At 71.8% G+C, this 110,616-nt stretch carries 110 protein-coding genes and 1 pseudogene (1 of these 111 cut by a window edge); 62 read left to right on the top strand and 49 right to left on the bottom strand.

The window, feature by feature from the left end:
- Positions 1 to 174 precede the first annotated feature (174 nt).
- The 5 genes from ACFY30_RS02650 to ACFY30_RS02630 all read left to right on the top strand — a co-directional run bounded on the left by ACFY30_RS02650 (position 175) and on the right by ACFY30_RS02630 (position 3,789).
- Positions 175 to 651, top strand: coding sequence for a TM2 domain-containing protein (locus ACFY30_RS02650; RefSeq protein WP_390843355.1), 477 nt, complete (start codon positions 175 to 177; stop codon positions 649 to 651).
- Positions 623 to 1,045 carry a DUF2752 domain-containing protein gene (locus tag ACFY30_RS02645; RefSeq protein WP_390843354.1) on the top strand — a complete coding sequence of 141 codons (423 nt, stop codon included), beginning with the start codon at positions 623 to 625 and terminating at the stop codon, positions 1,043 to 1,045. The genes ACFY30_RS02650 and ACFY30_RS02645 overlap by 29 nt, the downstream gene beginning before the upstream one ends.
- Before the next feature lie 283 nt (positions 1,046 to 1,328).
- Positions 1,329 to 1,592, top strand: coding sequence for a TM2 domain-containing protein (locus ACFY30_RS02640; protein ID WP_390843353.1), 264 nt, complete (start codon positions 1,329 to 1,331; stop codon positions 1,590 to 1,592).
- Positions 1,593 to 1,754: 162 nt separating this feature from the next.
- The gene (locus tag ACFY30_RS02635; protein ID WP_390843352.1) at positions 1,755 to 3,239 is read left to right on the top strand and encodes an FAD-binding protein; all 1,485 of its coding nucleotides are present in this window, start codon (positions 1,755 to 1,757) and stop codon (positions 3,237 to 3,239) included.
- A 106-nt stretch (positions 3,240 to 3,345) separates the two neighbouring features.
- Entirely contained in the window at positions 3,346 to 3,789 is a 444-nt protein-coding gene (locus tag ACFY30_RS02630; RefSeq protein ID WP_390843351.1) for an SMI1/KNR4 family protein, read from the top strand.
- A 155-nt stretch (positions 3,790 to 3,944) separates the two neighbouring features.
- Here ACFY30_RS02630 and ACFY30_RS02625 read toward each other — a convergent pair whose 3' ends face one another.
- The 5 genes from ACFY30_RS02625 to ACFY30_RS02605 form a co-directional block, all read right to left on the bottom strand.
- Entirely contained in the window at positions 3,945 to 4,724 is a 780-nt protein-coding gene (locus ACFY30_RS02625) for a succinate dehydrogenase iron-sulfur subunit (protein ID WP_390658290.1), read from the bottom strand.
- A complete protein-coding gene (gene sdhA, locus ACFY30_RS02620) occupies positions 4,724 to 6,478 on the bottom strand; it encodes a succinate dehydrogenase flavoprotein subunit (protein ID WP_390843350.1) in 1,755 nt (584 codons plus the stop codon). The genes ACFY30_RS02625 and sdhA overlap by 1 nt, the downstream gene beginning before the upstream one ends.
- A 19-nt stretch (positions 6,479 to 6,497) precedes the next feature.
- Positions 6,498 to 6,980: a succinate dehydrogenase hydrophobic membrane anchor subunit gene (locus ACFY30_RS02615; protein ID WP_390658292.1), complete on the bottom strand. Its 483-nt coding sequence runs from the start codon at positions 6,978 to 6,980 to the stop codon at positions 6,498 to 6,500.
- 5 nt (positions 6,981 to 6,985) lie between these two features.
- Positions 6,986 to 7,366: a succinate dehydrogenase, cytochrome b556 subunit gene (gene sdhC / locus ACFY30_RS02610; RefSeq protein WP_310765524.1), complete on the bottom strand. Its 381-nt coding sequence runs from the start codon at positions 7,364 to 7,366 to the stop codon at positions 6,986 to 6,988.
- Between the two features lie 248 nt (positions 7,367 to 7,614).
- A complete protein-coding gene (locus ACFY30_RS02605; RefSeq protein WP_390843349.1) occupies positions 7,615 to 8,181 on the bottom strand; it encodes a 2-oxo-4-hydroxy-4-carboxy-5-ureidoimidazoline decarboxylase in 567 nt (188 codons plus the stop codon).
- Positions 8,182 to 8,431: 250 nt separating this feature from the next.
- Between ACFY30_RS02605 and ACFY30_RS02600 the strand changes: the two genes are divergently transcribed.
- From ACFY30_RS02600 to ACFY30_RS02590, 3 genes are all read left to right on the top strand, one after another.
- Entirely contained in the window at positions 8,432 to 10,036 is a 1,605-nt protein-coding gene (locus ACFY30_RS02600; RefSeq protein WP_390843681.1) for a glycoside hydrolase family 20 protein, read from the top strand.
- Between the two features lie 89 nt (positions 10,037 to 10,125).
- Complete coding sequence (locus ACFY30_RS02595; RefSeq protein WP_390843348.1) at positions 10,126 to 10,860, top strand: DUF4328 domain-containing protein; 735 nt, start codon at positions 10,126 to 10,128, stop codon at positions 10,858 to 10,860.
- 186 nt (positions 10,861 to 11,046) lie between these two features.
- A complete protein-coding gene (locus ACFY30_RS02590; RefSeq protein ID WP_390843347.1) occupies positions 11,047 to 11,589 on the top strand; it encodes a hypothetical protein in 543 nt (180 codons plus the stop codon).
- A gap of 24 nt (positions 11,590 to 11,613) precedes the next feature.
- Here the strand turns inward: ACFY30_RS02590 and ACFY30_RS02585 are convergent, their stop codons facing one another.
- Entirely contained in the window at positions 11,614 to 12,084 is a 471-nt protein-coding gene (locus tag ACFY30_RS02585; RefSeq protein ID WP_390843346.1) for a DUF1877 family protein, read from the bottom strand.
- A gap of 116 nt (positions 12,085 to 12,200) precedes the next feature.
- Here ACFY30_RS02585 and ACFY30_RS02580 point away from each other — a divergent pair, with 116 nt between their 5' ends.
- The 6 genes from ACFY30_RS02580 to ACFY30_RS02555 all read left to right on the top strand — a co-directional run bounded on the left by ACFY30_RS02580 (position 12,201) and on the right by ACFY30_RS02555 (position 17,099).
- Entirely contained in the window at positions 12,201 to 12,602 is a 402-nt protein-coding gene (locus ACFY30_RS02580) for a hypothetical protein (RefSeq protein WP_390843345.1), read from the top strand.
- 242 nt (positions 12,603 to 12,844) lie between these two features.
- On the top strand, positions 12,845 to 13,294 hold the full coding sequence (locus tag ACFY30_RS02575; RefSeq protein WP_390843344.1) for a hypothetical protein: 450 nt from the start codon (positions 12,845 to 12,847) through the stop codon (positions 13,292 to 13,294).
- A 173-nt stretch (positions 13,295 to 13,467) separates the two neighbouring features.
- Positions 13,468 to 14,103: an RNA polymerase sigma factor gene (locus ACFY30_RS02570; RefSeq protein ID WP_390843343.1), complete on the top strand. Its 636-nt coding sequence runs from the start codon at positions 13,468 to 13,470 to the stop codon at positions 14,101 to 14,103.
- A 67-nt stretch (positions 14,104 to 14,170) separates the two neighbouring features.
- On the top strand, positions 14,171 to 14,977 hold the full coding sequence (locus ACFY30_RS02565; RefSeq protein ID WP_390843342.1) for a hypothetical protein: 807 nt from the start codon (positions 14,171 to 14,173) through the stop codon (positions 14,975 to 14,977).
- A gap of 431 nt (positions 14,978 to 15,408) precedes the next feature.
- Positions 15,409 to 16,068 (top strand): RNA polymerase sigma factor, encoded by a 660-nt coding sequence (locus ACFY30_RS02560; protein WP_390843341.1) that lies wholly within the window; start codon positions 15,409 to 15,411, stop codon positions 16,066 to 16,068.
- A complete protein-coding gene (locus ACFY30_RS02555) occupies positions 16,068 to 17,099 on the top strand; it encodes a hypothetical protein (protein ID WP_390843340.1) in 1,032 nt (343 codons plus the stop codon). The genes ACFY30_RS02560 and ACFY30_RS02555 overlap by 1 nt, the downstream gene beginning before the upstream one ends.
- A gap of 233 nt (positions 17,100 to 17,332) precedes the next feature.
- Here ACFY30_RS02555 and ACFY30_RS02550 read toward each other — a convergent pair whose 3' ends face one another.
- Positions 17,333 to 18,193 carry a L,D-transpeptidase family protein gene (locus ACFY30_RS02550; protein ID WP_390843339.1) on the bottom strand — a complete coding sequence of 287 codons (861 nt, stop codon included), beginning with the start codon at positions 18,191 to 18,193 and terminating at the stop codon, positions 17,333 to 17,335.
- A gap of 119 nt (positions 18,194 to 18,312) precedes the next feature.
- Here ACFY30_RS02550 and ACFY30_RS02545 point away from each other — a divergent pair, with 119 nt between their 5' ends.
- Positions 18,313 to 19,893, top strand: coding sequence for a methylmalonyl-CoA mutase (locus ACFY30_RS02545; protein WP_390843338.1), 1,581 nt, complete (start codon positions 18,313 to 18,315; stop codon positions 19,891 to 19,893).
- Positions 19,894 to 20,045: 152 nt separating this feature from the next.
- Here the strand turns inward: ACFY30_RS02545 and ACFY30_RS02540 are convergent, their stop codons facing one another.
- Positions 20,046 to 21,170, bottom strand: coding sequence for an acyltransferase family protein (locus ACFY30_RS02540; protein ID WP_390843337.1), 1,125 nt, complete (start codon positions 21,168 to 21,170; stop codon positions 20,046 to 20,048).
- Between the two features lie 270 nt (positions 21,171 to 21,440).
- On the opposite strand from ACFY30_RS02540, the gene ACFY30_RS02535 reads away from it, so the two are divergent.
- Genes ACFY30_RS02535 through ACFY30_RS02525 form a run of 3 tightly spaced genes read left to right on the top strand, consistent with a single transcriptional unit; the run spans position 21,441 to position 26,867 of the window.
- On the top strand, positions 21,441 to 22,850 hold the full coding sequence (locus ACFY30_RS02535) for a glycosyltransferase family 29 protein (RefSeq protein ID WP_390843336.1): 1,410 nt from the start codon (positions 21,441 to 21,443) through the stop codon (positions 22,848 to 22,850).
- Positions 22,847 to 25,186, top strand: coding sequence for a glycosyltransferase (locus ACFY30_RS02530; RefSeq protein ID WP_390843335.1), 2,340 nt, complete (start codon positions 22,847 to 22,849; stop codon positions 25,184 to 25,186). The genes ACFY30_RS02535 and ACFY30_RS02530 overlap by 4 nt, the downstream gene beginning before the upstream one ends.
- A 4-nt stretch (positions 25,187 to 25,190) precedes the next feature.
- Positions 25,191 to 26,867: a hypothetical protein gene (locus ACFY30_RS02525; RefSeq protein ID WP_390843334.1), complete on the top strand. Its 1,677-nt coding sequence runs from the start codon at positions 25,191 to 25,193 to the stop codon at positions 26,865 to 26,867.
- A 55-nt stretch (positions 26,868 to 26,922) separates the two neighbouring features.
- Here ACFY30_RS02525 and ACFY30_RS02520 read toward each other — a convergent pair whose 3' ends face one another.
- The 5 genes from ACFY30_RS02520 to ACFY30_RS02500 form a co-directional block, all read right to left on the bottom strand.
- Positions 26,923 to 28,185, bottom strand: a complete 1,263-nt coding sequence (locus ACFY30_RS02520; RefSeq protein ID WP_390843333.1) for an NAD(P)/FAD-dependent oxidoreductase — start codon at positions 28,183 to 28,185, stop codon at positions 26,923 to 26,925.
- Complete coding sequence (locus ACFY30_RS02515) at positions 28,182 to 28,598, bottom strand: GtrA family protein (RefSeq protein ID WP_390843332.1); 417 nt, start codon at positions 28,596 to 28,598, stop codon at positions 28,182 to 28,184. Before ACFY30_RS02515 ends, ACFY30_RS02520 begins: the two co-directional genes overlap by 4 nt.
- A complete protein-coding gene (locus tag ACFY30_RS02510; protein WP_390843331.1) occupies positions 28,591 to 29,622 on the bottom strand; it encodes a glycosyltransferase family 2 protein in 1,032 nt (343 codons plus the stop codon). Before ACFY30_RS02510 ends, ACFY30_RS02515 begins: the two co-directional genes overlap by 8 nt.
- 164 nt (positions 29,623 to 29,786) lie before the next feature.
- Positions 29,787 to 31,115: a polysialyltransferase family glycosyltransferase gene (locus ACFY30_RS02505; RefSeq protein ID WP_390843330.1), complete on the bottom strand. Its 1,329-nt coding sequence runs from the start codon at positions 31,113 to 31,115 to the stop codon at positions 29,787 to 29,789.
- Complete coding sequence (locus tag ACFY30_RS02500; protein WP_390843329.1) at positions 31,115 to 32,101, bottom strand: glycosyltransferase family 2 protein; 987 nt, start codon at positions 32,099 to 32,101, stop codon at positions 31,115 to 31,117. Before ACFY30_RS02500 ends, ACFY30_RS02505 begins: the two co-directional genes overlap by 1 nt.
- Before the next feature lie 197 nt (positions 32,102 to 32,298).
- Here ACFY30_RS02500 and ACFY30_RS02495 point away from each other — a divergent pair, with 197 nt between their 5' ends.
- Genes ACFY30_RS02495 through ACFY30_RS02480 form a run of 4 tightly spaced genes read left to right on the top strand, consistent with a single transcriptional unit; the run spans position 32,299 to position 36,989 of the window.
- Positions 32,299 to 33,660 carry a DUF6716 putative glycosyltransferase gene (locus ACFY30_RS02495; RefSeq protein WP_390843328.1) on the top strand — a complete coding sequence of 454 codons (1,362 nt, stop codon included), beginning with the start codon at positions 32,299 to 32,301 and terminating at the stop codon, positions 33,658 to 33,660.
- 32 nt (positions 33,661 to 33,692) lie between these two features.
- Positions 33,693 to 34,910, top strand: a complete 1,218-nt coding sequence (locus tag ACFY30_RS02490) for a cytidylyltransferase domain-containing protein (RefSeq protein ID WP_390843327.1) — start codon at positions 33,693 to 33,695, stop codon at positions 34,908 to 34,910.
- A 13-nt stretch (positions 34,911 to 34,923) separates the two neighbouring features.
- Positions 34,924 to 35,862: an N-acetylneuraminate synthase family protein gene (locus tag ACFY30_RS02485; protein ID WP_390658315.1), complete on the top strand. Its 939-nt coding sequence runs from the start codon at positions 34,924 to 34,926 to the stop codon at positions 35,860 to 35,862.
- A gap of 32 nt (positions 35,863 to 35,894) precedes the next feature.
- The gene (locus ACFY30_RS02480) at positions 35,895 to 36,989 is read left to right on the top strand and encodes a hypothetical protein (protein WP_390843326.1); all 1,095 of its coding nucleotides are present in this window, start codon (positions 35,895 to 35,897) and stop codon (positions 36,987 to 36,989) included.
- Between the two features lie 391 nt (positions 36,990 to 37,380).
- Here the strand turns inward: ACFY30_RS02480 and ACFY30_RS02475 are convergent, their stop codons facing one another.
- On the bottom strand, positions 37,381 to 37,554 hold the full coding sequence (locus ACFY30_RS02475) for a hypothetical protein (RefSeq protein WP_390843325.1): 174 nt from the start codon (positions 37,552 to 37,554) through the stop codon (positions 37,381 to 37,383).
- A gap of 167 nt (positions 37,555 to 37,721) precedes the next feature.
- Complete coding sequence (locus ACFY30_RS02470; RefSeq protein ID WP_390843324.1) at positions 37,722 to 38,438, bottom strand: class I SAM-dependent DNA methyltransferase; 717 nt, start codon at positions 38,436 to 38,438, stop codon at positions 37,722 to 37,724.
- Positions 38,439 to 38,794: 356 nt separating this feature from the next.
- Here ACFY30_RS02470 and ACFY30_RS02465 point away from each other — a divergent pair, with 356 nt between their 5' ends.
- The 10 genes from ACFY30_RS02465 (at position 38,795) to ACFY30_RS02420 (ending at position 50,005) form a co-directional block, all read left to right on the top strand.
- A complete protein-coding gene (locus ACFY30_RS02465) occupies positions 38,795 to 40,033 on the top strand; it encodes an amidohydrolase (RefSeq protein ID WP_390843323.1) in 1,239 nt (412 codons plus the stop codon).
- Positions 40,034 to 40,352: 319 nt separating this feature from the next.
- A complete protein-coding gene (locus ACFY30_RS02460) occupies positions 40,353 to 41,384 on the top strand; it encodes a BMP family protein (RefSeq protein ID WP_390843322.1) in 1,032 nt (343 codons plus the stop codon).
- Between the two features lie 243 nt (positions 41,385 to 41,627).
- Entirely contained in the window at positions 41,628 to 42,680 is a 1,053-nt protein-coding gene (locus ACFY30_RS02455) for a BMP family protein (RefSeq protein WP_390843321.1), read from the top strand.
- A gap of 419 nt (positions 42,681 to 43,099) precedes the next feature.
- On the top strand, positions 43,100 to 44,770 hold the full coding sequence (locus tag ACFY30_RS02450) for an ABC transporter ATP-binding protein (protein WP_390843680.1): 1,671 nt from the start codon (positions 43,100 to 43,102) through the stop codon (positions 44,768 to 44,770).
- Entirely contained in the window at positions 44,767 to 45,882 is a 1,116-nt protein-coding gene (locus ACFY30_RS02445; protein WP_390843320.1) for an ABC transporter permease, read from the top strand. The genes ACFY30_RS02450 and ACFY30_RS02445 overlap by 4 nt, the downstream gene beginning before the upstream one ends.
- Entirely contained in the window at positions 45,882 to 47,144 is a 1,263-nt protein-coding gene (locus ACFY30_RS02440) for an ABC transporter permease (RefSeq protein ID WP_390843319.1), read from the top strand. The genes ACFY30_RS02445 and ACFY30_RS02440 overlap by 1 nt, the downstream gene beginning before the upstream one ends.
- Positions 47,141 to 47,554, top strand: coding sequence for a cytidine deaminase (locus ACFY30_RS02435; protein ID WP_390843318.1), 414 nt, complete (start codon positions 47,141 to 47,143; stop codon positions 47,552 to 47,554). The genes ACFY30_RS02440 and ACFY30_RS02435 overlap by 4 nt, the downstream gene beginning before the upstream one ends.
- An 89-nt stretch (positions 47,555 to 47,643) precedes the next feature.
- A complete protein-coding gene (locus ACFY30_RS02430; RefSeq protein ID WP_390843317.1) occupies positions 47,644 to 48,927 on the top strand; it encodes a thymidine phosphorylase in 1,284 nt (427 codons plus the stop codon).
- Between the two features lie 95 nt (positions 48,928 to 49,022).
- Positions 49,023 to 49,607 carry a Uma2 family endonuclease gene (locus tag ACFY30_RS02425; protein WP_390843315.1) on the top strand — a complete coding sequence of 195 codons (585 nt, stop codon included), beginning with the start codon at positions 49,023 to 49,025 and terminating at the stop codon, positions 49,605 to 49,607.
- Positions 49,608 to 49,651: 44 nt separating this feature from the next.
- Entirely contained in the window at positions 49,652 to 50,005 is a 354-nt protein-coding gene (locus tag ACFY30_RS02420) for an STAS domain-containing protein (protein ID WP_390843314.1), read from the top strand.
- Here the strand turns inward: ACFY30_RS02420 and ACFY30_RS02415 are convergent.
- Together ACFY30_RS02415 and ACFY30_RS02410 are read right to left on the bottom strand one after the other, a co-directional pair.
- Positions 49,889 to 50,914: a sigma-70 family RNA polymerase sigma factor gene (locus ACFY30_RS02415; protein ID WP_390843313.1), complete on the bottom strand. Its 1,026-nt coding sequence runs from the start codon at positions 50,912 to 50,914 to the stop codon at positions 49,889 to 49,891. The genes ACFY30_RS02420 and ACFY30_RS02415 overlap by 117 nt on opposite strands.
- A 125-nt stretch (positions 50,915 to 51,039) precedes the next feature.
- Positions 51,040 to 52,308 carry an MFS transporter gene (locus tag ACFY30_RS02410; RefSeq protein WP_390843312.1) on the bottom strand — a complete coding sequence of 423 codons (1,269 nt, stop codon included), beginning with the start codon at positions 52,306 to 52,308 and terminating at the stop codon, positions 51,040 to 51,042.
- Positions 52,309 to 52,371: 63 nt separating this feature from the next.
- Here ACFY30_RS02410 and ACFY30_RS02405 point away from each other — a divergent pair, with 63 nt between their 5' ends.
- Complete coding sequence (locus ACFY30_RS02405; protein WP_390843311.1) at positions 52,372 to 53,334, top strand: LysR substrate-binding domain-containing protein; 963 nt, start codon at positions 52,372 to 52,374, stop codon at positions 53,332 to 53,334.
- Between the two features lie 18 nt (positions 53,335 to 53,352).
- Here the strand turns inward: ACFY30_RS02405 and ACFY30_RS02400 are convergent, their stop codons facing one another.
- On the bottom strand, positions 53,353 to 54,114 hold the full coding sequence (locus tag ACFY30_RS02400) for an alpha/beta hydrolase (RefSeq protein WP_390843310.1): 762 nt from the start codon (positions 54,112 to 54,114) through the stop codon (positions 53,353 to 53,355).
- 113 nt (positions 54,115 to 54,227) lie between these two features.
- Here ACFY30_RS02400 and ACFY30_RS02395 point away from each other — a divergent pair, with 113 nt between their 5' ends.
- Entirely contained in the window at positions 54,228 to 55,352 is a 1,125-nt protein-coding gene (locus tag ACFY30_RS02395; protein ID WP_390843309.1) for an adenosine deaminase, read from the top strand.
- 178 nt (positions 55,353 to 55,530) lie between these two features.
- Positions 55,531 to 55,902 (top strand): ATP-binding protein, encoded by a 372-nt coding sequence (locus ACFY30_RS02390; protein ID WP_390658332.1) that lies wholly within the window; start codon positions 55,531 to 55,533, stop codon positions 55,900 to 55,902.
- A 72-nt stretch (positions 55,903 to 55,974) separates the two neighbouring features.
- On the opposite strand, the gene ACFY30_RS02385 is transcribed toward ACFY30_RS02390, so the two are convergent.
- The 5 genes from ACFY30_RS02385 to afsQ1 form a co-directional block, all read right to left on the bottom strand.
- Positions 55,975 to 56,175, bottom strand: coding sequence for a PspC domain-containing protein (locus ACFY30_RS02385; protein WP_390658333.1), 201 nt, complete (start codon positions 56,173 to 56,175; stop codon positions 55,975 to 55,977).
- Between the two features lie 127 nt (positions 56,176 to 56,302).
- Complete coding sequence (locus tag ACFY30_RS02380) at positions 56,303 to 56,854, bottom strand: VanZ family protein (RefSeq protein ID WP_390658334.1); 552 nt, start codon at positions 56,852 to 56,854, stop codon at positions 56,303 to 56,305.
- A gap of 164 nt (positions 56,855 to 57,018) precedes the next feature.
- A complete protein-coding gene (locus ACFY30_RS02375; protein ID WP_390843308.1) occupies positions 57,019 to 57,624 on the bottom strand; it encodes a hypothetical protein in 606 nt (201 codons plus the stop codon).
- Complete coding sequence (locus ACFY30_RS02370; protein WP_390843307.1) at positions 57,624 to 59,195, bottom strand: ATP-binding protein; 1,572 nt, start codon at positions 59,193 to 59,195, stop codon at positions 57,624 to 57,626. The genes ACFY30_RS02375 and ACFY30_RS02370 overlap by 1 nt, the downstream gene beginning before the upstream one ends.
- Positions 59,192 to 59,869 carry a two-component system response regulator AfsQ1 gene (gene afsQ1, locus ACFY30_RS02365; RefSeq protein ID WP_390658337.1) on the bottom strand — a complete coding sequence of 226 codons (678 nt, stop codon included), beginning with the start codon at positions 59,867 to 59,869 and terminating at the stop codon, positions 59,192 to 59,194. Before afsQ1 ends, ACFY30_RS02370 begins: the two co-directional genes overlap by 4 nt.
- A 431-nt stretch (positions 59,870 to 60,300) precedes the next feature.
- On the opposite strand from afsQ1, the gene ACFY30_RS02360 reads away from it, so the two are divergent.
- Positions 60,301 to 61,047: a SigE family RNA polymerase sigma factor gene (locus tag ACFY30_RS02360; protein WP_390843306.1), complete on the top strand. Its 747-nt coding sequence runs from the start codon at positions 60,301 to 60,303 to the stop codon at positions 61,045 to 61,047.
- Positions 61,048 to 61,291: 244 nt separating this feature from the next.
- On the opposite strand, the gene ACFY30_RS02355 is transcribed toward ACFY30_RS02360, so the two are convergent.
- Positions 61,292 to 61,999 (bottom strand): uridine kinase, encoded by a 708-nt coding sequence (locus tag ACFY30_RS02355; protein ID WP_390843305.1) that lies wholly within the window; start codon positions 61,997 to 61,999, stop codon positions 61,292 to 61,294.
- A gap of 59 nt (positions 62,000 to 62,058) precedes the next feature.
- On the opposite strand from ACFY30_RS02355, the gene ACFY30_RS02350 reads away from it, so the two are divergent.
- Positions 62,059 to 62,466 carry a hypothetical protein gene (locus ACFY30_RS02350; protein ID WP_390843304.1) on the top strand — a complete coding sequence of 136 codons (408 nt, stop codon included), beginning with the start codon at positions 62,059 to 62,061 and terminating at the stop codon, positions 62,464 to 62,466.
- A 121-nt stretch (positions 62,467 to 62,587) separates the two neighbouring features.
- Here ACFY30_RS02350 and ACFY30_RS02345 read toward each other — a convergent pair whose 3' ends face one another.
- Genes ACFY30_RS02345 through deoC form a run of 3 tightly spaced genes read right to left on the bottom strand, consistent with a single transcriptional unit; the run spans position 62,588 to position 65,890 of the window.
- Positions 62,588 to 63,496 (bottom strand): aldehyde dehydrogenase family protein, encoded by a 909-nt coding sequence (locus ACFY30_RS02345; RefSeq protein ID WP_390843303.1) that lies wholly within the window; start codon positions 63,494 to 63,496, stop codon positions 62,588 to 62,590.
- Complete coding sequence (locus tag ACFY30_RS02340; protein ID WP_390843302.1) at positions 63,489 to 64,925, bottom strand: aldehyde dehydrogenase family protein; 1,437 nt, start codon at positions 64,923 to 64,925, stop codon at positions 63,489 to 63,491. Before ACFY30_RS02340 ends, ACFY30_RS02345 begins: the two co-directional genes overlap by 8 nt.
- A gap of 5 nt (positions 64,926 to 64,930) precedes the next feature.
- Positions 64,931 to 65,890, bottom strand: a complete 960-nt coding sequence (gene deoC / locus ACFY30_RS02335) for a deoxyribose-phosphate aldolase (RefSeq protein WP_390843679.1) — start codon at positions 65,888 to 65,890, stop codon at positions 64,931 to 64,933.
- Between the two features lie 134 nt (positions 65,891 to 66,024).
- Between deoC and ACFY30_RS02330 the strand changes: the two genes are divergently transcribed.
- Positions 66,025 to 66,738, top strand: a complete 714-nt coding sequence (locus ACFY30_RS02330; RefSeq protein ID WP_390843301.1) for a PH domain-containing protein — start codon at positions 66,025 to 66,027, stop codon at positions 66,736 to 66,738.
- 139 nt (positions 66,739 to 66,877) lie between these two features.
- Here the strand turns inward: ACFY30_RS02330 and ACFY30_RS02325 are convergent, their stop codons facing one another.
- The 4 genes from ACFY30_RS02325 to ACFY30_RS02310 all read right to left on the bottom strand — a co-directional run bounded on the left by ACFY30_RS02325 (position 66,878) and on the right by ACFY30_RS02310 (position 70,419).
- A complete protein-coding gene (locus ACFY30_RS02325; protein ID WP_390843300.1) occupies positions 66,878 to 68,509 on the bottom strand; it encodes a phospho-sugar mutase in 1,632 nt (543 codons plus the stop codon).
- Between the two features lie 137 nt (positions 68,510 to 68,646).
- Positions 68,647 to 69,471, bottom strand: coding sequence for a purine-nucleoside phosphorylase (locus tag ACFY30_RS02320; RefSeq protein ID WP_390658348.1), 825 nt, complete (start codon positions 69,469 to 69,471; stop codon positions 68,647 to 68,649).
- Positions 69,472 to 69,660: 189 nt separating this feature from the next.
- Positions 69,661 to 69,957 (bottom strand): type II toxin-antitoxin system RelE/ParE family toxin, encoded by a 297-nt coding sequence (locus ACFY30_RS02315; protein WP_390843299.1) that lies wholly within the window; start codon positions 69,955 to 69,957, stop codon positions 69,661 to 69,663.
- A 15-nt stretch (positions 69,958 to 69,972) separates the two neighbouring features.
- Complete coding sequence (locus ACFY30_RS02310) at positions 69,973 to 70,419, bottom strand: gamma-glutamylcyclotransferase (RefSeq protein WP_390658350.1); 447 nt, start codon at positions 70,417 to 70,419, stop codon at positions 69,973 to 69,975.
- Positions 70,420 to 70,514: 95 nt separating this feature from the next.
- On the opposite strand from ACFY30_RS02310, the gene ACFY30_RS02305 reads away from it, so the two are divergent.
- Both ACFY30_RS02305 and ACFY30_RS02300 read left to right on the top strand, forming a co-directional pair.
- Positions 70,515 to 71,963, top strand: a complete 1,449-nt coding sequence (locus ACFY30_RS02305) for an NAD(P)H-quinone dehydrogenase (protein ID WP_390843298.1) — start codon at positions 70,515 to 70,517, stop codon at positions 71,961 to 71,963.
- Between the two features lie 178 nt (positions 71,964 to 72,141).
- On the top strand, positions 72,142 to 73,107 hold the full coding sequence (locus ACFY30_RS02300) for a DeoR/GlpR family DNA-binding transcription regulator (RefSeq protein ID WP_390843297.1): 966 nt from the start codon (positions 72,142 to 72,144) through the stop codon (positions 73,105 to 73,107).
- Between the two features lie 696 nt (positions 73,108 to 73,803).
- On the opposite strand, the gene ACFY30_RS02295 is transcribed toward ACFY30_RS02300, so the two are convergent.
- Entirely contained in the window at positions 73,804 to 75,576 is a 1,773-nt protein-coding gene (locus tag ACFY30_RS02295) for an acetyl/propionyl/methylcrotonyl-CoA carboxylase subunit alpha (RefSeq protein ID WP_390843296.1), read from the bottom strand.
- Between the two features lie 384 nt (positions 75,577 to 75,960).
- On the opposite strand from ACFY30_RS02295, the gene ACFY30_RS02290 reads away from it, so the two are divergent.
- Positions 75,961 to 76,506 (top strand): hypothetical protein, encoded by a 546-nt coding sequence (locus ACFY30_RS02290; protein ID WP_390843295.1) that lies wholly within the window; start codon positions 75,961 to 75,963, stop codon positions 76,504 to 76,506.
- Here the strand turns inward: ACFY30_RS02290 and ACFY30_RS02285 are convergent.
- The 4 genes from ACFY30_RS02285 to ACFY30_RS02270 form a co-directional block, all read right to left on the bottom strand.
- Positions 76,475 to 77,092: a Maf family protein gene (locus ACFY30_RS02285; RefSeq protein WP_390843294.1), complete on the bottom strand. Its 618-nt coding sequence runs from the start codon at positions 77,090 to 77,092 to the stop codon at positions 76,475 to 76,477. The genes ACFY30_RS02290 and ACFY30_RS02285 overlap by 32 nt on opposite strands.
- Positions 77,093 to 77,096: 4 nt before the next feature.
- Positions 77,097 to 77,240, bottom strand: coding sequence for a morphogenic membrane protein MmpB (gene mmpB / locus ACFY30_RS02280; RefSeq protein WP_390843293.1), 144 nt, complete (start codon positions 77,238 to 77,240; stop codon positions 77,097 to 77,099).
- A gap of 217 nt (positions 77,241 to 77,457) precedes the next feature.
- On the bottom strand, positions 77,458 to 77,667 hold the full coding sequence (locus tag ACFY30_RS02275; protein ID WP_390843292.1) for an acyl-CoA carboxylase epsilon subunit: 210 nt from the start codon (positions 77,665 to 77,667) through the stop codon (positions 77,458 to 77,460).
- A 17-nt stretch (positions 77,668 to 77,684) separates the two neighbouring features.
- Complete coding sequence (locus ACFY30_RS02270; protein ID WP_390843291.1) at positions 77,685 to 79,289, bottom strand: acyl-CoA carboxylase subunit beta; 1,605 nt, start codon at positions 79,287 to 79,289, stop codon at positions 77,685 to 77,687.
- A gap of 110 nt (positions 79,290 to 79,399) precedes the next feature.
- On the opposite strand from ACFY30_RS02270, the gene ACFY30_RS02265 reads away from it, so the two are divergent.
- Together ACFY30_RS02265 and ACFY30_RS02260 are read left to right on the top strand one after the other, a co-directional pair.
- Complete coding sequence (locus ACFY30_RS02265; protein ID WP_390843290.1) at positions 79,400 to 80,266, top strand: biotin--[acetyl-CoA-carboxylase] ligase; 867 nt, start codon at positions 79,400 to 79,402, stop codon at positions 80,264 to 80,266.
- 167 nt (positions 80,267 to 80,433) lie between these two features.
- A complete protein-coding gene (locus tag ACFY30_RS02260; RefSeq protein WP_390843289.1) occupies positions 80,434 to 81,564 on the top strand; it encodes an adenylate/guanylate cyclase domain-containing protein in 1,131 nt (376 codons plus the stop codon).
- Positions 81,565 to 82,108: 544 nt separating this feature from the next.
- On the opposite strand, the gene ACFY30_RS02255 is transcribed toward ACFY30_RS02260, so the two are convergent.
- Positions 82,109 to 82,675, bottom strand: a complete 567-nt coding sequence (locus tag ACFY30_RS02255) for a hypothetical protein (RefSeq protein WP_390843288.1) — start codon at positions 82,673 to 82,675, stop codon at positions 82,109 to 82,111.
- A gap of 240 nt (positions 82,676 to 82,915) precedes the next feature.
- On the opposite strand from ACFY30_RS02255, the gene ACFY30_RS02250 reads away from it, so the two are divergent.
- The 3 genes from ACFY30_RS02250 to hutH all read left to right on the top strand — a co-directional run bounded on the left by ACFY30_RS02250 (position 82,916) and on the right by hutH (position 86,601).
- Positions 82,916 to 83,719, top strand: coding sequence for an enoyl-CoA hydratase/isomerase family protein (locus ACFY30_RS02250; protein ID WP_390843678.1), 804 nt, complete (start codon positions 82,916 to 82,918; stop codon positions 83,717 to 83,719).
- Between the two features lie 98 nt (positions 83,720 to 83,817).
- Positions 83,818 to 84,960 carry a diguanylate cyclase domain-containing protein gene (locus tag ACFY30_RS02245; RefSeq protein ID WP_390843287.1) on the top strand — a complete coding sequence of 381 codons (1,143 nt, stop codon included), beginning with the start codon at positions 83,818 to 83,820 and terminating at the stop codon, positions 84,958 to 84,960.
- A 102-nt stretch (positions 84,961 to 85,062) separates the two neighbouring features.
- Positions 85,063 to 86,601, top strand: coding sequence for a histidine ammonia-lyase (gene hutH, locus ACFY30_RS02240; RefSeq protein WP_390843677.1), 1,539 nt, complete (start codon positions 85,063 to 85,065; stop codon positions 86,599 to 86,601).
- 71 nt (positions 86,602 to 86,672) lie between these two features.
- On the opposite strand, the gene ACFY30_RS02235 is transcribed toward hutH, so the two are convergent.
- Together ACFY30_RS02235 and ACFY30_RS02230 are read right to left on the bottom strand one after the other, a co-directional pair.
- On the bottom strand, positions 86,673 to 87,461 hold the full coding sequence (locus ACFY30_RS02235) for a hypothetical protein (protein ID WP_390843286.1): 789 nt from the start codon (positions 87,459 to 87,461) through the stop codon (positions 86,673 to 86,675).
- 42 nt (positions 87,462 to 87,503) lie between these two features.
- Positions 87,504 to 87,830, bottom strand: coding sequence for an LPXTG cell wall anchor domain-containing protein (locus tag ACFY30_RS02230; protein ID WP_390843285.1), 327 nt, complete (start codon positions 87,828 to 87,830; stop codon positions 87,504 to 87,506).
- Between the two features lie 109 nt (positions 87,831 to 87,939).
- Between ACFY30_RS02230 and ACFY30_RS02225 the strand changes: the two genes are divergently transcribed.
- From ACFY30_RS02225 to ACFY30_RS02205, 5 genes and pseudogenes are all read left to right on the top strand, one after another.
- Positions 87,940 to 88,284 (top strand): hypothetical protein, encoded by a 345-nt coding sequence (locus ACFY30_RS02225; RefSeq protein WP_390843284.1) that lies wholly within the window; start codon positions 87,940 to 87,942, stop codon positions 88,282 to 88,284.
- 234 nt (positions 88,285 to 88,518) lie between these two features.
- Entirely contained in the window at positions 88,519 to 89,769 is a 1,251-nt protein-coding gene (locus ACFY30_RS02220; RefSeq protein WP_390843283.1) for an Ig-like domain-containing protein, read from the top strand.
- 136 nt (positions 89,770 to 89,905) lie between these two features.
- Positions 89,906 to 91,372 (top strand): ABC transporter permease, encoded by a 1,467-nt coding sequence (locus ACFY30_RS02215; RefSeq protein ID WP_390843282.1) that lies wholly within the window; start codon positions 89,906 to 89,908, stop codon positions 91,370 to 91,372.
- A 38-nt stretch (positions 91,373 to 91,410) separates the two neighbouring features.
- Positions 91,411 to 92,097 (top strand): ABC transporter ATP-binding protein, encoded by a 687-nt coding sequence (locus ACFY30_RS02210; protein WP_390843281.1) that lies wholly within the window; start codon positions 91,411 to 91,413, stop codon positions 92,095 to 92,097.
- 185 nt (positions 92,098 to 92,282) lie between these two features.
- Positions 92,283 to 92,630 (top strand): annotated as a pseudogene (locus tag ACFY30_RS02205) (putative quinol monooxygenase); the annotation flags it as partial.
- Positions 92,631 to 92,655: 25 nt separating this feature from the next.
- Here ACFY30_RS02205 and ACFY30_RS02200 read toward each other — a convergent pair.
- Positions 92,656 to 93,573, bottom strand: coding sequence for a helix-turn-helix domain-containing protein (locus ACFY30_RS02200; RefSeq protein WP_390843280.1), 918 nt, complete (start codon positions 93,571 to 93,573; stop codon positions 92,656 to 92,658).
- Positions 93,574 to 93,744: 171 nt separating this feature from the next.
- Between ACFY30_RS02200 and ACFY30_RS02195 the strand changes: the two genes are divergently transcribed.
- The 3 genes from ACFY30_RS02195 to ACFY30_RS02185 all read left to right on the top strand — a co-directional run bounded on the left by ACFY30_RS02195 (position 93,745) and on the right by ACFY30_RS02185 (position 96,178).
- On the top strand, positions 93,745 to 94,785 hold the full coding sequence (locus tag ACFY30_RS02195) for an NAD(P)-dependent alcohol dehydrogenase (protein WP_390843279.1): 1,041 nt from the start codon (positions 93,745 to 93,747) through the stop codon (positions 94,783 to 94,785).
- 155 nt (positions 94,786 to 94,940) lie between these two features.
- Entirely contained in the window at positions 94,941 to 95,327 is a 387-nt protein-coding gene (locus ACFY30_RS02190) for a VOC family protein (protein ID WP_390843278.1), read from the top strand.
- A 2-nt stretch (positions 95,328 to 95,329) separates the two neighbouring features.
- A complete protein-coding gene (locus ACFY30_RS02185; RefSeq protein WP_390843277.1) occupies positions 95,330 to 96,178 on the top strand; it encodes an MBL fold metallo-hydrolase in 849 nt (282 codons plus the stop codon).
- Positions 96,179 to 96,246: 68 nt separating this feature from the next.
- On the opposite strand, the gene ACFY30_RS02180 is transcribed toward ACFY30_RS02185, so the two are convergent.
- The gene (locus tag ACFY30_RS02180) at positions 96,247 to 97,359 is read right to left on the bottom strand and encodes a serine hydrolase domain-containing protein (RefSeq protein WP_390843276.1); all 1,113 of its coding nucleotides are present in this window, start codon (positions 97,357 to 97,359) and stop codon (positions 96,247 to 96,249) included.
- A 186-nt stretch (positions 97,360 to 97,545) separates the two neighbouring features.
- Between ACFY30_RS02180 and ACFY30_RS02175 the strand changes: the two genes are divergently transcribed.
- On the top strand, positions 97,546 to 98,322 hold the full coding sequence (locus tag ACFY30_RS02175; protein WP_390843275.1) for a hypothetical protein: 777 nt from the start codon (positions 97,546 to 97,548) through the stop codon (positions 98,320 to 98,322).
- An 84-nt stretch (positions 98,323 to 98,406) separates the two neighbouring features.
- Here ACFY30_RS02175 and ACFY30_RS02170 read toward each other — a convergent pair whose 3' ends face one another.
- Positions 98,407 to 98,529, bottom strand: coding sequence for a hypothetical protein (locus ACFY30_RS02170; RefSeq protein WP_390843274.1), 123 nt, complete (start codon positions 98,527 to 98,529; stop codon positions 98,407 to 98,409).
- 225 nt (positions 98,530 to 98,754) lie between these two features.
- On the opposite strand from ACFY30_RS02170, the gene ACFY30_RS02165 reads away from it, so the two are divergent.
- Positions 98,755 to 100,371 (top strand): phospholipase D family protein, encoded by a 1,617-nt coding sequence (locus tag ACFY30_RS02165; protein ID WP_390843273.1) that lies wholly within the window; start codon positions 98,755 to 98,757, stop codon positions 100,369 to 100,371.
- A gap of 33 nt (positions 100,372 to 100,404) precedes the next feature.
- Here the strand turns inward: ACFY30_RS02165 and ACFY30_RS02160 are convergent, their stop codons facing one another.
- Entirely contained in the window at positions 100,405 to 101,013 is a 609-nt protein-coding gene (locus tag ACFY30_RS02160; protein WP_390843272.1) for a DUF4291 domain-containing protein, read from the bottom strand.
- 207 nt (positions 101,014 to 101,220) lie between these two features.
- Between ACFY30_RS02160 and msrA the strand changes: the two genes are divergently transcribed.
- A complete protein-coding gene (gene msrA / locus ACFY30_RS02155; RefSeq protein WP_390843271.1) occupies positions 101,221 to 101,733 on the top strand; it encodes a peptide-methionine (S)-S-oxide reductase MsrA in 513 nt (170 codons plus the stop codon).
- 224 nt (positions 101,734 to 101,957) lie between these two features.
- Here msrA and ACFY30_RS02150 read toward each other — a convergent pair whose 3' ends face one another.
- Positions 101,958 to 103,076, bottom strand: a complete 1,119-nt coding sequence (locus tag ACFY30_RS02150; RefSeq protein WP_390843270.1) for a hypothetical protein — start codon at positions 103,074 to 103,076, stop codon at positions 101,958 to 101,960.
- Between the two features lie 178 nt (positions 103,077 to 103,254).
- Here ACFY30_RS02150 and ACFY30_RS02145 point away from each other — a divergent pair, with 178 nt between their 5' ends.
- Positions 103,255 to 104,409, top strand: coding sequence for a cystathionine gamma-synthase (locus ACFY30_RS02145; protein WP_390843269.1), 1,155 nt, complete (start codon positions 103,255 to 103,257; stop codon positions 104,407 to 104,409).
- A gap of 37 nt (positions 104,410 to 104,446) precedes the next feature.
- Here ACFY30_RS02145 and ACFY30_RS02140 read toward each other — a convergent pair whose 3' ends face one another.
- The 3 genes from ACFY30_RS02140 to ACFY30_RS02130 all read right to left on the bottom strand — a co-directional run bounded on the left by ACFY30_RS02140 (position 104,447) and on the right by ACFY30_RS02130 (position 105,854).
- Positions 104,447 to 104,695: a hypothetical protein gene (locus ACFY30_RS02140; protein ID WP_390843268.1), complete on the bottom strand. Its 249-nt coding sequence runs from the start codon at positions 104,693 to 104,695 to the stop codon at positions 104,447 to 104,449.
- The gene (locus ACFY30_RS02135; protein ID WP_390843267.1) at positions 104,692 to 105,195 is read right to left on the bottom strand and encodes a sigma factor-like helix-turn-helix DNA-binding protein; all 504 of its coding nucleotides are present in this window, start codon (positions 105,193 to 105,195) and stop codon (positions 104,692 to 104,694) included. Before ACFY30_RS02135 ends, ACFY30_RS02140 begins: the two co-directional genes overlap by 4 nt.
- Before the next feature lie 149 nt (positions 105,196 to 105,344).
- Entirely contained in the window at positions 105,345 to 105,854 is a 510-nt protein-coding gene (locus tag ACFY30_RS02130) for a MarR family winged helix-turn-helix transcriptional regulator (RefSeq protein WP_390658383.1), read from the bottom strand.
- 166 nt (positions 105,855 to 106,020) lie between these two features.
- Here ACFY30_RS02130 and ilvA point away from each other — a divergent pair, with 166 nt between their 5' ends.
- The 4 genes from ilvA to ACFY30_RS02110 all read left to right on the top strand — a co-directional run bounded on the left by ilvA (position 106,021) and on the right by ACFY30_RS02110 (position 109,409).
- The gene (gene ilvA / locus ACFY30_RS02125; RefSeq protein WP_390843266.1) at positions 106,021 to 107,250 is read left to right on the top strand and encodes a threonine ammonia-lyase; all 1,230 of its coding nucleotides are present in this window, start codon (positions 106,021 to 106,023) and stop codon (positions 107,248 to 107,250) included.
- A 184-nt stretch (positions 107,251 to 107,434) separates the two neighbouring features.
- On the top strand, positions 107,435 to 108,436 hold the full coding sequence (locus ACFY30_RS02120) for an ATP-binding cassette domain-containing protein (RefSeq protein WP_390843265.1): 1,002 nt from the start codon (positions 107,435 to 107,437) through the stop codon (positions 108,434 to 108,436).
- On the top strand, positions 108,433 to 108,606 hold the full coding sequence (locus ACFY30_RS02115) for an integral membrane transport protein (protein WP_390843264.1): 174 nt from the start codon (positions 108,433 to 108,435) through the stop codon (positions 108,604 to 108,606). The genes ACFY30_RS02120 and ACFY30_RS02115 overlap by 4 nt, the downstream gene beginning before the upstream one ends.
- A 5-nt stretch (positions 108,607 to 108,611) precedes the next feature.
- Positions 108,612 to 109,409, top strand: coding sequence for an ABC transporter permease (locus ACFY30_RS02110; protein WP_390843676.1), 798 nt, complete (start codon positions 108,612 to 108,614; stop codon positions 109,407 to 109,409).
- 106 nt (positions 109,410 to 109,515) lie between these two features.
- On the opposite strand, the gene greA is transcribed toward ACFY30_RS02110, so the two are convergent.
- Positions 109,516 to 110,016, bottom strand: a complete 501-nt coding sequence (greA, locus tag ACFY30_RS02105) for a transcription elongation factor GreA (protein ID WP_390658386.1) — start codon at positions 110,014 to 110,016, stop codon at positions 109,516 to 109,518.
- Positions 110,017 to 110,228: 212 nt separating this feature from the next.
- Positions 110,229 to 110,616, bottom strand: the 3' portion of a protein-coding gene (locus ACFY30_RS02100; protein ID WP_390843263.1) for a DUF4307 domain-containing protein. The gene runs 14 nt beyond the window's last position; the window shows 388 of its 402 coding nt (coding positions 15–402); its start codon lies off the right edge, out of view; its stop codon occupies positions 110,229 to 110,231.

Genomic DNA, 110,616 nt, shown 5'->3' with positions numbered 1-110,616 from the left:
GTCAGAATAGGCGGCGGTCCCGCGTGAACCGGTGATTGCCGGTGGAGGAAGGCGCGCCGGACGAGCGGGCCGAGCCCACCCCGGCTTCTCCGGGGCCGGTTTTCTGCTGCAAGATGACGTGCACCCACTTTGCATGCAGATCATCCGCTCATACGACTACGGGGAGAACTCGCCTTGTCCGAACAGCCGCAGCACCCGCAGCAGCCCCAGCAGCCGCCCCAGCCCGGGTACGGCTACCCCGGCGCCGGCGGCCCCGGCCCGTACGCCGGTCAGCCCGGCGGCCAGGCCGGCCCCTACGGATACCCGCAGCAGGGCCAGCCCCAGCCGGGCTACCAGCAGGGCTACCCGCAGGGTGGTTACGCCGCCCCCGGTTACGTGCCGCCGGGCACCTTCACCGGCGACCCCCACGCGCCCTACGGCTACGACCCCTACGGGCGTCCCTACTCCGACAAGTCGAAGATCGTCGCGGGTGTCCTCCAGCTCGCCCTGGGCAGCCTCGGCGTCGGCCGGTTCTACATGGGCCACGTCGGCATCGGCCTCGCCCAGCTCTTCACCTGCGGCGGCCTCGGCATCTGGGCCCTGGTCGACGGGATCATGATCCTGACGAGCAACGACAAGACCGATGCCGACGGGCGGGTCCTGCGTGGCTGAAGCGGAGCGCCCGTCCGCGCTGCGACACCCGGCTGCGGCACCCCTCGCGGTGCTCGCCGCCGGCGCGGCGGGCTCCGCCTATCTCTACGGCACCAACCCCCACCAGCCCGGCCATGTGCTCCCGCAGTGCCCGTTCCGCCTCGTCACCGGTCTGCTCTGCCCCGCCTGCGGCGGCACGCGCATGGCCTACGACCTGATGCACGGTCACTTCGCCCAGGCCTGGCTGGACAACCGCGTCCTGCTGCTCGCCTCCCCCTTCGCCCTCGCACTCCTGGCCCGCTGGATCCGGGAGGGCCTGCACGGCCGCAGCTGGCACCCGCGCCTCGGCGGCCGGGGAGTGGCCGTCGTCCTCGGTGTCGCCGTGGCCTGGACGGTGGTCCGCAACGCCTTCTAGGCGGCAGGTCACACTTCGCCTCTCCGGCGTCGTGAGCGATCGCGAAGTTGGCGGATTTTGATCACGGAACAGGAACGATCGGTCACAGCTACTCCCTTTTGCGCCATCGATCTCTCTAGGCTCACGTGACACAGGGGGGACGTCCGCGCGTGGTCAGCACCAGGCACGGGCGTGGTCGTCGACGACGGTCGGCGTAGGTGAACATCTCGTCGTATCCCTCCTGGACTCCCCGTCCGGAGCAAGCCGGCTCCGGTCATTCGTAGTCATCCCAGGAGCAGTTCTCATGACCGTCCCCACCCCCGAGGCCCCCTACGGCGTCGACCCGCTGGGTCGCCCGTACTCCGACAAGTCCAAGATCGTCGCCGGTATCCTCCAGCTGTTCCTGGGCACCCTCGGCATCGGACGCTTCTACGTCGGCTCCGTCGGCGTGGGCATCGCCCAGCTGCTCACCTGCGGCGGCCTCGGCTTCTGGGCCCTGATCGACGGCATCCTGTTCCTCACGAGCAACGACCGCACCGACAGCCAGGGCCGCATCCTGCGCGGCTGAGCCCGGAGCACCGCCAACGGCGAGGGCCCCCTCCTCTCGAGGAGCGGGGCCCTCGCCGTACTCATGCGTAACTTCACCCGGGAAACGCGGTACCCGAGATCGAACTGCCCTAGGCTGACGAGGATTTGAAGATTTCGTGCAGCTTGAGAGGTGGAAGTGCGCATGTCCCGCACACCGTCAAGACGTACCGTTCTCCGCGGGCTCACGGTCACCGGCGCCGCGGTCACCGGCTTCGACCCGGCCGCCCGGAGCTGGGCCGCGACCACGCCGGAGTCCGGCACGGAGACGGCGGCACTCACCAGGATCCCCCGCCTGGACGGAACGCTCGTCACGGACGAGTCCTCACTCACCGCCGCGGCCGAGGACTACGGGCACATCGTGCACCGCCGCCCCTCGGCCGTCCTGCGCCCCGGCTCGGTCCGTGACGTCGTCACCATGGTCCGGTTCTGCAACGACCACTGCCTGCCGGTCGCACCGCGCGGCCAGGGACACGCGCCGTACGGTCAGGCGCAGGTGGAGGGCGGTCTGGTCATCGAGACCGCGACCCTCGCGGACATCGGCCCCGTGGACCCGGACAGCACCACCGTCACCGTCGGCGCCGGCGCCCGCTGGAGCGAGGTGGCCAAGGCGACGCTCGCCCACGGCCTCACCCCGCCGGTCTTCACCGACTACCTCGAACTCTCCGTCGGCGGCACCCTGTCCGTGGGCGGCCTGGGCGGCCAGGCCCAGCGGCACGGCGCCCAGGTCGACAACGTCACCGAGCTGCGGGTCGTCACCGGAGCGGGCGAACCGGTCCGCTGCTCCCCGTCCCGCCGACCCGACCTCTTCCACGCCGTCCTGGCGGGCCTCGGCCAGTGCGCCGTCATCGTCGAGGCCACCCTGCGCCTGGTGCCGGCCCCCGAGACCGTACGCCACTACCAGCTGACCTACGGCGACCTCGCCACCTTCCTCGACGACCAGCGCACCCTCGTCCTGGAGGGCCGCTTCGACTACGTGGAGGGCCAGGTCCACACGGACGCCGCGGGAGCCTTCCGCGTCTACAGCCTGGAGGCCGTCGCCTACGGCCCGCCGGCCGGCCCCGCCCCGGACGACACCGCGCTCCTGCGCGGCCTGCGCCACGACCCGTCGACGGTCCAGTACACCGACCTGCCGTACTTCGACTTCCTCGACCGGCTGGCCCCCGTCATCGCGGCCATGAAGGACGCGGGCATCTGGACGTACGCCCACCCCTGGCTCAACCTCATGCTCCCCGGCCCCTCCGCCGCGTCCCTCGCGGCCCCCCTCCTGGACGCCCTCACCCCCGCCGACCTGGGCGCCGGAGGCGTGATCCTCTTCTATCCCCTCCTCCGCGAACACCTCACCACGCCCCTGCTGCGCACCTCCGACGAGGACGTCTCCTACCTCTTCGACATCCTCAGCGCGGCCGCACCGGGCGACACCGCGGGCATCGACCGCATCCTGTCGGCCAACCGCGCCGCCTACGACACCGTCGCCGCGGCCGGCGGCACCCACTACCCCGTCGGCAGCATCCCCTTCACCCCCGACGACTGGCACACCCACTTCGGCCCCGCCTGGCCGGCCTTCGCAGCGGCCAAACGCACCTACGACCCGGCCGGCATCCTGGTCCCCGGCCAGGGCATCTTCTGACGCCGCCGCCCCGGAGCCGGATCCCCTCTCCGGCTCCGCACCCGTCGCCGGCCACCGGAGGCGGCGGGAGGGTTGTGCATCGGGCGGATCCATGAAGGATGACCGTATGTGGATCGAGCTCATCTCCTCGCTGTCGGCCGACGTGGAACTCGCGGGCGGACCGGGCTGCGAGGAGGAAATGCGGGTGGCGGAAGTGGTGTTGGGGCATCCTCTGCCCGCCGTGCTCAAGGACTTCTGGCGGGCGGCGGACGGCGCCCGGGACAAGCACGGGGCCGGGGTCGTGTGCTCGGTCGGTGAAGTCGTCGACCGGAATCTGGAGTTCAGGAGTTCGGCCGGCTTCCGGGGGCGCTACATGCCGTTCGACCCGCTGCTGCTCTTCGGGGAGAGCGGGGGCGGCGACCTGTTCGCCTTCGTCGTCAGGCCCGAGCGGCCCGACGTCTTCGTCTGGGAGCACGAGAGCGACAGCCGCCGCCGGGTGGCGAACGGACTGGAGGACTACCTCCGCCGCCGCCTCGCCGGCGGAGACCCGCAGTGGTACGCCTCCTGGTGAGAGCGGCTCAGTCGCACGTCTTCCGCCGGCCCGCCGCGATGATCTCGGACGCGCCGGCTCACGTTCACCCGATCGTGGCGTGACGCCCGAGGGCCCCGCCCCCGGTGGCGAAACCGGGAGACGGGGCCCTCGTGGACGTACCGCGGAAGGCAGGGTCAGAAGCGGCGGGTGATCAGGGCCTTCTTGACCTCGGCGATCGCCTTCGTGACCTCGATGCCGCGCGGGCAGGCGTCGGTGCAGTTGAACGTGGTGCGGCAGCGCCAGACGCCGTCGCGGTCGTTCAGGATCTCCAGGCGCTGCTCGCCCGCCTCGTCACGGCTGTCGAAGATGAAGCGGTGGGCGTTCACGATCGCGGCCGGGCCGAAGTACTGGCCGTCGTTCCAGAACACCGGGCAGGAGGAGGTGCAGGCCGCGCAGAGGATGCACTTCGTCGTGTCGTCGAAGCGCTCGCGGTCCTCGGAGGACTGCAGACGCTCGCGCGTGGGCTCGTTCGTGTCCTTCGTGATCAGGAAGGGCATCACGTCCCGGTACGCCTGGAAGAACGGCTCCATGTCGACGACCAGGTCCTTCAGGACCGTCAGGCCCTTGATGGGCTCGACCGTGATCGGCTTCTCGGGGTTGATGTCCTTGATCAGCGTCTTGCACGCGAGGCGGTTCTTGCCGTTGATCCGCATCGCGTCGGAGCCGCAGATGCCGTGGGCACAGGAGCGGCGGAAGGTCAGGGTGCCGTCGAGGTCCCACTTGATCTTGTGGAGGCCGTCGAGGACGCGCTCCTTCGGGTCGATCTCCAGCTGGAAGTCTTCCCAGGTCGCCTCCGCCGAGACCTCGGAGTTGAAGCGGCGGATGCGGAAGGTGACCGTGATGTACGGGGAGTCGGCGAAGCCGGGCTCGGGGGCGCCGGCCGCGTCCGCCTTGTCGAGGGTCGGGGTTGCCATCAGTACTTACGCTCCATCGGCTGGTAGCGGGTCTGGACGACCGGCTTGTAGTCGAGACGGACGGTCTCGGTGCCGTCGTCGCCCACCTCGCGGTACGCCATGGTGTGGCGCATGAAGTTGACGTCGTCGCGGTTGGGGTAGTCCTCGCGGTAGTGACCGCCGCGGGACTCCTTGCGGGCGAGCGCGGAGACCGCCATGACCTCGGCCAGGTCGAGCAGGTTGCCCAGCTCGATCGCCTCGAGGAGGTCCGTGTTGAACCGCTTGCCCTTGTCCTGGATCGAGACGTTCCGGTAGCGCTCGCGCAGCTCCGCGATCTTCTCGACCGCCGTCTTGATCGTCTGCTCGGTGCGGAACACCATGACGTTCGCGTCCATGGTCTCCTGCAGCTCGCGGCGGAGCACCGACACCCGCTCCGTGCCCGTCGACGTGCGGAGCTTCTCCACCTGGTCGATCACGAACTGCGCCGGGTTCTCCGGGAGTTCGACGAAGGCCGCCTTCTGGGAGTACTCGGCGGCGGCGATGCCCGCACGGCGGCCGAACACGTTGATGTCCAGGAGGCTGTTGGTGCCCAGACGGTTCGCGCCGTGCACCGACACGCACGCGACCTCGCCGGCCGCGTACAGGCCCGGGACGACGGTGGTGTTGTCCGCCAGGACCTCACCCTCGACGTTCGTCGGGATGCCGCCCATGGCGTAGTGCGCGGTGGGCTGGATCGGGATCGGGTCCGTGTACGGCTCGATGCCCAGGTAGGTGCGCGCGAACTCGGTGATGTCCGGGAGCTTGGCGTCCAGCTGCTCCGGCGGGAGGTGGGTGAGGTCGAGGTAGACGTGGTCGCCCTCGGGACCGCAGCCGCGGCCCTCACGGATCTCCGTGTAGATGGAGCGGGACACGACGTCACGCGACGCCAGGTCCTTCATCACCGGCGCGTACTTCTCCATGAAGCGCTCGCCGTCCTTGTTGCGCAGGATGCCGCCCTCACCGCGGGCGCCCTCCGTCAGCAGGATGCCCATGCGCCAGATGCCGGTCGGGTGGAACTGGAAGAACTCCATGTCCTCCAGCGGCAGACCCCGGCGGTAGACCGCCGCCTGGCCGTCACCGGTCAGCGTGTGCGCGTTCGACGTCACCTTGAAGAACTTGCCGCAGCCGCCGGACGCGTAGATCACGGCCTTCGCCTGGAAGACGTGGATCTCACCGGTCGCCAGTTCGTAGGCGACGACGCCGGCCGACTTGCGGACGCCGTCCTCCTCGGTGATCAGCTGGTCGAGGACGTAGAACTCGTTGAAGAACTCCACGCCCTCCTTCACGCAGTTCTGGTACAGCGTCTGGAGGATCATGTGGCCCGTGCGGTCCGCGGCGTAGCAGGACCGGCGGACGGGAGCCTCGCCGTGGTTGCGGCTGTGACCGCCGAAGCGGCGCTGGTCGATCGTGCCGTCCGGGGTGCGGTTGAACGGCAGGCCCATCTTCTCCAGGTCGAGGACGGAGTCGATGGCCTCCTTCGCCAGGATCTCGGCGGCGTCCTGGTCGACCAGGTAGTCACCGCCCTTGACCGTGTCGAAGGTGTGCCACTCCCAGTTGTCCTCCTCCACGTTGGCCAGCGCGGCGGCCATGCCGCCCTGCGCGGCGCCCGTGTGGGAGCGGGTGGGGTAGAGCTTGGTCAGGACCGCGGTGCGGCTGCGCTTCGTCGACTCGATGGCCGCGCGCATGCCCGCGCCACCGGCGCCGACGATGACGGTGTCGTACTTGTGGATCTTCATGATTCTCGCAGCCCCGTGCCTAGCGGATGTTCGGGTCGAAGGTGAAGATCACCAGCGTGCCCAGCAGGATGGTGAACACCGTGGCGGTGTAGAGCAGGCCCTTGAGCCACAGCCGGGTGTTCGCGCGCTCCGCGTAGTCGTTGATGACCGTGCGCAGGCCGTTGGCTCCGTGCAGCATCGCGAGCCAGAGCATCAGGAGGTCCCAGACCTGCCAGAAGGGGGAGGCCCAGCGGCCGGCCACGAACGCGAAGCCGATCTTCGACACGCCGCCGTCCAGCACCAGCTGGATCAGCAGGTGGCCGATGACGAGGACGACCAGCACGACGCCGGACAGGCGCATGAAGAGCCACGCGGCCATCTCGAAGTTGCCCCGGGTGGACTTCGGGGACTTCTTGGTGCGCTTGCGCGGGGCCTCGATCAGGGGCGCCGGGTTGTCGACGTTGTACACCGGGCCGCCCTCGACGGGGCCGATCCCGGACGCGGTGGTTTCAGTGGTGGCCATCGGTGTCAGCTCCCGAACAGTTCACGAGCGGCGTGGCCGAGGACGGGGTAGATCGCCCCGAGCATCAGCACGACCCAGACGCCTACGACGGTCCACAGCATCTGCTTCTGGTAGCGCGGACCCTTCGACCAGAAGTCGACGGCGATGACGCGCAGGCCGTTGAGCGCGTGGAAGAGGATGGCGGCGACGAGGCCGTACTCCAGCACGGCGACGATCGGGGTCTTGTACGTGGCTACGACCTTGTCGTAGTCCTCGGGGGAGACACGCACGAGAGCGGTGTCCAGGACATGGACGAACAGGAAGAAGAAGATGAGGACGCCGGTGACTCGGTGAGCCACCCAGGACCACATTCCTTCCCGGCCGCGGTACAGCGTTCCAGCCGGCACGGAAGAACCCTCCGGGAGCGGGGATTGGGGCCTGCCGGCTTCGGTGTCGGACGGGCCCGGCCGGGTACGGTCCACCGGCCCCCAGCATCGTAGCGACGCGCTGGCGCTGGGCTTACGCCGGGCCTACCGGTGTGATCAAACTGGCACGCGTATGGGTGAGCCGCGCGGCATCTGGGGCGGTTGGTGCCGTTATGCGCCCCGTGCGGCGTCGGGGCTGGTCAGGCCCACGCGGCGGAGTCGCGCCACGACTACGGAGCCGTGCCCCTGAGGAAACCGGCCAGCCGCTGCCTCGCGAGGCGACGGAGTTCTTCCGCCGCCACCACCCGTTCGTCCTCCGGATCGTTTGTCAATCGTGACCGGATTCCTTCGAGCACGTGGTCCAGGGTCTCGGCCGGGGGGACGCCGTCCAGGCAGATGACGAACGTGTATCCGAAGCGGGCCGTGTAGGCCGCGTGAGCCGCCCCCAGGGCCATGTGCGCCGCTTCGTACGCGTCCTTCGGCAGGGCGGGGAGGGGCTCGCCGGCCAGGGCCTCCGTCAGATCCTCCGGCATCAGGTCGTACGCCGCCTCGTCCGACGCCGCCAGCAGGGCGTCCAGGGTGGGGTACGGGCGGTGGTCCGCGACCCTGCGGGCCCAGCAGAGGCTGTGGAGGCAGCCGAGGAGGGCGCTGAGGGTCTCCTCGGCGCCGGCGGTGTTGAAGGCCTCCAGGGACGGGCTCGGCAGAGGTGCCTGGGAGGTCCGGGCCTGCGCCGGTATGGGAAGGCGGCCGGTGAGGTGGGGAAGACGGTGCGCAGGCAGCGTGGATCCTCGCGTCACGAGTGGTGTGGCAGGGGATGTGGTGAAAGGTGTGGCGCAACGTTATCGGGAGTGGTCATCACGTGTCCGACGGTTGCCCGAATTTCACTCGAACGGGAGAGTTTCGGAACGGGTGGTGGACTCCTTCGGCGCGCTTCGGTCACCCGGGCGTCGTACGGTTGGCGGGGTGAGCAGGCACAGGCATCGGCGCCCGGCGCCACGGAGGAAGCAGGAGCGGAGCCCGCGGCAGCGGGTCGTGCCGCGGGCCCTGATGGCAGGCGGGCTGGTGGCCGCCCTCGGGATAGGCATGGGGCTGTGGGCCTCCGACGGCGACGACAGCGCTCCCACCGGATCCGCGTCGGGCCGGCAGACCGCCCGGGGCGCCTCCGCGGGCGAGCCGGGGATCGCCGCCGCCACGCCGTCCGCCAGCCCCAGCCCCACCCGCAGCTACCCCCTGTCCACCACCCCGCGCACCATCCCCGCCGTGCGCACCCACGCCCCGGCCCGCGGCCCCGGCTGGCGGCCCGCCGCCGCGCACCGGGTGGTCGTGAGCGACCCGCGCCTCGCCGACGAGGGGCGGCTGATCGCCGGTGAGCTGGGGATGACGTACGCGGGGGAGAAGGGCGACTCCCGGGCCGGGGACCTGCGGCTCGCGCTCAACACCGACGGGGGCGGCGATCCGGAGTCGTACACCCTGACCGTGCGGCAGGGGAAGGTCACCGTCAGCGGGCCCTCCGACGCCGGCGTCTTCTACGGCACCCGCACCCTCAAGCAGGAGGTGGCCAAGGGGACCACGGCACCGGAAGGCGTCGTACGGGACGCGCCCGCCAAGCCGCAGCGGGCCTTCTCGCTCGACATCGCCCGCAAGTACTTCTCGCCGGGCTGGATCGAGGACCGGATCCGTGAGCTGGGGGACCTGAAGTTCAACCAGCTCGGGCTGCACTTCTCCGACGACCAGGCGTTCCGGATCGAGTCCGACACCCATCCCGAGATCGTCGCCGGGCAGCACCTCACCAAGGCGCAGGTGAAGGAGATCGTCGATCTCGCGGCCGAGCGCCACATCACCGTCGTACCCGAGATCGACTCGCCCGGCCATCTGGGTGCCGTCCTCGCCGCCCACCCCGAGCTGCAGCTGCGCAACGTCAACGGGGTCGCCACCCGCGGCGCGATCGACATCTCCAAGGACGCCTCCGGGAAGCTGCTCGACGACCTGCTGGGCGAGTACGCGGGCCTCTTCCCCGGCGCTCAGTGGCACCTCGGCGGCGACGAGTACCAGGCACTGACCGTGTCCAGCCCGGCCGCCTCCTACCCGCAGCTCGCCACCGCCGCCCGGCAGCGCTACGGCTCCGGCGCGGGCGTCGCCGACCTCGCGACCGGCTGGCTCAACGACCGCGCCGACACCGTCCGCGCCCACGACCGGACCATGCGGGTGTGGAACGACGGCTTCTTCCGCGGTACGACCGTGAAGCCCGCCTCCGACCTGGTGGTCGCGTACTGGACCGGCAAGGAGATCGGGGCGCGGGTGCCGACGGAGTACCTGGACGCCGGGCGGAAGGTGCTCAACTACAACGACGAGTACCTCTACTACGTCCTCGGCGAGCCGCAGACCTTCGTGTACCCGACCGGTCAGCGGATCTACGAGCAGTGGACCCCGCGCGTGCTGCGCGGCACGACCGCCGTCCCCGCGAAGTACGACGCCCAGATCCTCGGCGGATCCTTCTCCGTCTGGTGCGACCTCGCGAACTCCCAGACCCAGGACCAGGTCGCCGCCGGGATCCGGATGCCGTTGCGGGCCACGGCACAGAAACTGTGGGACGCGCGGACCCCGTCGCTGTCGTGGGCGCGGTTCACCTCGCTCGCGGGGCGTCTGGGCTGAGCCCGCGCCGAATGAGGTGGACGCACCGGGCCGGTGAACCGTATGGTCCGCAGGCCGCGCGTCGCTGCTGATCATTCCGGGGGACCCTCATGCTGCGCTCACCTGTCCTGCTCGGGCGGGCCACCGCCGTTCTGCTCGGGCTGGTCGCCGCCACCGACCTGTTCGCCCTCTGGGCGGGCTCCTTCCTGCTCGACGCCAACGACGCGGTCTCCTTCGGGAACGGGGCGGACCGGTTCCACACCGCGGACCGTGTGTACCGCGCGGCCGGCCTCGCCCAGACCGTGGCCCTGCTCGCCACCGTCGTGGTGTACCTGTGCTGGTTCCACCGGGTGCGGGTCAACGCCGAGTGGTTCCGGCCCGACGGGCACCGCATGTCGCGTGGCTGGGCGATCGGCGGCTGGTTCACCCCGATCGTGAACCTCTGGTACCCGCGCCGGATCACCGTGGACATCTGGGACGCCAGCAGCCCCGGCGCCCCCTGGGAGCGGCCGCGCTCGCACGCGCTGGTCAACGCCTGGTGGACGCTCTGGGTGCTGTCGCTGCTCGCCGACCGGGCCGGGTCCCGGATGTACGCCCGGGCGGAGACGCCCTCGGAGCTGCACGACGCGCTGTTCCAGGTGATGTGCGCCGACGGGCTGGACCTCGCGGCCGCCGTGCTCGCGATCCTCGTCGTGCTGCGGCTGACGGCGATGCAGAACACGAAGGCCCTCCAGGGCCCGCCCGGCGACCCCGCCTTCCCCGCCGCCCTCACCGGTCCCGCGGGCCCTGCGGGTGCCGCACCCGCGGGTCCCGCCGGCCCCATCGACCCGGTGGGCACTCACTGATTCCACAGCCCCACCGGAACCAGTAGCCCCGTCGGCCCCAACCGGTTCCCACTCGCCCCGTCGGCCCCACCGGACGCGTCCGTCCCGTTGGCTGAAAACCTCTCCCTGTGACACTCCTGGCCCGTTGCACGCAGTAAGGGAAAGTGTGGGCTCCGTAAGGTAGGCGCCCTGGCGAGGGAGGCGTGGATGAGCCTGGTGGAACTGATCGCTCAGGCCGACGAACGCGGACTGGCCGCCAGTGGGCTGGCTTGTTTGGATCGGTGTGTGCCCCTGCTCGGCGGTGACGACGACATCCTGCGGCCGCTGTGGGCCGGCCTCGCGGGCACGGCCGACTGGGGCGAGGGACTGGAACTGGCCCGCGCCAAGCTGGCTTCGGGCGAGGACGGCGGCGAGGCCGCGCTGCTCGCCCGCCGGATGCTCGACGCGGCCCCGGCCGACCGGTCCGCCGCCGAGGTGCGGGTGTGGGCCGACGCCTGCTCCGTCGCCTCGCTCCAGATCCACCGGCTGCTCGACCCGGCCGAGGACGCCGACTCGGTCGACTCCCGCCGCGAGGGCCGTACGGAGGGCATGCCGCCGCTCGTCGCCGCCGAGCTGCGCCGTCAGATCAGCGTCCTGGAACTCCTCGCGAGCCACGGCGTGGCCGGACTGCGGCCCGCGCTGGACGTGTCCACGGAGGGGCGGCGGGTGCTGCGGGCCGTGGTGTCGCGCCGGGCCCGCGGACGCTCCTGAGACCCGGTGCCCCGAGCCGCCGGCTCAGGGCGCGAGCCACTTCACCACCGCGTCCTGGTGGAGAGCGGTCGCGGTGTAGAACGCCGTCAGCTCGCGGTGCGCCGCGGCGAAGGCGGCCCTGGTGCGGGGCTCCTCGGCGGGTCCGCCGTGGCGGGACAGCAGCTCCGACCGGGCCGGACGCCACAGCTGGTCGAAGTCGGCGGCCTCCAGGAAGGCCGCGACCCGCGCCGTCTGGGCCGCGGTGAGCAGCAGGAACGGCGGTTCCTGCGCGTCGGCCGTGTACACCCGTCCGCCGCCGAGGACCGCGTAGGCCCCGGGGCCGGCGTCCGCGTGCTCCGGTGGGGTGTCGCTGTAGAGGAACTGCTGGTCGCGGTCCACCCGGTTCCCGCCGTCGCGGGCGGTGTCGCGGTGGTCGTCGAACAGCCTTCGCAGCCAGACGGCGCTGTTGCGCAGCGCCGAGGGGCGTACGGCACGGAGGTCGAGGTACGCGCTCATCACTCAAGGAGCGCAGCAGGGCGCGGAACCATCACTCCTGTGGCGGTTCGGCGCCGGTTCCGGGAAGGGCCCCGGATCCGCGTGACGGATCATGGTCGCCCCACGCTCTCCCTTGTATGACCAGTACGTCTCGCCAGACTTCCGCCCGGCCCCAGGCCGCCCTGAAGCCCGCGCGCTGGGCGGCGGACGCGGTGTCCGCCCTGCGTGAGGGCGCCCGGCTGTATCTCGACCACTCGGCACAGAGCCTGTGGCGCGTCGACCGGCTGATCGAGGACCTGCGCGGAGAGGACACCCCGTATCCGGCCGTGGAGAGCGTGCTGCGCGGGCTCGGGGCGTACGCCGGTGAGGTGATCGTCCGCCAGACCGGCGCCGAGTGGTGGGCCACCGGCGGCGACCACTGGGTCCGCACCCCCGACGGCCGCCTCTGGGACCCCCTCGACGAGGCCCGCCGCTGCTTCGGCGGGCACGGGTCGCTGCGGTTGCTGTGCCGGGACGCGATGCGGGGCGGACGGGGGTGAGCGGGCCGTCCGCGGTGTCCCCGCCGGCGACGGCGGTGTCGTCTCGGGGCCGCGGCGCCCGCGACGCCGCGAACGGGCCTTCGCGGCCGTGGCCGGGGGAATCCGTCCGGGACGCGCGGGTGCTTCTGTGACGGACGACACGTTTGTGGCCTGTGATGTTCGGGCGTCGCCGTCCGCTGGGACAGCGGGGAGCCAATGGGGTTCCCCCGGATCCAGCGGGTCGAGCGAAGGGGTGGGGACCCATGAGCACCAGGGCGGACGAGCACACGCCGGACGCGGGGGCGATACGCGCGGCGGGGATGCGGGCGTGCGCCACGGCGTTCGTCACCCGCGTCACCGCCCGCCACCGCCTGCCCCTCGACTACTCGGTGGCCAGCCTGCGCGTCGTCGACTTCCTGGTCGACGGGCTGCGCAAGGGCGGCGCCGACCGGGAGGGCGCCCACGACACCCTGGTGGACCTCGGCGCGTACGTCGGTGAGGTGCTGGTCCGCCGCGCGGGCGCGGTCTGGGTGGACCTCGACGAGCGGCAGCGCGGCTGGTTCGGCCAGCCGGTCGGGGTGCGGATGCCGGACGGCCGGGTCTGGAACCCCCTCGGCAAGGTCGTCAACCGCTTCGGGACGGGCGGCCCCGAGGAGTCCCTGCAGACCTTCTACCTCACCCTGCACGGCCGCACCCGCCGGGCGGCGGCGTGAGCGCCCCCGTGACCGCCGGTCCGCGCGCCGGCCCGGGCCTGGTGGCGGGCCCGCGCTGTGACACTTCTGTGCGGCCCGGCGCTGATGACCGTGGGGGCGTGGTCCCGCCCGGACCCGGTGTCCGGGCGGACAGCGACCCGCCCGCAAGGAACTCCGTACGAACGAGGACAGTCTTGGGCCAGGGAGGGGAACCCCGGCGCGCACAGGCGTACGACGGGGAACTGGGCGCGGCCGTGGCACGGGCCCAGGGCGGTGACGAGACCGCGTTCGCCGTCGCGTACCGGATCGTGCAGCCGGGGCTGCTCGGCTACCTGCGCGGGATCGTCGGCGACGACGCCGAGGACGTGGCCTCCGACGCCTGGCTGGAGATCGCCCGGGACCTGGGGCGGTTCAAGGGCGACGGTGCCGGCTTCCGCGGCTGGACCGCGACCATCGCCCGGCACCGCGCCCTGGACCATCTGCGCAGGCTGCGGGTACGGCCCCGCTCGGCGGTGCTGGAGCAGGACGTCGTCATGGACCTGCCCGGCCCGCACACCACGCACGACCAGGCGCTGGAGTCCCTCTCCACCGAGCGGGCCCTGGAACTGGTCCGGGGCCTGCCGCAGGACCAGGCGGAGGCCGTGCTGCTGCGGGTCGTCGTGGGGCTGGACGGCCCCTCCGCGGCCCGCGTGCTCGGCAAGCGCCCCGGGGCGGTCCGCACGGCCGCGCACCGCGGCCTGAAACGGCTGGCCCGCCAGCTCGGCGTCGCGGACGGGAACGACGCAGGTGTGACGGATGGCGGACCACGCACGCTGGGGGAGTCGACATGAACGGCGACGGCCGCGGACCGTATGGATCAGCGACGGCCGAACGGACGGGACAGAGGCGGATACGGACATGGGTGAACGGCTGAACGACGGCGGAGAGCCGGTCCGTCGGCGTGCGCACCCTGCCGAGACGACCCCGGCGGCGGACGCGATCGACGTGGAGCTGGAGGCGCTGCTCGCCGAGGCCCTGCGCTCGGCCGGCGGCCCCGGCGCGGCGGCCGCGGGCAGCGAGGGCGAGCTCCGGGCCCTGGCCGCCTTCCGGGCCGCCCGCGACGCGGGTGAGCACCGGGCCGCCCGTACCCGGCGCCGCGACGACTGGCGGCACCGGACGCGCCGCCGGACGTCGCGCTCGCTGAAGGCCACGCTCTCCGTCGCGGTCGCGAGCCTCGCGCTGGGCGGGGTCGCGTTCGCCGCGATCGGGTCCGCCACGCGCGACGCCGACGGGGCCCGGCCCCCGAAGCAGTCGGCGAGCGCGTCCGAGGGCCGCTCCGCCGCACCCTCGCTCACCCCGTCCCCGAGCGCCTCGGCGGACCGGGACCGCCCGGTGAACGCCCAGGACACCGAGGCCCAGTGCCGTGCCTACGACCAGGTGAGCGGCCGGGGCAAGGCGCTGGACTCCACGGCCTGGCAGCGGCTGGTGACGGCGGCGGGCGGCGAGGAGCAGGTCGAGGCGTACTGCGCGGCGCAGACGGCGTCGGCGTCCGCCGCGGGCAGCGGCAAGGGCGACGCGAACAGCGGCGGCCGCAGCGGGGGCACCGGCGCCACGGAGAACGCCGGGAGCGCGGGGGCCGCCGGGAGCACCGGTGGTGGTCAGGAGAAGGCCGGGAAGACCGCGACGCCCGAGAACTCCGCCAAGGACAACGCGAAGAACCCGTAAGCCTGTTCCAGCCGGAGAACCCGTAAGCCCGTTCTGGTCGAGAACCCGGAAGCCTGGTCCGGTTCGGCGCGCGGGGCCGCGCGTTCCGCTGCGCGAGGACCGCGTCGTGGGGTGCGGGGCCCGATGCCGGCCACCGAGGCAACGGCCGGGGCCGCCACCCCCCACAGGAGAGGCCCCGGCCGTCGCGCGGCACGGACCGCGCGGCGGCCCGTACTTCCTACAGCGCCCTGAGTGCGTTTTCTGTCACACCCCGAGGCGCGTCCGGGGGCGTCCCGAGCGGCATCACGAGTTAGTTGCATGTTGTACGGACATGGACGGGCGACGCTTTCAGGTCGTAACGTGCCTTTCGCGCCGGACGGCCAAGCGGCAGACCACCGCAACGACCTGCGGTCTCGAAACCGCGACCATCGACCGACCGAGGAAACCACGACGTGGGGGACGACGCGGAGCTGACAGCCGCGGTGCTTGCGGCACAGAACGGGGACGAGACCGCTTTCCGGGCTGTGTACCGCACGGTGCACCCGCGGCTCCTCGGGTACGTGCGCACGCTCGTCGGCGATCTCGACGCCGAGGACGTGGCCTCCGAGGCCTGGCTGCAGATCGCCCGGGACCTGGAGCGGTTCAGCGGCGACGCGGACCGTTTCCGCGGCTGGGCCGCCCGGATCGCCCGCAACCGCGCGCTCGACCACATACGGATGCGCGGACGCCGCCCCGCGATCGGCGGGGACGAGACGGAGCTGACCGGCCGGCCCGCCGAGTCCGACACCGCGGGCGAGGCCATCGAGGCGCTGGCCACCGGCCGTGCCCTCGACCTCATCGCCCGGCTGCCGCAGGACCAGGCGGAGGCCGTCGTGCTGCGGGTCGTGATGGGCCTGGACGCCAAGACCGCCGCCGACACCCTCGGCAAACGGCCCGGTGCCGTCCGCACGGCCGCGCACCGGGGCCTGAAGAAGCTCGCCGAACTGCTCGGCGGGGACCCGGAGACGGCCGGTGTCCTCGACGCCCTGCCTCCCCAGCGAGGGCCGCGCTCGCGCGCGGTGACGTCCGTGAGTGTGACGCCGGCGAGCGCGCGGACGCAGAAGGACATGTGATGGCCGACAAGCAGGACAGGTGGCTCGACCGCGAGACGGCGGAGCGTCTGCTGCGCGGTGAGTCACCCGACGACGCTGTCGCCCCCGAGGCCCGTGACCAGGCCGAACTCCTCGCCAGAACGCTCTCTGCGCTCTCCGCGACGGTCGCCGGACCGCTTGCGGCGGAGGAGCTCCCCGGCGAGGCCGCGGCCCTGAAGGCCTTCGGCGAGGCCCGCGCGGCGCGGGAGGCACGGGAGGCCGGGGGCGCCCTCGCCCGTGCCGGGATGACCGCCGACGCCGGACTGGTCCGCATCGGAGGCCGCACCCGGGAACACCCCTCCGGCCGCTGGAGCCGGCCCCTCCGGTTCGGACTGGCCGCCGCGCTCGCCGCCGGCATGGTCGGCGGGGTCGCGATGGCGGCCGGCACCGGAGTGCTCCCGAGCCCGTTCGACGGGGCCGAACCGGCGCCCGGGGCCTCCGTCTCGGCCGCCGCCAGCCCCGACCGCCTGCCGCCCCCGCCCTCGCCGGGCGTCTCCGGCGGTACGGACGCGGCGACGCCCGACGGCGGCAGCAGTGCCACCGGCCGTGACAGCGGCGGGGACCCGAAGGGCGGCGACGGCTCCACCGCCGCGCCGGATGCCACCGGCACCTGGCCGAAGGGCGTGACCTCGTCCTGCCGTGACGTCCGGGACGGCAGGACGCTGGACGCCCGCCGGCGTCAGACCCTGGAAGGCCTCGCCGGCGGCTCGTCGCGCGTGTGGCGGTACTGCGCGGGCGTCCTCGACGGCACCTCCCGCACGGGCGAGGGGGACGACGACCGGGACTCCTGGTACGACGCCGGCGGCCCCGCCCACGAGGACGGTCACGGCAGCGGCGCGTCCGGCCGCAACGGCGGCTCGGCCGGCACCGGCCACCAAGCCGCGTCCGGCGGCACCGGCTCGGACGACGACACCCGGTCCGGCGGCAGGTCCCACACCGGCGGCACCAGGGGCAACAGCGACGACGACCGGAACAACGGCAACTCCGCCACCGGCAAGAACCACCACCACTAGCCGCTGCCCCCGTTCCCTTGTGCGCCGCGCGCGGGCGACGCTCTGACCTGCGGGTTCATGATTCGGGGAAATTTTTTCGCGTGGGGTGTGACGTTTTCCGGGGGCGCGGCGCAGTAAGTAGTGAGCCGACTGGTCATCGGCCCTCGCACTGAGCCGGGGTTCCCCCCGTACCTACGGCTCGTGCACCTGGCGCGGGCGGGACACGTTCCCCCGGTCCCGCCCGCGCCCCAAACTCACCAGGACACCACCACCTTGTCGCCGTTGCGCACCTGCGCGAAGAGCGCCGCGACCGCCCTCTCGTCCCGGACGTTCACACAGCCGTGCGAGGCACCGGCGTACCCGCGGGCCGCGAAGTCCGCCGAGAAGTGCACGGCCTGGCCGCCGCTGAAGAACATCGCGTACGGCATCGGCGTGTGGTAGAGCGTGGACACATGGTTGCGGGACTTCCAGTAGACGCGGAAGACACCCTCCCGGGTGGGCGTGTACTGCGAGCCGAACCGTACGGACATCGTCGACACGGTCCGCCCGTCGATCATCCAGCGCAGGGTGCGGCTCGTCTTGTCGATGCACAGCACCCGCCCGGTCAGACACCGTGAGTCGGGTGCGGCGGCCGGCTGACCGCCCATCGGATACAGCTCCCACTGACCCGGTTCGTGCGTCATCCGCACCAGCCGCTGCCAGGTGACCGTGTCCGTCTTCCCGGTCTGCGGCAGTCCGCGCTTGCCCTGGAACCCCCGCACGGCCTTCTCGGTGGCCGGCCCATAGGTCCCGGTGGGCCCCTCGAAGAGCCAGGCGAGCTGCCGCAGCCGGGCCTGCAGCTCGCGTACGTCCCGACCGGTGTGGCCGCGCTGCCACAGGACGGCCGGGGCGGGGGAGGGCGGGGCCGGTGTGGGGGCCACGCCCGGCTTGTCGTCGCGGGTGGTGCCGCGGGTGGTGCCGCTCGGGGACGGCGCCGGTGCCGTACCGGTGCCGTCGGCGTGGAACGGCGGGCGCGCCCTGCCGTCCTGCGCGTCCGGGGACTGCACGGTACAGCCGCACAGCGTCGCCAGTGCCGCCGTGCCGGCCAGGGCGATGATCGATCTTCGCATCCGCATGCCTGAGATGTTCCCCCGCGACGACCGAGCGCGAACGGCCCGGCGAGTGGCCCGACCGGTGAGTGACCGGTGACACTCGGAGCCAAGGCGGCGACTGCTCGGCGGGAGGCATCACACCCATGACGCGTCACTCGGAGTCCGGACTGCCCATCGAGCCGGTGTACGGGCCCCAGGCCCTGGAGGGCTGGGACGCGGCGGAGAAGCTGGGCGAGCCGGGATCGTATCCCTTCACCCGGGGCGTGTATCCGTCGATGTACACGGGCCGTCCGTGGACCATGCGCCAGTACGCGGGCTTCGGTACGGCGACGGAGTCCAACGCGCGCTACAAGCAGCTGATCGCCCATGGCACGACGGGCCTGTCGGTGGCCTTCGACCTGCCCACCCAGATGGGCCACGACTCCGACGCCCCGATCGCGCACGGCGAGGTCGGCAAGGTGGGCGTGGCCGTCGACTCGGTCGAGGACATGCGGGTGCTGTTCGACGGGATCCCGCTGGACCGGGTGTCCACGTCGATGACGATCAACGCCCCGGCGGCCCTTCTGCTGCTCATGTACCAGCTGGTGGCGGAGGAGCAGGGCGTCGGCGCCGACCGGCTCACGGGCACGATCCAGAACGACGTGCTGAAGGAGTACATCGCGCGCGGGACGTACATCTTCCCGCCCAAGCCCTCGCTGCGGCTGGTCGCGGACACCTTCCGGTACTGCCGGGCCGAGATCCCGAAGTGGAACACGATCTCGATCTCGGGCTACCACATGGCGGAGGCGGGCGCGTCTCCCGCGCAGGAGATCGCGTTCACCCTGGCGGACGGTGTCGAGTACGTCCGAACGGCGGTGGCGGCGGGCATGGACGTGGACGACTTCGCCCCGCGGCTGTCGTTCTTCTTCGTCGCCCGTACGACGGTCCTGGAGGAGGTCGCGAAGTTCCGTGCCGCCCGCCGGATCTGGGCGCGGGTGATGAGGGAGGAGTTCGGGGCGCGGAACCCCAGGTCGCTGATGCTCCGCTTCCACACGCAGACGGCCGGGGTGCAGCTGACGGCCCAGCAGCCGGAGGTCAATCTGGTGCGGGTGGCGGTGCAGAGCCTCGCCGCGGTGCTGGGCGGCACGCAGTCGCTGCACACCAACGCCTTCGACGAGGCGATCGCGCTGCCGACGGAGCGCAGCGCGCGGCTGGCGCTGCGGACGCAGCAGGTGCTGGCGTACGAGACGGACGTGACCGCGACGGTGGATCCCTTCGCCGGCTCGTACGTCGTCGAGAGCATGACCGACGACGTCGAGGCGGCCGCGGTCGAGCTGATGCGGAAGGTCGAGGACCTCGGCGGCGCGGTGGCCGCGATCGAGCACGGCTTCCAGAAGGACGAGATCGAGCGCAACGCCTACCGGATCGCGCAGGAGACGGACTCCGGCGAGCGGGTGGTGGTCGGCGTCAACCGCTTCCGGCTCGACGAGGAGGAGCCCTACGAGCCGCTGCGCGTCGACCCGGCCATCGAGGCCCGGCAGGCGGAGCGGCTCGCGCGACTGCGGGCCGAGCGGGACCGTCCGGCGGTCCGGACCGCCCTGGCCGACCTGATGAGGGCGGCGGAGGGCGAGGACAACGTCCTGTACCCGATGCGGGAGGCCCTGCGGGCCCGGGCTTCGGTGGGGGAGGTCTGCGACGCGCTGCGGGGGGTGTGGGGGACGTATGCGCCGACCGACGCGTTCTGAGCAGGGTCATTCCCCCGAATGAGTGATCAAGGCCGGAACCGGTCTCTCCCCGGTTACGGCAGACATTTCGGCGAGGGCCTGGAGATCGTCATCGCGGGAATCGGGGCGCGCCGCGGAGTTTCCTGAAAAGGGCTTCGTCATTCACCCGGAATTCACCGACGCGGCGCCGCCAGCGCCTTCCGCAGTCCCGGTGTCAGCCGCTCCTCCACCAGCTTGTTCATCGCGTAGGCCAGCAGCAGCATCGACGCGATCGTGAGCGGGACCGTCCCGTACGACGGCACTCCCAGCCGCCGGTGCAGGGTCTCCACCACGACCCAGCCCAGGTGCTCGTGCACCAGGTAGAAGGGGTAGGTGAGCGCCCCGGCCACCGTCAGCCAGCGCCAGTTCAGCCGCTCCAGCCGGCCCAGGGCGATCGCCCCCACCGCCACGAAGCCGAAGGCCACGACCGCGATGATGCCGAAGGACGTGCGGTGGGCGAAGGCGTTCGGGTCGGCGGCGTTCCACAGGGAACGGACCGCGTAGTGCTGGCCGATCAGGAAGCTCACTCCGGTGATCCCCCAGGCGTACGGGTCCCGGCGGTCGCGGTGGACCAGGTACAGGCCGACCCCGCCGACGAAGAACGGCGCGTACTGCGACATCAGCACGAGGTCGAGCAGCGGCTGGTGCGCGCCCTGCGCGATCGCCGCCGCCAGGATCCAGCCCGCGCAGAACAGGATCACCCGGCGCCGGTTCGCGCCCGGCAGGACGACGCACAGCGCGAACAGGGCGTAGAAGCGGACCTCCGCCCACAGCGTCCAGTCCACCCCCAGCACCCGGTCCACGCCCAGCGGCTGCTGAAGCAGGGTCAGGTTCACCAGGACGTCGCTGGGTGAGACCGCCTCGTACACGACCACCGGCAGGGCGAAGACCGCCGTCACCAGCACGACCGCCACCCAGTACGCGGGCAGCAGCCGGGCCGCGCGGGAGGCGAAGAACGAGCGCGGCGAGCGGCCCCAGCCGCTCATGCAGATGACGAAACCGCTGATCACGAAGAAGATCTGGACGCCGAGACAGCCGTAGGCGAACGGCGTGTGCAGGGTCGGGAAGACCCTCGCCGCCGAGGTGCCCCAGGCGTGGGTGATCTCGCCGCCCCGGCCGCCGTAGTGGTAGCAGGCCACCATCAGGGCCGCGAGCAGACGGAGGCCGTCCAGGGCGCGCAGCCGGCCGCCCGGGGGTGCCGCCTTCGGGGCGTCGACGATGAGGCCGCCCTGTGCCGTCTTCACGACCGTCTGTGTCACGCGGGTGTCCCTCGGAATGCGAATGAGTGCCGTCCATGTGGACCCTATGGCGTCACCCGAGAAACTTCTGTTCGACAGCCTCAGCATTCGCTCCTCTGTTCCGAGGGGTTCACCTGGGCGTCGTTTTCCTTTCTTACGTTCTCCCAACCTCCCCAGGTTTCGATACGTCAATACGCTTTTCATACGCCCAGGAGAACCATGACGAGGGTCCGCAGCAGAGGGTCAGACACCAGGCCGCAAAGGCCCTCGTCAGCGCCATCCCCGGTCACAGTGGACGAGTGCCTGCGCGCCTGCTCCGTGCACAGCGGCAAGCTCGTCGGCAGCCTCGACCCCCGCCGCCTCGCGCTCGCCGAGGCACTGCGTCAACTCCTCGCCCTGTGGGCGACCCAGGAGACGGCCGCGCCCGCGCCCACCGCGGCCGGACTCCTCCGGCGCACCAGGGCGGCCGCCACCGGCAGCGGCGGCACCCTCGGCAACGATGTGCTGGACGCGCTGCTCAACGTGGGCAACAAGGCCGTCGTCTGCGCCTACGACGACGAACTGCACCTGACCCTGCTGATCACCGACACCATCCTCCACCAGCGCCGCAACTCCCGCGCCGGCTGGCGGCTGCGCGGCCGGATCCTGGAGGCCCTGGGCCGGCCGGAGGCCGCCGCCGAGGCCTACGAGCGCTACCTCGACCTCACCAAGGAGGACGGCTTCGGCGTCCGCGCCCGCGTCGACGGCATCCACGCCGCCACCCGGGCCCGCACCGAGCTGCTCGCCCTTCTCGGCCGCACGGTCCCCGAGTCCGCCCGCTTCAGCGACCGCCCCGCCACCGACGTGTGGGCCGAGGGCCTCGCCGCGCACGCCGTCGGCGACCAGAGCGGCGCCGAGGCCCGCCTCGTCGGCGCCCTGCTCGCGATGGACCGTCAGGGCACGCCCGAACAGGAGGTCCAGGAGGCGCTCGCGCACTACCTCGACCTGGCCACCTCCCGGCAGGCCCGGCCCACCGCCGAACTCACCCGGGCCCTCGCCCTGTACGCCGACTCCCGCCGCAACCGCATGCGCGGCCCGGTCCCGGACCCGCTCTTCGGCGGCGTGCAGTGGCTCAGCCTCGGCGAGTTCCGCAACCGGATCGCCGGCAAGTCGATCTGTCTCATCGCCAACTCCGGCACGGTCGCCGAGAGTTCGCTCGGCTCCGAGATCGACGGCTACGACCTCGTCGTGCGCTTCAACTCGTACCGCATCGACCCCGCGCACACGGGCCGCAAGACCGACATCCACGTCACCATCCACAAGCACAACTACAACTGGGACCAGCGGGTCGACACCCGGCTCGTCTTCAGCGGCAGCTCGCCCGACTGGAAGTACTCGGTGCGCAACAAGCTCGTCCCGGGCGCGCAGACCTGCGTCAACGACGAGTCGCTGCGCTGGCCGGTACGGAACATCGGCGGCTGGACCACCGAGCAGTTCGAGGCCATCCCCACCTCCGGCTTCAACATGCTCTGGCTGCTGGACTTCCTCGACGTCAGCCCCACCCTCGACCTGATCGGCTTCGACTTCTACGAGAGCGGCGCCTACCGCCTCCCGGAGGCGATGAAGCTGGCCATCACCAACGTGCACGCATACGGCAGCGAGAAGGCGTGGGTCATGGAACGGGCCCAGAGCGTCTCCGGCATGAGGATTTCCCTGCGATGACGACCACCACCCCCGCGCCCACCACCCCCGCGCCCGCCCCCGCCGCCGACGCGAGCGCCCTGACCGGCAAGCGCCGCATCGCCTTCGCGAGCTTCGTCGACGAGAACTACCTCCCCGGCTTCCTCGTCCTGCTGCGCTCCCTCGCCCTGTCCAACCCGGACGTCTGCGAGGACTTCCTCGTCCTCCACGACGATCTGCGCCCCGCCTCCGTCGCCGCGATCCGCGCCCTGCACCCGCGCGTGCGGTTCCGCCGCGTGGACGCCGACCACTACGACTCCTACGTCAAGGGCGACCAGGACAACTACCTGGTCCGCAAGGCGTACTTCATCCTCGACGTCTTCCGGATCCGCGACTACGACACCGTGATCACCCTGGACACCGACATGGTGGTCCTCGGGCCGATCACCGAACTCCTCGCCCTGCGCCACGGCCTCGCCGCCGTCCCGCAGTTCTTCTACGGCGACAAGACCCGCATGCTCAACAGCGGTCTCCTCGTCATCCAGAAGGAGTACCTGACCGACGAGTTCTGCGCGAAGATCGACGCGATCGGCCGCAGCGGGCGGTACGAGCTCGACAAGCACGACCAGGGCATCCTCAACGCTCTCCTGGACGGCGACTTCGTCGACCTCGACCCCCGGTACAACTACGTCAAGCGCCGTCTCTCCGGCGACCTCCCGGTCCCGGACGACACCGCCGTCCTGCACTTCACCGGCCGCCACAAGCCCTGGCAGGGCGGCGAGGCCGGCTACACACAGGCGCAGGAGCGCTGGGCCGAGTTCGAGCTGACCGACGCCGAACTCCACGCCGCCTACCTGGAGGCCGGCGACACCCTCCACCACGACCTGCTCATCCACTACGGCACCCCGCACGTCGAGCGCACCGGCGACGTCGACACCGCCCGCAAGGTCGCCCTCGCCCACATAGGCGCCGGCGACTACCAGGCCGCCGTCGACATCCTGGAGCGCGTTCACCTGCCGGTGGACGAGGCCTGGCCGCACGAGGTGTACGGCAACGCCCTGATGAGCGTCTCCCGCTACGAGGAGGCCAGGGCGCAGCTCCACCTCGCCACCGCCGCCCCCAACCGGGCCGCCACCGCCTTCTCCCGGCTCGCCCAGATCGCCTGGGTCCACGGCGACGACACCCGGGCCCGCGAGTACGCCACCGCCGGCCTCACCGTCGACCCCACCCACCGCGCCGGCCGCATCTGGCACCAGCGCACCCTCGGCGTCCCCGCCCAGCAGCAGGGCAGCCCCGAGGACCAGCTCGCCCACGTCGCCTTCTACATGGACCGCCAGGGCAACGCCGGCGACAAACTGCTCCCCGAGAGCGTCCGGCTCGCCTTCGGCCCCGACACCACCGCCCGCCGCTGGCACTCCGTGCACGCCCACCGCCTCTTCGACGAGGCCGCCCTGGAGCGGGTCAACGCCCGCCGGGGCCTGGTCATCGGCGGCGGTGGACTGTTCATCCCGGACACCATGCCCAACGGCAACAGCGCCTGGCAGTGGAACGTCCCGGACGAGCTGCTGAGCCGGGTCGACGTACCGATCGCGGTCTACGCCGTCGGCTTCAACGCCTTCGACGGCCAGTCCTACCGGGCCAACCGGTTCCGGGAGTCGCTGCGGCTGCTCGTCGAGCGCTCCTCCTTCTTCGGCCTGCGCAACCACGGGTCCATCGAGAAGGTCCGGGCGATGCTCCCCGCCCACCTTCACGACAAGGTCCGCTTCCAGCCCTGCCCGACCACGGTCACCCGCCAGCTGGTCGACGGCTGGCAGGACCCGGCGACCCGCGACGACACGATCCTGATCAACGCCGCCTACGACCGCGCGGGCCTGCGCTTCGGCCACGACTACGGCTACTTCCTCGCCCAGATGGCCAAGGCCGTCAAGGACCTGGGAGAGCTGGCCGAGGTGCGGTGCGTGGCGCACTCCCTCGACGACGAGAAGCTCGCCTTCGACCTGCGCCGCGAACACGGCGTCTCGCTGCCCGTCATCCCGATGTACGACTTCGAGAACGACGAGATCCGCGACCTGTACGCCCGCACCAAGCTGGTCATCGGCATGCGCGGCCACGCCGGCATGATCCCGTTCGGCTGCGGCACCCCGATCATCAGCCTCATCTCGCACCCCAAGATGGCGTACTTCCTGCGCGACATCGACCGCCCCGAGTGGGGTGTCTCGGTGCACGACCGCAACCTCGCCGCCCTCCTCGTGGAACGCTCCCGCGACCTGCTCGCCGACCACGACCGCACCGTCGCCGACGTCCACGGCCGCCAGCAGGAACTGTGGAAGGTCACCGAGGCGAACGCGGCCGACCTGCGCACCGTCCTGGGCGGCTGACCCCATGGCGACGACGACCGCGCAGGTCGGCGCGCCCCCCGCCGCACGCGTCCGCCGGTCACCCCTGTGGTGGCCGGCGGTCGCCGTGCCGGCCGCGGCGGCCGTCGTGTACACCGTGCTGACCCGCCGGCTGACCGGTGACCTCCAGTACGTGCTGGGCGCCCTGCGGCTGGGCGGCGAGGCCGGCTACTCCCCGTCCGAGGTCTTCACCCACCGCCCTTTCTTCTACCGGTGGTTCATCGCGCTGCTGGACATGCCGACGGCCGGCGGTGTCGTCGTACGGGAGACGGTCATCGAGGCGGAGGGCGCGGTCGTCGTGGCCGCGGCGGCCCTCGCCCTGCACACGGCGCTCCTGCGCCGGGTCACCGCCCGGGAGGCGGCCCTCACCGCCGGCGCCACCGGACTCGTCCTCGTCCTCGCCCCACGTACCGACTTCCTCCAGCCGGAGTGGACGGCGGTGGTGCTGACCGTGTTCGGCGTCGCCGCCGCCCTCGGCATCCGCCGCCCCTGGCCGGCCGCCCTGGTCGCCGCGCTCCCGCTGGGCCTCGCGGTCATGATGAAGTACTCCACCGCCTCCACGGCCGCCTTCGGCGTCCTGATCCTGTGGGCCGTCGACCGGGGCCGCGCGACCCGCGTCGCCCTGGCCGCCGTACCCGGCGCGCTCGCGCTCTTCGGTCTCAGCGTCCTCGCCGGCTCCCACGAGCTGCAGTGGACCGAGGACATGCCGCAGATCAACCAGTCGGCCCTCAGCCGCACCGGCATCCGCCCCGGCCTCATCCTCCACCGCTCCTTCGAGTTCCTCGGCGACCGGGCCGTCCTCACCCCGGTGCTGCTGCTCCTGCCCGGTGCGCTGCTGCTGCTCCTCACCCGGGTGCGGGGCCGCGCCCGTCGCCTGGAGCTGCTGACGATCGCCGTGCTCATCGGCTCGGGCTCGCTGGCCGTGGTGATCGTCCAGGGCAACTGGTTCCCGTACCACGCCGTCCAGCTGACCGTCCTGGCCGCCGCCGTGTGGGGCCTCGCGGTGGGCGGTTCGCGCACCCCGCCGTGGTGCTTCGGCACCGTGTCCCTGCTGTACGGCGCGCTGCCCGCGCTCTACACCCGGCTGCCGGAGGGGGTACAGCGCCCGGCGACCCTGTGGGTGCTCGGCCTCGTCGCCCTGCTCGCCGCGGTGGCCGACACCCGGCTGAAGGGCGTGCCCGGAGGGTCGGCGGCCCCGGTCGCGCTCGCCGGTGTCGTCCTGCTCGCCGGACCGGTCTGGCCGAGCTCCCCGCACCTGGCCCAGTACGGCAAGGTGTCGTCGACCAACGCCACGTTCCACCGGAGCGCCGAGATCAAGCAGAGGGACGCCGACCGGCTCCGCGCGCAGATCCCGGCCGGGGCGAGGGTGCTGTACCTGGCCTTCGGCGACACGGTCTACCACCTCGGCCACCCGGCCCAGTGCCGCTACCCGATCGCCACCTTCCTCCAGCGCACCCGCTTCGTCCCGGACGTGGCCGGCCTGAAGTCGTTCAAGGAGAACGCGGACTGCGTCGACCACGACCCGGCGCCCTACGCGATTCTCGACCGGGCCTGGTTCCGGCTCGCGTACGTCGACGCGGGGCTGCGGCGCCGCGTCCAGGCGACGTACGACTGCCCGCCGCCGGATCCGCAGACACCGTTGGTGGTGTGCACGCGGAAGTGACCACGACGAGGGGGCCCCGGTCGACCGGCCGGGGCCCTTCGCCGTGCGGTGGGCGTCAGCGCAGGCCGAGGGAGGCGGTCACCTTCCGCGCCATCTCCACCGAGTAGCTCTGCCCCCGGTCCTGCGGGTAGATCTGGGCCATCGTCGCCAGCGTGACCCGGCTCATCGGGGTCTCGTGGCCGGGGATCAGCGCCCGGTACCGCGGCGTCACGACGGGCTGGGCGAAGCCGGCCTTCGAGAAGTGCCAGTCCTTGATCCAGGAGGCGTCGAAGGCGGGGTTGATCCGCTTCAGGTACGGCACGAACGCGTTCAGCAGCTCACCGGGGTCGGTGGTGAACCGCCAGTCCTCACGCTCGACGTAGTTGCCGACGTAGAGGACGTGCCGGCCGCCGTACACCGCGGGGTCGATCATCTGGGTGTGCTCGACCACCGCGAGGAAGGGGAAGTCCGGCTCGTTGATGTTGAGCCAGTAGTAGGGGATCACGCTGCGGTCCATCTCCAGGACGAAGCAGGTGGCGCCCAGGTACTGGTTCTGCCACACCGTGTCCTCGGCGGGCAGCCCGGCCGCCTTGGCGAAGGCGGGCTGCGGGGTGGTGACGATCAGCCGGCCGAAGCGGTACGTCGACCCGTCCGCGCAGGTCACGACCGGCGTGTCGCCCTCCTGCCGGATCGTCTCGACGGCCTTGCCGAACTCGACCTTCCCGCCGCGCTCCTCGATCCCGTCCCGCAGCGCCGCGTAGACCCGCTCGAAACCGCCGTCCACATAACCGAGTTCGAAGGTCCGGCAGTGGATACGGGCCCACAGCCACGCCATCGACACCTGCTCGGCGCGGTCGCCGAACTTGCCCTTCAGCAGCGGCTCCCAGATGGCCGCCGTGGCCTTCCTCCCGGCCCGCCTGCGCAGCCAGGCCAGGGCGGTGAGGTCGTTGTAGCGCTCGCCGTTGCGGACGGCCTTCAGCACGGCCGACGAGCCCGCGAAACGCACCGCGTCCAGCGGCGAGAACCCTGGGAAGCGGAGCATGTCGAACGGGGTGGTGAAGTCGATCAGCTTCCCGCCCCGGTAGATACCGGTCGTCGGCTTGTGGAAGCGCAGCGCGTCACCCAGCCCCAGCTCCTCGATGAGCGCGATCATCGCCTTGTCGCTGCGGAAGATGTGGTGGTAGTAGCGCTCCAGCGGAACCCCGCCCACCTCCAACGAGGCCGCGAGCCCGCCGAGTTCGCCGGCCGCCTCCAGGATGGTCACCTGGTGGCCGGCCCGTACGGCGTCCCAGGCGGCGGTCAGCCCGGTGGCACCGGCCCCGATGATGCCGAGGTTCATCCGAAACTCCACTTTCTGTTGAGCACGAACTGGAGCGCCAGAACCAGCGGCAGGGAACCCGCCTTGACGAGGTTGGCGTCGACCCCGAGTCCGTCGGTGAGGGCGAGGAAAAGCAGGTTCGTCAGGACGACGCCGGTCAGGCCGACGGCGTAGAAGCGCAGGAAGCGGACGACGATCCGGTCGCGGCGCTCGAAGGTGAACCGTGCGTTCAGCACGAAGTTGTTGGTGATGGCGAGCGTGGTGCTGAGCGCGTTCGCGAACTGCTCGTCCATGCCCGCCGTGTTGTGCAGCAGCAGGAAGACGACGAGGTCGAGGGTGACCCCGCTGCCGCCGATCAGGGTGTAGCGGACGAGCTGGCGCACGGTGCGGGACCGGTCGCCGGCGACCGCCACCGGGGCCGTGGTCTCAGTCATGGGCCTCGGGCCCGCCGATCACCTCGCGCACCAGATACAGCGGCCGCCCCTGGGCCTCGCTGTAGATGCGTCCGACGTAGGTGCCGATCACGCCCAGCGACAGCATCTGGACGCCGCCCAGGAACAGCACGACGACCATCAGCATCGTCCAGCCGGAGACGGTGAGGTCGGGCCGGAGGAACTTCATCGCGAGGGCGTAGAGGATGCCGGTCATCGACAGGGCCAGGACGACGAAACCCAGCCGCGTGATCATCTTCAGCGGCACGGTGGAGAAGCTGGTCACGCCGTCGACGGCGAGCTTGGCCATCTTGCGCAGCGGGTACTTGGTCTCGCCGGCGAAGCGCTCGTCGCGGTCGAAGGCCACCTCCGTCTGCCGGTACCCCATCGAGGCGACGATGCCGCGCACGAACCGGCTCTTCTCGCGGTACTTGCGCAGTTCGTCGGCGACGCGCCGGTCCAGGAGACGGAAGTCGCCGGTGTCCAGCGGGATGTCGACCTCGGTGGAGGAGCGCAGGACGCGGTAGTAGAGGTGCGCGGTGGTCCGCTTGAACACGGTGTCCTGGCGGCTGCGCCGCCGCGCGTGCACGATCTCGGCGCCCTCGCGCCAGGCGTCCACCAGCTCCAGGCTGACCCGGGGCGGGTCCTGGAGATCGGTGTCCATGACGATCACCGCGTCGCCCCGCGCGACGTCCAGACCGGCGGTGATGGCGATCTGGTGGCCGAAGTTGCGGGCGAAGTCGACGATCCGGACCCGGTCGTCCTGCTCCGCCAGACCTCTGAGGACCGCGAGCGAGCCGTCGGCGGAGCCGTCGTTGACGTACACCAGCTCGAAGTCGAGTTCCGGCCGGCCGGCGAGGGCGGCGGTCAGCTCGGCGTGGAAGGCGGCGATGCCGTCCCGCTCGTTGTAGACCGGCAGGACGTAGGAGATCAGGGGCCGCCGCCGCGGGGCCTTCGGGGCCGGCGGGAGAGACGCGGGAGCGGGAACCGGGGCGGTTGCGGGCGGGCGTATGTCCTGCTGGGTCATGCCGGCCCGCCCGCATTCCTGAACGGGGCTTGGGGGAACGCTGTTTGCAGCATTCGGGGAAGCTATGGAGCGCGGGTTAACCCCGGCCCAACTCCTCACGTCCGGAAGCAGACGTCCCCATTGCTCTTCGTCTTTTCGGATTTATTCGCGCATTCGGTGACGGATCATCGCCCGATCGACTTCCGCAACGCCTTCGCCCGCCGTACGACCCGGCGCGCCGTGGAGTTGTGCGGAAGGAACGAAAGCCGTTCCGGGATACCACCGGGAAGCCCCAGCGAGGTCAGCCGCTTGCGCCGGAAGTAACGCCGGGTGCGCGGATCCAGACGGGTGCGCAGGTAATCCTCGGCCGCCGGACGGAGACCGGAAAGGATCTGCGGCTGCATGACGAATCCGACGGCGGACAGCAGACCGGCCAGGGTGTCGGCCGGAATGGTCTCGTCCTTCTCCTCCAGGTCCGGCAGCAGCGCGTCCGCCAGCACCACCGGCACCCGGTTGCTGTTCTGGAACGGCGTCAGCCGCTCCAGCAGCGCCTCCGTGCCGATCCGGGCGACCGGCAGCTCGTAGAACGCCGCCGCGGTGAACAGCGCGGTGGAGAAACAGCCCACGACCAGCGCGGGCCGCGCCTTCTGGAACAGCACCTCGGCCAGCACCGGTGTGTCCAGGACGGTGAGTTCGACACCCAGTTTCTCCGCCTCCGCCTCCAGCAGACGGCTGTAGCGGGCCGGCGCGGTCGGATGCGGCTTGAAGACGACCGAGCGGTGACCCCGCGCCACCGCACCCCGCATCATCCGCACATGCAGGTCCTCCTCCTCCCGCACGGAGAGGATGTCCAGCGCGGACAGGTACTGGCCGAGCAGCAGCGCGAAGCCGTCGGGCAGCGGGGGCAGCCGGGGCACGGCGTCGGCGACCTGCCCGAGCACCTTCAGGAACGCGCCCGCCGGGACCGTCCGCGCCGGCACCTCGAACTCGCTGAGCAGCAGCGGTACGAGACCGGGCACCAGGTCCGGATGGAGCAGCCTCCGCACCCGCGTACCGATCAGCGGGTCGAGCTTGTTGCGGGTGGGGCCGTAGCTCATCAGGCCGTCGGCGTAGACCTCGACCGGCGCGCCCGGGAACACCTGGGCGACGGCCTGGGCGGGGTTGACCTGGATGGACTCCAGGACGATCTCCACCCGGTCCTCGCCCAGCCCCCACAGCAGCCGCAGATACCGCTCCAGGAGCGGGACGTCGTCGGGGCGCGGCGACCAGGCGCCGGGGTGGAAGGGGCTGATCGCGTCGTTCCAGGACAGCACCGCGTCGAAGCGGTCGCGCAGCGGCTCGAAGCCCGGCATCTCGTCGAGCGCCGGGGTGGTCTCCGGGGTCGTCGCGTTGTTGCACACCAGCAACAGCCGCCGGTCCGCCGCCGGGAAGCAGCCGGCGTCGAGGGCGGCGGCGAGCGTGGCCGCGCCGTACAGCGTGGAGGCGCAGAAGATCTGTGTCGTCGTGGGTGCCATCAGGCGGCCGCCTTCGCGCTGGTGATCTGCCGCCGCAGCCGCCGCAGCCGGGCGGAGCGGCGCAGGTCCATGGTGTCGAGAACGTCGGTGAGCAGCTCCTGCGGCATCCGCTTTATGGCCGCCGAGCTCATCGTGCGCAGCTGCCTGGCCACGGCCGGCTCGAACTTGTCGGTCTCCGCGAGGTGATGGGCGATGATCGCGCAGTACGTGCGCACCGCCTTCGGCAGCAGCCGTTCCGCCTCCCGGTCCCGGGCGGTCTCCTCGACGACCTGGTCGAAGGCGCGGATGAAGTCCAGCTGGCGGGCGTCGCCGATCTGGGTGAGGGAGGAGGCGACCCCCCGGCGGTAGAAGACGCCGTGCAGGTTCAGCACCGCGAACGACTCCGCCTCCCGGTGCAGCTTCCAGATCCAGGGCCGGTCCTCGGCGGTGCGCAGCCCGTCCGTGAAGTGCAGCAGACCGCGGTCGAGGAGGCGGCGGTGGTAGGCGCCGGCCCAGGCGTAGGCGTAGTCCACGGACGTGGAGCGGTCGGCCGGCAGGATCGCCTCGCGGGGGCTGAGCACCTCGTCACGCCGCCCGAGCGGATGCCGCACGATCGTGCGGACGCGCCCGGTGGCCTGCACATGGTCCGTCCGCACGAAGTCGCAGCCCAGCGTCTCGATCGCGGTGACCAGTTCGGCCAGATGGCCGCGCGCGAGCCAGTCGTCTCCGTCCAGGAACGTCAGATACTCGCCCCGCGCCGCGTCGAGTCCGGTGTTGCGCGCGGTGGCGAGGCCCCCGTTCTCCTCATGGCGGACATGACGCACCTGGGCGACCTCCGAAAGCTCCTCGACCGCCCGTTCGAGAATGGCCGGAGTTTCGTCCTTCGATTTGTCGTCCACCAGCACGAACTCGAAGTCCGGCCGGGCGTTCAGACGAAGGCTTCTGAGGGTGTCCGGTGCGTATTGCTGGACGTTGTAGAACGGCACGATCACGGAAAGCTTTGGCACACCGAAATCCTAGGAGGGGCCCCGGCAGCGGAACTTTCCGTTGAGGAGACAGGGGGTGAACTCGATGTGTCGGAATGGTGCACCGCGTGTGCGTGACAGCCGTTCGCGGGCCAGTTCGGTGTCCGGTGGGCTGCTGTTAACTTTTCGTTGAGTCGCGGTTGGGCCAACCCTGGGTTTTGCTTTCTAGCGTCTTCGGCGTGCCAGCAAGTACTGCGAACCCCCCGCGGATTGCCGTCCTCGCGGACTCGGACACCCGGTGGAAATGGGGTGCGCTGACCGCCTCCAGGATCGTGCCCGGACCGGCGAGCGGGGTGCAAGCCGACCCAGTCCTCCCCGTCCTCGACGGATTCCTCCTGCGCGGCCGGGCCACCCCCACCCCGCGTCAGCTCGCCGAAGTGGGCGTGCGCGCCGACTCCCTGCGCGAGGTCACGGCCGTCGAGTTCCTGCGCGCCATGACGCGGACCTCGTACGACGTCGTCGTCCTCGCGCTGGTCGGCGGCGGCGTCCAGGCGGTCCTGCACGGCCTCAAGCGCGTCTGGGAGGGCACCGCCGCGCGGCCCGTGGTCGTCACCGGTTACGTGGGCGTCGTCTACGAGAAGCTCGCCGACGGTCTGCTGCTGCGGCACGGCGCCGACCTCGTCCTCGCCAACTCCCGCCAGGACGCGGAGCGGTTCCGCGCGGTGTACGACGGGGTGGGCGCCGACTCCGCCTCGGTGACCGAGGTCGCCCTGCCGTTCCTCGGCGGCGCCCCCTACGCCGGCGAGCACGACCCGTCTGCGGAGCAGGGGCGCAGGCCCTACACGGTCGTCTTCGCCGCCCAGCCCTCCGTACCGGAGAGCCGCAAGGACCGTACGTACCTGCTCGACCGGCTGGTCCGGCACGCACGGCTGCACCCCGAGCGCGAGGTGCTGCTGAAGCTGCGCTCCAGGCCCGGCGAACACACCACGCACATCGAGGAGCTGCCCTACCAGAAGCTGGCGCAGCGGCTCGACCTGCCGCCCAACTTCCGCCTGGTGTACGGCAACATGGGCGAGGTCCTGGACCGCACCGACCTCCTGGTGACGATCAGTTCCACGGCGGCCCTGGAGTCGCTCCACCGCCGTGTCCCGACCGTCGTCCTCAGCGACCTCGGGGTGCGCGAGGCCCTCGGCAACCACCACTTCGTCGGCTCCGGCTGCCTCGCCTCCTGGGACCAGCTCGACGCCGGCCACCGGCCCGCACCCGACGAGGAATGGGTGTCGCGGCAGGGCGTCGCCGCCGACGGTTCCTACGGCAGAGCCTTCGACGCGGCCCGCGAACGCATCGCGAAGCTGCTCGACCGGCCCGGCGGACTGCCGCCCCTCACGCCCTACTACACGCCCGCCACCGCCCCCGGCTATCTGCCCGGGATCCTCGCCCGCCACCACCTCGGCCCCGACGGCAGCCCGCTGCCCGGCGCGCCCGCCGCCGACCGGGAACCCGGCCCGGTCCGGCAGATCGTGCGCCGGGCGGCGCGCGGCGCCTACCGGCACGGGGTCCAGCGGGTGGCGCCGGTCATCCGGCGGATGGGGGAGCTGTGAGCGTCCTTTCCGAGCCCCGAGGAGAAGAGCCCATGTCCGACTCACCCGCGGGGGTGCGCCGCGTGCTCGCCGTGATCCCCGCGCGCGGCGGCTCCAAGGGAGTGCCCGCGAAGAACCTGGCCCCGGTGGGCGGTGTCCCGCTGGTGGCGCGCGCGGTCCGCGAGTGCCGCGCCGGCCGGCTGGTCACCGACGTGGTCGTCTCCACCGACGACCAGGCCATCGCGGCCGCCGCGCGCGAGGCGGGCGCCGAGGTCGTGCTGCGTCCGGCGGCCATCGCCGGCGACACCGCCACCTCCGAGGCGGCCGTCCTGCACGCCATGGACGCCCACGAGGCCCTGCACGGCTCCCCGGTCGACGTCGTCCTGCTCGTGCAGTGCACCAGCCCCTTCCTCGTCCGCGAGGACGTCGACGGGGTCGCCGCGGCGGTCGCCGAGCAGGGCGCGGACACCGCGGTGACCGTCGCGCCCTTCCACGGCTTCGTCTGGCGGCACGCCGACGGCGCGGACGAGGGCGGCCTCGGCGTCAACCACGACAAGTCCTACCGCCCGCGCCGCCAGGACCGCCCCCAGGACTTCCTGGAGACCGGCGCCGCCTACGCGATGGACGCCCGTGGCTTCCGCGAGCACGGGCACCGCTTCTTCGGCCGTACGGAACTCGTCCGCACCGACCCCGCACGGGTCCTGGAGATCGACGACCCGCACGACCTCGCGCGGGCCCGCGCCCTGGCCCCGCTCTTCGACGCGGACCTCCCGGACGCCCTGCCGGCCTTCGACGACATCGACGCGGTCGTCCTCGACTTCGACGGCACCCAGACCGACGACCGGGTGCTGATCGACTCCGACGGACGGGAGTTCGTCTCCGTCCACCGCGGGGACGGGCTCGGCATCGCCGCCCTGCGCAGGAGCGGCCTGAAGCTGCTCATCCTCTCGACCGAACAGAACCCGGTGGTCGCCGCCCGCGCCCGGAAGCTGAGGCTCCCGGTCCTGCACGGCATCGACCGCAAGGACCTCGCACTCAAGCAGTGGTGCGAGGAACAGGGCATCGCGCCGGAGCGCGTGCTCTACGTCGGCAACGACGTCAACGACCTGCCCTGCTTCGCCCTCGTGGGCTGGCCGGTGGCGGTCGCGAGCGCCCACGACGTCGTACGCGGCGCCGCACGCGCGGTCACCTCCCTCCCCGGAGGCGACGGCGCGATCCGGGAGATCGCCGGCTGGATCCTCGGACCTTCTCTCGACCCCCTCACCACGTAAGGACATCTCCGCCATGAGCACCAACTCCCGTCTGCGCACGTTCGGTTCCCGCGAGGTCGGCCCCGGCCGCCCGGTCTACATCTGCGGCGAGATCGGCATCAACCACAACGGCGAGCTCGAGAACGCCTTCAAACTGATCGACGTGGCCGCCGAGGCGGGCTGCGACGCCGTGAAGTTCCAGAAGCGCACCCCCGAGATCTGCACCCCGCGCGACCAGTGGGACATCGAGCGCGACACGCCCTGGGGCCGGATGACCTACATCGACTACCGCCACCGCGTGGAGTTCGGCGAGGACGAGTACCGCCAGATCGACGAGTACTGCAAGGAGAAGGGCATCGACTGGTTCGCGTCCCCGTGGGACACCGAGGCGGTCGCCTTCCTGGAGAAGTTCGACGTCCCGGCCCACAAGGTCGCCTCGGCCTCCCTCACGGACGACGAGCTGCTGCGCGCCCTGCGCTCCACGAACCGCGCGGTCATCCTCTCCACCGGCATGTCGACGCCCAGGCAGATCCGCCACGCGGTCGAGGTCCTCGGCTCCGACAACATCCTCATGTGCCACGCCACGTCGACGTACCCGGCGAAGGCCGAGGAGCTCAACCTCCGTGTGATCAACACGCTGGAGAAGGAGTACCCGAACGTCCCGATCGGCTACTCCGGCCACGAGACCGGCCTGCAGACCACCCTCGCCGCCGTCGCCCTCGGCGCCGTCTTCGTCGAGCGCCACATCACCCTCGACCGCGCGATGTGGGGCTCCGACCAGGCCGCCTCCGTCGAGCCGCAGGGCCTCACGCGCCTCGTCCGTGACATCCGCACCATCGAGGCCTCCCTCGGCGACGGCGTCAAGAAGGTCTACGACTCCGAGCTCGGCCCCATGAAGAAGCTGCGCCGGGTCTCCGGCGTCGTCGCGGAGGCGGAGATCGCCGCGGCGGCGGGCGAGCCGGTCACGGTCTGAGACACCCACCACTACGGGACGGTCGTACGAGGATGAGCCCCCGCGCCGGCACGCGCACCGGCACCACCCCCCACACCCTCGCGTTCGTCGAGAGCCCGGTGCAGCTCCTGAACGTGCTCGAGTGGGCGCACGCGCGGCACGCGCCGCCCGCCCGGGAGGAGCCCGGCGCGCAGCTCACCCTCGTCGTCCTGTCCCCGAACGACCCCATGACGCGCGGCCAGCTGCGGCGCATGGCGGAACTGGCCCGCGACGAGGGCCACACGGTCCGCTGGGAGGAGGCACGGGGCGGTACCGCGGCCCCGTTCCGCACGATCGGCGGCCTGGCGCCGATGCTGCGGCGGGCGAGGCGGGTGGTGATGGGGGACCCCTTCTCGCGCTACGTCCAGCTGCTGCTCACCATCACCAGGGCCGCCGACCTGGTCGTGGTCGACGACGGCACGGCCACCATGGAGTTCGTGGGCCAGCTGGCCCGGGGCGAGCGGCTGGTCCGCTGGCACCGCAAGGGCGGCCGCCCCGGCCCCCGCGACGTCCTCTTCGCGCCGGTGTCGTCCTCGGCCAGGCGCCGGCTGACGCCGGCCCGGGGACGCCGGGTGGAGGTCTTCTCCTCGATGCCGATACAGGACAGCCCCGAGGGAGTCACCGTCACGGCCCACACCTTCGCCTGGACCCGGGCACGTTTCGGTCCGCCGCGCGTGACGAAGGGCGCGGACATGGTCGGTACGTCGCTGGTGGAGACGGGGGTGGTGGACGCCGACCGCTATCTGGAGGCGGTACGCGCGCTGGCGCGGGCCCATGGCGCGGCCCGCTACTTCGCCCACCGCCGCGAGAGCGCGGACAAACTCCACCGGCTGGCCGTGGAGACGGGCCTGGAGGTGGTCCGCCCCGACCTCCCCCTCGAAGTGATCGCCCGGCGGGGCCCGATCGGCCGGACGGTGCTCAGCTTCCCGTCGACGGTGGTCCACACCCTGCCGCTGGCGCTGTCGGGCACGGACGTCCGCGTGGCCGTCTGCGACATCGACCCCGCCTGGCTGACCGACCACGCCTCGCCGAGGGCCCAGGGCTTCCTCTCCGGCGTGACAGGCACAGCCCGCGACGTCCACCGCCTGGCAGCGGTCACCCCGGCCTGACCCGCCCCCCGGTTGCGGACCGCCCCCGTGCCCACGGAGGCCGACCGCGCAGTTCCCCGCGCCCCTTGGGGGGTTGCGGTCACGCTGCTCGACGGCTCCGGTGGCTGCGGCCGGTGTGGCCGGTTGTGGGCCTGTCGCGGGCCCGGGGTGGCTGGTCGCGCAGTTCCCCGCGCCCCTGGGGGTGGTCACGCTGCTCGATGGCTGGGCCCCGTAGCTGCGGGCAGTCGTGCCGCTGGGGCGGCACGGGTGGGCGCAGCGGCACCCTGCGCGCGCGGGCAAGCGCACCCACCCACCCCGAAACGCGATGCATCGCATGGGCGGAAGCAGCGTTCGACGACGCGTGCGGCGCCGCTTGGTGCGGTTCGGCGCCCAGCGGGCCGGCCGGTCCCGGTCAGGCCGCCGGGGCGGTCAGGACGGCCTTGGCCGCCAGCCGGAGATTCCCGATCAGCGGATTCGGGTCGCCCTTGCGACTGACCAGGACGACCTGGCTGGGGGGAGCGCCCTCGACCGGGACGGCGACGAGGCCGGGACGCAGTGAGCTACGCCGATCGCCGACCGGCAGCACAGATCGGGCGCCTGTTCGACGAGGGCAAGCTCCAGGTCGGGTGGACAGCACCTGCCCGCTGGCCGAGGCGGCCGGCGCGCACACGCGAGCCGCCCGGGGCCACATCCAAGGCAAGATCGTGCTGACGGTGGTCTCGTGACCGCCGGACTCCAGCAGGCGGTGGCGGACTACGCCCACGCGTCCGTGGTGGCGAGAGCCGTACGCTCTGTCACCGCCGACGTGACCGGGCCGGGTGCGCGCGCCAGGAGGAAGGCGCGGGGGCGTCGCGCCCCCTCGTCCGGCGCCAGGACGACCCGCGCCCGCACCTCCAGCCCCGCGTCACCGAGCAGCGCGGCCACCAGCTCCGGATCCCGGAAGCGGTAGCGCAGCGAGACCTCGTGCCCGAACCGCTCCGTGACGTGCAGCTCCTCCCCCCGCCCGGTCTGGAAGGCGAGCAGCAGCCACCCCCCGGGCACCAGGACCCGCCGGAACTCCCGGACCACCCCGGGCAGTTCCGCGTCGGGCACATGGATGACGGAGTACAGCGCGAGCAGTCCGCCCAGAGAGCGGTCCGGCAGGTCGAGCCCGGTCATCGACCCGACATGGAACCGCAGATGCGGATGCGCCCGCGAGGCCAGCGCGACCATGCGCGGCGAGACGTCCACCCCGAACACCGGCAGCCCGAGGGCGTCGAGCCGCCGCGTCACGAACCCGGGCCCGCATCCGACGTCGGCGACCGGCTCCCCGCCCCCGCGCTCCTTGACCAGGTCGGCGAACCAGGAGACCAGCGCTCTGTCCAGAACCCGGTGCCCCAGCCCGTCGGGAAACTCCTCGGCGTAGGCCTCGGCTATCGCGTCGTACGAGGTGCGGGTGGCGTGCAGGAAGTCGACGTCCAGGTCGGTCATGGGGGCGCACACTACCGGCGCGCGGGGCGGGTCGGCGGGTGCTCCTCCCGATGGCCCAAGCCCGGAGAGCGGATTTTCCCCCCGGTCTCGCGCAGCGTGAAGGGGCCGTCGCCCTGCGCCGGGGGATCCGTGGCCGATCCCGGAACGTGGACAGACGGGGCGTACCCCCCGCTGGTCGTGGTATGCGTGAGGGAAGGAAGAGGGACGGCGCCAAGGAAAAATTCGGCGAGTTTACCCACCCTCTGCAGCAGCCATGCGTCGCGCGGCCAACTTTTCTTCCTCCAACGGGTTGAAATTTTGTTGATCGGGTCAGTTGACCGCTTCGGCGTCCTACCCTTCAGAGGGTGAAGCAACTGATGTCCCGAGAGTCCGAGGCCGATCCTTCAGAGCGCGCCCTGCCCGGCACGCTGCCGGAAGCCCTGCGTGCGGAGCTCGTCGCCTTCCGGCGCGACATGCACATGCACCCCGAGCTCGGCAACCAGGAGTTCCGTACGACCGCCGCGATCAAGGCCCGCCTGGAGAAGGCAGGCCTCACGCCGCGCGTCCTCACCGTAGGAACGGGCCTCATCTGCGACATCGGGATCGAGGAGGGCGAGCCGGTCTCCGGCGTGCCCATCCTCGCCATGCGCGCCGACATCGACGCCCTGCCCATCCCGGACACCAAGACCGAGTGCGCGTACCGCTCGACCGTCCCGGACCGCGCCCACGCCTGCGGTCACGACGTGCACACCACCGTCGTCCTCGGCGCCGGCCTCGTCCTGGCCGAGCTGCACCGGCAGGGGCGCCTCCCGCGTCCCGTGCGGCTGATCTTCCAGCCCGCCGAGGAGGTGCTGCCCGGGGGCGCCGCCGACGCCATCGCGTGCGGCGCCCTGGACGGGGTCGGGCGGATCATCGCGGTGCACTGCGACCCGCGCGTCGACGCCGGGTTCATCGGGCTGCGCGAGGGTGCCATCACCTCGGCCTGCGACCGGCTGGAGATCACCCTGGACGGTCCCGGCGGCCACACCGCCCGCCCCCACCTCACCACCGACCTCGTCACCGCGGCGGCCCGCGTGGTCACCGACGTGCCCGCGCTCGTCGGCCGGCGGGTCGACACCCGGGCCGGGCTGGCGGTCACCTGGGGACGCATCGAGAGCGGGCACGCCCCGAACGTGATCCCGCAGCACGCCGAGCTGTCCGGCACCGTGCGCTGCCTGGACATCGAGGCGTGGCGCCAGGCCCCGGACATCGTCGTGGCGGCGATCGACGAGGTCGCCAACCTGCACCGCGCCAAGTCCGAGATCAACTACGTGCGGGGCGTTCCGCCCGTCGTCAACGACGGCGAGGTGACCGGGTTGCTGCGCGAGGCGATGTACGCCCGGCGCGGCGAGGGCTCGGTGGAGAACACCGAGCAGAGCCTCGGCGGGGAGGACTTCTCCTGGTACCTGGAGCGCGTGCCGGGGGCCATGGCCCGGCTCGGCGTCCGGCCGCCGGGTGAGCGCACGGTCCGTGATCTGCACCAGGGCGACTTCGACGCGGACGAGTCCGCGATCACCGTGGGCGTCGAGCTGTTCACGGCCGCGGCCCTGCTGGACGCGGCCACCCGCGACGTATGACACGGCGGTGACCGCCAGGGGGGCGCAGGGGATGACCGAAAGGCACCCCTTGGTCCCCCTGTGTCACCCACCCGTAACCCCCAGGACGCGCTTGTAACCCAAGGTCGGCACGAATCGATAACGGGACCGGGAAACCCCGTTCCCCTCCCCTTCTACGCGCGTTACTGTCGCCGAAATCGCCAGCCGGTACGGCTTGTTGGGGGAGCCCCCCGGACGGCGCCACCAAGGGGAAAGCGGGCCGGTCACGGCGCCGTGGGGATGCGAAGGGGTGCTTGCTGTGCGTCTGATATCTCGGAGGAGCAGATTCTCCCGGGCTGCGGTGACCGTCGCGGTCGTCGCTCTGGCGGCCGCCGGCTGCGGCGAGTCCAGCACCGGTTCCAAGACGAGCGACTCGGAATCGTCCGGAAAGTACTCGGGCAAGGGCATCGGCCTGGCGTACGACATCGGCGGCAAGGGCGACCAGTCCTTCAACGACGCCGCCTACGCCGGCCTGCAGAAGGCCGAGAAGGAGTTCGGCATCAGCGGCCGGGACGTCGAGCCGCAGGACAACGAGACCGACGCGGACAAGATCCAGCGCCTGACCCAGCTCGCCCAGGCCGGCTACAACCCGGTGATCGGCGTCGGCTTCGTCTACGGGCCGGCCGTCAAGGAGGTCGCCGCCAAGTTCCCGAACACCACCTTCGGGATCATCGACGACGAGACCGTCCAGGCGAAGAACGTCGCCGACATGGTCTTCCACGAGGAGCAGGCCTCCTACCTGGCCGGCGTCGCCGCCGCCAAGGCGTCCAAGAAGGCGCACATCGGCTTCATCGGCGGCGTGGACATCCCGCTGATCCACAAGTTCGAGGCCGGTTACGTCCAGGGCGCCAAGTCGGTCAACCCGAACATCAAGATCGAGTCGCAGTACCTCACCGAGACGGCCCAGGAGGGCGGCTTCTCCAGCCCCGACAAGGGCAAGGACGCCGCCGGCGGCCAGATCGAGGCCGGCGCCGACGTCCTCTACCACGCGGCCGGCCTCTCCGGTCAGGGCGTGATCACCGAGGCCGCCGCCAAGAAGGTGTGGGCCATCGGTGTCGACTCCGACCAGTACAGCCAGAGCGCTCTCGCGGCGTACAAGGACTACATCCTCGGCTCGGCGCTGAAGAACGTCGGCGGCGCGGTCTACGACCTCGTGAAGTCCGTCTACGAGGGCAAGCCCCTGTCCGGCGTGGTCCGCGGCAGCCTCTCCAACGAGGGTGTCGGCTTCGCCGACTCCAACCCGAAGTACAAGGCCATGACGGACGTCGTGGACGCCGTCGACAAGGCCAAGCAGGACATCATCGACGGCAAGGTCACGGTCAACACCAAGTAACGCCGCGGCGGGGCCTTCGTAACGCCGGTTCCGTCCCCTTGCTACGCCCTTACGGGCGTCCTTGCAGCCCATAGGCCCCTTGCCTCCCGCGAGGGGCCTTCTGCTGTCCGTAACCTGGGCTACAACTGCGGCCACAGCTCGATAACGGAGCGGACAGAAGGGTTTTTCCTGCCGGTCTACGCGCGTTACGCTGCGGCGGAACCAGCGCCTGGTTTGGGCGCTTGCACAAAGGAGTCTCGTTCCATGCGCCGGGTGTCCCGAATCGCAGCTGCGGGTGTTGTCACCGCAGCTCTCGCAGTGACCGTTTCCGCCTGTGGAAGCTCGTCCACCTCGTCCTCCTCGTCCGAGAGCAGCAGCAAGAACCTGGGCCTCGCTCTCGCGTACGACGTCGGCGGCAAGGGCGACCAGTCCTTCAACGATGCCGCCACCGCCGGCCTGGAGCAGGCCGACAAGGAGTTCGGCTACAAGTCCACCGCGGTCGAGCCGCAGGACGGCGAGTCCGACGCGGACAAGGTCCAGCGCCTGGAGAGCCTTGCCAAGCAGGGTTACAACCCGGTGATCGGCGTCGGCTTCGCCTACGCTCCGGCCGTCAAGGAGGCCGCGGCCAAGTACCCGAAGACGACCTTCGGCATCGTCGACGACGAGCAGATCAAGGCCGACAACGTCGCCGACCTCGTCTTCCACGAGGAGCAGGCCTCCTACCTCGCCGGTGTCGCGGCCGCCAAGGCCACCAAGTCCGACGTCGTGGGCTTCATCGGCGGTGTGGACGTGCCGCTGATCCACAAGTTCGAGGCCGGCTTCAAGCAGGGCGTCGAGGACACCAAGAAGGGCGTCACGGTCAAGTCGCAGTACCTGACCGAGACCGCCGCCGAGGGTGGCTTCTCCAGCCCCGACAAGGGTGAGAGCGCCGCCGAGGGCCAGATCGACGCGGGCGCGGACGTCATCTACGCCGCCGCCGGCCTGTCCGGCCAGGGCGTCATCAAGGCCGCCAACGCCAACAAGATCTGGGCGATCGGCGTCGACTCCGACCAGTACAAGCAGGACGCGCTCAAGGCGTACAAGGCCTCGATCCTGACCTCCGCCATGAAGAACGTCCAGGGCGCGGTCTACAACCTGGCCAAGTCGGTCGAGGACGGCAAGCCGGCGACGGGCGTCGTCCGCGGCAGCCTGGAGAACGGCGGCGTGAGCGTGTCGAACTCCAACCCGACCTTCGCCGGCAACGCCGACATCCAGGCCGCGATCAAGAAGGCCGAAGAGGGCATCAAGGACGGCAGCATCACCGTCAAGACCTCCTGACCCCGAAGAACCGAACCGGTCAGAGGCATTGGCCGACAGGACGCTGTGATGACAGCGTTACGGCCACGGAACGGGGCGCGGGAAGGATCGGCCCCGGCGCCGGTCTCGCGCCCGCCGGGCGACGCCTGGCACACCCGCTCGCGGCGGTGCCGGAAGGCCCCCGTAGCCACGGCTACGAGGTCCTTCCGGCACCGTGCGGGCGCACGCACCAGACGCCGCCCGGCCCGTCCTGACGGACGGACCACGCGAGATCGGCTCCAGGGCCGCTCGTGCCCCGTTCGCGCGGCAGAATGCTCGGAACGGATCCGGACCTGATCGAGATCGCTATCAAGATCATTCAAGGTCGATTCGATCCGGGCACTATTTAAAGCAGGGGCGCTACGCGCGTAGAGCGGCCCCTTTTTCAAGGAGAGTGCGCCATCGACGCGTCCAGCAGCCCTCCGCTCACCGCACAGTCGACGATCGCGGTAGAGCTGGCGGGGATCACCAAGCGCTTCCCCGGTGTCGTCGCCAACCACGACATCCACCTGACCGTCCGCAAGGGCACCGTGCACGCCCTCGTCGGCGAGAACGGCGCCGGCAAGTCGACCCTGATGAAGATCCTCTACGGCATGCAGAAGCCGGACGAGGGCACCATCGCCGTCGACGGCGACCAGGTCACCTTCTCCAGCCCCGCCGACGCCATCGCCCGCGGCATCGGCATGGTCCATCAGCACTTCATGCTGGCCGACAACCTCACCGTCCTGGAGAACGTGGTGCTGGGCAGCGAGAAGCTGCACGGCATCGGCGGCGCCGCCCGAAGGAAGATCAAGGAGATCTCCGACCGCTACGGCCTCGGCGTCCGCCCCGACGCCCTGGTCGAGGACCTCGGCGTCGCCGACCGCCAGCGCGTGGAGATCCTCAAGGTCCTCTTCCGAGGCGCCCGCACCCTCATCCTCGACGAGCCGACCGCCGTGCTCGTCCCGCAGGAGGTCGACGCGCTCTTCGCCAACCTGCGCGAGCTGAAGGCCGAGGGCCTCTCGGTCATCTTCATCTCCCACAAGCTGGGCGAGGTCCTCTCCGTCGCCGACGACATCACCGTCATCCGGCGCGGCACCACCGTCGGCACCGCGGTCCCCGCCGAGACCACCCCGCGCCAGCTCGCCGAGATGATGGTCGGCAGCGAGCTGCCCACCCCGGAGACCGCCGAGTCCACCGTCACCGACCAGCCCGTCCTCCAGGTCGCGAACCTCACCGTCTTCGCGAGCGGCGGCGCCTCCCTCGGCGTCGAGTCCGAGCCCGTGGGCCCCGGCTCCCTCGTCGAGGCCGGCGGCGAGGTCAAGCGCGTCCTGGACGACGTCAGCTTCACCATCCACGCCGGTGAGGTCATGGGCATCGCCGGTGTCGAGGGCAACGGCCAGACCGAGCTGATCGACGCGCTCATCGGCACCAAGAACGCCGACTCCGGCACCATCGCCTTCCTCGGCGAGGACATCACCCCCTGGCCCACCCGCAAGCGCCGCGAGTCCGGTGTCGGCTACATCCCCGAGGACCGCCACCGCCAGGGCCTGCTCCTGGAGGCCCCCCTCTGGGAGAACCGCATCCTCGGCCACGTCACCGAGACCCCCAACGCCAAGGGCTTCTGGCTGAACCCCAAGGGCGCCCAGGCCGACACCCGCCGGATCGTCGAGGAGTTCGACGTCCGCACCCCCGGCATCGACGTCACCGCCGCCTCCCTCTCCGGCGGCAACCAGCAGAAGCTGATCGTCGGCCGCGAGATGAGCCACAACCCGAAGTTCCTGATCGCCGCCCACCCCACCCGCGGTGTGGACGTCGGAGCGCAGGCCCAGATCTGGGACCGCATCCGCGAGGCCCGCCGCGAGGGCCTGGCCGTGCTGCTCATCTCCGCCGACCTCGACGAGCTCATCGGCCTGTCGGACACCCTGCGGGTGATCTACAACGGCAGGCTGGTCGCCGACGCCGACCCCGCCACCATCACCCCGGAGGAGCTCGGCTCCGCCATGACCGGCGCCGCGACCGGTCACCTGGAACACGTAGAGACGCCTGCGGAAGACGACGCAGCCGCCGGTCCGGAGGACGAGGCCCGATGAAGAAGTTCGACAAGGAGCGCGTGCTCCTCGCCGTGGCCGGCCCGGTCATGGCGCTCGTCGCGGCGATCCTGCTGACCTCGGTCGTGCTGATCGCCTCGGGCAAGAGCCCGATCGAGCCGTACACGCTCATGCTGGAGCAGATCGGCTACTCCGACGTCCAGGTGCTGATCATCAACCAGGCGTCGCTGTACTACATCGCCGCCCTGGCCGTCGCCCTCGGCTTCCGCATGAACCTCTTCAACATCGGCGTCGACGGCCAGTACCGCCTGGCCGCGATGATGACCGCGGTGGTCGGCGCGCACGTGGACCTGCCGGCCTTCCTGCAGGTCCCGTTGCTGCTGCTGGTCGCCGCCCTCACCGGTGGACTCTGGGCCGGCGTCGCGGGCGTCCTGAAGGTCACCCGCGGCGTCAGCGAGGTCGTCGCGACGATCATGCTCAACGCGATCGCCACCAGCCTCATCGCCTACCTCACCCTGCCCGAGGTGTTCGGCGAGCTGGTCGGCGACAACAAGACGACCGGCATCATGAAGGAGTCCGGCTGGGTCCCCGGCATCGACCTCGGCCCGGACGTCGGCGAGATCTACGGCCTGGTCTTCCTCGCCGTCGCCCTCGGCGTCGTGTACTGGCTCGTCCTCAACCGCACCCGCTTCGGCTTCGACCTGCGCGCCACCGGTGAGTCCGAGTCGGCCGCCGCCGCCTCCGGCGTCGACGCCAAGCGCATGATCCTCACCGTGATGATCGTCTCCGGTGCCGTCTCCGGCCTCGCCGGCCTGCCGCTGCTGCTCGGCAGCGCCCACACCTACAGCCTGAGCTTCCCGACGGGCGTCGGCTTCCTCGCCATCGGCATCGCCCTGCTCGGCCGCAACAACCCGGTCGGCATCGCGTTCGCCGCCCTCCTGTGGGCCTTCCTCGACAAGGCGTCTCCCGCCCTCGACTACGCGACTCCCGAGCCGTACGAGAAGGAGATCGCGATGATCATGCAGGGCCTGATCGTCTTCGCGGTCGTCATCTCCTACGAGGTCGTCCGCACCTGGGGTCTGCGCCGCCAGCAGAAGCGTGTCGGTGAGGAGCTCGCCGCCGCCGCGAACACCAAGAAGGAGGTGGCGGTCTGATGAGCACCGCGACCATCGCGAAGCCGAAGGCCCATCAGCCCCGCAAGGGCGGCCGCCGGATGTCGCTGCCCGTACTCCTGCTGGTCATCGCGGGCGTGCTGATCCTCACGTCGGTCGTCCGGCTGATCACCGGCGCGGACGGCATCACGTCCACCGGCCAGATGTCCACCGCGCTGCGCGCCGCCGTACCGATCGGCCTCGCCGGCCTCGGCGGTCTGTGGGCCGAGCGGGCGGGCGTCGTCAACATCGGCCTCGAGGGCATGATGATCCTCGGCACCTGGTTCGGCGCCTGGGCCGGCTACCAGTGGGGCCCGTGGACCGGTGTCGTCTTCGGCATCATCGGCGGCGCGCTCGGCGCCGTCCTGCACGCCATCGCCACCGTGACCTTCAACGTCAACCACATCGTCTCCGGTGTGGCCCTGAACATCCTGGCCCTGGGCACCACCCGCTACCTGTCGAAGTTCACCTTCGAGAACGCCCCGCAGGGCTCCTCCAAGCAGTCCCCGCCGATCGACTCGCTGGGCACCTTCGACATCCCCGGCCTGTCCAGCTGGCTGGAGACCCTCAACGACAAGCACTGGTTCCTGGTCTCCGACCTCGCCGGCCTGGTCGGCGGTCTGATCACCAACCTGTCGCCGCTCACCGTCGTCGCCGTCGCCCTCGTGCCCGCCACCTGGTACGTGCTGTGGCGCACGTCCTTCGGCCTGCGGCTGCGCTCCTGCGGTGAGAACCCGGTGGCGGCCGAGTCCCTCGGCGTCAACGTCTACAAGTACAAGTACATCGCCGTGATCATCTCCGGCGGCTTCGCCGGTCTCGGCGGTGCCTTCCTGTCCATCGTGGCGTCCAACGTCTACCTCGACGGCCAGACCGCCGGCCGCGGTTACATCGGTCTCGCCGCGATGATCTTCGGCAACTGGATGCCGGGCGGACTGGCCCTGGGCGCCGGCCTGTTCGGCTACACCGACAGCCTCAACCTGCGCGGCGGCACCACCAACGTGCACGCGCTGATCCTGCTGCTCGCGATCCTGCTGGTCGCCGGTGTGGCCTACCTGGTGTGGAAGAAGAAGTACGTCCCGGCCGCGATCACCGCCGCGGTCTCGGCCCTGATGTTCGTCTGGTACGTCAGCACGGACGACGTCCCGAACCAGGTCGTCACGGCCACCCCGTACGTCGTCACCCTGCTGGTCCTCTCCCTGTCCGCCCAGCGCCTGCGCATGCCGAAGGCGGACGGCCTGCCGTACCGGAAGGGACAGGGCAAGTGACGCCCGCCGCCACGCCGGCCGGCCCGGTCGACTGGGAGAAGCTGCGGACGGTGGCCCGGGACGCCATGTCCCGGGCGTACGCCCCGTACTCCGGCTACCCCGTCGGTGTGGCGGCCCTCGTCGACGACGGCCGGATCGTGTCCGGCTGCAACGTCGAGAACGCCTCCTACGGGCTCGGCCTGTGCGCCGAGTGCGGGCTGGTCTCCGAGCTGCAGAACACCGGCGGCGGCCGGCTCACGCACTTCACCTGCGTGGACGGCAGGGGCGAGATCCTCGTCCCGTGCGGCCGCTGCCGCCAGCTGCTGTACGAGTTCGGCGGCGACGGCCTCCTGCTGGAGACGCCCGCGGGGATCGTGCCCCTCTCCGAGATGCTCCCGCAGGCCTTCGGGCCGGACCACCTCTCCCCGTGACTCCCGCCCGGCCCCTCTGACTGGCGCAGAGGGGCCGCGCACTTTCCGCAACGACTTTCTGCACCACCCGCACCACCGGAAGGAAAGCCATGGCCATGGACGCCATCTCCGTCATCCGCACCAAGCGGGACCGCGGTGAGCTCAGCGACGAGCAGATCGACTGGGTCATCGACGCGTACACCCGTGGCGAGGTCGCCGACGAGCAGATGTCGTCGCTCGCGATGGCCATCCTGCTCAACGGCATGAACCGGCGTGAGATCGCCCGCTGGACGGCGGCGATGATCGCCTCGGGCGAGCGCATGGACTTCTCGTCCCTGTCCCGTCCCACCGCCGACAAGCACTCCACCGGCGGTGTCGGCGACAAGATCACGCTTCCCCTGGCCCCCCTGGTGGCGGCCTGCGGCGCCGCGGTCCCGCAGCTCTCCGGCCGCGGCCTCGGCCACACCGGCGGCACCCTGGACAAGCTGGAGTCCATCCCCGGCTGGCGCGCGCTGCTGTCGAACGAGGAGATGCTCTCCGTCCTCGACGGCACCGGCGCCGTGATCTGCGCGGCCGGCGACGGCCTCGCCCCCGCCGACAAGAAGCTGTACGCCCTGCGCGACGTGACCGGCACGGTCGAGGCGATCCCGCTCATCGCCTCCTCGATCATGTCGAAGAAGATCGCCGAGGGCACCGGATCCCTGGTCCTGGACGTGAAGGTCGGCACCGGCGCCTTCATGAAGACCATAGAGGACGCGCGCGAACTGGCGTCCACGATGGTGGGCCTCGGCACGGACCACGGCGTGAAGACGGTCGCCCTGCTGACGGACATGTCCACCCCGCTCGGCCTCACCGCCGGCAACGCCCTGGAGGTCCGCGAGTCGGTCGAGGTCCTGGCCGGCGGCGGCCCCGCCGACGTCGTCGAACTGACCCTCGCCCTGGCCCGGGAGATGCTCGACGCGGCCGGCGTGAAGGACGCGGACCCGGCGAAGGCGCTCGCCGACGGCTCGGCGATGGACGTCTGGCGCCGCATGATCGCGGCCCAGGGCGGCGACCCGGACGCCGCGCTGCCGGTGGCCCGCGAACAGCACGTCGTCACGGCCCCCTCCTCCGGTGTCCTCACCCGCCTCGACGCCTACGACATCGGCATCGCCGCCTGGCGCCTCGGCGCGGGCCGCGCCCGCAAGGAGGACCCGGTCCAGGCGGGCGCCGGCGTGGAGCTGCACGCCCGACCCGGCGACACGGTCACGGCGGGCCAGCCCCTGCTGACCCTGCACACCGACACCCCCGAACGCTTCGACTACGCCCTCCAGGCGGTGACCGGCTCCTACGACGTCGCCGCCCCCGGCACGCCGTTCACGGCGTCGCCGGTGGTGCTGGAACGAATCGCCTGACCTGCGATTTCGCCATTCGGGTGAACGGGATCGGTGGACCTGAACCGATCCCGTTCGGCATGCTGTGATCGGTGACGCACCGATGGGAGACCGCCATGAGCGCACTCACCGTGGGCCACGACCCCGAGCAGAGCTGGGACGACCTCGTCCGGTTCTGGGAGGAGATGGAATGGCCCGAGGGCAGCAAGGTGGAGATCATCGAGGGGATCATCACCGTGTCACCTGCTCCCGCGTCCCGCCACAACGTGATCGCGTCCCGCATTCAGCGACGCCTGTACTCAGTGATCCCTGAGGATGGGGAGATCTTCCAGACGCAGGCCATCGCCGTTCCGTCCCGGCTGGGCATGTTCATCCCGGACCTGCTCGTCGCGCCGGTTCAGGAATGTGCCGAGTCGGAGACGTATCTTCCAGCTGCCCTGGCCGAACTGGTGGTCGAGGTCACTTCCAGGAAGAACGCCCGCCACGACCGCGTCAGCAAGCCGGCGGCCTACGCCTCGGCGGGCATCCCGTTCTATCTCCTCGTCGACCGCTGGGCGCCCGACGGCCCCACCTCGACCCTCCACGGCGAGCCGCACGGCGCTGTCCACCGCCCGCTGGCCGTCGCCAAGTTCGGCGAGCCCCTGGTGCTTCCCGCCCCCTTCGGCGTCACCATCGACACCAGCGAGTTTCCCACCGAGTAGGGCCAGGCCCGATGAGTTGACCCCCGCCCCGGGGTCTACCGCACGTGGACTCCAAGACACCGCCCGTGCTCGCCCTGACCGGCCCTGTCACTCCCGAGCGGGTGGCAGGGCTCGCCGACGCCGTAAGGGCCCTGCTGGCGGCCGGCGGTGGCGGGGTCGTCGTCTGTGAGGTGAGCGCCCTCGGGCCGCCCGGGCTCGCCGCCGTGGACCTGCTGGCCCGGCTCCAGCTCGCCGCCCGCCGGGCCGGGGGCCGGATACGCCTGCGCGCCCCCGGCCCCGCCCTACGCGCCCTGCTCGACCTCGTCGGACTCCCCGTCGAGGTGGAGGGGGAGACCGAAGAGCGGGAACCAGCGGCGGGTGTCGAGATAGAAGTGGAACCCGGTGAGGCGGCCGTCTGAGATCTCGAGGATCTGGATCGCCCAGGGAGCGAAACCGCCCGCCTCCGGGTCCGGCTTGTACTGGGCGAAGCCCGGCAGGCCGTTCACCCGCACCGGCAGCAGACGCGAGCCCTCGCACGCCGAGCCGAGTGTCGTCATGAAGCCCGTGATGTCGTCGTGGCCCGTCAGCCACAGGTCGAACGGCGGCATCGTCATGACGGCGTCCTCGTGCAGCAGGGCCGTCAGCGCCTTCATGTCGTAGCCCTCGAAGGCCGCGACATAGCGCTCCAGCAGCTTCTGCTGCTCCTCGTCCAGCGGGTCGGACACGGCGGCGTCCGCCCCCGCGTCGGCCCGCTCGGCCAGGGTGGCCCGCGCCCGCTGCAGCGCGCTGTTGACCGAGGCGACCGAGGTGTCCAGCAGTTCGGCGACCTCACTCGCCCGCCACGCCAGCACCTCGCGCAGGATCAGCACCGCCCGCTGCTTCGGCGGCAGCTGCTGCAGCGCGGCCATGAAGGCCAGCCGCACCGACTCCTTGGCGACCGCCGCCTCCGCCGGGTCCTCCACCGCCGGCAGGACCCGCGCGTCGGGCATCGGCTCCAGCCAGGTGTGGTCGGGGCGGGGGGAGAGGGCCGCCCGGGCGAGGGGCGTCGCCTCGGTGAGGTCCATCGGGCGCGCCCGCTTGTTTCCCGCCGTCAGCATGTCCAGACAGACGTTCGTCGCGATCCGGTACAGCCACGAGCGCAGACTGGAACGGCCCTCGAACTTGTCGTAGCTGCGCCAGGCGCGTACCAGCGTGTCCTGCACCGCGTCCTCGGCCTCGAAGGAGGAGCCGAGCATCCGGTAGCAGTAGCCGGTCAGCTCGACCCGGTGCCGCTCCAGCCTGGCGTCGAGGTCCTCGACCGTCACCGTGCCCGCCGTACCGTCGTTCATCGTCGTCCACCCGCCCCTGTGGCCGTCCTGTCACGCGCCTTCGCGTCCAGCACTTCGGAAGCTACCGCAGGCCACTGACAACGGCCTGCCGAGCCGGCAGAACACCAGGTCCCGGGCGGGAAAGGTCAGTGCGCGGCGGCGAAGGTCCGCCGGCGAGCCGCCCGCGTCCCGAACACGGTGATCGTGACGACCCCGAGCACCGCCAGGACGCCCACGCCGACCGTGCCGGCCCAGCCACCGGAGTGGAAGGCCGTCGCGCCGACCGTCGAGCCGGTGCTGGAACCGATGTAGTAGGCCGACTGGTAGAGGGCGGAGGCCTGCGCGCGGCCGGTGGTCGCCGTCTTGCCGACCGCCGAGGACGCCACCGCGTGCCCCGCGAAGAAACCCGCCGTGATCAGCACCAGGCCGAGCAGGACCGGCCCCAGCGAGTCCGCCAGGGACAGCAGCAGGCCCGCCGCCGTCGTACCGCCCGCCAGGTACAGGGCCCCGCGCCGCCCGAGCCGGCCCACCAGCCGGCCGGCCGTCGACGCCGACACCGTACCGACCAGGTACACCAGGAAGATCGAGCCGACGATGCCCTGCGGGAGCGAGAACGGCGCTTCGGTCAGCCGGTAGCCGATGACCGTGTACACCCCGCCGAAGACGGTCATGAACAGCGCGCCGATCGCGTACAGCCGGCGCAGCAGCGGGTCGGACAGGTGATCGCGGACCGTACGGGCCAGGACGCGGGGCCGCAGCGACCCCGCCGTGAAGTGCCGGGGCGCCGGCAGCAGCAGCCGGAACGCGACGGCGCAGCCCACCGCGAGCGCGCCGATCACCCCCAGCGCGACCCGCCAGCCCCACTCCTGCGCGACCCAGCCGGTGATGACCCGGCCGCTCATCCCGCCGACACTGTTGCCCGCGACGAACAGCCCGATCGCCGTCACCAGCGCCTTGGGCCGGACCTCCTCCGCCAGATAGGCGGTCGCCGAGGCCGGCAGCCCGGCCAGGGCGGCGCCCTGCACCGCCCGCAGCACCACCAGCGCGCCCAGCGACGGCGCGAAGGGGACCAGCAGCCCGACGGTCACCGCGACGGCGAGCGAGGCGGTCATCACCGTACGGCGCCCGTAGCGCTCCGACAGGGCGCTCATCGGCAGCACGAACAGCGCCAGCCCACCGGTCGCCGCCGCCACCGTCCAGCTCGCCTCGCTCGCCGCCACCCCGAAGTCACCGGAGATCAGCGGCAGCAGTGCCTGAGTGGAGTACAGGAGGGCGAAGGTCGCCACACCGGCGAGGAAGAGCGCGAAGCTCATCCGGCGGTAGCCGGGACCACCGGGGGTCATGCGGGAGTCGGCAGCGGGGACGAAGGACGCGGCGCCCACGATCGTGGACGCCCCGGTACTGGCGGGAGACATGCTTCGACCGTAGGGACACGCCCCTTCATCCGTCCAATGCACGGACTCGGCATAATCGTTCCCATGGTGCATCAGCAGAGGTCACAGCTTCACCTGTCACCGTCCAGTGACACAGAAGACATGACGGTCATGTCGCGGTCGCTGGCCCCGAGGCTCGCGTACTTCGCGGGCGTCGCCCGGACCGAGCACGTCACCCGCGCCGCGCAGGAAATGCAGGTACCCCAGTCGACCCTCTCCCGGGCGATGGTCCGCCTCGAACAGGACCTGGGCGTCGACCTGTTCGCCCGCAGAGGCCGCACGGTCTCCCTCACCCCCGCCGGCCGCACCTTCCTCACCTCCGTCGAACGCGCCCTGGCGGAGATCGAGCGCGCCGTCGACGAGGTCCGCGCCGACGCCGACGCGGCCACCGGCAAGGTCGCCTTCGGCTTTCTGCACACCATGGGGGCCGAGACCGTCCCGGGCCTGATCCACGCCTTCCGCGCCGACCACCCCCGCGTCCGCTTCAGCCTCGTCCAGACCTACGGCGAGGCGATGATCGAACGGCTGCGGGCGGGGGAACTCGACCTGTGCCTGACCTCGCCGGTCCCGGACGCCCCGGACCTGGTCGCCCGCCGGCTGGACGAGCAGAAGCTGCGCCTGGTCGTCCCGGCCGACCACCGACTGGCAGGACGCAAGCGCGTCCGGCTGGCCGAGGCCGCCGACGAGACCTTCGTGACCCTCGAACCCGCCTACGGCATGCGCCGCATCACCGACGACCTGTGCAAGGAGGCCGGTTTCAAGCCCCGGATCGCCTTCGAGGGGGAGGAGGCGGAGACGCTGAGGGGCCTGGTGGCGGCAGGGCTGGGGGTGGCCCTGCTGCCGCCTCCCGCCGTGGCCCGCCCGGGGGTGGTGGAACTGACGGTCACGGCCCCGCGCGCGGTGCGGGAGATCGGCGTGGCCTGGCTGGACGGCCACCCGGACACACCCCCGGTGGCGGCCTTCAAGAAGTTCCTGCTGTCGAAGAGGGGGAACCTGCTGCCGACCTGAGGGCAGCGCCCCCTCACCTCACCGGCGCCACGAAGAACCGAACCCCGCGGCGAGCGGCATCCGCAACCCCAGAGGGGGCGGAGCCGCCAGCGCGTCCTCGACCGGCCGCGAGAACCGCCTCCCGAACAGCACCCCCATGACGAAGTCCTCGGCCAGCGCCAGCACCTCGTCCCGGTACTGGTGCAGAGCGTGGCCGTCGGCGTGCACCTCGAACCGGCACACCTCCCGGTTCGCCTTCTTGGCCCGCGCCGCGAGCCGGAACGACAACTCCGGATCGCTGCGGTCGTCGTGGGTGCCGTGCACCACCATCACCCGCCGGCCCACCAACTGCTTCACCGGTTCGGGTGGCGCGGCCACGTCCTCCTGGGGCAGCCAAGGGGCGAGCGCGAGCACCGAGTTGACGGCCTCGTGGCCTCCCGCCCGCAGCGCCGCCCGTGCGCCCATGCCGACACCGGCGAGGCACACGGGAACGTCTCCGTACCGGCGTACGACCTCGTCGGCGGCCCAGGTCGCGTCCGCGGCGAGGTGCGCCTCGCCGCCGTTCCAGCCGCGGTAGCGGTAGTGCACGACATGCGTGGCCAGCCCCTCCTCCCGGCCCGCGCGCGCGAGTCTTCGCCCGAGGCCGCGCACGGAGGCGGCCGCCCACATCGGGGACGGTCTGCGCTCGGAGACCTCCTCGCCTCCGGGGAGCAGCAGCACCACCCCGCTCACCGTCGTCGGCTCCACGCCGAACGCCCTCCCCAGCCGGGCCGTTCTGACCGGCGTCGTTTGGTGTGCCATGACAGAACAGTGTCAGAAGCGGCGGTGTACTCCACCCGTCCGTGCGGTCACCGTTGCGTATCGACGGACGTGCGCAACGCGCGTTCTACGCGCGTAGGAGTTAGAGTGCGGAAATGACGAGCCAGAGCATCCAAGCGGGCATCACCCCGAGCTCGGACCAGATCCGGCGGGCGCCCAAGGTTCTGCTGCACGACCATCTCGACGGCGGGCTGCGCCCCGGCACGATCGTCGACCTCGCCCGGGAGACCGGGTATCCCCACCTCCCGGAGAACGACCCCGACAAGCTCGGTGTCTGGTTCCGGGAGGCCGCCGACTCCGGTTCCCTGGAACGGTACTTGGAGACCTTCTCGCACACCGTCGGGGTGATGCAGACCCGGGACGCGCTCGTGCGGGTCGCCCGCGAGTGCGCCGAGGACCTCGCCGAGGACGGCGTCGTCTACGCCGAGGTGCGCTACGCCCCCGAGCAGCATCTCGAAGGCGGGCTGACCCTGGAGGAGGTCGTCGAGGCCGTCAACGAGGGCTTCCGGCAGGGAGAGCGGACGGCCCGTCAGAACGGGCACCGGATCCGCGTCGGCGCCCTGCTCACCGCGATGCGGCACGCCGCCCGCGCCCTGGAGATCGCCGAACTCGCCAACCGCTACCGCGATCTCGGCGTCGTCGGCTTCGACATCGCGGGCGCGGAGGCCGGCTACCCGCCCACCCGGCACCTCGACGCCTTCGAGTACCTGAAGCGGGAGAACAACCACTTCACCATCCACGCCGGTGAGGCCTTCGGACTGCCCTCCATCTGGCAGGCCCTGCAGTGGTGCGGCGCCGACCGCCTCGGGCACGGTGTGCGCATCATCGACGACATCGAGGTCGGCGAGGACGGCGGCGTGAAGCTCGGCCGGCTGGCCTCCTACGTCCGCGACAAGCGCATCCCGCTGGAGATGTGTCCCAGCTCGAACCTCCAGACCGGCGCGGCCGCCTCCTACGCGGAGCACCCCATCGGGCTGCTGCGGCGGCTGCACTTCCGCACCACGGTCAACACCGACAACCGGCTGATGTCCGGCACCAGCATGAGCCGGGAATTCGAGCACCTTGTCGACGCATTCGGTTACACGCTCGACGATCTGCAATGGTTCTCGGTCAATGCTATGAAGTCAGCATTCATTCCTTTCGATGAACGACTGGCCATGATCAATGACGTGATCAAGCCCGGATATGCCGAGCTGAAGTCCGAATGGCTGTTCCAGTAGACGGCCTCCACCAGCGGTTCCACGGCCACGGAGGGCTGAACGCGCGGTTGCGCGGGGCACGGAATGCGGGCGGGTGTTCACAATCCGTCCGCATTTCGATGTTTGCGGCGTCCCCCGTTCCGTGTTTACGGTCGTGGACCGATCGGTTCCCCGTATCCCATTCGAGGACGCATTCATCATGAAGCAGTCTGCTGCCAAGACCCTCGGCGTCGCCGCCCTCGGCGCCGCCATCGCCGCCGTCGGTGCCGGCTCCGCCACCGCCGCCCCGGCCGTCCCGGACGCCACGCAGGCCCTGGACGGGGTCACCAAGACGCTGCCGCTGGAGAACGTCACCAAGATGCTGCCGGGAGCCTCCGAGGCGCTGGGCCGGGCCCAGCTGTCGCAGGCCCAGCCGGCCCTCGCCACGAGCCTGGCCGCCGCCCAGCCGGCCGCGGAGCAGGCGCTCGCCCACGGGCCGACCAAGCCGGTCGCCGGACTGCTCGGCGGGCTTCCGGTCGGCCAGGGTCTGCCCACGCACGGCCTGCCGGTGAACGGGCTGCCGATCGGCTGAACCCCCGCAGCCACGCCGTCGGGGCGCACCCGGAGTCCCGGGCGCGCCCCGACGGCGTGTGCACGGGCCGGGTCACCAGGCCGCGCGTGCCTTGTCCTCCGAGGGCAACAGGATCCACAGCGCTATGTAGAGCAGGAACTGCGGGCCGGGCAGCAGACAGGAGACCAGGAAGATCACGCGCATCGTCGTCGCGGAGGTGCCGAAGCGGCGGGCCAGCGCGGCGCACACTCCGCCGATCATGCGGCCGTTGGTGGGGCGGGCGAGGCTGGACATCGCGGCTCCTTCGTGAGCGTCGGAGAGAGGCGGCCCCTGCGGCTGCCCCGTCTGTCTTCCACGCTACGGAGACGAAGGGGACGAAGCATCACTCCCCGGGGCGATCCCGACCCCGAGAAGCCTCGGCTTACGGGGCGACCCCCACCCTGGGAATCCTCGGGGTACGACCCTGAGCCGCTTCCTCCTGCGGCACGGCCGCCCGCACCCGGCGCTCGCCCCTGCGCCGCAGCCACACCCGGGCCGCCGGCACCACCGTGGCGTGCGCGAGGGCCACGCCTGCGGTGTTCAGCAGCAGCGAGTCGACGTCCGCGACCTGACCGGGCACCCCGGTCTGCAGCAGCTCGATCGCCAGCGACAGCAGGGCACCCGCCGTGACCGTACGGATCAGGGAGGCCAGCGGCGAGACCCGGAGCCGGCCGTGCACCAGCGGCAGCAGGACGCCCAGCGGGGCGAGCAGCGCCAGCCCCTCGCCGATCCGCCGGGCCGCCTCCTGCGGGCCCAGCCTCAGGTCGGCGCGGATCCCGTCGAAGGGATGCAGATTCGTGGGCATCACCCAGGGGACGTCCCGGGGGCGCAGCGTGACCCAGGCCACGAACAGGAGGTGTGCGACCAGGAGGACAATCCCGGTCGCACGGAGACGGATCGCGGCGCTGCCGCCGATGGAGCCTTGACGCTGCACGACCCCCTAGACGCACCCCTCGGCACGATCGGTTCCGGCGTCCCGCCCGGCACTGGCACGAGCCACCGGCGACACCGGTCACCGCCGCCCCGCCGGCCGACGGTGACCTGCGCGGACGACGGCTTGAGGACGCCGGGTGAGGCGTCCGCCACATCCGGAGCCGGTCAGCCGCCCGCGACCTCCGACGACGGCGGCTCGGCGCTGCCCGGCCGGGAACGGACCTCGTCGGTGCACTCGTAGCGGCGCAGCGGCTCGGTGCCGGGGCCGCCCAGCACGACCGAGCCGTCGCCCTCGGCCGCCGCCGAGTCGGAGAAGGTGCACACCAGCTGGGCGAGCGCGTACGAGGTCAGGTCCCCCGGCGGCACGCTCAGCCGCAGCGCGTCGTCCGGATCCTTCGGTCCGGGCCCGCTCACCGTCATCCCGCCGCGCACGTCGGTGGTGTACCCCGCCTCCTTCTCGGCGGCCGACGGCGACGCGGCGAGCTGGTCGAGCAGGCCCTGCGCCACCACCACACGCCGCTCCGAGTCCGCCGCCCCGTCCGCCACCCGCACCGAGCGGTCGACGGCCACCAGCGACGAGCCGCACTGCAGGAACACCTGCACCGGCACCCCCGCGCGCGCGGACTGCGCCGTGACGTCCGGCTCGGTGAGCGAGCAGCGCACCCGGGACGGCGCCGGCCCGAAGTCGGTCGGCACCTCGGTGGCCCGGATCCCGCACCCGGTGAGCAGGCCGGCGAGGAGGGGGAGCGCGAGCAACCGGCGTACGTTCATCAGGCGTCCCCCTTGCCCTGCACGGGCTTCTCGGCCTTCTCGCCCTGTTCCACCAGCTCTGACGCGTCCCGCGGCAGCCGCAGCGTGAACACCGCGCCGCCCTCGGGGGAGTTGGCGGCGGTGATCTCGCCGCCGTGGATGTGGGCGTTCTCCAGGGCGATGGACAGGCCGAGCCCGCTGCCGTCGGAGCGCGGCCGCGACGCGCTCGCCTTGTAGAAGCGGTCGAAGACGTGCGGCAGCACCTCCTCGGGGATGCCGGGCCCGTGGTCGCGCACGGCGATGACGACGTCCTCGGCCGACTCGCGCACCGACACCCGCACCGGGGAACCGCCGTGCTTGAGCGCGTTGCCGATGAGGTTGGCGAGGATCACGTCCAGGCGGCGCGGGTCGAGCCGGGCGTGGATGCCGCGCTCGGCGTCCAGATCGACCGCGTCCAGCCACGCGCGCGCGTCGATGCAGAAGGTGATCTGGTCGGCGACGTCGACGTTGTCCAGGACCAGCCGCGCCGTACCGGCGTCGAAGCGGGTGACCTCCATCAGGTTCTCGACGAGGTCGTTGAGCCGCCGGGTCTCGCTGACCACCAGCCGGACGGCGGGCTCGATCATCGGGTCGATGCTGCCCGACTCGGCGTCCAGCTCCTCCTCCAGCACCTCCGTGACGGCGGTGATCGCGGTCAGCGGCGTCCGCAGCTCGTGCGACATGTCGGCGACGAACCGCCGGGACGCCTCGTCCCGCGCGGCCATGTCCGCGACCCGCTTCTCCAGGGCCTCCGCGGTCCGGTTGAACGTCCGCGACAGATCGGCGAGTTCGTCGGTGCCCGACACCCGGAGCCGGGTGTCGAGCCGCCCCTCGCCGAGCCGCCGCGCGGCCACGCCCAGCCGGTGCACCGGCTTCAGCACGGTCGTGGCGGCGGCCTGCGCGAGCAGCGCGGCGCCGATCAGCGCGAGCCCGGTGGCGATCCCCAGCGACCAGGCCAGCGAGTTGAGGTCGTCCGCCTCCGGCTCCAGCGACTTGCGCATGTACCCGGTCGGCCCGCCGCCGATCACCTTCGTCCCGGCCACGAGATACGGCGTCCCGTGGTCCACGACCCGCTGCCAGTAGAGGTGGTACGGCGACTCGTCGGCGCCGCCGGCGCCCTGCTTCTTGTTGACCGCCGTGCGCAGCGACTCGGGCACGTCCTCCAGCGAGAAGCCGTTGAGCCCCCCGGAGTTGCCGTACACGGTCCTGCCGCTCGCGTCCTCGCCGACCAGCAGCACGCTGAAGCGCTGGCTGCTGTTGGCCATCTGCCCGGCGGTGTGCTGCAGCTCGTCCTGCGTCGGATGCTCGGGCAGCGAGCCCGCCCGGTTCTGCATCTCCTGCTCGAAGTCCCGCAGCACCGCGCCCTGGGTGCGGTCGAGCACGGCCTCGCGGTTGAGCCAGTACGCGATACCGGACGCGGACACGGCGGCGGTCAGCGCCACCGCCCCGAAGACGACGACGAGACGCAGCCGCAGGCTGGTGAAGCGCAGCCGTGACAGATGACCCTTGCGCACCGCGGACCAGCCGCGGAACCCCCCTTGCGACGGTGTCACTGAGGGGCGTCCAGGCGGTAACCGACGCCGCGGACGGTACGGATCAGCGTCGGGGACGAGGGCACGTCCTCGACCTTGGCGCGCAGCCGCTGCACACACGCGTCGACGAGCCGCGAGTCACCGAGGTAGTCGTGCTCCCACACGAGGCGCAGCAGCTGCTGCCGGGACAGCGCCTGCCCCGGCCGCCGGCTCAGCTCCAGCAGCAGCCTGAGCTCGGTCGGGGTGAGCTGGAGATCCTCGCCGTTCTTCGTCACCGTCATCGCCGCGCGGTCGATGACCAGGCTGCCGAAGGTCGCCGCGTCGTTCGACTCGCGCTCCCCGCGCCGCAGCACGGCCCGGATCCGGGCGTCCAGCACCCGTCCCTGGACGGGCTTGACGACGTAGTCGTCGGCGCCGGACTCCAGCCCGACCACGACGTCGATGTCGTCACTCCTCGCGGTGAGCAGGATGATCGGCAGCTGGTCGGTGCGCCGGATGCGCCGGCACACCTCGAAACCGTCGATGCCGGGCAGCATCACGTCCAGAACGATCAGATCCGGCCGCTGCTCGCGCAACAGCTTCAGACCGTCCTCACCGCTCGCAGCGGTCGCCACACGGTGCCCCTGGCGCGTCAGTGAGAGCTCCAGGGCCGTACGGATGGCGTCGTCGTCCTCGATCAGCAACAGGGAAGGCACGGGCTCATTCTGGCCCATGAGGGGGCTGTCGTTCGACCTGTGGGCCCGGGTGGGACGCCGCAGCGGGACGGTTTCGGCTGAGCGGGCGGCGTACGGAGGGCAGGCGGCGTCCCGCACCCGCGGGCGCCACGGTGTACGCCGCGGCCCGCCACGCTCCGCGGACCTGCGGTTTCGGCCCGTCCACGGCCGCGGCACGCACCGCCGGGCAGACCCCGGGGCGGGCGGCACCGGCGGCACGGCGACGGCCGGGAACCGGGCCGGCCGCCGTAGTCCCGACGCCTGTGAACGATCTGTGGTGTTGCCGTGACGGACCCCTGTGACAGGTCTGTGACAGTCGGCGGACACGGCGATGAAGTGGCCCAGGCAGTCTTTTCGGCACAGGCAAGAACGCAAAGACCGAAACACCGGAAGTCCACGACGGGGGGCGCGAGATGAACACGCTGCACGGTAAGAGCACCAGCGCAGTCGCAGTCGTCACGCGTCTCCACGACGTGAACGTCGGCCGGGGTTCCGAGAAGTCCGGTGTCGTGAGCGGGCGGGGGTGCGCTCGCGGCACCGGGCGTCAGCACACCGGGTTCATGACGGTGGTTGACACCAAGGAAGGGGCTCACGGGGGAGCCGCGTACAGGGAGGACCCGGGGGAGCGTCGCTCGCTGACCGAGGCGGAGTTCACCGCCTACGTCCAGGAGCGCCGCGCCTCCCTGTACGCCACCGCCTACCACCTCACCGGTGACCGCTTCGAGGCCGAGGACCTGCTGCAGAGCGCGCTGTTCTCGACGTACAAGGCGTGGGACCGGATCAGTGACAAGGCCGCGGTCGGCGGATACCTCCGCCGGACGATGACCAACCTGCACATCAGCGCGTGGCGCCGCCGCAAGCTGAACGAGTACCCGACCGAGGAACTGCCGGAGACGCCCGGCGACACGGACGCGATGCGCGGCACCGAACTGCGCGCGGTCCTGTGGCAGGCGCTGGCCCGGCTGCCCGAACTCCAGCGGACGATGCTGGTCCTGCGCTACTACGAGGGCCGCACCGACCCGGAGATCGCGGAGATCCTCGACATCAGTGTCGGCACGGTGAAGTCGAGCATCTGGCGGTCGCTCCGCCGGCTGCGCGAGGACCAGGTCCTCAGCTTCGGCCGTGACGAGGAGGACGCCTTCGGGGAGCTTGTCGCCTGAGGGTAACGGGGGAACGACGGGCTCCGGCCCGGCAACGGGGGAAACGGGGGAGCGGTACCGGGGGGCCCGACGGGGGACGTCCGGGGAGCGGTACCGCACAGCACGGGGGAAGCACCACCGGGGGGTGGACACGGGGGAACGGGGGAAGCGGGACTGGAGGGCCGGGGGGTTCGTCCAGTCCCGCTTTCGTGTGTCTCCGCCGGGTGCCGCAATCCCGGCCGGACGCCGGGGGGAGCCCGGTCGCCTACGCCGTCGTACGCGCGGTTGTCGCGCAGCGGCCCGCCGCCGCGGCCGCCAGCCGGCCCATCGCCTCGTCCCGGTCGCAGGCGTACGCGCCGAGCGCGGTCTGCCGGGCCACGATGGAGCGCTCCGCCCGCATCAGCCGCCAGCCCCGGCGCAGCAGGAACGGGACCGACTTGCGGCCCTCCTTCAGATCACGCAGGAAGCGGCGGCGGAACGTCTTGACCGGGCCGCGGCTCAGACACAGCGCGTCGGCCAGCACGCCCAGTTCGCGGCAGCGCTCGACGATCTCGGCGGCGAAGATGCCCTCCGCGATGAACAGCGGGGTCCGCCCGACCTCGACCTCCGTCACGCCGGTGCGGGCGCTGAGCGAGATGTCGTAGACGGGGACGTCCGTACGGCCCGAACCGCACAGCTCCACGATGGCGGCGACGGCCGTGTCCGCGTCCCACGAACCGGGGTGGTCCCAGTCGATGTCGGAGCTCCCGGCGACCAGCGGCAGCGTCGGGTCGTCGCCCTCCTTGTAGAAGTCGTCGAGCCGCAGCACCGGCAGACCGGAGTGGGCGGCGAGAAGGGACTTGCCGGAGCCGGAGGGGCCGCAGAGCAGCACGACTCGCGTGGGTATGGGCGGTTGGGAGCTCACGGGACACCAGTGTGAGGCATCCGTCGGGCCCCGTACGACCCCGCGGGTCGGCTTTGAAGCGCGCGTCACACGTCAAATACCCTTCGTCTCGACACGATTACCTTGCGCAGCAGAAGGTGGCATCACTGATGGCCCGACACGCATCCCCCCGCACCCCCACCGGCCGGCGCGCGCTCGCCGCCCTCGCGACCGCCGCAGTGGCGCTGGGCGTGGGCGCCGGGAGCGCCGCCGCGGCGACCGGAGAGCCGGTCGGCGACGCGCCGCGGCCGCACGCCGCCCCGGCGGCCGGCACCGACGCCCAGGCGGCCGCCCAGGGCGTCCTGGGCTCCCTGCCCCACGTCGTCGGCGCGATCTCGGGCCTCAAGCCCAACCCCCTCGCGGGCACCGGCGTCGACCCCCTCGACAACGGCGTCGGCACCCAGCTCGCCGACTTCAAGCCCCTGACCTCACAGATGCTCACCGGGCCGGTGGCGCAGGCGCCGTCGGTCGGGGCGATCCCGGTGCTGGGGGATGCCGCGAAGACGTTCGGCGGCTGACACCACCGCCGCGCGGACCGAAGCCGCGCCGCCCCCGGACAGGGGGCGGCGCGGCTTCGGTGTCTCAGCGGACCGCGCCAGGCTTCCGCGGGCCCGGTGGGCGCGGCGGGCCCGGCAGGCCTCAGTAGGCGGAGCCGGAGGCGCCCAGCGAACCCGTAGGGTGCCAGACCGTCTTCGTCTCCAGGAAGGCCGTCATGCGGTCGGTGCCCGGAGTCGCCGACCAGTCGTCCACAGGCTGTGGACGAAGGACGCGCTTCAGGTTCTCGGCCGCCGCGATCTCCAGCTCCTTCGCCAGCACCTCGTCGGCGCCCGCGAGATCGATCGCGTTGACGTCCTGGTGGGCGGCGAGCGGCGTGGCGATCTCCGCCGTACGGCCGGACAGGACGTTGACGACACCGCCGGGGACGTCGGAGGTGGCGAGCACCTCGGCCAGGGAGAGCGCCGGGAGCGGGGACCGCTCACTGGCGATCAGCACGGCCGTGTTGCCGGTGGCGATCACCGGGGCCAGCACCGACACCAGGCCCAGGAAGGACGACTCCTGCGGCGCGAGGACCGCGACCACGCCGGTCGGCTCGGGGGAGGAGAGGTTGAAGTACGGCCCCGCGACCGGGTTCCCGCCGCCCACCACCTGGGCGATCTTGTCGGTCCAGCCCGCGTACCAGACCCAGCGGTCGATCGTGGCGTCCACGACCGCCGCGGCCCGGGACTTCGACAGGCCCTCGGCGTCGCCGACCTCGCGGACGAACTGCTCCCGGCGGCCCTCCAGCATCTCCGCGACGCGGTAGAGGATCTGGCCCCGGTTGTAGGCGGTCGCGCCCGACCAGCCGCCGAACGCCTTGCGCGCGGCGACCACGGCGTCACGGGCGTCCTTGCGGGAGGAGAGGGGCGCGTTGGCCAGCCACTTGCCCTTGGAGTCCGTCACCTCGTACACCCGGCCGCTCTCGGAACGCGGGAACTTCCCGCCGACGTACAGCTTGTAGGTCTTGAAGACCGACAGGCGCGGTTCGGTCTTTTCGGTCTTCTCAGACATCGAGGTACGCCTCCAGGCCGTGGCGGCCGCCCTCGCGGCCGAAGCCCGACTCCTTGTAACCGCCGAACGGCGAGGTCGGGTCGAACTTGTTGAACGTGTTGGACCAGACGACACCGGCCCGGAGCCTGTTCGCCACCGCGAGGATCCGGGAACCCTTCTCCGTCCAGATGCCCGCCGAGAGCCCGTACGGCGTGTTGTTGGCCTTGGCGACGGCCTCGTCCGGGGTGCGGAAGGTGAGGACCGACAGCACCGGGCCGAAGATCTCGTCGCGGGCGACGGCGTGGGCCTGGGTGACGTTCGTGAAGAGCGTCGGGGCGAACCAGTAGCCGCTCTCCGGCAGTTCGCAGGCGGGGGACCAGCGCTCGGCGCCCTCCGCCTCGCCCCGCTCGACGAGGGTGGTGATCCGCGCGAGCTGCTCCTCGGAGTTGATCGCGCCGATGTCGGTGTTCTTGTCCAGCGGGTCGCCCAGGCGGAGCGTGGACAGGCGGCGCTTCAGGGAGTCCAGCAGCTCGTCCTGGATCGACTCCTGGACCAGGAGACGGGAGCCCGCGCAGCAGACCTGGCCCTGGTTGAAGAAGATGCCGTTCACGATGCCCTCGACGGCCTGGTCGATCGGGGCGTCGTCGAAGACGATGTTGGCGCCCTTGCCGCCCAGTTCGAGGGTGAGCTTCTTGCGGGTGCCCGCGACCGTCTTCGCGATCTCCTTGCCGACGGCCGTGGAGCCGGTGAAGGCGACCTTGTTCACGTCCGGGTGCGCGACGAGCGCGGCGCCCGTGTCGCCGTACCCGGGAAGGATGTTGACGACGCCCTTGGGCAGGCCCGCCTGCCGGCAGATGTCCGCGAAGAAGAGGGCCGACAGGGGGGTCGTCTCGGCGGGCTTGAGCACCACCGTGTTGCCGGTCGCCAGGGCCGGGGCGATCTTCCACGCCAGCATCAGCAGCGGGAAGTTCCACGGGATGACCTGGCCGGCCACGCCCAGCGGCCTGGGGTCCGCGCCGAAGCCGGCGTGGCCGAGCTTGTCCGCCCAGCCCGCGTAGTAGAAGAAGTGCGCGGCGACCAGCGGGAGGTCGGCGTCGCGCGTCTCCTTGATCGGCTTGCCGTTGTCCAGCGTCTCCAGGACGGCCAGCTCGCGGCTGCGCTCCTGGATGATGCGGGCGATGCGGAAGAGGTACTTGGCGCGCTCGGAGCCGGGCAGCGCCGACCACTTCTCGAACGCCTTCCGGGCGGCCTTCACGGCGCGGTCGACGTCCGCCTCGCCCGCCTGGGCGATCTCGGAGAGGACCTCCTCGGTGGACGGCGAGACGGTCTTGAAGACCTTGCCGTCGGCCGCTTCGACGAACTCGCCGTCGACGAAGAGGCCGTAGGAGGGGGCGATGTCGACGACCGAGCGGGACTCGGGTGCCGGTGCGTATTCGAACACGGAAGCCATGGTGATCAGTCCACCGTCACGTAGTCGGGGCCGGAGTAACGGCCGGTGGCCAGCTTCTGCCGCTGCATCAGCAGGTCGTTCAGGAGCGAGGAGGCGCCGAAGCGGAACCAGTGGTTGTCCAGCCAGTCCGCGCCGGCCGTCTCGTTGACCAGCACGAGGAATTTGATCGCGTCCTTGGTGGTACGGATGCCGCCGGCGGGCTTCACGCCCACCTGGACCCCGGTCTGGGCGCGGAAGTCGCGGACGGCCTCCAGCATGAGGAGGGTGTTGGCGGGGGTGGCGTTGACGGCGACCTTGCCGGTGGACGTCTTGATGAAGTCGGCGCCCGCCAGCATGCCGAGCCAGCTCGCCCGCCGGATGTTGTCGTACGTCGACAGCTCGCCCGTCTCGAAGATGACCTTGAGACGGGCCGCCCCGCAGGTCTCCTTCACGGCGACGATCTCGTCGTACACCTTCAGGTAGTTGCCCGCGAGGAACGCCCCGCGGTCGATGACCATGTCGATCTCGTCGGCACCCGCGGCGACCGCGTCGCGCACGTCCGCCAGCTTCACCGGGAGGGCGGCGCGGCCGGCCGGGAAGGCGGTGGCGACGGAGGCGACCTTCACGCCGGAGCCGGCGACGGCCTCCTTGGCGACGGCCACCATGTCGGGATAGACGCAGACCGCGGCCGTGGTGGGCGTGGTGCGGTCGGTCGGGTCGGGGCGGACCGCCTTGGCGCCGAGCGCCCGGACCTTGCCCGGGGTGTCCGCGCCTTCCAGCGTCGTCAGGTCGACCATCGAGATGGCCAGATCGATGGCGTACGCCTTCGCGGTCGTCTTGATGGAACGGGTGCCGAGCGAGGCGGCGCGTGCCTCCAGGCCGACCGCGTCGACGCCGGGCAGCCCGTGGAGGAAGCGGCGCAGCGTGCTGTCGGACGAGGTGACGTCCGAGAGGGTGTGCGCTGCGGAGGGTGCGTTGGTGGGCATGGTCACCAGACGAGCATATCTACGCGCGTAGCGGATGTATACCCCGGCGGCCCTTTCCGGCTCGCCCCCGTGCGCGTCACGCCGGCCGGGGCCGCGGATGAGCGGGCCGGGGGGCGTCGGGCAGAATCGGGGCCATGACGACCCCGGAAGACCAGCCCTCCGCACCGCAGCCCCCGGCCTCCGAGCCCGCCGACCGCGTCCACCGGTCGTCCGCCGGCATCGCCGGCGGCGTGCTGCTGCTGGGCCTCGCCGGCTGGCTCGGCATCGACGCGATCGTCGCGGGCGAGGGGCGTACGCCGTGGCTGGCGCTCGCGGCGCTGATCCTCGTCGTGCCGCTGACCGTCGCCTTCACCCTGCGGCCCGCCGTGTACGTGGGCCAGGACCGGCTGCGGGTGCGCAACCCGTTCCGGGTGATCGTGCTGCCCTGGGGGCAGGTCGCGGCGCTGCGGTCGGGGTACTCCAACGAGGTCGTCGCACGGTCGGGGAAGAAGTACCAGCTGTGGGCCGTCCCGGTGTCGCTGCGGGCCCGCAAGTCGGCGGCCCGGCGGGAGGCCAGGGCGGCGGCGGAACGGAGCACGCCGCGTGAGCCGCGCGACGGCCGGGGAAGCAGGGGAAGCCGGGGTGGCTTCGGCGGTCTCGGCGGCTTCGGCGGCTCGTCCGGGCCGGTCTCCGAGGGCCCTGTGCGGTCCGCGACCGACCGGGCCATGGACGAGATGCGGGCCCTGCGGGAGTCGCGCGAGAAGGAGGAGAGCGCGCAGGGGGACGTGACCGTGCGCTGGGCCTGGGAGATCCTCGGACCGGCGGTCGCGGGGGCGGTCGTGCTGGGAATTCTGCTGGCCGTGGGGTGAGCCGGGCGGGGTGACGGGGGGCCGGCCGTGCGGGGCGTCGCCGCGGGGCGTGGGGCGGTCTTCGGGGCGGTGGGGTGGTGGCCTGCCCCGGCGTGGTGGGCCGGGGCAGGCGGGTGGTGCGGGGAGCGGGGGCCTACGGTCAGATGCCCGCTGCTGCCGACAGGTCCCGCTTGATCGACGCGAGGAGGTCGGTCGCCCGGGCGCGGGCGGCCGGGAGGGCGGTCAGGCCGGTCACCGGGATCACCACCTCCAGGTAGCACTTCAGCTTGGGCTCGGTGCCGCTGGGGCGGACGATGACACGGGCGCCCTCGAGGGTGTACCGCAGTCCGTCGGTCGGCGGCAGCCGGTCCGTGCCCCGGGTGAGGTCCTCGGCGCGGGTGACGGCCAGACCGGCGAGCGAGACCGGAGGCCGTTCCCGCAGCCGGCGCATGGCGTCGGCGATGACGGACAGGTCCTGCACCCGGACCGAGAGCTGGTCGGTGGCGTGCAGTCCGTGTTCCACGGCGAGGTCGTCCAGGAGGTCGAGGAGGGTGCGGCCCTCCTCCTTGAGCTGCGAGGCGAGCTCGGTGATCAGCAGGGCGGCCGTGATGCCGTCCTTGTCGCGCACGCCCTCCGGGTCCACGCAGTAGCCGAGGGCCTCCTCGTAGCCGTAGCGCAGGCCCTCGACGCGGGCGATCCACTTGAAGCCGGTGAGGGTCTCCTCGTAGGGCAGTCCGGCCTTCTCGGCGATCCGGCCGAGCAGCGAGGACGAGACGATCGACTCGGCGAAGGTGCCACGGGCGCCCCTGCGGACCAGGTGGGCGGCGAGCAGCGCGCCGACCTCGTCGCCCCGCAGCATCCGCCAGTCGCCGCCGTCGGGGACGGCCACGGCACAGCGGTCGGCGTCCGGGTCGTTGGCGACGATCAGATCGGGGCCGGTCGCCCGGGCCGCGGCGAAGGCCAGGTCCATGGCGCCCGGCTCCTCCGGGTTGGGGAAGGCGACGGTCGGGAAGTCGGGGTCGGGCTCGGCCTGCTCGGCGACGAGGACCGGCTCCGGGAACCCGGCGCGGGCGAAGGCGGCGAGCAGGACGTCCTTGCCGACGCCGTGCATCGCCGTGTAGACGGTACGGGCGGTCCGGGGCGAGCCCGCGGCGAGGACGGCGTCGGTGCGGGCCAGATAGGCGTCGAGGACGGTGTCGTCGAGGGTCTCCCAGCCGGACTCCGGGCGCGGCACGTCGTCCAGCGAGCGGACGGCGTCGATCTCGGCGGCGATCTCCGCGTCGGCGGGCGGGACGATCTGCGAACCGTCGCCCAGGTACACCTTGTAGCCGTTGTCGCGGGGCGGGTTGTGGCTGGCCGTGACCTCGACCCCGGCGACCGCGCCGAGGTGCCTTATGGCGTACGCCAGGACGGGTGTCGGCAGGGGCCGGGGCAGCACGGCCGCCCGCAGTCCGGCGCCGGTCATCACCGCGGCCGTGTCACGGGCGAAGTCGGCGGACTTGTGACGGGCGTCGTAGCCGACGACCACCAGCCCGCCGGTCCCGCCGTTCTTCTTGAGGTAGCCGGCGAGACCCGCGGCGGCGCGGATGACGACCGAGCGGTTCATCCGCATCGGGCCGGCGCCGAGCTCTCCGCGCAGACCGGCGGTGCCGAACTGGAGGGTGCCGCTGAAACGGGCGGCCAGTTCGGCGACGTCCCCCGCCTCGATGAGCTTGCCCAGCTCGGCGCGGGTCTCGGGGTCGGGATCCTCCGCGAGCCAGGTCTGGGCGCGGGCGAGGAGATCGTCGTGCACGGGGATGAACCTCCGGTTGCTTGTCGGCGCCGGTTGCTCTTCCAGCTCGGGCCGGCGTCACCCGGCCCGTCCGGCGTTTGAGGACGAGGCCCGCTCAGGGCCGAAGGGGGTGTGGGGGCACGGCCCCGGAGACCGGGCTACAGCCGTCCGAGCACCTGGGCCAGCAACGATCCCATGCGCGTCGCCGAGTCACGCCCCGCCTGGAGAACCTCCTCGTGGTTCAGCGGCTCACCCGTCATCCCCGCGGCGAGGTTCGTCACCAGCGAGATGCCCAGCACCTCGGCGCCCGCCTCACGGGCCGCGATGGCCTCGAGCACGGTCGACATGCCGACCAGGTCCGCGCCGATGACCCGGGCCATCCGGATCTCGGCCGGGGTCTCGTAGTGCGGGCCGGGGAACTGGGCGTAGACGCCCTCCTCCAGCGTGGGGTCGATCTCCTTGCACAGGGCGCGCAGCCGCGGCGAGTACAGGTCGGTGAGGTCGACGAAGTTCGCGCCGATGATCGGGGAGGTCGCCGTGAGGTTGATGTGGTCGCTGATCAGGACCGGCTGACCGGGCCGCATGCCCTCGCGCAGACCGCCGCAGCCGTTGGTCAGGACGACGGTCTTGCAGCCCGCCGACACGGCCGTGCGGACACCGTGCGCGACGGCGGCGACCCCGCGGCCCTCGTAGTAGTGGGTGCGGCCCAGGAACACCAGGGCGCGCTTCTCGCCGATGCGGTACGAGCGGATCTTGCCTCCGTGGCCCTCGACCGCCGGCGGCGGGAAGCCGGGCAGCTCGGTGACCGGGAACTCGGCGTCGGGGGCGCCCAGGGCGTCCACCGCGGGTGCCCAGCCGGAGCCCATCACGAGGGCGACGTCGTGGGTCTCGGCGCCGGTCAGTTCGCGCAGGCGCGCGGCGGCGGCGTCGGCGGCGGCGTGGGGGTCGCCCTGGATGTCGTCCGGGAGAAGAGATGCGTTCACGCGGATGAGGGTAGCCGGTTCTTGCCTACGCGCGTAGATGACAGAGCCCACGGGATGGCGATCGTTGTCTTGTCGTTTCCATCCCGCGCGGCACGGTCGGGCGCCGGGCCGGGTGTCCGGCCCGGCCGTGGCCTGTGGGTTCTCCGTGTCCCGGCCGGGTGTGCGGTCCGATGTCCGGCCGTGAACCGGTCATGTGTCCGGTCCCTCGTCCGGTACGAGTACGTCCTCGTCGCTGAAGACCTCGACGACGAAGATCAGCAGCCGTCCGCGGCTGACGATGTACTCCGCGAAGACGTGCCGGGTGAGCCTGACCGTGCGGTCGTCGCCCGAGGCGCTCACCGCCCGGGACGCCGGCAGGTAGGGGTCGCGCGCCAGTACGTCGATGCCCCTGTCGAACCTGGCGCGCTCCCGGGCGTCCAAGCGGTCGCGCTCCGCCGCGGCCTGCTCGGTGTAGTGCACTTCGTAGCCGTGCCGTGCGCCGCTCATGCACACCAGGATCGGTCAGCAGGGTCGCTTCCGCAGCTCCATCACGTAGTCGTGCGGCGCCCCCGCCGACTCCGCCGCGTCGGCGATCTCCCCGAGGTAGCGGGCCGACGGCAGCCCGCCCTCGTACCCGTTGAGCACGTACGCCCACGCCCCGGTCTCGCCGTCCAGGGTGTGCACCCGTACCCGGACCCTGCGGTAGATCCCCAGGCCGACGCCCTCCCAGCGGTCCAGGGACTCCTCGTCCATGGGGGCGATGTCGTACAGGGCGACGAAGACCTGCGCCTCCGGGTCCGCGGTGTCCTCCACGACCGTCGCCAGCGCGCCCTCCCAGCCGAGCTGCTCGCCGCCGAAGGTCAGCCGCCAGCCGTTGAGCCAGCCCGTCGCGCGCAGGGGCGAGTGCGGGGCGCGGCGGGTCATCAGCCGCGCGTCGAGGTTGCCGGCGTACGCGGCGTAGAGCGACATGCGACGAGGGTACGGCAGTCGGAACAGACGCCCTTCCCGTCACCGAAAGCCCCCCGCCGCCCCCCGGGGAGTACCACCGCGGCCGGTGCGGGACAATGGAGTACGTGACTCGGATCGTGATCATCGGTGGCGGACCCGGCGGCTATGAGGCGGCCCTGGTGGCCGCGCAGCTCGGCGCGGAGGTGACCGTCGTCGACTGCGACGGTCTGGGCGGAGCGTCGGTGCTGACCGACTGCGTGCCGTCGAAGACCCTTATCGCTACGGCCGAGGTCATGACGACCTTCGACTCGTCGTACGAGGAACTCGGCATCATCGTCGCCGACGACACCCCACCGCTGGAACAGGCGGCCCGGGTCGTCGGCGTGGACCTCGGCAAGGTCAACCGGCGGGTGAAGCGGCTCGCGCTCGCCCAGTCGCACGACATCACCGCCTCCGTCACCCGGGCCGGCGCCCGGGTGCTGCGCGGCCGCGGCCGGCTGGACGGCATGCAGGCCCTGGACGGCTCCCGCAAGGTCGTCGTCACCGCGGCCGACGGCGCCGAGGAGACCCTCACCGCCGACGCCGTCCTGATAGCGACCGGCGGCCACCCCCGCGAGCTGCCGGACGCCCAGCCCGACGGCGAGCGCATCCTGAACTGGACCCAGGTCTACGACCTCGGCGAGCTGCCCGAGGAGCTCATCGTGGTCGGCTCGGGTGTCACCGGTGCCGAGTTCGCCGGCGCGTACCAGGCCCTCGGGTCGAAGGTGACCCTCGTGTCCTCGCGCGACCGGGTGCTGCCCGGCGAGGACCCGGACGCCGCCGCCGTCCTGGAGGACGTCTTCCGGCGCCGCGGCATGAACGTCATGGCCCGCTCCCGCGCGGAGTCCGCCAAGCGGGTCGGCGACCGCGTCGAGGTCACCCTCTCCGACGGGCGGGTCATCACCGGCTCGCACTGCCTGATGGCCGTCGGCGCCATCCCCAACAGCGCGGGTCTGGGGCTGGAGGAGGCGGGCGTCAAGCTGCGCGACTCCGGGCACATCTGGACCGACAAGGTCTCCCGCACCACCGCGCCGGGCGTGTACGCCGCCGGTGACGTGACCGGGGTGTTCGCGCTCGCGTCCGTCGCCGCCATGCAGGGACGTATCGCCATGTACCACTTCCTCGGCGACGCGGTGGCCCCGCTCAACCTCAAGACGGTCTCCTCGAACGTCTTCACCGACCCCGAGATCGCCACCGTCGGCTACACCCAGGCCGACATCGACGCGGGCAAGATCGAGGCCCGCGCCGTCAAGCTGCCGCTGCTGCGCAACCCGCGCGCCAAGATGCAGGGCATCCGCGACGGCTTCGTCAAGATCTTCTGCCGGCCCGGTACGGGGATCGTCGTCGGCGGTGTGGTCGTCGCGCCGCGCGCCTCGGAACTGATTCACCCCATCTCGATCGCCGTCGACAACAATCTGACGGTCGAACAGATCGCGAACGCGTTCACCGTGTACCCCTCCCTTTCGGGGTCGATCGCCGAGGTGGCCAGGCAGCTGCACACGCGCAAGGTGGCGGGGGAGGCCTGACGGCCGGTTCCGACTTCCCGCCGTACACGGTGAGTTGACGGACGCACAGGAGGGTTTGAGGACGGCAGGGGCGCCGGAACTGCGCCCTATACCACTTCGCGTCCTCCTGTGCGAACAACTTCGACTATTCGGTGTAAAGAGCTGAAAGCAGACGGTCGCCCGCGTTACTGTCAGTTTCGTGTTCGCTGCAGAACGTCGCCAATTGATCCTCGAAATGGTGCGAGCGAACGGGGCCGTGTCGCTCCGTGAGCTCGCCCGCGTCGTCCAGACCTCCGAAGTGACCGTACGGCGGGACGTGCGCGCACTGGAGGCAGAAGGACTCCTCGACCGCCGGCACGGCGGTGCGGTATTGCCGGGCGGGTTCACGCGGGAGTCCGGCTTTCCGCAGAAATCCCATCTCGCGACCGCCGAAAAGACCGCCATCGCGGACCTCGCCGCGGGCTTCGTCGAAGAGGGCGAGGCCATCGTCGTCGGGGCCGGTACGACCACCCAGGAGCTCGCGCGCCGTCTCGCGCGCGTGCCCGGACTGACGGTCGTCACCAACTCCCTCCTGGTGGCCCAGGCGCTGGCCCATGCCAACAGGGTCGAAGTCGTGATGACGGGGGGCACCCTGCGCGGCTCCAACTACGCCCTCGTGGGCAGCGGAGCCGAACAGTCCCTCCAGGGGCTGCGCGTCTCCAGGGCCTTCCTCTCCGGGAGCGGACTGACCGCGGAGCGCGGACTGTCCACGTCCAACATGCTGTCGGCGTCGGTCGACCGGGCCCTCGTCCAGGCGGCCGCCGAGGTCGTCGTGCTCGCGGACCACACCAAGCTCGGCACCGACACCATGTTCCAGACGGTGCCCACGGACCTCATCACCCGCCTGGTGACCGACGAGCCGCCCGCGCACGACGACCGCGCCGCCACCGAGCTGCAGGCTCTCGCGGACCAGGGGGTGCAGATCGCCGTGGCCGGGGCGTCCGGAAGCCCGGGGGGTGACACGGTCCCGGCGCGCGCCCAGCAGCAGCGCCGGGACGTGCCGCTCCCCGCACCGCGCCGGGGCCAGGTCCCGGGCGCCGCGGCGGGCCTGCGCGCGGCCGCGGTCCTCGGCGAACAGCCCCCCGGCGCCGAACGCGCCCGGGTCGCCGACCTCCGCCGCCGCTGAACCCGCCCCACCTGCGACACCACCCACGCACACCGGCACCGGGCATGGCGAGAGTCCCTGCGGACCACCGCTCAGGGGACGAGGGGGTGCCGTGCCGCGTGGCCACCGGAGCCGGGACGTCGAGAGCCCTTGACGTTTTTCAAGGGCGGGGAAGCGGTGGGGCCGCAGGCGCCCGGAAGCGGCCCAGAGGCCCTGACCGTTGCCGCGGCTGCGGTCGCCGTCGGCGCCAGGACGCCGAGAGCCCCTGCCGACTCGCGCGCAAGGGGGCGTGTCCGGCTGGGTGCCGGCGCCCGGAGTCGGGGTGGCGCCGCTGACCGGTTCAGGGGTGCGCGTGCGGCGGGTTGTCGCGCCCGGAGTCGGGGCGGAGTCCCTGAGGGGTGGCGCGGCTGCGGTCGCCGTCGGCATCGGGGAGTGGGGCGGCGCGAGCATCTGCCGGTCGCCCTCAGGGGCGGGCGCGCCGGAGTCGGGGTGGCGGGAGCCCCTGCCGACTCGCGCGCAAGGGGGCGTGTCCGGCTGGGTGCCGGCGCCCGGAGTCGGGGCGGCGCCGCTGACCGGTTCAGGGGTGCGCGTGTGGTGGGTCGTCGGTGCTGGAGTGTCGGGCGGTGGGCCCCTGACGGTTGTCAGGGAAAGGCGAGGCGCCCGGTGGGCCGCTGTCGCGGTTCACCGGGCGCCCTTGACGCTCGCTCTGCGCGGGTGTCAGTCCTTGATCTCGCAGATCGCCGCACCCGAGGTGACGGACGCGCCCACCTCGGCCGCGAGGCCCTTGACGGTGCCGGAGCGGTGCGCGTTCAGCGGCTGCTCCATCTTCATCGCCTCGAGGACGACGATCAGGTCGCCCTCCTTGACCTCCTGGCCCTCCTCGACCGCGACCTTGACGATCGTGCCCTGCATCGGGGAGGCGAGGGTGTCGCCGGAGGCGACGGGGCCGGACTTCTTGGCCGCCCGGCGCTTGGGCTTGGCGCCGGCGGCGAGGCCGGTGCGGGCCAGGGTCATGCCGAGCGAGGCCGGGAGGGAGACCTCCAGGCGCTTGCCGCCGACCTCGACGACGACCGTCTCACGGCCCGTCTCCTCGTCCGCCTCGGTGTCGGCCGGGGAGGTGAAGGGCTTGATGTCGTTGACGAACTCGGTCTCGATCCAGCGGGTGTGGACCGTGAACGGCTGGTCGGAGCCGGTGAGCTCGGGGGCGAACGCCGGGTCCTTGACCACCGCGCGGTGGAACGGGATGGCCGTGGCCATGCCCTCGACCTGGAACTCCTCCAGGGCGCGGGAGGCCCGCTGCAGCGCCTGCTCGCGGGTGGCGCCGGTGACGATCAGCTTGGCCAGCAGGGAGTCCCAGGCCGGACCGATGACCGAGCCGGACTCGACGCCCGCGTCCAGGCGCACGCCCGGGCCCGACGGCGGGGCGAACGCGGTGACCGTGCCGGGGGCCGGGAGGAAGCCCCGCCCCGGGTCCTCGCCGTTGATGCGGAACTCGAAGGAATGACCGCGCAGCGGCGGGTCGTCGTAGCCGAGCGCCTCGCCGTCGGCGATGCGGAACATCTCGCGCACCAGGTCGATGCCGGCGACCTCCTCGGTCACCGGATGCTCGACCTGGAGACGGGTGTTGACCTCCAGGAAGGAGATCGTGCCGTCGTTGCCGACGAGGAACTCCACCGTGCCGGCGCCGACGTAGCCGGCCTCCTTCAGGATCGCCTTGGAGGACGAGTACAGCTCGGCGACCTGCTCGTCGGACAGGAACGGCGCAGGGGCCTCCTCGACGAGCTTCTGGTGACGGCGCTGCAGGGAGCAGTCACGGGTGGAGACCACCACGACGTTGCCGTGCCGGTCGGCCAGGCACTGCGTCTCCACATGGCGGGGCTTGTCGAGGTAGCGCTCGACGAAGCACTCGCCGCGCCCGAAGGCGGCGACCGCCTCACGGACGGCCGACTCGTACAGCTCCGGGACTTCTTCCAGCGTCCGGGCGACCTTCAGGCCGCGGCCGCCGCCACCGAAGGCGGCCTTGATCGCGATCGGCAGCCCGTGCTCCTGCGCGAAGGCGACGACTTCTTCCGCGCCGGACACCGGGTCCGGCGTACCGGCCACGAGGGGCGCGCCGGCCCGCTGCGCGATGTGGCGGGCGGCCACCTTGTCGCCGAGGTCGCGGATGGCCTGCGGCGGCGGGCCGATCCAGATCAGACCCGCGTCCAGGACCGCCTGGGCGAACTCGGCGTTCTCCGAGAGGAAGCCGTAGCCCGGATGGATGGCGTCCGCGCCCGACTCGCGCGCGGCGTTCAGCACCTTGTCGATGTCCAGGTAACTGGTCGCCGGAGTGTCACCGCCCAGGGCGAACGCCTCGTCCGCTGCCCGGACATGCAGAGCATCCCGGTCCGGCTCGGCGTACACGGCCACGCTCGCGATACCGGCATCCCGGCACGCCCGGGCCACGCGGACTGCGATTTCGCCACGGTTGGCGATGAGCACCTTGCGCACGATTGAGGCTCCCTCCTTGAAACAAGCCGAGTTTAGGGACTGCCGACACGACACATCGACCCGTCCCCAGAGGTGAGCTTGCCCACACGGAGCGTGATGCGAGGCTCACTCGACCGTGAAATCCCTTGTAGTACCGCCGTACGCAGCACTCCTCCGGGCAACCCTAGCCCTCCCGTGTGGTCAAGGTCTCTGTGAGAGCGTGCTGCGGCCCACTCCGTTTCTTTGTGGAGTCCCTACGAATGGCCCAACGATTCTTTGCCCTGCGCAGAACCCTTGTCCCCGGGTTTACCCGTTAGTAGCGTTCGCGATGTCTCGAACGTACTTGGGGTAACTGCAACCCTGCTCGAGCCGTGCTCGGGTGGAGGCGAAAGTGGGTGGGGACCGGTGGTACGCAGACCGGTGGCGTTGATCGTGGCTCTCGTGCTGTTCACGGAGGCGCTCGGCATCGCCGTGCTGAACTGGTCCCTGGGGACCCTGGCCGAGCGGCAGAACATGTCCCTGGCCGGCATCGACCCGGACGTCATGGCGACGTCCTCGAAGGCCGGCGGGATCGGCTTCGGCCTCTACTTCGCCTTCTGCGGCCTGGTCGCCCTGCTGGTGGGCCTGCGCAACCGTCCGCCGGCCGGCTTCGGGCGGGTCCTGCTGATCAGCGCGGCCGTCGTGCACGCCCTGCTCGGCGCGTTCGCCTGGGGGCTGCTGGGCAGGCAGCAGTTCGTGTTCATGATGGTGGTGTTCGCGCTGATCGTCCTGCTCCTGATGACCTACGACGTCCAGCCGGGGCCCGCCGCCGATGCGCCCCGGGACGGCGACGGGGGCGACGGGGAGCCCGAGGGCGACGGGACGGCCGGGGAGCGGCCCGAGGACGGCGGTGAGGGCACCGCGGGCGAGGGCTCGCCGCTCACGCCTCCCGCGGCGCCCACAACTCCGTGATGCCGACCCCCAGCCGCGCCAGCAGCCTGCGCACCAGGGGCAGGCTGATGCCGATGACGTTGCCGTGGTCGCCGTCGATGCCGTCGATGAAGGGCGCCGAACGGCCGTCGAGGGTGAACGCCCCCGCGACGTGGAGCGGCTCGCCCGAGGCGACGTACGCGGCGATCTCCCCGTCGCTCGGCTCGCCGAAGCGGACCACCGTGGAGGCGGTGGCGGAGGCGTAGCGCCCGCTGACGGTGTCGTAGACGCAGTGGCCCGTCTGGAGCGTGCCCGCCCGGCCGCGCATCGCCTTCCAGCGGGCCGTGGCCTCCTCGGCGTCCGCGGGCTTGCCCAGCGCCTCGCCGTCCAGGTCGAGCACCGAGTCGCAGCCGATCACCAGCGCGCCCTTGACCTCCGGCCGCGCGGCGACCACGGAGGCCTTCGCCTCGGCGAGGGCGAGCGCCAGCTCGGCGGGCGTGGGGGCGGTGACGGCGTCCTCGTCCACCCCGCTCACGACGACCTCGGGGGCGAGGCCGGCCTGGCGCAGGAGATTCAGCCGGGCGGGAGACTGGGAGGCGAGGACGAGGCGGCGGGGGGCTGCGGTCATGCGGTCAGCGTATCGCCGCGGCCTGGAGACCGAGCACGATCATCGCGATCACCATGGCCAGGGCCAGGAAGAGGCCGAGCCGCCTCAGGGTCTCCTGCATGTCGCGGAGTTCCTCGGGCGGCTCGTTCTTCGGGTCGGACCACAGCATGCCACCAGCGTGGGCCTCGGCCGGGGCGGAGCGCCTGAGTACGCGTACTCAACTTGCCCGGCGCGCCGGTTTGCCCGGGCCGCGTCGTGGTGCACGGCCCGCGGGCATGGTCAACGGCCCGCGGCCGTGTTCTCCGGGCCGCGGGCCGGTGGGGGCGCAGGCCTCCGCGCCCGGTGTGTCCGGAGGGCGCAGGTCCCCGCGCCCTCCGGGGTGTGTCTCAGCCCGGCCAGTAGGTGCGGGACCAGGACGCCTGGCCCGGCTGGGGCAGGTGCCGGCCCGCGATCCTCGCCGGGTCGGACCACGCGTCGCGAGGGGTCTCCGCGCCGGACGGCGCGGCTGCCGCCGCCGCGGCGCGGGCTCTGACCACCGCCAGGGCGGCGGCCAGCTCCTCCGGGGTCGGGTTGCCCCGTACGACCTTGATGTTCATGACGGCTCCCAGCAGGCCTAGAGGGGGATGTTGCCGTGCTTCTTCGGAGGCAGGGATTCCCGCTTGGTGCGCAGCTGACGCAGGCCGCGCACGATGTGCCGGCGGGTGTCCGACGGCATGATCACGGAGTCGATGTAGCCGCGCTCGGCCGCGACGTACGGGTTGAGGAGGGCGTCCTCGTACTCCTGGATCAGCCGGGCGCGCACCGCCTCCAGGTCCTCGCCGTTCGCCTCCGCCTCCGCGATCGTGCGGCGGTGCAGGATGTTGACCGCGCCCTGGGCGCCCATGACGGCGATCTGGGCGGTCGGCCAGGCCAGGTTGAGGTCGGCGCCCAGGTGCTTGGAGCCCATGACGTCGTACGCGCCGCCGAAGGCCTTGCGGGTGATCACGGTGATCAGCGGGACGGTGGCCTCGGCGTAGGCGTAGATCAGCTTGGCGCCGCGGCGGATGATGCCGTCGTGCTCCTGGCCGACGCCCGGCAGGAAGCCGGGGACGTCGACGAAGGTGATGACCGGGACGTTGAAGGCGTCGCAGGTGCGCACGAAGCGGGCCGCCTTCTCGGAGGCCGTGATGTCGAGGCAGCCCGCGAACTGCATCGGCTGGTTGGCGACGATCCCGACCGGGTGGCCCTCGACCCGGCCGAAGCCGGTGAGGATGTTCGGCGCGAACAGCGGCTGCGTCTCGAAGAACTCGGCGTCGTCCAGGACGTGTTCGATCACCGTGTGCATGTCGTACGGCTGGTTGGCGCTGTCCGGGACGAGGGAGTCCAGCTCCAGGTCCTCGTCGGTGACGGCGAGGTCCGCCTCCTCCGGGAAGACCGGGGCCTCGGAGAGGTTGTTGGACGGCAGGTACGACAGCAGCTGCTTGACGTACTCGATGGCGTCCTTCTCGTCGCCCGCCATGTGATGCGCCACGCCCGACACGGAGTTGTGGGTGCGCGCGCCGCCCAGCTCCTCGAAGCCGACGTCCTCGCCGGTGACCGTCTTGATGACGTCCGGGCCGGTGATGAACATGTGCGAGGTCTGGTCGACCATCACCGTGAAGTCGGTGATCGCGGGGGAGTAGACCGCGCCGCCCGCGCAGGGCCCCACGACCAGCGAGATCTGCGGGATGACACCGGAGGCGTGGGTGTTGCGGCGGAAGATCTCGCCGTACGCCCCCAGGGACGCGACGCCCTCCTGGATGCGGGCGCCGCCGGAGTCGTTGATGCCGATGACCGGGCAGCCGGTCTTCAGCGCGAAGTCCATCACCTTGACGATCTTCTGGCCGTAGACCTCGCCCAGCGCACCGCCGAAGACGGTGAAGTCCTGGGAGAACACCGCCACCGGACGGCCGTCGACCGTGCCGTACCCGGTCACGACACCGTCGCCGTAGGGGCGGTTCTTGTCGAGGCCGAAGTTGGTGGAGCGGTGGCGGGCGAACTCGTCGAGCTCGACGAAGGAGTCCTCGTCGAGGAGGAGTTCGATGCGCTCACGGGCCGTCAGCTTGCCCTTGGAATGCTGCTTCTCGACGGCGCGTGCGGAGCCGGCGTGCGTCGCTTCCTCGATACGGCGCTGGAGATCCGCGAGCTTGCCCGCGGTGGTGTGGATGTCGATCTCTTGACGCTCTTCCGGCTCGGACATCGGGATGCGGCTCCCTGCCTGCTCAAAAGGGGGGACGGTTACTCATCCGTAGAGTAGTGGTGCGCCTACCAATCAGCAGTGCGGCGTTTCACACACCTAGGGTGGCTTGCATGACGCCCCGAGATGCATCAGACGCCGACGGCAGCCGCTGGTCCGATCTGGACCGGCCGCCCCTCAACGCCACCGCCCTGCGCCGGGCCCTGGTGCGGGAGGGCGGTCTGTGGTCCGAGGTGGAGGTGGTGCAGCGGATCGGGTCCACCAACTCCGAGCTCGTGACGCGGGCGACCCAGGGCAGGGCGGGGGAGGGGGCCGTGCTCGTCGCCGAGGAGCAGACCTCGGGACGGGGCCGGCTGGACCGCCGCTGGACGGCACCCCCGCGCTCCGGGCTCTTCTTCTCCGTCCTGCTGCGGCCGAGCGAGGTCCCCGTCGCCCGCTGGGGCTGGCTGCCGCTGCTCACCGGTGTCGCCGTCGCGAGCGGCCTCGCCCGGGCGGCCGGCGTCGACACGGCACTCAAGTGGCCGAACGACCTGCTGGTGACCGTGGCGGGCGAGGAACGCAAGGCCGGGGGCATCCTCGCCGAGCGGGCCGGCGAGGACGGTGTCGTCATCGGCGTCGGCATCAACGTCACCCTGCGCGCCGACGAGCTGCCCGTCCCGCAGGCGGGGTCGCTGGCGCTGGCCGGCGCGGCCGGCACCGACCGTGACCCCCTGCTGCGGGCCGTACTGCGGTCGCTGGAGGAGTGGTACGGGCGCTGGCGCTCGGCAGGCGGCGACCCGGCGGCCGGCGGGCTGCAGGAGGCGTACGCGGCGGGCTGCGCGACCCTCGGGCGCACGGTGCGGGCCGATCTGCCCGGTGAGCGGTCCGTCGTCGGGGAGGCGGTGGCGGTCGACGGGGACGGCAGGCTCGTGATCGCGACGGAGGAAGGGGTACAGGAGCCGGTGGGGGCGGGAGACATCGTGCACCTGCGACCGGCGTGAGGGGGTGGCGGCCCGTCCGGCGAACGAGGGCCGGTCCGCACCGGCGCCGGGTGCCGTGCGGCCGCGCGGGACTTAACGTCGGCTCCACAGGCGTGAGCTACCGCACACTGCCGTAGAGTTGAGGACCGGTCGATACCTGACCGCGGAAGATCGGAAGGGCAGCAGGCGTGACCGTCGACGACACGGGCTCCGGCGCGGGCGCGGAACGCCGGGTGGACCCCCATGCCGCCGATCCCGGCGAGGGCAACCCGCTCGCGCTGCGCCTCGAACAGCTCATTCTCGGCGCCGAGCGGCGCTACACCCCGTTCCAGGCGGCCCGCAGCGCCGGGGTCTCCATGGAGCTGGCGTCCCGTTTCTGGCGGGCGATGGGCTTCGCCGACATCGGCCAGGCCAAGGCGCTCACCGAGGCCGACGTCCTCGCCCTGCGCCGGCTCGCCGGTCTGGTCGAGGCGGGGCTGCTGAGCGAGGCGATGGCGGTGCAGGTGGCGCGGTCCACCGGGCAGACCACCGCACGGTTGGCGGAGTGGCAGATCGACTCCTTCCTGGAGGGCCTGACCGAGCCGCCCGAGCCCGGCATGACCCGCACCGAGGTCACGTACCCCATCGTCGAACTGCTCCTGCCCGAGCTGGAGGAGTTCCTCGTCTACGTCTGGCGCCGGCAGCTGGCCGCCTCGGCCGGGCGGGTGGTGCAGGCCGCGGACGACGAGGAGATGGTCGACCGGCGGCTCGCCGTCTGCTTCGCCGACCTGGTCGGCTTCACCCGGCTGACCCGCCGGATGGAGGAGGAGGAGCTCGGCGAGCTGGTCGAGGCCTTCGAGACCACCTCGGCCGACCTGGTGGCCGCCCGCGGCGGCCGGCTGATCAAGACCCTGGGCGACGAGGTGCTGTACGCGGCGGACGACGCGGGCACCGCCGCCGACATCGCGCTGCTGCTCGTCGAGACGATGAGCAACGACGAGACGATGCCCGAGCTGCGCGTGGGCATGGCCTTCGGCACGGTGACGACCCGGATGGGCGACGTCTTCGGTACGACGGTCAACCTGGCCTCGCGGCTGACGTCGATAGCGCCCCGGGACGCCGTGCTCGTCGACAGCGCCTTCGCGGAGGAGCTGATCCGCACCGGCGACGCGCCGGCCTCGGAGGCGGAGGCCGCCGAGGAGGCGGCCGCGGCGGAGAAGGAGGGCGAGGAGCCGCCGAAGTACCGCTTCGCGCTCCAGCCGATGTGGCAGCGCCCCGTACGAGGCCTGGGCGTGGTCGAACCCTGGCTGCTGACCCGCCGCCACGACCCCTCGACCTGACCCCACGCTCGCGGGCCCGCGCCCCACAACCCCTGCGCCCCACAACCTCGGCGCCCGGAGCGGCCGGGCCCTCGCCGTCACCGCACAACCCCGGCGCCCCGAGCCCCCCGCACCCACACCCTGGCCGGACCCGCCCGGCCATCCACCCCGCCGGACCGCACACCCCCGTCCGCGACCCTGCCGCCCGGTGCCCCGGGCCGTGGTGACTCGGCCGTGGGCCGCCGGGCCGTCTGGACCTTGTCCGTGTGCTTGCCGCCCGGTGCCCGGGGCCGTGGTGACTCGGCCGTGGGCCGCCGGGCCGTCTGGACCTTGTCCGTGTGCTTGCCGCCCGGTGCCCGGGGCGGTGTACACCCAGGCCGTGACCCCCCGTGGCCCCCGTGGGCCCCTCGGCCGTGGGCCCCCCGGCGGTGGGCCCCTCGGCCGTGCCGCCCGCGGGCGTCGTGTCCCGGGTCGGGGCGTCGGGGCGGCAGGTGACTTGCGGGGCTGTGCGACCTGCGGTCCAGTTTCCTCCCCGCCGCCGGGGACCCCCTTCCCCCCGGCGGCCTCACACGCCAGGTGTCGTGTCGAGGGCGTCCACGCACAGGCCCACGACGGGGACGCAGACCGCCGGCTGAGGGGGGTGGCTCGTCTGGTGGGGGGTGGGGGGTGAGGACGGGGTGGGTGTCGGTGTCGTGGGGTGGGGAGCGGCGGTGCGGGGCGGGGTGGGCGGGGCCGGGGTGGCTGTGGGAGGGGGAGTGGGCGGGGTGGGGGTGGCGGCCTGGGGGAGGGCGGCGGACGTGGGGGCGGGGCTCGTCCTGGGGGTCGCGCCGCCCATGGGGGAGGGCGCGGTCGGGGTGGCCGCGACGGTGGCGCCGGCGTTGGCCGCGCGGTCCGTGGCGCCGCCCCCTCCGGTGACGGGCTCCGGGTGGGGCTCCGCCTCCGCGGTGCCGATGCCGGCCGCACCGCCCGGGTCGGAGGACATGCGGACGAGGGCCAGCATCCCGGCGGCCAGCGCCAGGCCGCCCGCCGCGAACAGTGCCTTGCGGGGGCGCGGACGGCGGTGCCGCCCGCGCGGCGCCGCCCAGAGCCGGGTGGGCTCTGTGCACGTGTCGTCCACCGGTGTGCTCGTCATCGGGTTCCCTCCCCGGTGCGGTCGCGCCCCCGATACTCCGGGGCGGACGCACGTTATGCGCTCCGGTGAGCGGTCGGGGTGGAGTTGGGCGGGATGTCACTCGAACGGGTGGGCGGTCCCTTGCGGTGAAGGGGTCGGCCGCCACCGCCCTTTCCCCCGCGCGCCCGGCCTGGGATGATCGGGCCGTCGGTGGGTGTTAACCGGCGTTAACTCGAATGCATGGATGACACGGAGGACGTCATGAGCGAGGAGCGGTTCGGGGAGTTCGTCCTGGTGCGGCGGCACGGGGACGGCGGCCATGTCGCGGAGCTGGCCCTCGACCGGCCCAAGGCCATGAACGCCGTGTCCACGGACATGGCCCGGGCCGTCGCCGGGGCCTGCGCGGCGCTGGGCGAGGACCGGGACGTACGGGTCGTCGTGGTGACCTCGACGCACGAGCGGGCGTTCTGTGTCGGCGCCGACCTGAAGGAGCGCAACTCCTTCACCGACGCGGACCTGCGGCGCCAGCGGCCCACCACGCGCGGGGCGTACACCGGTGTGCTGGAGCTGCCGGTGCCGACGGTCGCGGCGGTGCACGGGTTCGCGCTGGGCGGGGGGTACGAGCTGGCGCTCGCGTGCGACGTGATCGTGGCCGACCGTACGGCCGTGGTGGGGCTGCCGGAGGTGTCGGTCGGCGTCATCCCGGGCGGCGGCGGTACCCAGTTGCTGCCGCGCCGGGTGGGAGCGGCGCGGGCGGCCGAGCTGATCTTCACCGCGCGCCGGGTGGAGGCGCCCGAGGCGCGGGAGCTGGGGCTGGTGGACGTGCTGGTGGACGAGGGGCGGGACCGGGAGGAGGCGCTGGCCCTGGCGTCCCGGATCGCGGGCAACTCCCCGGTGGGGCTGCGGGCGGCCAAGCGGGCCCTGCGGCTGGGGCAGGGGCTGGATCTGCGCGCGGGCCTGGAGGTCGAGGACGCGGCCTGGCGCACGACGGCGTTCTCGGGGGACCGGGCGGAGGGGGTGGCGGCGTTCAACGAGAAGCGCAAGCCGCAGTGGCCGGGGGAGTGAGGTGCCGCAGGACCCGGGCGCCCGGGGCCCTCGTCTCCCGTCACTCTATGTGCCCCTTCGGCGTCCCCTTTCGCAGTAAATATCCCTAACCTGGGGTAATGGGTGAGGACAGACGCCTCGTGGCCGTCGTGGCGCTCGCGCAGGGGATGGCCGCCGCGCACACGCCCCGGGAATCCTGGCGGGCCGCCGCCCTCGGGGCCTGCCGGGCGCTGGCCGGGGCCTTCGCCGCGCTCTCGGTGTGGGAGCGGGACGTGGGGCGGCTGCGGGTCCTCGTGAACGTGGGGGACCGGGCCGCCGACGAGGACGAGTTCCCGGAGGCCGAGGCCTACCCGGTGCACCAGTTCCCCGAGATCACCGAGTTCCTGCACGAGCGCTGGGTGTCCGGAGGCGAGCCCAACGCCTGGGTCGAGACGGCCGACGGCGCCGCCGAGGGCCGGCCCGGATACTGCCATCAACGCGTCGCCGCCCTGCGCCGGCGAGGCCGCGGGTCCTGCGTGGTCGCGCCGATCGTGCTGCACGGCCGGGCCTGGGGCGAGCTGTACGTCGCCCGCTCCTCCGGCACCCCCGTCTTCGACCGCGCCGACGCCGACTTCGCGACCGTCCTGGCCGCGGTCGTCGCCGCCGGGCTCGCGCAGACCGAGCGGCTGGAGGAGGCCAGGCGTCTCGCCTTCACCGACTCCCTCACCGGTCTCGCCAACCGCCGTGCCGTCGACGTGCGCCTGGAGGAGGCCGTCGAGCAGCACCGCGCCCGCGGCGTGGTCGTCAGCCTCGTGGTGTGCGACCTGAACGGGCTCAAGCGGGTCAACGACACGTGCGGGCACGCGGTGGGCGACCGGCTGCTGGAACGGTTCGGGTCCGTTCTCTCCCTGTGCGGGGCGATGCTGCCGGGGGCGCTCGCCGCGCGGCTCGGCGGGGACGAGTTCTGTCTGCTCGCGGCCGGTCCGCCCGCCGACGAGGTGGTGAAGGTGGCCGACGAGCTGTGCCGGCGGGCCGGGGAGCTGGAGCTCGGGGAGGGCGTGGCCTGCGGGGTGGCGTCCACCGGCGATCCCATCGGGCCCGTCCGCAGCGCCCGCAGGCTCTTCCGGCTGGCCGACGCCGCCCAGTACCGTGCCAAGGCCGTACGGGCCGCCCGGCCGGTCGTCGCGGGCCGTGAGGGCCCGGACGATCCCGTCGTACGCCTGGCCGACGAGCCGCCGCAGGAGCGGCCGGCCGAGCGGCGCAGTTTCCGCGGCCGGCCCTGAGGCGCGGGGGCCGCCGGGGCGTGTGACGCATTCGGTAAGGGGTGAACCGGGAACCCACTGGTGACATCTTCATCTTCACTGCGTACGCTCCTGAATATGGATATGCACACTGTGGTGGTGGGGACGTCCGGGGTGACCGCGTCCGACGTGCTCGCCGTGGCGCGCGGCGGTGCCCGCGTCGAACTCTCCGGGGAGGCGGTGGCCGCCCTCGCCGCGGCCCGCGGCATCGTGGACGCGCTCGCGGCCAAGCCCGACCCGGTCTACGGCGTCTCCACCGGGTTCGGCGCCCTCGCCACCCGGCACATCGGCCAGGAACTGCGCACCCAGCTCCAGCGCAACATCGTCCGCTCGCACGCCGCCGGCATGGGCCCGCGCGTCGAGCGCGAGGTGGTCCGCGCGCTGATGTTCCTGCGGCTGAAGACCGTCTGCTCCGGACACACCGGCGTACGGCCCGAGGTCGCGCAGACCATGGCCGACATCCTCAACGCGGGGATCACCCCGGTCGTCCACGAGTACGGCTCCCTCGGCTGCTCCGGCGACCTCGCCCCGCTCTCGCACTGCGCCCTCACGCTGATGGGCGAGGGCGACGCGGAGGGCCCGGACGGCGTCGTACGGCCCGCCGCCGAGCTGCTGGCCGAGGCCGGCATCGACCCCGTCGAACTGCGCGAGAAGGAGGGCCTGGCGCTCCTCAACGGCACCGACGGCATGCTCGGCATGCTGATCATGGCCCTCGCCGACCTGGACACCCTGTACAAGTCCGCCGACATCACGGCCGCCCTCAGCCTGGAGGCCCTGCTCGGCACCGACAAGGTCCTCGCGCCCGAGCTGCACGCCATCCGCCCGCACCCGGGCCAGGGCGACTCCGCCGCCAACATGCTCGCGGTCCTCGCCGGCTCGGAACTCACCGGGCACCACCAGGACGACGCCCCCCGCGTCCAGGACGCCTACTCGGTGCGCTGCGCCCCGCAGGTCGCCGGCGCCGGACGCGACACGATGGCCCACGCCCGCCTGGTCGCCGAGCGCGAACTGGCCTCGGCGGTCGACAACCCGGTCGTGCTGCCCGACGGCCGCGTCGAGTCCAACGGCAACTTCCACGGCGCCCCCGTGGCCTACGTCCTGGACTTCCTCGCCATCGCCGTCGCCGACCTCGCCTCCATCGCCGAGCGGCGCACCGACCGGCTGCTGGACAAGAACCGCAGCCACGGGCTGCCGCCGTTCCTCGCGGACGACGCCGGCGTCGACTCCGGCCTGATGATCGCCCAGTACACCCAGGCCGCGCTGGTGAGCGAGCTGAAGCGGCTGGCCGTTCCGGCGTCGGCGGACTCGATCCCGTCCTCCGCGATGCAGGAGGACCATGTGTCGATGGGCTGGTCGGCGGCGCGCAAGCTGCGCACGGCCGTCGACAACCTCACGCGGGTGATCGCCGTCGAGCTGTACGCCGCCACCCGCGGCATCGAACTGCGCGAGGGACTCACCCCGGCGCCCGCGACCCGGGCGGTCATCGAGGCCGTCCGCGAGGCCGGGGTCGAAGGGCCGGGTCCCGACCGGTTCCTCGCGCCCGATCTCGCGGCGGCGGACGCGTTCGTGCGCGCCGGACGGCTCGTCGCGGCGGCGGAGACGGTCACCGGGCCGCTGCGGTAGAACGCCGCCGCGGTGGAACGAAGGGGCCCTGCCGTACGGACGTGACGGCAGGGCCCCTGTGCGTGCGTGGGTTACTTGAGCTTGGCGACCTGCGCCTCGACCACGGCCGCGGGGACCGGAGTTCCCTTGCCCGTCGCGAAGGCGGCGAAGTTCACCGTGTAGAACGTGGCGATGGTGTTGCCCTTGCGGATCACCTCGGCGTGGAAGGTCGCGGTGCCCTCGCCGTCCATGTCGACGTTCTCCGAGAACGCCACCGCCTCGTCGCCGCCCCCGGTGCCCTTCTCCGAGGCGACCTTGGTGACCTTCGACTCCTCGCCCTCGGCCTTGAGGGCGTAGCCGCCGGAGCAGGCCGTCACGCCGTCGGACACGGCCTTCATGGTCTTCTCGGCGCCGTCACCCTCGTAGGACGACAGGCCCACGAACGTCATGTCGACGTTGAAGGCGTCCTCGATGTCGGCCTCGTCGAGGTCGCCCAGCGAGGTGGGCGCGTCCGACGCCTTGTCCGCCGAGACGGTGTTGCCGGCGCCGGCGTCCGTGTCACCCGGCGCGAGAGCGGCCGTGGCCCAGGCCAGCGGGTCGCACGCCGCCTTGTCGGTCTTCACGGCCGACTTCGACTTGGGGAGGGTGTCGTCCCCGGAGGCCACCTTGTAGCCCTTGACCTCGCCCTGCGCGAGCAGCAGCTTCTCCAGCTCGGCCGCGGTCAGCGCCTTCGCGTCCGAGGCGGCGGAGGAGGAGGCGGACCCCTTGGAGTCTCCGGAGTCCTTCGACCCCTCGTCCGACGAACACCCCGTGAGGAGGGCGAGTGACAGTGCGCCGATCGCGGCGGTGGAGCACAGCCGCGCCCCCGATGATCTCTTCATGAGCGGACTATGAAGGCGTCGTCAAGGGAGAGTCAAGTCAATTCAAAAACCCAGGCGTTCCCGGCGAACCGAATAGACGACGAAGCCGGCGCCCAGGGCGAGCAGGGTGGTTCCGCCGACCACGTACGGGGTGGTGTCGAAGCTTCCGGTGTCGGCGAGGCGGGTGCCGTCGTCGGCCGTGGTCCCCGCCGTGCCGACGGTCGATTCCGTGGTGCTGGACGCGGCGCGCGCCTGGGCCGTGACCTGCGTCGTCGTCTCCGTTCTCGCCGTGGCGTCCTGGGACGCGTTGGCGGACGGGACGAACCACAGGGCGCCCAGCAGGGTCCCCGCGGCGGTGGCGGTCAGCAACGGACGGCGAGCGGATGACACGGAATATCGATCCCCTTGTGGCGCTGGCGAATTGGCCGTGTGGCCCGATGCTAATGAAAGGCGCGGGTCGCGGGAAAGTTGCGGGAGCTGTGAGCCGTACTCTCCGGGCATGACCACTGAAGAGACATCACGGTTTGTACGGCTTCGGGTGGAACTCGTGGTGGAGGTGCACGACGAGGACGGGCTGAGGCGGGCGGCGGTGGAGCGGATCGCCGGCGATCCGGAGACGTCGGATGCCGAGAGCGCCCAGGCGGTGAGCGTTGTGACGGAAGACACCGCGGAGGCCCTCGCCAGTCTGGTGGACCCGTTGGACCTGGTCAGCGGGGTGCCCGGGGTCGAGCTCCAGCAGGCCTCCTGGTCCTGCGAGCGGATCGATCACGATCCGGACTCGCCGGAGTGGGACCTCGACGAGGATGATGGCGGGGACGACGGCGAAGAAGCCGGCATCGGCTGAGCGTTCCGGGGAAATCGTGCCCGGACGGCAACCGCCGTCGGGGTTTCGTCGTCTCAGCAGGCGCACGGACCGACCACCGCACCACCGGTCCCGGCCGGGCCCGACGCCCCCGTGGACGTGGCGTGCCCCACACATTCGGAAAATGTGGAACGGGACGAACCGGTCGTAGCGTTGATGTTCGTTAACGGGGACTCTCGGGGTTCTGGGAAATCGGCAACGATGGAGAAGCGTGTGATGACGGACAGTAGGCGGCGCCGAGGTCTGATGACCGCGTCCGCACTGCTCGGCGGTGTTCTGGTGCTCACTGCGTGTTCCAGCGGCGACAGCAACGCCTCGGACGACGGTGGCAACAGCTCTTCGCAGGCCAAGGCCGACGAGGCGGCGGCGAAGAAGTCCTCCGAGGCGCAGATCAAGATCACGCCCGCGGACGGCTCGAACAACGCCTCCATCAACAACTCGGCGGCCGTCACGGTGAGCAAGGGCACGCTCACCGAGGTGACGATGACCACCGCCGACGGCACCGCGGTGCAGGGCACCCTCTCCGCCGACAAGACCAGCTGGAAGCCCAGCGTCCAGCTGGAGCGCTCGACCACTTACAAGCTGTCGGCCAGCGCGAAGGACTCCAAGGGCCTGGAGGCCCACGAGAACGCGTCCTTCACCACGGTCTCCCCGGACAACAGCTTCATAGGCAACTTCACGCCGGAGGACGGCTCGACGGTCGGCGTCGGCATGCCCGTGTCGATCAACTTCAACAAGGAGATCACCAACAAGGCGGCCGTTCAGAAGGGCGTCACCGTCACCACCAGCAGCGGCCAGGAGGTCGTCTGCCACTGGTTCTCCACCGTCCGCATGGACTGCCGTCCCGAGGACTACTGGAAGGAGAACTCCACCGTCACGCTGAAGCTGGCGCTCGACGGTGTCGAGGGCGCAGGCGGTGTCTACGGCGTGCAGCAGAAGACGGTCACCTTCAAGGTCGGCCGCAACCAGGTCACGTACGTCGACGCGCAGACCAAGCAGATGAAGGTCACGCAGGACGGCAAGACCGTCAAGACCATCCCGATCTCCGCCGGTTCGCCCGACAACAAGACGTACGAGGGCCAGATGGTGATCTCCGAGAAGTTCAAGGAGACCCGGATGAACGGCGCGACGGTCGGTTTCACCGACGACGACGGCAAGGGCGAGTACGACATCAAGGACGTGCCGCACGCCATGCGCCTGACCACGTCCGGCACCTTCGTGCACGGCAACTACTGGGGCGCGAAGTCCATCTTCGGCGCGGTGAACACCAGCCACGGCTGTGTGGGTCTGTCCGACACCAAGGGCGCCAACGACCCGAACACCCCGGCCGCCTGGTTCTACAACAACTCGATCATCGGTGACGTGGTGGTCGTCCAGAACACCGGCGACAAGACGGTGTCCCCGGACAACGGCCTCAACGGCTGGAACATGGACTGGGCCCAGTGGAAGGCGGGTTCCGCCGTCTGACCCCGGGTCAGTCCACAGCTTTCCGGTGCCGCCCCCAGGGGCGGCACCGTTGTTTCCCGGGTCGGCCACAGTCTTCTCATGCTTCTCTTATTTCTGCCTTATCCAGTCATCACGCGCCGTACCTAGCTTGCGGCGCATGTTCTTCACCTACCTGAGGCGCGAGCTGCGCCGCCGCAGAAAGGCGGCCCTCGTCGTCGCCTCCGGCCTCGCGCTGGGCATCGCGCTGGTCATCGTCGTCTCCTCCGTGTCGTCCGGCATGGGGAAGGCCCAGGACAAGGTCCTGCAGTCCCTGTACGGCCTGGGTACGGACATGACGGTCACCAAGGCCGCCTCGCCGACCGCGAACGCCTCGGACCGTCCGCGCTTCCAGTTCGACGCTCAGGACGACGACTCCGACGAGGAGCAGAGCAGCGACCGGGTCATGGTCCAGGGCTTCCAGACCCTGTCGACCGCGACCGTCGGCAAGGTCGGCAAGCAGAAGGGCGTCTCGGACGCGGTCGGCGGCCTGAGCCTCCAGGTCATCAAGGTCAGCGGCCAGTTCACCCGCGGCCAGTTCCAGCAGGACGGCAACGGCGGCGGCCAGCAGGGCGGCCCCGGCGGCAACGCCGGCGGCAACGGCCAGCCGCAGGGCGAGGTGCAGGGCGGCGGCGCCGAGTTCGACGTCAACAACTACTCCGTCTACGGCACCGACGTCACCCGGCCCGCCCTCGGCCCGCTGACCTCCTCCAAGATCACCAGCGGTCGTACGTTCAAGACCTCCGAGACCGACGGCAAGGTCGCCGTCGTCGACTCGGCGTACGCCAAGGAGAAGAAGCTCAAGGTCGGTTCGACCGTCACCATCAAGAGCGTCAAGTTCAAGGTGATCGGCGTCGCCACGGCCGACAGCGGGGACTCCGCCGCCAACGTCTACATCCCGCTGGCCCAGGCGCAGACCCTCAGCGACTCGAAGAACAAGGTCACCACGATCTACGTCAAGGCGACCGACTCGCAGCAGATCGACAGCGTCAAGTCGACGATCCAGAAGAACGTCTCCGGTACGACGGTGACGACCTCCGCCGACCTCGCGGACACCGTCTCCGGCTCCCTCTCCACGGCCTCCTCCCTCGCCACCGACGTCGGCAAGTGGCTGTCCATCGCGGTCCTCGTCGCGGCCTTCCTGGTCGCCGGCCTGCTGACCTCCTCCGCCGTGTCCCGCCGCGTCCGTGAGTTCGGCACGCTGAAGGCACTGGGCTGGAAGTCCCGCCGGGTCACCGGGCAGGTCGTCGGCGAGGCCATGGTCAACGGTCTGCTCGGCGGTGCCCTGGGCATCGCGCTCGGCCTCGCGGGCGCCTACGCCGTGACCGCCGTCAGTCCCACCCTCGAGGCCCAGCTGGGCGGCGGCGGTGGCGGCGCGGGCCAGGGCGGCCCCGGCGGTGGCTTCGGCGGCCCCGGCCGTCAGGCTGCGGCCAGGACGCTCGACGTCGCGCTGACGGCGCCGGTGAGCGTCACGACGGTGGCGACGGCGGTCGCCCTCGCCGTCGCCGGCGGTCTGATCGCGGGGGCGTTCGGTGGCTGGCGGGCGTCCCGGCTGCGGCCGGCGGACGCGCTGCGCCGCGTCGAGTAGCACCGCCAAGCCCCCAACGAATCCCAGGAGTTGACCCCATGTACGAACTCAGAGGCGTCACCAAGCGCTACACCCGGGGCAAGGAGACGGTCCACGCACTCGACGGCGTCGACCTGACCATCCCGGACGGCGACCGGCTCGTCATCCAGGGCCCCACCGGCGGCGGCAAGTCCACCCTGCTGCAGATGCTCGGCGGTCTCGACCGGCCCACCGAGGGCGAGGTCGTCCTCGACGGCACCGACCTGGCCAAGCTGTCCGAGGCCAGGCTGACCAGGGTGCGCAGCGAGAACATCGGCTTCGTCTTCCAGTCCTTCAACCTCATCCCGACGCTCACCGCGCAGGAGAACGTCGAGACCGCCCTCGTCCCGCTCGGCGTCAAGGTCAGGGAGCGGCGCGAGCGGGCCGCCGAGGCGCTGAAGTCCGTGGGCCTCGGCGAGCGGCTCGGGCACCTGCCGTCCGAGATGTCCGGCGGCCAGCAGCAGCGCGTGGCCATCGCCCGGGCCCTGGTGAAGCAGCCCAAGGTGCTGCTCGCCGACGAGCCCACCGGCAACCTCGACGAGGGCATGCGCGACGAGATCATGGACGTGCTGGAGCGCCTGTGGAAGGAGCACGGGCTGACCTTCATCATGGTCACCCACGACTCCGCGATCGCCAGGAAGGCGCCGAGACTGGCGACGATCCGCAAGGGGAAGATCACGGTGAAGGAGAACGCGGCCTCGTCCTGACCCGGCGACCGTCAAGCCGGGCGTACGTACGGCGGCTTGAGGCGCCCCCCCAACCCCCCGGCACACCGCGGTGTGCCGGGGGGTTCGCGCGTGCGGCGGGCCGAGCGGCGCGATCCGAGGACGCGCTCAGCGAACACACCCCGGAAGTGCGGCCTCCGCCCGCCCCTTCGTGCTTGCGTACCTCCATGACGGCACCCGAGGCGGGCACACCCCGCACCACGGTCGAGTACATCCGCTACCGCATCCCCGAGGAGCGATCGGCGGAGTTCCTCTCCGCCTACCACCGCGCCGCGGTCCACCTCGCGGCCTCACCGCACTGCGTCGACTACGAACTGGCGCGCTGCGAGGAGGACTTCGAGCACTTCATCCTGCGGATCACCTGGACGTCGACCGAGGACCACCTCCAGAAGTTCCGGACGTCCGACCTGTTCCCCGCCTTCCTCGCCGAGATCCGGCCGTACGTCGCCGCCATAGAGGAGATGCGGCACTACAAGGTCACCTCGGTGCGCGGCACGGGCTCCGCCGCCCCCACGAGGTAGGCGGGCGGGCGGCGGCGCGTCAGGCGGACGGCGACGGGGACCCCGCCCCCGCCCGGGTCGCGTCCGTGCCCCAGCTGGCCAGCAGACGCAGGGCCTCCGCCGACGCCGAGCCCGGTTCCGCGTGGTACGTCACCATCGTCTGCTCGCCGTCGCCCAGCAGCCGGAAGCCCTCGAAGTTGAGGGAGAGCGCGCCGACCAGCGGGTGACGCAGGTGCTTCACGCCGTGGCTCTTCTCCTTCACGTCGTGCGTCGCCCACAGCCGGCGGAAGTCCTCGCTCTTGACGGAGAGTTCGCCGACCAGGGCGGACAGGCGCGGGTCGTCGGGGTAGCAGCCGGCGTCCATGCGCAGGGCGCACACGATGTCGATCGCCTTCTGCTCCCAGTCCACGAACAGATCGCGGTAGTCGGGGTTCAGGAACACCAGCCGCGCCCAGTTCCGCTCCGCGGCCGGCAGCTGTGCCCAGTCGCCGAAGAGCGCGGCCGCCATCGGGTTCCAGGCGAGGATCTCCGCGCGCCGCCCGACGATGTACGCGGGCACGCCGTCCATCGTGGCGAGGAGCTGCCGCAGCGACGCCCGCACCTGCTGCGGGCGGGCGGTCTGCTTCTTCTTGTGCTTCGGCTTGGCCAGATGGGTGAGGTGCGCGTGCTCGGCGTCGGTCAGCCGCAGGGCCCTCGCGATCGAGTCCAGGACCTCCGCCGAGACGTTCCGTCCGTTGCCCTGTTCCAGGCGGGTGTAGTACGCCACCGACACCCCGGCCAGCTGCGCCAGCTCCTCCCGCCGCAGCCCCGGCACCCTGCGGTGCCGGCCGAAGTCGGGCAGCCCCACGTCCTCCGGCTTGAGCCGGGCCCGGCGGGTGCGCAGGAACTCGCTCAGCTCGGCGCGCCGGTCCAGGGGCGCGCCGGAGGAGGGCTCGGGAGGCTCGGTCGTGGAGGCCATGACTCCAGTATTCCTGGTCCCACGACCACGATCCTGACCCCGCCAGTGGTAGGCACGCCAGGCGTACGCAGAGCCGTGACCTGGGTGATTCCTGTCCGGTGCGGCACGCTGGACGCCGTGCCCGGCCGAAAGACAGGCCGGGACGACGACCCCCGCTAGGAGATCCCCGGCATGACCACCGTTGCCGCGTACGCCGCACCCGCCGCCAAGGCTCCGCTGGAGCGCACGACGATCGAGCGCCGTCCGGTCGGAGAGTTCGACGTCCTGATCGACATCAGGTTCGCCGGTATCTGCCACTCCGACATCCACCAGGCCCGCGAAGGCTGGGGTGAGGCGATCTTCCCCATGGTCCCGGGCCACGAGATCGCCGGCATAGTGTCCGAGGTCGGCCCCGGCGTCACCAAGTACGCCGTCGGCGACCGGGTCGGCGTCGGCTGCCTCGTCGACTCCTGCCGCGAGTGCGACAACTGCAAGGCCGGCCAGGAGCAGTACTGCACCGGCGGCGGCGTCGGCACCTACAACGCCGTCGGCAAGGACGGCGAGCCGACCTACGGCGGCTACTCGCAGAAGATCGTGGTCGACGAGAACTTCGTCGTCCGCATCCCCGACGGCCTCGCCCTGGACGTGGCCGCGCCCCTGCTCTGCGCCGGCATCACCACGTACTCCCCGCTCAAGCGGTGGAACGCCGGGCCCGGCAAGAAGGTCGCCGTCCTCGGCTTCGGCGGTCTCGGCCACATGGGCGTGAAGATCGCGCACGCGCTGGGCGCCGAGGTGACCGTCCTGTCGCAGTCGCTGCGCAAGCAGGAGGACGGCCTGAAGCTGGGCGCCGACCACTACTACGCCACCAGCGACCCGAAGACCTTCCAGGAGCTGAAGGGCACCTTCGACGTCATCCTGTCCACGGTCTCGGCCCCGCTGAACCTGGACGCGTTCCTGTCCCTGCTGAAGTCGGAGGGCGCCTTCGTGAACGTCGGCGCCCCCGAGGAGCCCGTCGCGCTCAACCTCTTCTCCGTGATCGGCGGCGGCAAGACCCTCGCCGGCTCCATGATCGGCGGCATCGCCGAGACCCAGGAGATGCTGGACTTCTGCGCCGCGCACGGCCTCGGCGCCGAGATCGAGCTGATCGGCGCGCAGGAGATCAACGACGCGTACGAGCGGGTGCTGGCGAGCGACGTGCGGTACCGGTTCGTGATCGACACGGCGACCATCTGACGGCCGCCGTCCCTGTGGCCGAGGCCCCCGGCGTACGACCGTCGGGGGCCTCGCCGTCTCCCGGTCCCCGTCCGGGGCGGCCGACGTGTCCCTCCGGCGCCGTCCGGCCTCGGCGTACGGTGGTGGAGAGGAGGGCGTGAAGGGAGGGCCGCACGATGACCGTGCAGCTGAACCACACCATCGTCGCCGCGCACGACAAACGGGCCTCGGCCCGGTTCCTCGCGGATATCCTCGGTCTCAAGGTGAGCGAGCCGTACGGCCCCTTCGTCCCGGTCGCCCTCCCCAACGGGGTGACACTCGACTACCAGGAGACGGACGAGGACATCACCCCGCAGCACTATGCCTTCCTGGTCTCCGAGAACGACTTCGACACGATCTTCGGCCGGGTTCGGCAGGCCGGACTGACCTACTGGGCCGACCCCTTCCACCGCCGGCCCGGCGAGATCAACCACAACGACGGAGGCCGGGGAGCGTACTTCGACGATCCGAACGGCCACCGTCTGGAAATCCTCACGCGGCCCTACGGAAGCGGAGGCGACTGACCATGCCTGTGCACCACGTCCGCCCGGACCTGCGGGTCCTCAACGACAGCATCGAAGTGCCCGGGATCGGGCATCTGCCCGTGAACGCCTTCGTCCTGCTCTCCGCCCAGCCCGTGGTCGTCGACACCGGACTCGGGCTGCCCGACCGCGACTTCCTGGAGACGGTCGGTTCCGTGCTGGACCCCGCCGACGTGCGCTGGATCCTGCTCACCCACCCGGACCGGGACCACACGGGCGGCCTCTACGACCTGCTCGCCGCCGCCCCCGAGGCACGGGTGGTGACCACGTTCCTGTCCGTGGGCCTCCTGTCCTGCGAACGGCCGCTGCCGCTCGACCGCGTCCATCTGATCAACCCCGGCCAGACCCTGGACGTCGGCGACCGCACCCTCACGGCCTTCCGGCCCCCGCTGTACGACAACCCGGGCACCGTCGCCTTCTTCGACGACCTGACCGGCGTCTGCTTCAGCGCCGACTGCTTCGGCGGACCGATGCCCAGCGCCGACCTGGCCCGGGCCGACGACGTCCGCACGGTCGACGCGGAGGAACTGCGCGCCGCGCAACTGCTGTGGGCGACGGTCGACAGCCCCTGGGTGGAGAACGTCGACGAGGACAAGTTCCTGGCGAGCTTCGCCCCGCTGCGGGAACGGGAGCCGGAACTCATCCTCTCCACCCATCTGCCGCCCGCCCCCGGCCTGTCCGGGACGCTGATCGACCGACTGGGGTCGGCGGCCGGCGCCCCCGCGTTCGTGGGACCTGACCAGGCGGCGCTGGAGCGGATGCTGGCGGGGTTCGAGCCCACCGGGGCCCCGAGCGGCGGCGGACGGCCACACGTGCCCGGCACTCCGGGCTGACGCACCTTGGGCTGACGTCCCGGCGTCGAGCGGGCCCCGCCGAGGCGGGCCCCGCCTCGGCTGGCGGGTCAGGCGCGCAGGCCCTTGAGCCCGTCGTAGGCGGACATCACGATCTCCATCCCCCGGGTGTCCGCCGCGGGTTCGCGCATCTGGTTCGTCACGTACGCCACCACCATGCGGGACTCGGGCTCGATCATGACCGTCGAACCGCCCCAACCGCCCCACCCGTAGGTGCCGCCGAACCGTCCGTAGCCCAGACCCCAGCTGATCGGCATGCCCAGGATCCGGTCCTCGCCGCCGAACTGCTCCTCCCAGGCCCGCTCACAGCCCGCCCGCGACAGCAGCCGCACGCCGCCGACCGACCCGCCGCAGGCCATCACCGACTGGACGAGGGCGACCGAGCGGGCGTTGCCGAAGCCGCTCGCCGCCGGGATCTGCGCCCGGCGCCACGCCACGCTGTTGCCGTCGCGGAGCCGGATCGCGGTCGCGGTGGTCGCGGTCCCGGCCCCGTCGCCGCCGGCCGTGCCCGCCGTGTAGTCCTCGTCCCGGGACGGCGGCGGGACCGTCAGCGCCACCCGGTGATCGTGCTCGGCCGGCAGCCCCATCCGGAAGTCCGCGCCCAGCGGCCCGGCGATCTCGTGGGCGAAGAACTCACCCGGGCTCCGGCCGGTGATCCGGCGCACGACCTCGCCCACGAGGAATCCCTGGGTGAGCGAGTGGTACCCGGCCGCGCTGCCCGGCTCCCACTCGGGAGCCCGCGCGGCCAGTCGTGCCGTCGCGGCCGGCCAGTCGTAGATCTCCGCCACCGGCCCCTCCCAGTCGGGCAGACCGGCGGTGTGCGACAGCAGATGCCGTACCAGCACCCCCTCCTTGCCCGCCGCGGCGAACTCCGGCCAGTACCGGGCGACCGGCGCGTCCAGGTCGAGCTCGCCGCGGTCGGCCAGAACCAGCGCGCACAGCGCCGTCATCGTCTTGGTCACGGACCAGACGTTGACGATCGTGTCCCGCTGCCAGGGCACGGTCCGCTCCGCGTCGGCGAACCCGCCCCAGACGTCCACCACCGGCTCGCCGTCCACGAAGACCGCCACCGAGCCGCCCACGTCACCGCCGTCCAGCAACGCGCCCAGCGCGCTGGGCACCGCGGTGAACAGACCGTCGTACGAGCCCTGAACATCAGCCATGCACGTATTAGCCCGCACCGGCCCACGCGCGGCAACCGAATTCCCGCGTACGGGAGGAAACGCGAAGAGGCGCCTCCGGCCGGCCCCGGGGCGCGGCGGCCGGGGACGTGAATCCACGGACGCCGCGTGCCTCCCCACCGGATACTGGCCCCGGAAGAGAACGCCCGTGCGTGCGAAGGGGAGGCCGTGGTCGGCTGCCTGGCTGTCCTGCTGTTCGTCGCCGTCGTCGGCGAGTTCCTCATCATGCCGGTCTGGATGCACGACCTGATGGCGGCTCAGACACCGCCACAGCGGCTCGACTCCGGCGAGACGGCGGTGCTGGTCCTCGGCTCCCTCCTGACCGCGCTGGTGATCGTCTGGTCGTCGGGCCGGCGCAGGCCCGGGCGGTCGGCGGAGCTCCTCGCGTACGCGGTGCTGCTGGTCGGGCTGTGTGTCGCGGTGGCACTGTGGCTGCGGCAGCGGATGGACACGGGCAACTGGAGCCTCGAGGCGGCCGTCGAGAGCCTGGCCGCGGGGGCCACGGCCCTCGTCTTCCGGCGCCTGCTGCGCCGCTCGGAGCGCGGCCGGCCGCTGCCGGGCGAGATCTGGCTCGCGCTGGTGCCGTTCCGCGAGCGGGACGAGGAGGCCCGGCACTACTGCGTGGTGGTCGGACGCGGGCTGCGGCACGCGAAGGTCCTGCAGATCACCTCGCAGAACAAGGACGACCGCCGCGACCACGTCCGCATCCCCCGCGACGGCTGGGCCGTCAACTCCGGCAAGGACGCCCACTGGATGGAGATCGGCCTCCCGCCGCGCAGGGTGCCGTACCGCGACTTCCTCAAGGACAGGCCGCAGGGACCCTGCCCGAAGGCCACCTGGCGACAGATCCGTGCCCACCGGCACACCCCTGTCCGGCGCACGGTCCTGGAGGGCATACGGCGCGTACGGAGCCGGATCGCCCGGCCGGGGGTGGAGCGCACCTAGGCTCGTCCCCCGCGGGGAATCGCCGCTCTGTGCCGAGCGCCGCAGGGCCGAGGACGGCACGCGCATCCTGCGGCCAACCGAACGTCACCTTCCGCGGCGCACGGTGACGGAACCCAGGTTCACGATCGTCGTCACCTCGACCCGCTCCCCGGGTTCGAGCATGGGGTCGACGGCGGCCAGGAGAAGCCGGCGGCGCCTTCCGTTCACGGGTGCACTCCTGAAGGGTCCGGGCGCGAACCGCGCCACAGCGGCCCGTGCCCGGTGAGCAACCGGCGCGGGCCCCCGCGGGTCCGGCCGGCATGAGTCGTCGGCACACCTTTGTCATACGCGGGTCAGACCCCCACCGCGCCGTCCGCCGGCGGACCGTCCCCCGCCTCGGGATGAGGGAGCGGGAACTGGGTACACAGGTGTGTCATCTGGAGGTTCTGGATCGTGGAAGTCACCGACTGGCTGCTGACCTCGGGCGAACGCGGCAACGACGCGACCCGGCTGGACAGCCGCCGAGCGGATCGAGCGGCTTGGTCGTACGGGAACCTGGTACGGCCCCTCGTCCACGGCGCCACGTACTTCCCGGAACTCCTCCGCGCGATCCGCGCGCAGCGCGCCGGAGACCTGCTGCTGTTCACCGACTGGCGCGGCGACCCCGACGAGCGCCTCGACGGTCCCGGCAGCGAGATCGGCACCGTCCTGTGCGAGGCCGCCGAGCGCGGTGTGATCGTCAAGGGGCTGGTCTGGCGCTCCCACCTGGACCGTTTCCAGTTCAGCGAGAGCGAGAACCGGCATCTCGGCGAGGAGATCGAAGCGGCGGGCGGCGAGTGCCTGCTCGACATGCGGGTGCGCCCCGGCGGCTCGCACCACCAGAAGCTCGTCCTGTGCCGGTACTCCGGTCGTCCCGACCTCGACGTCGCGTTCGTCGGCGGCATCGACCTGTGTCACAACCGCCGCGACGACGCGACACACCGCGGCGACCCGCAGTCACTGCCCATCGCCGCCGCGTACGGTCCGCACCCCCCGTGGCACGACATCCAGCTCGCGATACGCGGACCGGCCGTCGGCGACATCGAGGCCGGCTTCCGCGAGCGCTGGGAGGACCCGGCGCCGCTCAGCCGCAGCCCGGTCGTCCGCCTGCGGGAGCTCGCCCACCGTGAGGACACGGAGGCCGACCCGCTGCCGCCCCAGGCACCCGACCCCTCGCCCTGCGGCACCCACACCGTCCAGGTCCTGCGGACCTACCCCAACCGCCTGCTGCAGGGCTACGACTTCGCCCCCGACGGCGAGCGCAGCATCGCGCGCGGCTACCGCAAGGCGCTGCGGCGGGCCCGGGCCCTGATCTACCTGGAGGACCAGTACCTGTGGTCCCCGCAGGTGGTGCGCTCCTTCGCCGAGGCACTGAGCGCCCACCCCGGCCTGCGCCTGATCGCGGTCATCCCCTCCGTCCCCGAACAGGACGGCCGGCTCACCCTGCCGATGAACCTGATCGGCCGGATCACGGCCATGGACGCGCTGCGCCGCGCCGGAGGCGGGCGCGTCGCGGTGTACGGGCTGGAGAACCACGCCGGGACACCGGTGTACGTGCACGCCAAGGCGTGTGTGATCGACGACGTCTGGGCCTCGGTCGGATCCGACAACGTCAACCTCCGCTCCTGGACCCACGACTCCGAACTCAGCTGTGCCGTCCTGGACGAGCGGACCGACCCACGCGCACCACGCGACCCCGGCGGTCTGGGGGACGGTGCGCGCGGCTACGCCAGGAACCTGCGCCTGGAGCTCTCGCGCGAGCACCTGGACATCGAGGCACCCCGGACCCCGGATGCGCCCGACCCGCTCTGCGACCCCCGGAGCGCCTTCGACGCCTTCGCGGCGAGCGCCGCCGCCCTCGACTCCTGGCACGACAACGGTCGCCGCGGCCCGAGGCCACCGGGGCGCCTGCGCACCTACCGTCCGCCGAGCCTCGCACCCGCGGTCAGGACCCTCTGCACACCCCTGCACCGCCTGCTCGTCGACCCCGACGGCCGCCCCTTCGGCATGCGCCGCCGCAACACCTACTGACGCGCCCGTCCCGTCCGGCCGCAGCCACGCTGCTCAGCCCTCGGCCTCCACCCCACCGATCGGCACCAGCAGCCCGTCTCCCGCGGGGTACGGACGTTCCTGAGGCAGCAGCCGGGCAGCGGACTCCAGGTCCCCACCGCTCACCAGGGCGTGGATCTCGTGGACGAGCGGGGTCACGTCACGGATGGAGACCGTCCACTCGTCCGCGTAGCGTCGCGCGGCCTCACCGGAGAGGCCGAGTTGCAGGGACCGGTACGGCAGGGGCCGCAGGCGCAGGTCCCGCTCCGGGTCCCACTGGACACGGGTGGGCGCGCGCTTCAACTGACGCTGCCAGGCTGCGCGGTCGGGGTGCACCCCGTGGGCGTAGCTCGACAGACAGGCGTGGCGCAACGCCCAGTCGAAGCCGTCCCGGGTGATCTCGACCGCGAGAACGGTCTCCTGCCCCTCCTTGGCACCCCAGCCGCAGCGGTACATCATCCACAGGAAAGACGGCTTGATCCATGTCATCCTGTCCCGCTTCCACGCGGCCGGGAAACGGCCGTCGCGGACGGCGGGCAGGCCGATCTGCGGGGAGTACGCCTGGTAGACGGTGATCGTGGATTCCGAGTGGGCCGCACGGATCCTGCGTTGCGGTTCTTCCATGGTGTACAGCGTGGAGTCGGCCGGGGCGGGCGGCCACTGATTTTCGACCGACGCTCGCCGCGACGGAAGAGCGACGGCCGCGGGCGGGCCGGACGGGCGCGGAATCGGTGGGGACCCTCGCGCGTTGAGGACAGCGGGCAGGGTACGCCGGCCGTGGGCGGACCGACCGGCCCGAGTGACCGAGCAGACAGATATTGGAGGGCCGTGATGGCTGCGCAGACGCAGAGGGCCGTGCTGGCCGGCGGATGCTTCTGGGGGATGGAGGAGCTGATCCGCCGACTCCCGGGCGTGACGGCGACCCGGGTGGGATACACCGGGGGTGACGTACCGAACGCGACGTACCGCAACCACGGGACGCACGCGGAGGCCATCGAGATCCTCTTCGACCCCGCGAAGACCGACTACCGCACGATCCTGGAGTTCTTCTTCCAGATCCACGACCCGAGCACCAAGAACCGCCAGGGCAACGACATCGGCCTCAGCTACCGCTCGGCGATCTACTACGTGGACGACGAGCAGAAGCGGATCGCCGAGGACACGATCGCGGACGTGGACGCCTCCGGACTGTGGCCCGGCAAGGTCGTCACCGAGGTGGAGCCGGTCGGCCCCTTCTGGGAGGCCGAGCCCGAGCACCAGGACTACCTGCAGCGCTACCCGGACGGCTACACCTGCCACTTCCCGCGCCCGGGATGGCGGCTGCCCGCCCGCTCGGAGGGCTGACCGCGAGCCGGTCCGGCCCGGTCGTGGCGGCGTCCCGACCGGGTCGCCCGCTCGTCTTTCGGTGCAGCGGGGGTCAACGCGGGAGCCGCCGTCGTACGGTCCGTTTCCAGGCCGACCGTCACTCAGCCGCAGCCACACCTTGCGCACCACGCACCGGCCCCGCATTCCGCCGCGCGGTCCGCTGCCGGGCGTCCGGCGGCGGCCCCGCGTCCGCCGGCCCGGCGTCAGTGGGGCAGCGTCGCCGGGCTGCCGCCGTTCGCCTCGTAGCCCGCCACCGCCAGGGCCCGGTACACCGCGAACTCGCCGGCCGGGTCCTGGGACAGCGTCCAGGGGAGGGCGCCGACGTGGCCGTCGACGTGTATCAGCTGGTTCATGGCCTCGGCCCAGCGCTCCCCCCGTACCAGGAAGAAGACCAGCAGGTGGCGGACGTGCGCCAGCATCGGGTCGTCGGGGCGGGCCGCGTGCACGGCGAAGAGGGCGCCGTGGATCGCCTTCGTCACGACCTCGCTCTGGTAGAAGCCGCTGACCAGGTTCACCTCGGGCAGGTGCTCGAAGACCGCGAACAGCGGCATCGCGGCGAGGAGCGAGCCCCGGGGGGCGCGGGCCGCGGCCGCCTCCGCGAACGAGGTGGCCAGCTCGCGCGAGCCGTGCCACTTCTCGCACCAGTAGTGCAGGGCCGCGAGATGCGCCCCCATGTGCGCCGGGGCGCGGTCGAGGATCCTCAGCCAGAGCTGCTCGAACTCCGCCTGCGAGTAGTTCAGGCCACGCGCCACCGACAGCTCGATGATGTAGGGCACCGGGTCACCGGGGGAGAGCAGCGCAGCCTGGCCGCAGGCGTCCTTCGCCTCCTCCATGATGATCCGGAAGTCGTCCGTGCCTCGCGTGGACGTCCGCCAGGCCTGCTGGACCAGGAACTCGGCGTGCACCGCCGCCCCGCCGGCGTCCTTGGGCGCCTCCGCCCGCCACACCCGCAGCCACTGCCCGCCCGGCGCCTCGCTGACGCCGCCCGGCCGCTGCTGCAGCTCCAGCGCGGCCGCGCCCGCGAAGGCCTGCACGCGCTGCCAGCGCAGCTCGCCCTCGGTCTCCGTCCCGGCCAGGAGCTGCTGGGCCGCCCGGTAGTCCTGTGTGCGCTGCACCACGTCCAGGACGTCCAGCAGGTCCTGGTCGGGGCCGGGCATGCGGATGTCCAGCTCCTCCGTGCGCACGAAGCCGTAGTTCGCCGGGTCCGCCGCGTCCGGGTGGCCCGCCGGGACCTGCTCGATCATGCCGCGCCTGCGCCGCAGGAACGGCAGCACCACGAAGCTGAGCATGACCAGCGCCATCAGGACCCAGAGAATTTCCATGTCTCAAGCGAACCAGACGCCGCCGACAATTGGCCAACCCCGCCCCCCGAGCCTGTGGAAAAACGTCCCTCCCCGACCCGACGGCCCTCGTGGGCTCTCCCCTCCAGGCCCGGCGAGGGCGGTCTCGGCAGGGCGGCCGTCCGGCAGCAGCCCCGCGAGCGCACTACGCTCGGTGCCCATGAGCGACAGGCACATCAGTCAGCACTTCGAGACCCTCGCGATCCACGCGGGCAACACCGCCGATCCCCTGACCGGCGCGGTCGTCCCGCCGATCTACCAGGTCTCGACCTACAAGCAGGACGGCGTCGGCGGTCTGCGCGGCGGCTACGAGTACAGCCGCAGCGCCAACCCGACCCGCACCGCCCTGGAGGAGAACCTCGCCGCCCTCGAGGGCGGCCGCCGGGGCCTCGCGTTCGCTTCGGGACTGGCGGCCGAGGACTGCCTGTTGCGTACGCTGCTCAGCCCCGGCGACCACGTGGTCATCCCCAACGACGCGTACGGCGGCACGTTCCGTCTCTTCGCGAAGGTCGTCGCCCGCTGGGGCGTGGAGTGGTCGGTCGCCGACACCAGCGACCCCGCAGCCGTACGGGCCGCGATCACCCCGAAGACCAAGGCCGTGTGGGTGGAGACCCCCTCCAACCCGCTGCTCGGCATCACCGACATCGCCGCCGTCGCCCAGATCGCCCGGGACGCGGGCGCCAGGCTCGTCGTCGACAACACCTTCGCCACGCCGTACCTGCAGCAGCCGCTGTCGCTCGGCGCGGACGTCGTGGTGCACTCCCTGACCAAGTACATGGGCGGTCACTCCGACGTCGTCGGCGGCGCGCTGATCGTCGGCGACCCGGAACTGGGCGAGGAACTGGCTTTCCACCAGAACGCGATGGGCGCGGTGGCCGGGCCCTTCGACTCCTGGCTGGTGCTGCGCGGCACCAAGACGCTGTCGGTGCGCATGGACCGGCACAGCGAGAACGCCACGAAGGTGGCCGACATGCTGACCCGCCACGCGCGCGTGACGAACGTGCTCTACCCGGGCCTGCCCGAGCACCCCGGTCACGAGGTCGCGGCCAAGCAGATGCGGGCGTTCGGCGGCATGATCTCCTTCCAGGTCGCCGGCGGCGAGGAGGCGGCCGTGGAGGTCTGCAACCGCGCCAAGGTGTTCACGCTCGGCGAGTCCCTGGGCGGCGTCGAGTCGCTCATCGAGCACCCCGGCCGTATGACGCACGCCTCCGCGGCGGGCTCGGCCCTGGAGGTGCCGGCCGACCTGGTCCGTCTCTCCGTGGGCATCGAGAACGTCGACGACCTGCTGGAGGACCTGCAGCAGGCGCTGGGCTGAGCCCTCACGGGGCTTCCCCGGCCGGTGAGCTGGGCGGTCACCAACCGGTGAGCGGTGGAGTCGTGTCCGACGGCGGCTCCACCCAGGGCCGTGCCATGGACGCCCAGACGACGAACGCCACCGTCGCGGCGAACAGCAGCAGCCACAGCAGCCGCCGGGCGATCGTCCGGCGTCGCAGGATGCGGCTGCCCCGGCGTACGACGTCCGCGTGCAGATCCACCGGCAGGCGTGGTGTGGTCCGCTCCATCATCTGCCGTACGGCGGCCTCCCGTTCGGGCCGGTTCACGACGCCGCCGCCTTCGCGCCCACCCGCGCGGGAGCCGGTCCGCGCGGCGGACGCAGCAGGGCCGTGGTCGCCCGGTCGCAGATCAGGTGGATCCGTTCCCCGGGCAGCCCGAGCAGCGCCGCGACCTGCTCCTCGGCGACGCCCTCGTAGAGCCTGAGGACCAGGACGAGCCGGTGCTGCGGGGAGAGCGCGGCCAGCGGGCCGGCGGGACGGGCCCGCCCGAACGGCAGACCGCCGTATCGGTGCCACGTCCCGCGGGCGAAGCGGACGGCCAGACACTCACGGGCGTGGTTGTACGGGTCCTCCCCGCGCAGCCGGTCCCAGCACGCGTACGTGTGCGCGAGGGCGCGGGTCAGCAGGCGCCGCGCGCGGGGGTTGTCCTCGGGATCCTCCGCCGTGAGCAGGGTGGCGGTCTGCAGCAGCCGTCCGCCCGCCCCGGCCACGAACGCCTCGAACTCCCTGGCCCGGCGGGCTTCCTGGACCGAACGCCTCTCTCGCACCCCGAGCCTCCCGCCTGACGGCGCCCCCTGGACGGGTCCCGGTGGAACACCGGCGCGGTACCACCTACGACGAAAGGGGACCCGGTCTCATCTGAGGCCAGGGGTGGGCTTTCGGTCAAGAGCCACGCACGCGCGGGTGCCCCGACGGTTCAGGAAGCGGCCGGTGACGGCTCCGTGCCCGGGACGCCCTGGGCGGCCATCCGGGCGGACAGCCCGATGTTGAAGCGGGTCAGGAGCGTGCAGAACGCCTCCCGCTCCTCCGGGGACCAGTCCTCGGTCAGCTCGGCCATCAGCTGACGCCTGGAGGAGCGCACTTCCTCCAGCCGCGACTGCCCGCGCGGGGACAGCTGCAGGACGACGGCCCGCCCGTCCTCGGGGTGCGAGGTCCGCTTGACCAGGCCGGTGTCGACGAGCGGAGCCACCTGCCGGGTGACGGTCGACGAATCGATCCCCATGCTCGCGGCGAGCGCCTTGACGCCCATCGGGCCTTCCTTGTCGAGGCGGTTGAGCAGCAGGTACGCGGCACGGTCCATGGAGTTGCGCACCTGCCCGACGCCGCCGAGCCGGGTCTGTTCGGCTCGGCGTGCGAAGACCGCGACCTCGTGCTGCAGCGTGTCGAGAAGACCGGTGTCACCGACGGTCGTCATGTCCATCGACATTTCAGGTGTTGTGGGCATGGCCGGGGGCTCACTTCATGAAGGGGGTCTGGCTGGAATGGGGGACAGAGTACGCGGCTGGAAGCCGGGCCGTACCGGCGCCGGCGAAACCAGTCTCGGAGGTTGGTCACAGCGGCCGTTCCCGCCTGTGAACTGCGATGCTGATGTCATGAGCTATGCCACGGCTGACTCCTTGCGGCCCGTCACCCTCGACGACGTGCGCGGCGCCCAGAAGATGCTCTCGGGCGTCGCGCGCATGACCGCGATGGAGGGGAGCAGGCATCTGTCCCAGCTCGTGGGCGCGCCGGTGCACCTCAAGTGCGAGAACCTCCAGCGGACCGGCTCGTTCAAGCTGCGCGGCGCGTACGTCCGGATCTCCGGGCTGCTGCCGGAGGAGCGGGCCGCCGGGGTGGTCGCGGCGAGCGCGGGCAATCACGCGCAGGGCGTGGCGCTGGCGTCGTCGCTGCTGGGCGTGCGTTCCACGGTGTTCATGCCGAAGGGCGCCCCCCTGCCGAAGATCAGCGCCACCCGGGAGTACGGCGCTGAGGTGCGCCTGCACGGCCAGGTGGTCGACGAGACGCTGGCCGCCGCGCAGGAGTACGCGGCCGGGACCGGCGCGGTGTTCATCCACCCCTTCGACCACGCCGACGTGATCGCGGGGCAGGGCACGGTGGGCCTGGAGATCCTGGAGCAGTGCCCGGACGTGCGCACGGTCGTCGTCGGGATCGGCGGCGGAGGTCTCGCGGCGGGCATCGCCGTCGCGGTGAAGGCGCTGCGGCCGGATGTGCGGATCGTGGGCGTGCAGGCCGAGGGGGCCGCGGCGTATCCGCCCTCGCTGGCCGCCGGGCGGCCGGTGTCGATCCCGTCCCCCGCCACGATGGCCGACGGGATCAAGGTCGGCCGGCCCGGTGACGTGCCGTTCGGGATCGTCGGCGAACTGGTGGACGAGGTGCGCACGGTGACGGAGGGCGAGCTGTCCGCGGCGCTGCTGCTGTGCCTGGAGCGGGCCAAGCTGGTCGTCGAACCGGCCGGGGCGAGTCCGGTCGCCGCGCTGCTGAGCGAGCCCGGCGCGTTCGAGGGGCCGGTCGTCGCGGTGCTGTCGGGCGGCAACGTCGACCCGGTGCTGATGCAGCGCGTGCTGCGGCACGGCATGGCGGCGCAGGGCCGCTACCTGGCGGTCAGCGTGCGGCTGACGGACCGGCCGGGTGCGCTCGCCACGCTGCTGGGGGTGTTGTCAGTGGTCGACGCTAACGTCTTGGACGTGAGCCATGTGCGGACCGACCCGCGTCTCGGACTGACCGAGGCGGAGGTCGAGCTGCACCTGGAGACGAAGGGGCCGGCGCACTGCGCCGAGGTCGGTCAGGCCTTGCGTGAGGCGGGGTACACGATCGTCGGCTGAGGCGCGGCGCTGCCGGGAGACCTGTGATCCCGCAGGTCACAGCCCATTCGCTCACTCGAACGAGCGAACTCCGTTGTGAGTCGCGATACATCGCGTTACGGTGGAAGCGTGGTCGCCCGTGGGGCGGCACAAACAGCGCATACCTAGGCTTTTCGAAGGATCCCCGAAGACGTGGAGAACTTTTATGCCAGGCGCCATCTATGCCGAAGGCCTGGTGAAGACCTTCGGTGACGTAAGGGCTCTGGACGGCGTCGACCTGGACGTCCCGGAGGGCACCGTCCTCGGCCTGCTCGGGCCGAACGGCGCGGGCAAGACCACCGCGGTCCGCTGCCTGACCACCCTCCTGCGCCCCGACCGCGGCCGGGCGCAGGTCGCAGGCTTCGACGTGCTCAAGCACCCCAACGAGGTGCGCCGCTCGATCGGCCTGTCCGGCCAGTTCGCGGCGGTCGACGAATACCTGACCGGCCGCGAGAACCTCCAGATGGTCGGGCAGCTCTACCAGATGAAGGCGAGAGCCGCGAAGGCCCGGGCCGAGGAACTGCTGGAGCAGTTCGACCTCGCCGATGCCGCCGACCGCACGGCCAGGACCTACTCCGGAGGCATGCGCCGCCGCCTCGACCTGGCCGCCGCGCTCGTGGTCTCGCCCCCCGTGATGTTCATGGACGAGCCGACGACCGGCCTCGACCCGCGCAACCGCCAGCTGCTGTGGGACGTGATCAAGCGCCTCGTCTCCGGCGGTACGACGCTGCTGCTCACCACCCAGTACCTCGAAGAGGCGGACCACCTCGCGCACGACATCGCGGTCGTCGACCACGGCCGGGTCATCGCCCGCGGCACCTCCGACCAGCTCAAGGCCCGCACGGGCGGCGAGCGCATCGAGGTCGTGGTCCACGAACGCGAGCAGATCCCGACGGCCCGCGAGGTGCTCGCCGGCTTCGGCAAGGGCGAGACCACCGTCGAGGAGCACACCCGCAAGCTCACCGTGCCCGTCACCGGCGGCGCGAAGCTGCTCGCCGAGGTCATCCGCGAGCTGGACGCACGCGGCATCGAGATGGACGACATAGGCCTGCGCCGCCCCACCCTCGACGACGTCTTCCTCTCCCTGACGGGACACGTGGCCGAGGAGCGGGCCGAGCAGAACGGCCGACGCCAGGACAAGCAGAAGAGCAAGGAGGCCGCGGCATGACCGCCGTCACCGACACCCTCCGCCAAGCGGCCCCCGGCCACCCCGTGAGCCAGTCCGTGCGCGACTCGCTGGTCGTTGCAAAACGCAACCTGATCCGGATGCCACGCATCCCGAATCCTGTTCGCCCGTGTCGGTCAGGTTTCACCTCAGGCAAGGAGCCGGTGAAGTGAGCGCCATGAACGACTCCCTGGTCATCGCCCGCAGGAACCTGATTCGCATGAGCCGGATTCCTGAGATGGTTATTTTCGGGCTGATCCAGCCGATCATGTTCGTGGTCCTCTTCACGTACGTCTTCGGCGGCTCGATGAACATCGGCGGCTCCACCGACCCGGACGTCTACAAGAACTTCCTGATGGCCGGCATCTTCGCGCAGACCGTCACCTTCGCCACCGCCGGTGCCGGTGCCGGCATAGCCGACGACATGCACAAGGGCCTGATAGACCGCTTCCGCGCCCTGCCCATGGCACGCGGCGCGGTACTCACCGGCCGCACCATGGCCGACCTCGTGCAGACCGCGCTCACCCTTCTCGTCCTGGCGGCCGTCGCCCTCCTGGTCGGCTGGCGACCCGGCTCCGCGGAGCCCACCAACTTCGCCAGGGTCATGGCCGGCTTCGGCCTGCTGCTGTTCCTCGGCTACGCCTTCACCTGGATCGGCGCTCTCATCGGCCTGACGGTCCGTACTCCTGAGGCGGCCACCTCCGGCGGGCTGATATGGCTCTTCCCGGTGACCTTCATATCCAACGCGTTCGTGGACTCCTCGCAGATGGCGTCCTGGCTCCAACCGATCGCCGAGTGGAACCCGTTCAGCGCCACCGTCCAGGCCTGCCGCAAGCTCTTCGGCGACCCGGGCGTCTCCCCCTCCGACGCGTGGCCGATGGCCCACCCCGTTTGGGCCTCGCTCATCTACTCGGTGGTGATCGTCGCGATCTTCCGCACGCTCGCGGTCCGCAAGTACCGCTCGGCGACGGCGTGACGGGCCGGCACGGCGAGGGGCGGGCATGACGAAGCCCCCGGCGTCACGGGGCGCCGGGGGCTCGTCCGGAAACGTCCGGGAGCCGTGGAGGCCGGGAAGGGGCCGGTCAGCCGCTGTAGGGCTCGGCCTTGAGGATGCGCACGGAGGCCTTCTTGCCGTTCGGCAGCTCGTACTCCGCGTCCTCGCCGACCTTGTGACCGATCACGCCGGTGCCCAGCGGGGACTGCGGCGAGTAGGTCTCGATGTCGGCGCTCGCGTACTCGCGCGAGGCGAGCAGGAACGTCATGGTGTCGTCCTCGTCACCGTCGAAGGCGATCGTCACGACCATGCCGGGCGCGACCGCACCGTCCGCGGAGGCCGGTGCCTCGCCGACCTTGGCGTTCTCGAGAAGCTGGGTCAGCTGGCGCACGCGGAGCTCCTGCTTGCCCTGCTCCTCCTTGGCCGCGTGGTACCCGCCGTTCTCGCGCAGGTCGCCCTCCTCGCGCGCGGCCGCGATCTTGGCGGCGATCTCCGTGCGCGCAGGACCAGTAAGGTACTCAAGCTCGTCCTTGAGCTTGTTGTACGCCTCCTGGGTAAGCCAGGTGACGGACTCGCTGGTCTGGGTCACAGGTGCTCCTCGTCGGTACTGGGAATACAAAGCATCGCCCTACCCACAAGCATGTTCCCCAGGGGATGGGCGAAACCACGAGCCTAACAATTCAGCGGGCAAAGGGGGAGGACATAAGCCACCAGAATTGCGTCAGCGCAGGTCAGCGCCTACGCATTGCCGAGGGTGGAGCGGGCCGCGGGGCAGCGGGCAGGGCGCCCGGCCCGGCGGCGTCAGTCCGCATGGCAGCCCAGCAGCTCGGCCGTCGTGCCCTTCGCCGTCGTGCGGAGCGTGACCGTCTTGTCGATGCGGGTGTCCGACCCGGAGAAGCGGAAGTCCGCCCGGCCCACCTCGGCGCCGTCGGCCGCCTGTGAGCGCACCGTGCAGTAACCGCTCGCACCCGCGTCCTTGCGGACCTCCAGGTGGACCTGCACCGTGTTGTCCGAGGCCGCCTCGAAGGTGATCACCTCGGCGCTGATCTTGTTCTCGCCGACGTAGTGATAGGCGAAGTAGCCCACCACCACGAGCAGGATCGCGCCGAACACGACGCCGGCGATCTTCAGGGTGCGGTCGGCACGCTCGTCCGAGGCACGGCCGTAGCGGCCCTCGGGCACTCGGGTG

This window comes from Streptomyces sp. NPDC000345, assembly GCF_042898825.1.
Lineage (GTDB): Bacteria > Actinomycetota > Actinomycetes > Streptomycetales > Streptomycetaceae > Streptomyces.
Note: the sequence above shows the minus strand (reverse complement) of the source record. Positions and strands in the feature narration are given on the sequence as shown.

Excerpts from the sequence above, each read along its gene's own strand:
- ACFY30_RS02600 (WP_390843681.1), top strand. The coding sequence starts at position 8,432 with ATGGCAGGCGGGCTGGTGGCCGCCCTCGGGATAGGCATGGGGCTGTGG.
- ACFY30_RS02350 (WP_390843304.1), top strand. The coding sequence starts at position 62,059 with ATGGCCCGACACGCATCCCCCCGCACCCCCACCGGCCGGCGCGCGCTC.
- ACFY30_RS02255 (WP_390843288.1), bottom strand. The coding sequence starts at position 82,675 with ATGACGAGCACACCGGTGGACGACACGTGCACAGAGCCCACCCGGCTC.
- ACFY30_RS02145 (WP_390843269.1), top strand. The coding sequence starts at position 103,255 with ATGAGCGACAGGCACATCAGTCAGCACTTCGAGACCCTCGCGATCCAC.
- ACFY30_RS02415 (WP_390843313.1), bottom strand. The coding sequence starts at position 50,914 with ATGAACGACGGTACGGCGGGCACGGTGACGGTCGAGGACCTCGACGCC.
- ACFY30_RS02275 (WP_390843292.1), bottom strand. The coding sequence starts at position 77,667 with ATGAACATCAAGGTCGTACGGGGCAACCCGACCCCGGAGGAGCTGGCC.
- ACFY30_RS02430 (WP_390843317.1), top strand. The coding sequence starts at position 47,644 with ATGGCCATGGACGCCATCTCCGTCATCCGCACCAAGCGGGACCGCGGT.
- msrA (WP_390843271.1), top strand. The coding sequence starts at position 101,221 with ATGGCTGCGCAGACGCAGAGGGCCGTGCTGGCCGGCGGATGCTTCTGG.
- ACFY30_RS02345 (WP_390843303.1), bottom strand. The coding sequence starts at position 63,496 with ATGTCTGAGAAGACCGAAAAGACCGAACCGCGCCTGTCGGTCTTCAAG.
- ACFY30_RS02555 (WP_390843340.1), top strand. The coding sequence starts at position 16,068 with ATGGCCGACAAGCAGGACAGGTGGCTCGACCGCGAGACGGCGGAGCGT.
- ACFY30_RS02625 (WP_390658290.1), bottom strand. The coding sequence starts at position 4,724 with ATGGCAACCCCGACCCTCGACAAGGCGGACGCGGCCGGCGCCCCCGAG.
- ACFY30_RS02645 (WP_390843354.1), top strand. The coding sequence starts at position 623 with ATGCCGACGGGCGGGTCCTGCGTGGCTGAAGCGGAGCGCCCGTCCGCG.
- ACFY30_RS02115 (WP_390843264.1), top strand. The coding sequence starts at position 108,433 with ATGACCGCCGTCACCGACACCCTCCGCCAAGCGGCCCCCGGCCACCCC.
- deoC (WP_390843679.1), bottom strand. The coding sequence starts at position 65,890 with ATGCCCACCAACGCACCCTCCGCAGCGCACACCCTCTCGGACGTCACC.
- sdhA (WP_390843350.1), bottom strand. The coding sequence starts at position 6,478 with ATGAAGATCCACAAGTACGACACCGTCATCGTCGGCGCCGGTGGCGCG.
- mmpB (WP_390843293.1), bottom strand. The coding sequence starts at position 77,240 with ATGCTGTGGTCCGACCCGAAGAACGAGCCGCCCGAGGAACTCCGCGAC.
- ACFY30_RS02360 (WP_390843306.1), top strand. The coding sequence starts at position 60,301 with ATGAACACGCTGCACGGTAAGAGCACCAGCGCAGTCGCAGTCGTCACG.
- ACFY30_RS02590 (WP_390843347.1), top strand. The coding sequence starts at position 11,047 with ATGAGCCTGGTGGAACTGATCGCTCAGGCCGACGAACGCGGACTGGCC.
- ACFY30_RS02375 (WP_390843308.1), bottom strand. The coding sequence starts at position 57,624 with ATGAACGTACGCCGGTTGCTCGCGCTCCCCCTCCTCGCCGGCCTGCTC.
- ACFY30_RS02525 (WP_390843334.1), top strand. The coding sequence starts at position 25,191 with ATGGCGACGACGACCGCGCAGGTCGGCGCGCCCCCCGCCGCACGCGTC.
- ACFY30_RS02565 (WP_390843342.1), top strand. The coding sequence starts at position 14,171 with ATGGGTGAACGGCTGAACGACGGCGGAGAGCCGGTCCGTCGGCGTGCG.
- ACFY30_RS02395 (WP_390843309.1), top strand. The coding sequence starts at position 54,228 with ATGACGAGCCAGAGCATCCAAGCGGGCATCACCCCGAGCTCGGACCAG.
- ACFY30_RS02550 (WP_390843339.1), bottom strand. The coding sequence starts at position 18,193 with ATGCGGATGCGAAGATCGATCATCGCCCTGGCCGGCACGGCGGCACTG.
- ACFY30_RS02340 (WP_390843302.1), bottom strand. The coding sequence starts at position 64,925 with ATGGCTTCCGTGTTCGAATACGCACCGGCACCCGAGTCCCGCTCGGTC.
- ACFY30_RS02180 (WP_390843276.1), bottom strand. The coding sequence starts at position 97,359 with ATGGCTGATGTTCAGGGCTCGTACGACGGTCTGTTCACCGCGGTGCCC.
- ACFY30_RS02585 (WP_390843346.1), bottom strand. The coding sequence starts at position 12,084 with ATGAGCGCGTACCTCGACCTCCGTGCCGTACGCCCCTCGGCGCTGCGC.
- ACFY30_RS02445 (WP_390843320.1), top strand. The coding sequence starts at position 44,767 with ATGAAGAAGTTCGACAAGGAGCGCGTGCTCCTCGCCGTGGCCGGCCCG.
- ACFY30_RS02215 (WP_390843282.1), top strand. The coding sequence starts at position 89,906 with ATGTTCTTCACCTACCTGAGGCGCGAGCTGCGCCGCCGCAGAAAGGCG.
- ACFY30_RS02545 (WP_390843338.1), top strand. The coding sequence starts at position 18,313 with ATGACGCGTCACTCGGAGTCCGGACTGCCCATCGAGCCGGTGTACGGG.
- ACFY30_RS02195 (WP_390843279.1), top strand. The coding sequence starts at position 93,745 with ATGACCACCGTTGCCGCGTACGCCGCACCCGCCGCCAAGGCTCCGCTG.
- ACFY30_RS02150 (WP_390843270.1), bottom strand. The coding sequence starts at position 103,076 with ATGGAAATTCTCTGGGTCCTGATGGCGCTGGTCATGCTCAGCTTCGTG.
- ACFY30_RS02505 (WP_390843330.1), bottom strand. The coding sequence starts at position 31,115 with ATGGCACCCACGACGACACAGATCTTCTGCGCCTCCACGCTGTACGGC.
- ACFY30_RS02405 (WP_390843311.1), top strand. The coding sequence starts at position 52,372 with ATGGTGCATCAGCAGAGGTCACAGCTTCACCTGTCACCGTCCAGTGAC.
- hutH (WP_390843677.1), top strand. The coding sequence starts at position 85,063 with ATGCACACTGTGGTGGTGGGGACGTCCGGGGTGACCGCGTCCGACGTG.
- ACFY30_RS02635 (WP_390843352.1), top strand. The coding sequence starts at position 1,755 with ATGTCCCGCACACCGTCAAGACGTACCGTTCTCCGCGGGCTCACGGTC.
- ACFY30_RS02250 (WP_390843678.1), top strand. The coding sequence starts at position 82,916 with ATGAGCGAGGAGCGGTTCGGGGAGTTCGTCCTGGTGCGGCGGCACGGG.
- ACFY30_RS02245 (WP_390843287.1), top strand. The coding sequence starts at position 83,818 with ATGGGTGAGGACAGACGCCTCGTGGCCGTCGTGGCGCTCGCGCAGGGG.
- ACFY30_RS02400 (WP_390843310.1), bottom strand. The coding sequence starts at position 54,114 with ATGGCACACCAAACGACGCCGGTCAGAACGGCCCGGCTGGGGAGGGCG.
- ACFY30_RS02185 (WP_390843277.1), top strand. The coding sequence starts at position 95,330 with ATGCCTGTGCACCACGTCCGCCCGGACCTGCGGGTCCTCAACGACAGC.
- ACFY30_RS02530 (WP_390843335.1), top strand. The coding sequence starts at position 22,847 with ATGACGACCACCACCCCCGCGCCCACCACCCCCGCGCCCGCCCCCGCC.
- ACFY30_RS02160 (WP_390843272.1), bottom strand. The coding sequence starts at position 101,013 with ATGGAAGAACCGCAACGCAGGATCCGTGCGGCCCACTCGGAATCCACG.
- ACFY30_RS02270 (WP_390843291.1), bottom strand. The coding sequence starts at position 79,289 with ATGTCCGAGCCGGAAGAGCGTCAAGAGATCGACATCCACACCACCGCG.
- ACFY30_RS02390 (WP_390658332.1), top strand. The coding sequence starts at position 55,531 with ATGAAGCAGTCTGCTGCCAAGACCCTCGGCGTCGCCGCCCTCGGCGCC.
- ACFY30_RS02220 (WP_390843283.1), top strand. The coding sequence starts at position 88,519 with ATGACGGACAGTAGGCGGCGCCGAGGTCTGATGACCGCGTCCGCACTG.
- ilvA (WP_390843266.1), top strand. The coding sequence starts at position 106,021 with ATGAGCTATGCCACGGCTGACTCCTTGCGGCCCGTCACCCTCGACGAC.
- ACFY30_RS02315 (WP_390843299.1), bottom strand. The coding sequence starts at position 69,957 with ATGAGCGGCGCACGGCACGGCTACGAAGTGCACTACACCGAGCAGGCC.
- ACFY30_RS02310 (WP_390658350.1), bottom strand. The coding sequence starts at position 70,419 with ATGTCGCTCTACGCCGCGTACGCCGGCAACCTCGACGCGCGGCTGATG.
- ACFY30_RS02575 (WP_390843344.1), top strand. The coding sequence starts at position 12,845 with ATGAGCACCAGGGCGGACGAGCACACGCCGGACGCGGGGGCGATACGC.
- ACFY30_RS02265 (WP_390843290.1), top strand. The coding sequence starts at position 79,400 with ATGACGCCCCGAGATGCATCAGACGCCGACGGCAGCCGCTGGTCCGAT.
- ACFY30_RS02225 (WP_390843284.1), top strand. The coding sequence starts at position 87,940 with ATGACCACTGAAGAGACATCACGGTTTGTACGGCTTCGGGTGGAACTC.
- ACFY30_RS02190 (WP_390843278.1), top strand. The coding sequence starts at position 94,941 with ATGACCGTGCAGCTGAACCACACCATCGTCGCCGCGCACGACAAACGG.
- ACFY30_RS02425 (WP_390843315.1), top strand. The coding sequence starts at position 49,023 with ATGAGCGCACTCACCGTGGGCCACGACCCCGAGCAGAGCTGGGACGAC.
- ACFY30_RS02485 (WP_390658315.1), top strand. The coding sequence starts at position 34,924 with ATGAGCACCAACTCCCGTCTGCGCACGTTCGGTTCCCGCGAGGTCGGC.
- ACFY30_RS02130 (WP_390658383.1), bottom strand. The coding sequence starts at position 105,854 with ATGTCGATGGACATGACGACCGTCGGTGACACCGGTCTTCTCGACACG.
- ACFY30_RS02470 (WP_390843324.1), bottom strand. The coding sequence starts at position 38,438 with ATGACCGACCTGGACGTCGACTTCCTGCACGCCACCCGCACCTCGTAC.
- ACFY30_RS02120 (WP_390843265.1), top strand. The coding sequence starts at position 107,435 with ATGCCAGGCGCCATCTATGCCGAAGGCCTGGTGAAGACCTTCGGTGAC.
- ACFY30_RS02615 (WP_390658292.1), bottom strand. The coding sequence starts at position 6,980 with ATGGCCACCACTGAAACCACCGCGTCCGGGATCGGCCCCGTCGAGGGC.
- ACFY30_RS02410 (WP_390843312.1), bottom strand. The coding sequence starts at position 52,308 with ATGTCTCCCGCCAGTACCGGGGCGTCCACGATCGTGGGCGCCGCGTCC.
- ACFY30_RS02305 (WP_390843298.1), top strand. The coding sequence starts at position 70,515 with ATGGAGTACGTGACTCGGATCGTGATCATCGGTGGCGGACCCGGCGGC.
- ACFY30_RS02480 (WP_390843326.1), top strand. The coding sequence starts at position 35,895 with ATGAGCCCCCGCGCCGGCACGCGCACCGGCACCACCCCCCACACCCTC.
- ACFY30_RS02595 (WP_390843348.1), top strand. The coding sequence starts at position 10,126 with ATGCTGCGCTCACCTGTCCTGCTCGGGCGGGCCACCGCCGTTCTGCTC.
- ACFY30_RS02285 (WP_390843294.1), bottom strand. The coding sequence starts at position 77,092 with ATGACCGCAGCCCCCCGCCGCCTCGTCCTCGCCTCCCAGTCTCCCGCC.
- ACFY30_RS02640 (WP_390843353.1), top strand. The coding sequence starts at position 1,329 with ATGACCGTCCCCACCCCCGAGGCCCCCTACGGCGTCGACCCGCTGGGT.
- ACFY30_RS02515 (WP_390843332.1), bottom strand. The coding sequence starts at position 28,598 with ATGACTGAGACCACGGCCCCGGTGGCGGTCGCCGGCGACCGGTCCCGC.
- ACFY30_RS02455 (WP_390843321.1), top strand. The coding sequence starts at position 41,628 with ATGCGCCGGGTGTCCCGAATCGCAGCTGCGGGTGTTGTCACCGCAGCT.
- ACFY30_RS02385 (WP_390658333.1), bottom strand. The coding sequence starts at position 56,175 with ATGTCCAGCCTCGCCCGCCCCACCAACGGCCGCATGATCGGCGGAGTG.
- ACFY30_RS02520 (WP_390843333.1), bottom strand. The coding sequence starts at position 28,185 with ATGAACCTCGGCATCATCGGGGCCGGTGCCACCGGGCTGACCGCCGCC.
- ACFY30_RS02330 (WP_390843301.1), top strand. The coding sequence starts at position 66,025 with ATGACGACCCCGGAAGACCAGCCCTCCGCACCGCAGCCCCCGGCCTCC.
- ACFY30_RS02580 (WP_390843345.1), top strand. The coding sequence starts at position 12,201 with ATGACCAGTACGTCTCGCCAGACTTCCGCCCGGCCCCAGGCCGCCCTG.
- ACFY30_RS02510 (WP_390843331.1), bottom strand. The coding sequence starts at position 29,622 with ATGACCCAGCAGGACATACGCCCGCCCGCAACCGCCCCGGTTCCCGCT.
- ACFY30_RS02630 (WP_390843351.1), top strand. The coding sequence starts at position 3,346 with ATGTGGATCGAGCTCATCTCCTCGCTGTCGGCCGACGTGGAACTCGCG.
- ACFY30_RS02200 (WP_390843280.1), bottom strand. The coding sequence starts at position 93,573 with ATGGCCTCCACGACCGAGCCTCCCGAGCCCTCCTCCGGCGCGCCCCTG.
- ACFY30_RS02210 (WP_390843281.1), top strand. The coding sequence starts at position 91,411 with ATGTACGAACTCAGAGGCGTCACCAAGCGCTACACCCGGGGCAAGGAG.
- ACFY30_RS02110 (WP_390843676.1), top strand. The coding sequence starts at position 108,612 with ATGAACGACTCCCTGGTCATCGCCCGCAGGAACCTGATTCGCATGAGC.
- ACFY30_RS02235 (WP_390843286.1), bottom strand. The coding sequence starts at position 87,461 with ATGAAGAGATCATCGGGGGCGCGGCTGTGCTCCACCGCCGCGATCGGC.
- ACFY30_RS02465 (WP_390843323.1), top strand. The coding sequence starts at position 38,795 with ATGTCCCGAGAGTCCGAGGCCGATCCTTCAGAGCGCGCCCTGCCCGGC.
- ACFY30_RS02490 (WP_390843327.1), top strand. The coding sequence starts at position 33,693 with ATGTCCGACTCACCCGCGGGGGTGCGCCGCGTGCTCGCCGTGATCCCC.
- ACFY30_RS02440 (WP_390843319.1), top strand. The coding sequence starts at position 45,882 with ATGAGCACCGCGACCATCGCGAAGCCGAAGGCCCATCAGCCCCGCAAG.